At 41.1% G+C, this 115,343-nt stretch carries 102 protein-coding genes and 10 tRNA genes (1 of these 112 running past the window's edge); 62 read left to right on the top strand and 50 right to left on the bottom strand.

Going from position 1 to position 115,343, the window contains the following annotated elements:
• A protein-coding gene (locus tag PSE72_RS04780) for a hypothetical protein (protein ID WP_115167721.1) crosses the window boundary here: on the bottom strand, positions 1-105 show its start. Its footprint begins 342 nt before the window's first position; only the first 105 of its 447 coding nucleotides appear in the window; it begins with the start codon at positions 103-105; its stop codon lies beyond the left edge, outside the window.
• Between the two features lie 927 nt (positions 106-1,032).
• Between PSE72_RS04780 and gpmA the strand changes: the two genes are divergently transcribed.
• Positions 1,033-1,785 carry a 2,3-diphosphoglycerate-dependent phosphoglycerate mutase gene (gene gpmA / locus PSE72_RS04775; protein WP_004909107.1) on the top strand — a complete coding sequence of 251 codons (753 nt, stop codon included), beginning with the start codon at positions 1,033-1,035 and terminating at the stop codon, positions 1,783-1,785.
• A 165-nt stretch (positions 1,786-1,950) separates the two neighbouring features.
• Positions 1,951-2,691 (top strand): hypothetical protein, encoded by a 741-nt coding sequence (locus PSE72_RS04770; protein WP_115167722.1) that lies wholly within the window; start codon positions 1,951-1,953, stop codon positions 2,689-2,691.
• 65 nt (positions 2,692-2,756) lie between these two features.
• On the opposite strand, the gene PSE72_RS04765 is transcribed toward PSE72_RS04770, so the two are convergent.
• The 5 genes from PSE72_RS04765 to PSE72_RS04745 all read right to left on the bottom strand — a co-directional run bounded on the left by PSE72_RS04765 (position 2,757) and on the right by PSE72_RS04745 (position 8,674).
• On the bottom strand, positions 2,757-3,677 hold the full coding sequence (locus tag PSE72_RS04765; protein ID WP_213942936.1) for a hypothetical protein: 921 nt from the start codon (positions 3,675-3,677) through the stop codon (positions 2,757-2,759).
• A gap of 416 nt (positions 3,678-4,093) precedes the next feature.
• Positions 4,094-5,149, bottom strand: a complete 1,056-nt coding sequence (gene aroG / locus PSE72_RS04760; protein ID WP_213942932.1) for a 3-deoxy-7-phosphoheptulonate synthase AroG — start codon at positions 5,147-5,149, stop codon at positions 4,094-4,096.
• Between the two features lie 354 nt (positions 5,150-5,503).
• Positions 5,504-6,226 (bottom strand): nicotinamide riboside transporter PnuC, encoded by a 723-nt coding sequence (gene pnuC, locus PSE72_RS04755; protein ID WP_115167725.1) that lies wholly within the window; start codon positions 6,224-6,226, stop codon positions 5,504-5,506.
• Positions 6,227-6,290: 64 nt separating this feature from the next.
• Positions 6,291-7,331, bottom strand: a complete 1,041-nt coding sequence (gene nadA / locus PSE72_RS04750) for a quinolinate synthase NadA (protein ID WP_115167726.1) — start codon at positions 7,329-7,331, stop codon at positions 6,291-6,293.
• 497 nt (positions 7,332-7,828) lie between these two features.
• Complete coding sequence (locus tag PSE72_RS04745; RefSeq protein WP_115167727.1) at positions 7,829-8,674, bottom strand: hypothetical protein; 846 nt, start codon at positions 8,672-8,674, stop codon at positions 7,829-7,831.
• Positions 8,675-9,084: 410 nt separating this feature from the next.
• Here PSE72_RS04745 and PSE72_RS04740 point away from each other — a divergent pair, with 410 nt between their 5' ends.
• Positions 9,085-9,963 carry an aminoglycoside 6-adenylyltransferase gene (locus PSE72_RS04740; protein ID WP_115167728.1) on the top strand — a complete coding sequence of 293 codons (879 nt, stop codon included), beginning with the start codon at positions 9,085-9,087 and terminating at the stop codon, positions 9,961-9,963.
• Between the two features lie 347 nt (positions 9,964-10,310).
• On the opposite strand, the gene PSE72_RS04735 is transcribed toward PSE72_RS04740, so the two are convergent.
• The 22 genes from PSE72_RS04735 to sdhC form a co-directional block, all read right to left on the bottom strand.
• Positions 10,311-10,386 (bottom strand) — tRNA-Lys (locus PSE72_RS04735).
• A 160-nt stretch (positions 10,387-10,546) separates the two neighbouring features.
• Positions 10,547-10,622, bottom strand: a tRNA-Lys gene (locus PSE72_RS04730).
• A gap of 37 nt (positions 10,623-10,659) precedes the next feature.
• A tRNA-Lys gene (locus tag PSE72_RS04725) sits at positions 10,660-10,735 on the bottom strand.
• Between the two features lie 298 nt (positions 10,736-11,033).
• Complete coding sequence (gene cpoB / locus PSE72_RS04720; protein WP_115167729.1) at positions 11,034-11,825, bottom strand: cell division protein CpoB; 792 nt, start codon at positions 11,823-11,825, stop codon at positions 11,034-11,036.
• Between the two features lie 22 nt (positions 11,826-11,847).
• Positions 11,848-12,345 (bottom strand): peptidoglycan-associated lipoprotein Pal, encoded by a 498-nt coding sequence (gene pal / locus PSE72_RS04715; RefSeq protein ID WP_004909091.1) that lies wholly within the window; start codon positions 12,343-12,345, stop codon positions 11,848-11,850.
• 43 nt (positions 12,346-12,388) lie between these two features.
• Entirely contained in the window at positions 12,389-13,681 is a 1,293-nt protein-coding gene (tolB, locus tag PSE72_RS04710) for a Tol-Pal system beta propeller repeat protein TolB (protein WP_115167730.1), read from the bottom strand.
• A 146-nt stretch (positions 13,682-13,827) separates the two neighbouring features.
• Positions 13,828-14,946, bottom strand: a complete 1,119-nt coding sequence (gene tolA / locus PSE72_RS04705) for a cell envelope integrity protein TolA (protein ID WP_198641779.1) — start codon at positions 14,944-14,946, stop codon at positions 13,828-13,830.
• A 51-nt stretch (positions 14,947-14,997) separates the two neighbouring features.
• Positions 14,998-15,420, bottom strand: a complete 423-nt coding sequence (gene tolR, locus PSE72_RS04700; RefSeq protein WP_004256786.1) for a colicin uptake protein TolR — start codon at positions 15,418-15,420, stop codon at positions 14,998-15,000.
• Between the two features lie 17 nt (positions 15,421-15,437).
• Entirely contained in the window at positions 15,438-16,121 is a 684-nt protein-coding gene (tolQ, locus tag PSE72_RS04695) for a Tol-Pal system protein TolQ (RefSeq protein WP_004256787.1), read from the bottom strand.
• A complete protein-coding gene (ybgC, locus tag PSE72_RS04690; protein ID WP_004256789.1) occupies positions 16,118-16,513 on the bottom strand; it encodes a tol-pal system-associated acyl-CoA thioesterase in 396 nt (131 codons plus the stop codon). The genes tolQ and ybgC overlap by 4 nt, the downstream gene beginning before the upstream one ends.
• Before the next feature lie 134 nt (positions 16,514-16,647).
• Complete coding sequence (gene ybgE, locus PSE72_RS04685; RefSeq protein WP_004256791.1) at positions 16,648-16,935, bottom strand: cyd operon protein YbgE; 288 nt, start codon at positions 16,933-16,935, stop codon at positions 16,648-16,650.
• Positions 16,936-16,940: 5 nt separating this feature from the next.
• A complete protein-coding gene (gene cydX, locus PSE72_RS04680) occupies positions 16,941-17,054 on the bottom strand; it encodes a cytochrome bd-I oxidase subunit CydX (RefSeq protein WP_004909083.1) in 114 nt (37 codons plus the stop codon).
• Between the two features lie 11 nt (positions 17,055-17,065).
• A complete protein-coding gene (gene cydB, locus PSE72_RS04675) occupies positions 17,066-18,205 on the bottom strand; it encodes a cytochrome d ubiquinol oxidase subunit II (RefSeq protein ID WP_004909081.1) in 1,140 nt (379 codons plus the stop codon).
• A 14-nt stretch (positions 18,206-18,219) separates the two neighbouring features.
• Complete coding sequence (cydA, locus tag PSE72_RS04670; protein ID WP_004256799.1) at positions 18,220-19,788, bottom strand: cytochrome ubiquinol oxidase subunit I; 1,569 nt, start codon at positions 19,786-19,788, stop codon at positions 18,220-18,222.
• A gap of 841 nt (positions 19,789-20,629) precedes the next feature.
• On the bottom strand, positions 20,630-21,502 hold the full coding sequence (gene sucD / locus PSE72_RS04665) for a succinate--CoA ligase subunit alpha (protein ID WP_004256808.1): 873 nt from the start codon (positions 21,500-21,502) through the stop codon (positions 20,630-20,632).
• Positions 21,502-22,668, bottom strand: coding sequence for an ADP-forming succinate--CoA ligase subunit beta (sucC, locus tag PSE72_RS04660; RefSeq protein ID WP_004909077.1), 1,167 nt, complete (start codon positions 22,666-22,668; stop codon positions 21,502-21,504). Before sucC ends, sucD begins: the two co-directional genes overlap by 1 nt.
• Before the next feature lie 132 nt (positions 22,669-22,800).
• Positions 22,801-24,012, bottom strand: a complete 1,212-nt coding sequence (gene odhB, locus PSE72_RS04655; RefSeq protein ID WP_004909074.1) for a 2-oxoglutarate dehydrogenase complex dihydrolipoyllysine-residue succinyltransferase — start codon at positions 24,010-24,012, stop codon at positions 22,801-22,803.
• A gap of 14 nt (positions 24,013-24,026) precedes the next feature.
• Positions 24,027-26,840, bottom strand: coding sequence for a 2-oxoglutarate dehydrogenase E1 component (gene sucA, locus PSE72_RS04650; protein WP_004909072.1), 2,814 nt, complete (start codon positions 26,838-26,840; stop codon positions 24,027-24,029).
• 496 nt (positions 26,841-27,336) lie between these two features.
• A complete protein-coding gene (locus tag PSE72_RS04645) occupies positions 27,337-28,053 on the bottom strand; it encodes a succinate dehydrogenase iron-sulfur subunit (protein ID WP_198641778.1) in 717 nt (238 codons plus the stop codon).
• Between the two features lie 35 nt (positions 28,054-28,088).
• Positions 28,089-29,855 carry a succinate dehydrogenase flavoprotein subunit gene (gene sdhA, locus PSE72_RS04640; RefSeq protein ID WP_004909067.1) on the bottom strand — a complete coding sequence of 589 codons (1,767 nt, stop codon included), beginning with the start codon at positions 29,853-29,855 and terminating at the stop codon, positions 28,089-28,091.
• A complete protein-coding gene (gene sdhD, locus PSE72_RS04635; RefSeq protein ID WP_004909064.1) occupies positions 29,856-30,200 on the bottom strand; it encodes a succinate dehydrogenase membrane anchor subunit in 345 nt (114 codons plus the stop codon).
• Positions 30,194-30,583, bottom strand: a complete 390-nt coding sequence (gene sdhC, locus PSE72_RS04630) for a succinate dehydrogenase cytochrome b556 subunit (protein ID WP_004909059.1) — start codon at positions 30,581-30,583, stop codon at positions 30,194-30,196. Before sdhC ends, sdhD begins: the two co-directional genes overlap by 7 nt.
• Before the next feature lie 670 nt (positions 30,584-31,253).
• On the opposite strand from sdhC, the gene PSE72_RS04625 reads away from it, so the two are divergent.
• Positions 31,254-32,540 carry a citrate synthase gene (locus PSE72_RS04625; protein ID WP_004909058.1) on the top strand — a complete coding sequence of 429 codons (1,287 nt, stop codon included), beginning with the start codon at positions 31,254-31,256 and terminating at the stop codon, positions 32,538-32,540.
• A gap of 84 nt (positions 32,541-32,624) precedes the next feature.
• Here PSE72_RS04625 and PSE72_RS04620 read toward each other — a convergent pair whose 3' ends face one another.
• Complete coding sequence (locus PSE72_RS04620) at positions 32,625-33,386, bottom strand: AraC family transcriptional regulator (RefSeq protein WP_272575588.1); 762 nt, start codon at positions 33,384-33,386, stop codon at positions 32,625-32,627.
• Between the two features lie 132 nt (positions 33,387-33,518).
• On the opposite strand from PSE72_RS04620, the gene PSE72_RS04615 reads away from it, so the two are divergent.
• On the top strand, positions 33,519-34,646 hold the full coding sequence (locus tag PSE72_RS04615; RefSeq protein WP_272690913.1) for a multidrug effflux MFS transporter: 1,128 nt from the start codon (positions 33,519-33,521) through the stop codon (positions 34,644-34,646).
• 285 nt (positions 34,647-34,931) lie between these two features.
• On the opposite strand, the gene PSE72_RS04610 is transcribed toward PSE72_RS04615, so the two are convergent.
• Positions 34,932-35,675: a type 2 GTP cyclohydrolase I gene (locus PSE72_RS04610; protein ID WP_217007782.1), complete on the bottom strand. Its 744-nt coding sequence runs from the start codon at positions 35,673-35,675 to the stop codon at positions 34,932-34,934.
• Between the two features lie 199 nt (positions 35,676-35,874).
• Positions 35,875-36,081, bottom strand: a complete 207-nt coding sequence (locus PSE72_RS04605) for a YbfA family protein (protein WP_004909050.1) — start codon at positions 36,079-36,081, stop codon at positions 35,875-35,877.
• Between the two features lie 444 nt (positions 36,082-36,525).
• On the opposite strand from PSE72_RS04605, the gene kdpF reads away from it, so the two are divergent.
• The 7 genes from kdpF to PSE72_RS04575 all read left to right on the top strand — a co-directional run bounded on the left by kdpF (position 36,526) and on the right by PSE72_RS04575 (position 44,891).
• Positions 36,526-36,615: a K(+)-transporting ATPase subunit F gene (kdpF, locus tag PSE72_RS19935; RefSeq protein ID WP_071524535.1), complete on the top strand. Its 90-nt coding sequence runs from the start codon at positions 36,526-36,528 to the stop codon at positions 36,613-36,615.
• 1 nt (position 36,616) lies between these two features.
• On the top strand, positions 36,617-38,320 hold the full coding sequence (gene kdpA, locus PSE72_RS04600) for a potassium-transporting ATPase subunit KdpA (RefSeq protein WP_115167732.1): 1,704 nt from the start codon (positions 36,617-36,619) through the stop codon (positions 38,318-38,320).
• A gap of 12 nt (positions 38,321-38,332) precedes the next feature.
• Positions 38,333-40,396: a potassium-transporting ATPase subunit KdpB gene (kdpB, locus tag PSE72_RS04595; RefSeq protein ID WP_109912832.1), complete on the top strand. Its 2,064-nt coding sequence runs from the start codon at positions 38,333-38,335 to the stop codon at positions 40,394-40,396.
• A gap of 10 nt (positions 40,397-40,406) precedes the next feature.
• Positions 40,407-41,000, top strand: a complete 594-nt coding sequence (gene kdpC / locus PSE72_RS04590) for a potassium-transporting ATPase subunit KdpC (protein ID WP_115167733.1) — start codon at positions 40,407-40,409, stop codon at positions 40,998-41,000.
• Between the two features lie 8 nt (positions 41,001-41,008).
• Positions 41,009-43,696: a two-component system sensor histidine kinase KdpD gene (gene kdpD, locus PSE72_RS04585; protein WP_115167734.1), complete on the top strand. Its 2,688-nt coding sequence runs from the start codon at positions 41,009-41,011 to the stop codon at positions 43,694-43,696.
• Positions 43,697-43,712: 16 nt separating this feature from the next.
• Positions 43,713-44,399: a two-component system response regulator KdpE gene (kdpE, locus tag PSE72_RS04580; protein ID WP_115167735.1), complete on the top strand. Its 687-nt coding sequence runs from the start codon at positions 43,713-43,715 to the stop codon at positions 44,397-44,399.
• Positions 44,400-44,495: 96 nt separating this feature from the next.
• Positions 44,496-44,891, top strand: a complete 396-nt coding sequence (locus tag PSE72_RS04575; RefSeq protein ID WP_115167736.1) for a DUF5329 family protein — start codon at positions 44,496-44,498, stop codon at positions 44,889-44,891.
• A 381-nt stretch (positions 44,892-45,272) separates the two neighbouring features.
• On the opposite strand, the gene glnS is transcribed toward PSE72_RS04575, so the two are convergent.
• From glnS to nagE, 6 genes are all read right to left on the bottom strand, one after another.
• Positions 45,273-46,940: a glutamine--tRNA ligase gene (glnS, locus tag PSE72_RS04570; protein WP_004909016.1), complete on the bottom strand. Its 1,668-nt coding sequence runs from the start codon at positions 46,938-46,940 to the stop codon at positions 45,273-45,275.
• Between the two features lie 169 nt (positions 46,941-47,109).
• Entirely contained in the window at positions 47,110-47,925 is an 816-nt protein-coding gene (locus PSE72_RS04565) for a sulfite exporter TauE/SafE family protein (protein WP_217007783.1), read from the bottom strand.
• Between the two features lie 179 nt (positions 47,926-48,104).
• Complete coding sequence (locus PSE72_RS04560) at positions 48,105-48,362, bottom strand: colicin E3-like toxin immunity protein (RefSeq protein ID WP_115167737.1); 258 nt, start codon at positions 48,360-48,362, stop codon at positions 48,105-48,107.
• A 13-nt stretch (positions 48,363-48,375) separates the two neighbouring features.
• Positions 48,376-48,738 carry a colicin E3/pyocin S6 family cytotoxin gene (locus PSE72_RS04555; protein ID WP_254178878.1) on the bottom strand — a complete coding sequence of 121 codons (363 nt, stop codon included), beginning with the start codon at positions 48,736-48,738 and terminating at the stop codon, positions 48,376-48,378.
• Between the two features lie 330 nt (positions 48,739-49,068).
• Complete coding sequence (locus tag PSE72_RS04550; protein WP_115167738.1) at positions 49,069-49,644, bottom strand: hypothetical protein; 576 nt, start codon at positions 49,642-49,644, stop codon at positions 49,069-49,071.
• 207 nt (positions 49,645-49,851) lie between these two features.
• A complete protein-coding gene (gene nagE / locus PSE72_RS04545; protein ID WP_115167739.1) occupies positions 49,852-51,879 on the bottom strand; it encodes an N-acetylglucosamine-specific PTS transporter subunit IIBC in 2,028 nt (675 codons plus the stop codon).
• Positions 51,880-52,295: 416 nt separating this feature from the next.
• On the opposite strand from nagE, the gene nagB reads away from it, so the two are divergent.
• The 10 genes from nagB to PSE72_RS04495 all read left to right on the top strand — a co-directional run bounded on the left by nagB (position 52,296) and on the right by PSE72_RS04495 (position 58,438).
• A complete protein-coding gene (gene nagB / locus PSE72_RS04540; RefSeq protein ID WP_004909001.1) occupies positions 52,296-53,099 on the top strand; it encodes a glucosamine-6-phosphate deaminase in 804 nt (267 codons plus the stop codon).
• Positions 53,100-53,174: 75 nt separating this feature from the next.
• A complete protein-coding gene (nagA, locus tag PSE72_RS04535) occupies positions 53,175-54,338 on the top strand; it encodes an N-acetylglucosamine-6-phosphate deacetylase (RefSeq protein WP_115167740.1) in 1,164 nt (387 codons plus the stop codon).
• A gap of 11 nt (positions 54,339-54,349) precedes the next feature.
• Positions 54,350-55,573: a DNA-binding transcriptional regulator NagC gene (gene nagC / locus PSE72_RS04530; protein WP_115167741.1), complete on the top strand. Its 1,224-nt coding sequence runs from the start codon at positions 54,350-54,352 to the stop codon at positions 55,571-55,573.
• A gap of 371 nt (positions 55,574-55,944) precedes the next feature.
• Positions 55,945-56,021 (top strand) — tRNA-Met (locus PSE72_RS04525).
• Between the two features lie 7 nt (positions 56,022-56,028).
• Positions 56,029-56,113 (top strand) — tRNA-Leu (locus tag PSE72_RS04520).
• Between the two features lie 31 nt (positions 56,114-56,144).
• A tRNA-Gln gene (locus tag PSE72_RS04515) sits at positions 56,145-56,219 on the top strand.
• Between the two features lie 31 nt (positions 56,220-56,250).
• Positions 56,251-56,325 (top strand) — tRNA-Gln (locus PSE72_RS04510).
• Positions 56,326-56,375: 50 nt separating this feature from the next.
• A tRNA-Met gene (locus PSE72_RS04505) sits at positions 56,376-56,452 on the top strand.
• A gap of 10 nt (positions 56,453-56,462) precedes the next feature.
• Positions 56,463-56,537: transfer RNA gene (locus PSE72_RS04500), tRNA-Gln, on the top strand.
• 557 nt (positions 56,538-57,094) lie between these two features.
• A complete protein-coding gene (locus PSE72_RS04495) occupies positions 57,095-58,438 on the top strand; it encodes a dicarboxylate/amino acid:cation symporter (protein ID WP_217007950.1) in 1,344 nt (447 codons plus the stop codon).
• A 69-nt stretch (positions 58,439-58,507) separates the two neighbouring features.
• On the opposite strand, the gene ubiF is transcribed toward PSE72_RS04495, so the two are convergent.
• Positions 58,508-59,695 (bottom strand): 3-demethoxyubiquinol 3-hydroxylase, encoded by a 1,188-nt coding sequence (ubiF, locus tag PSE72_RS04490; protein WP_115167743.1) that lies wholly within the window; start codon positions 59,693-59,695, stop codon positions 58,508-58,510.
• 460 nt (positions 59,696-60,155) lie between these two features.
• Here ubiF and miaB point away from each other — a divergent pair, with 460 nt between their 5' ends.
• From miaB to lnt, 5 genes are all read left to right on the top strand, one after another.
• Positions 60,156-61,586 carry a tRNA (N6-isopentenyl adenosine(37)-C2)-methylthiotransferase MiaB gene (miaB, locus tag PSE72_RS04485; protein WP_004908990.1) on the top strand — a complete coding sequence of 477 codons (1,431 nt, stop codon included), beginning with the start codon at positions 60,156-60,158 and terminating at the stop codon, positions 61,584-61,586.
• Between the two features lie 39 nt (positions 61,587-61,625).
• Positions 61,626-62,678 carry a PhoH family protein gene (locus PSE72_RS04480; protein ID WP_115168314.1) on the top strand — a complete coding sequence of 351 codons (1,053 nt, stop codon included), beginning with the start codon at positions 61,626-61,628 and terminating at the stop codon, positions 62,676-62,678.
• Positions 62,679-63,146, top strand: a complete 468-nt coding sequence (gene ybeY, locus PSE72_RS04475; RefSeq protein ID WP_004908987.1) for an rRNA maturation RNase YbeY — start codon at positions 62,679-62,681, stop codon at positions 63,144-63,146.
• Positions 63,147-63,511: 365 nt separating this feature from the next.
• Positions 63,512-64,396 carry a CNNM family magnesium/cobalt transport protein CorC gene (gene corC, locus PSE72_RS04470; protein ID WP_004908986.1) on the top strand — a complete coding sequence of 295 codons (885 nt, stop codon included), beginning with the start codon at positions 63,512-63,514 and terminating at the stop codon, positions 64,394-64,396.
• A complete protein-coding gene (lnt, locus tag PSE72_RS04465; RefSeq protein WP_115167744.1) occupies positions 64,396-65,925 on the top strand; it encodes an apolipoprotein N-acyltransferase in 1,530 nt (509 codons plus the stop codon). The genes corC and lnt overlap by 1 nt, the downstream gene beginning before the upstream one ends.
• A gap of 47 nt (positions 65,926-65,972) precedes the next feature.
• Here lnt and PSE72_RS04460 read toward each other — a convergent pair whose 3' ends face one another.
• Complete coding sequence (locus PSE72_RS04460) at positions 65,973-66,896, bottom strand: sugar kinase (RefSeq protein WP_115167745.1); 924 nt, start codon at positions 66,894-66,896, stop codon at positions 65,973-65,975.
• Positions 66,896-67,915 (bottom strand): SPFH domain-containing protein, encoded by a 1,020-nt coding sequence (locus tag PSE72_RS04455; protein ID WP_115167746.1) that lies wholly within the window; start codon positions 67,913-67,915, stop codon positions 66,896-66,898. The genes PSE72_RS04460 and PSE72_RS04455 overlap by 1 nt, the downstream gene beginning before the upstream one ends.
• A gap of 151 nt (positions 67,916-68,066) precedes the next feature.
• Between PSE72_RS04455 and PSE72_RS04450 the strand changes: the two genes are divergently transcribed.
• On the top strand, positions 68,067-68,780 hold the full coding sequence (locus PSE72_RS04450; RefSeq protein ID WP_004908966.1) for an NUDIX hydrolase: 714 nt from the start codon (positions 68,067-68,069) through the stop codon (positions 68,778-68,780).
• A 48-nt stretch (positions 68,781-68,828) separates the two neighbouring features.
• Here the strand turns inward: PSE72_RS04450 and PSE72_RS04445 are convergent, their stop codons facing one another.
• The 5 genes from PSE72_RS04445 to PSE72_RS04425 form a co-directional block, all read right to left on the bottom strand.
• On the bottom strand, positions 68,829-69,356 hold the full coding sequence (locus PSE72_RS04445; protein ID WP_115167747.1) for a protein K: 528 nt from the start codon (positions 69,354-69,356) through the stop codon (positions 68,829-68,831).
• 110 nt (positions 69,357-69,466) lie between these two features.
• The gene (locus PSE72_RS04440) at positions 69,467-69,967 is read right to left on the bottom strand and encodes a protein disulfide oxidoreductase (RefSeq protein ID WP_004908960.1); all 501 of its coding nucleotides are present in this window, start codon (positions 69,965-69,967) and stop codon (positions 69,467-69,469) included.
• 386 nt (positions 69,968-70,353) lie between these two features.
• Complete coding sequence (locus PSE72_RS04435; RefSeq protein ID WP_272690912.1) at positions 70,354-71,085, bottom strand: DsbA family protein; 732 nt, start codon at positions 71,083-71,085, stop codon at positions 70,354-70,356.
• Positions 71,082-73,154, bottom strand: coding sequence for a protein-disulfide reductase DsbD family protein (locus PSE72_RS04430; protein ID WP_109913203.1), 2,073 nt, complete (start codon positions 73,152-73,154; stop codon positions 71,082-71,084). The genes PSE72_RS04435 and PSE72_RS04430 overlap by 4 nt, the downstream gene beginning before the upstream one ends.
• 48 nt (positions 73,155-73,202) lie before the next feature.
• Complete coding sequence (locus PSE72_RS04425) at positions 73,203-73,613, bottom strand: hypothetical protein (RefSeq protein WP_042851762.1); 411 nt, start codon at positions 73,611-73,613, stop codon at positions 73,203-73,205.
• 582 nt (positions 73,614-74,195) lie between these two features.
• Here PSE72_RS04425 and PSE72_RS04420 point away from each other — a divergent pair.
• The 8 genes from PSE72_RS04420 to nadD all read left to right on the top strand — a co-directional run bounded on the left by PSE72_RS04420 (position 74,196) and on the right by nadD (position 82,541).
• On the top strand, positions 74,196-75,089 hold the full coding sequence (locus PSE72_RS04420; protein ID WP_004908948.1) for an amino acid ABC transporter substrate-binding protein: 894 nt from the start codon (positions 74,196-74,198) through the stop codon (positions 75,087-75,089).
• Positions 75,090-75,204: 115 nt separating this feature from the next.
• Positions 75,205-75,945 (top strand): amino acid ABC transporter permease, encoded by a 741-nt coding sequence (locus PSE72_RS04415; protein ID WP_272690911.1) that lies wholly within the window; start codon positions 75,205-75,207, stop codon positions 75,943-75,945.
• 4 nt (positions 75,946-75,949) lie between these two features.
• On the top strand, positions 75,950-76,627 hold the full coding sequence (gene gltK, locus PSE72_RS04410) for a glutamate/aspartate ABC transporter permease GltK (RefSeq protein WP_109913215.1): 678 nt from the start codon (positions 75,950-75,952) through the stop codon (positions 76,625-76,627).
• Entirely contained in the window at positions 76,624-77,349 is a 726-nt protein-coding gene (locus tag PSE72_RS04405; RefSeq protein ID WP_004257041.1) for an amino acid ABC transporter ATP-binding protein, read from the top strand. The genes gltK and PSE72_RS04405 overlap by 4 nt, the downstream gene beginning before the upstream one ends.
• A 350-nt stretch (positions 77,350-77,699) precedes the next feature.
• On the top strand, positions 77,700-80,282 hold the full coding sequence (gene leuS, locus PSE72_RS04400) for a leucine--tRNA ligase (protein WP_115167749.1): 2,583 nt from the start codon (positions 77,700-77,702) through the stop codon (positions 80,280-80,282).
• A 30-nt stretch (positions 80,283-80,312) separates the two neighbouring features.
• Complete coding sequence (gene lptE, locus PSE72_RS04395) at positions 80,313-80,852, top strand: LPS assembly lipoprotein LptE (RefSeq protein ID WP_004908937.1); 540 nt, start codon at positions 80,313-80,315, stop codon at positions 80,850-80,852.
• Entirely contained in the window at positions 80,852-81,883 is a 1,032-nt protein-coding gene (gene holA / locus PSE72_RS04390; protein WP_115167750.1) for a DNA polymerase III subunit delta, read from the top strand. The genes lptE and holA overlap by 1 nt, the downstream gene beginning before the upstream one ends.
• Positions 81,876-82,541 carry a nicotinate-nucleotide adenylyltransferase gene (gene nadD / locus PSE72_RS04385; protein WP_115167751.1) on the top strand — a complete coding sequence of 222 codons (666 nt, stop codon included), beginning with the start codon at positions 81,876-81,878 and terminating at the stop codon, positions 82,539-82,541. The genes holA and nadD overlap by 8 nt, the downstream gene beginning before the upstream one ends.
• On the opposite strand, the gene PSE72_RS04380 is transcribed toward nadD, so the two are convergent.
• Positions 82,529-83,137: a DUF1722 domain-containing protein gene (locus PSE72_RS04380; RefSeq protein ID WP_232800984.1), complete on the bottom strand. Its 609-nt coding sequence runs from the start codon at positions 83,135-83,137 to the stop codon at positions 82,529-82,531. The two genes, nadD and PSE72_RS04380, sit on opposite strands and share 13 nt — an antisense overlap.
• A 380-nt stretch (positions 83,138-83,517) precedes the next feature.
• On the opposite strand from PSE72_RS04380, the gene rsfS reads away from it, so the two are divergent.
• The 9 genes from rsfS (at position 83,518) to lipA (ending at position 92,201) form a co-directional block, all read left to right on the top strand.
• Positions 83,518-83,844, top strand: a complete 327-nt coding sequence (rsfS, locus tag PSE72_RS04375) for a ribosome silencing factor (protein WP_080641496.1) — start codon at positions 83,518-83,520, stop codon at positions 83,842-83,844.
• Between the two features lie 2 nt (positions 83,845-83,846).
• Positions 83,847-84,317: a 23S rRNA (pseudouridine(1915)-N(3))-methyltransferase RlmH gene (gene rlmH, locus PSE72_RS04370; RefSeq protein ID WP_004908925.1), complete on the top strand. Its 471-nt coding sequence runs from the start codon at positions 83,847-83,849 to the stop codon at positions 84,315-84,317.
• A gap of 32 nt (positions 84,318-84,349) precedes the next feature.
• The gene (gene mrdA, locus PSE72_RS04365; protein WP_004908921.1) at positions 84,350-86,239 is read left to right on the top strand and encodes a peptidoglycan DD-transpeptidase MrdA; all 1,890 of its coding nucleotides are present in this window, start codon (positions 84,350-84,352) and stop codon (positions 86,237-86,239) included.
• Between the two features lie 37 nt (positions 86,240-86,276).
• Positions 86,277-87,389, top strand: coding sequence for a peptidoglycan glycosyltransferase MrdB (mrdB, locus tag PSE72_RS04360; RefSeq protein ID WP_109913209.1), 1,113 nt, complete (start codon positions 86,277-86,279; stop codon positions 87,387-87,389).
• Between the two features lie 13 nt (positions 87,390-87,402).
• Positions 87,403-88,371 (top strand): endolytic peptidoglycan transglycosylase RlpA, encoded by a 969-nt coding sequence (gene rlpA / locus PSE72_RS04355; RefSeq protein ID WP_115167754.1) that lies wholly within the window; start codon positions 87,403-87,405, stop codon positions 88,369-88,371.
• A 161-nt stretch (positions 88,372-88,532) separates the two neighbouring features.
• Positions 88,533-89,744, top strand: a complete 1,212-nt coding sequence (dacA, locus tag PSE72_RS04350) for a D-alanyl-D-alanine carboxypeptidase DacA (RefSeq protein WP_115167755.1) — start codon at positions 88,533-88,535, stop codon at positions 89,742-89,744.
• 151 nt (positions 89,745-89,895) lie between these two features.
• Positions 89,896-90,159: a DUF493 family protein YbeD gene (gene ybeD, locus PSE72_RS04345; protein ID WP_004908910.1), complete on the top strand. Its 264-nt coding sequence runs from the start codon at positions 89,896-89,898 to the stop codon at positions 90,157-90,159.
• Between the two features lie 389 nt (positions 90,160-90,548).
• Positions 90,549-91,112, top strand: a complete 564-nt coding sequence (gene lipB, locus PSE72_RS04340) for a lipoyl(octanoyl) transferase LipB (RefSeq protein ID WP_254178930.1) — start codon at positions 90,549-90,551, stop codon at positions 91,110-91,112.
• Between the two features lie 123 nt (positions 91,113-91,235).
• Positions 91,236-92,201: a lipoyl synthase gene (gene lipA / locus PSE72_RS04335; protein ID WP_115167756.1), complete on the top strand. Its 966-nt coding sequence runs from the start codon at positions 91,236-91,238 to the stop codon at positions 92,199-92,201.
• A 133-nt stretch (positions 92,202-92,334) separates the two neighbouring features.
• Here the strand turns inward: lipA and cspE are convergent, their stop codons facing one another.
• Together cspE and PSE72_RS04325 are read right to left on the bottom strand one after the other, a co-directional pair.
• Complete coding sequence (gene cspE / locus PSE72_RS04330) at positions 92,335-92,544, bottom strand: transcription antiterminator/RNA stability regulator CspE (protein ID WP_004257099.1); 210 nt, start codon at positions 92,542-92,544, stop codon at positions 92,335-92,337.
• A 216-nt stretch (positions 92,545-92,760) separates the two neighbouring features.
• Positions 92,761-93,219, bottom strand: a complete 459-nt coding sequence (locus PSE72_RS04325) for a methylated-DNA--[protein]-cysteine S-methyltransferase (RefSeq protein WP_004908893.1) — start codon at positions 93,217-93,219, stop codon at positions 92,761-92,763.
• Positions 93,220-93,510: 291 nt separating this feature from the next.
• Here PSE72_RS04325 and nrdH point away from each other — a divergent pair, with 291 nt between their 5' ends.
• The 11 genes from nrdH to emrB all read left to right on the top strand — a co-directional run bounded on the left by nrdH (position 93,511) and on the right by emrB (position 106,947).
• Positions 93,511-93,735, top strand: coding sequence for a glutaredoxin-like protein NrdH (gene nrdH / locus PSE72_RS04320; protein WP_198641832.1), 225 nt, complete (start codon positions 93,511-93,513; stop codon positions 93,733-93,735).
• An 8-nt stretch (positions 93,736-93,743) separates the two neighbouring features.
• Positions 93,744-94,157, top strand: a complete 414-nt coding sequence (gene nrdI / locus PSE72_RS04315; RefSeq protein ID WP_115167758.1) for a class Ib ribonucleoside-diphosphate reductase assembly flavoprotein NrdI — start codon at positions 93,744-93,746, stop codon at positions 94,155-94,157.
• 11 nt (positions 94,158-94,168) lie between these two features.
• A complete protein-coding gene (gene nrdE / locus PSE72_RS04310; protein WP_115167759.1) occupies positions 94,169-96,301 on the top strand; it encodes a class 1b ribonucleoside-diphosphate reductase subunit alpha in 2,133 nt (710 codons plus the stop codon).
• A 12-nt stretch (positions 96,302-96,313) separates the two neighbouring features.
• Positions 96,314-97,294 carry a class 1b ribonucleoside-diphosphate reductase subunit beta gene (gene nrdF, locus PSE72_RS04305; protein WP_267690359.1) on the top strand — a complete coding sequence of 327 codons (981 nt, stop codon included), beginning with the start codon at positions 96,314-96,316 and terminating at the stop codon, positions 97,292-97,294.
• Positions 97,295-98,022: 728 nt separating this feature from the next.
• Positions 98,023-99,222: a glycine betaine/L-proline ABC transporter ATP-binding protein ProV gene (gene proV / locus PSE72_RS04300; protein WP_004908883.1), complete on the top strand. Its 1,200-nt coding sequence runs from the start codon at positions 98,023-98,025 to the stop codon at positions 99,220-99,222.
• Positions 99,215-100,390: a glycine betaine/L-proline ABC transporter permease ProW gene (gene proW, locus PSE72_RS04295; RefSeq protein WP_232800982.1), complete on the top strand. Its 1,176-nt coding sequence runs from the start codon at positions 99,215-99,217 to the stop codon at positions 100,388-100,390. The genes proV and proW overlap by 8 nt, the downstream gene beginning before the upstream one ends.
• A gap of 102 nt (positions 100,391-100,492) precedes the next feature.
• Positions 100,493-101,488: a glycine betaine/L-proline ABC transporter substrate-binding protein ProX gene (gene proX, locus PSE72_RS04290; protein WP_109913278.1), complete on the top strand. Its 996-nt coding sequence runs from the start codon at positions 100,493-100,495 to the stop codon at positions 101,486-101,488.
• 130 nt (positions 101,489-101,618) lie between these two features.
• Positions 101,619-102,818 (top strand): MFS transporter, encoded by a 1,200-nt coding sequence (locus PSE72_RS04285; RefSeq protein WP_115167761.1) that lies wholly within the window; start codon positions 101,619-101,621, stop codon positions 102,816-102,818.
• A 662-nt stretch (positions 102,819-103,480) separates the two neighbouring features.
• A complete protein-coding gene (mprA, locus tag PSE72_RS04280; RefSeq protein WP_109913276.1) occupies positions 103,481-103,996 on the top strand; it encodes a transcriptional repressor MprA in 516 nt (171 codons plus the stop codon).
• Between the two features lie 216 nt (positions 103,997-104,212).
• The gene (gene emrA / locus PSE72_RS04275) at positions 104,213-105,394 is read left to right on the top strand and encodes a multidrug efflux MFS transporter periplasmic adaptor subunit EmrA (protein WP_115167762.1); all 1,182 of its coding nucleotides are present in this window, start codon (positions 104,213-104,215) and stop codon (positions 105,392-105,394) included.
• Between the two features lie 14 nt (positions 105,395-105,408).
• Positions 105,409-106,947: a multidrug efflux MFS transporter permease subunit EmrB gene (gene emrB, locus PSE72_RS04270; protein WP_115167763.1), complete on the top strand. Its 1,539-nt coding sequence runs from the start codon at positions 105,409-105,411 to the stop codon at positions 106,945-106,947.
• 159 nt (positions 106,948-107,106) lie between these two features.
• Here emrB and PSE72_RS04265 read toward each other — a convergent pair whose 3' ends face one another.
• The gene (locus tag PSE72_RS04265; RefSeq protein ID WP_115167764.1) at positions 107,107-108,201 is read right to left on the bottom strand and encodes a tRNA/rRNA methyltransferase; all 1,095 of its coding nucleotides are present in this window, start codon (positions 108,199-108,201) and stop codon (positions 107,107-107,109) included.
• 169 nt (positions 108,202-108,370) lie between these two features.
• Here PSE72_RS04265 and PSE72_RS04260 point away from each other — a divergent pair, with 169 nt between their 5' ends.
• The 6 genes from PSE72_RS04260 to PSE72_RS04235 all read left to right on the top strand — a co-directional run bounded on the left by PSE72_RS04260 (position 108,371) and on the right by PSE72_RS04235 (position 115,127).
• Positions 108,371-109,072, top strand: coding sequence for a tRNA-uridine aminocarboxypropyltransferase (locus PSE72_RS04260; RefSeq protein WP_115167765.1), 702 nt, complete (start codon positions 108,371-108,373; stop codon positions 109,070-109,072).
• 228 nt (positions 109,073-109,300) lie between these two features.
• Positions 109,301-111,946, top strand: coding sequence for a bifunctional acetate--CoA ligase family protein/GNAT family N-acetyltransferase (locus PSE72_RS04255; RefSeq protein ID WP_115167766.1), 2,646 nt, complete (start codon positions 109,301-109,303; stop codon positions 111,944-111,946).
• Between the two features lie 159 nt (positions 111,947-112,105).
• Complete coding sequence (gene pssA / locus PSE72_RS04250) at positions 112,106-113,461, top strand: CDP-diacylglycerol--serine O-phosphatidyltransferase (RefSeq protein ID WP_217007951.1); 1,356 nt, start codon at positions 112,106-112,108, stop codon at positions 113,459-113,461.
• A gap of 67 nt (positions 113,462-113,528) precedes the next feature.
• Complete coding sequence (locus PSE72_RS04245) at positions 113,529-113,861, top strand: YfiM family lipoprotein (protein WP_115167767.1); 333 nt, start codon at positions 113,529-113,531, stop codon at positions 113,859-113,861.
• Positions 113,862-113,979: 118 nt separating this feature from the next.
• Positions 113,980-114,303 carry an antibiotic biosynthesis monooxygenase family protein gene (locus PSE72_RS04240; RefSeq protein WP_115167768.1) on the top strand — a complete coding sequence of 108 codons (324 nt, stop codon included), beginning with the start codon at positions 113,980-113,982 and terminating at the stop codon, positions 114,301-114,303.
• 113 nt (positions 114,304-114,416) lie between these two features.
• Positions 114,417-115,127: an ArsR/SmtB family transcription factor gene (locus tag PSE72_RS04235; RefSeq protein WP_115167769.1), complete on the top strand. Its 711-nt coding sequence runs from the start codon at positions 114,417-114,419 to the stop codon at positions 115,125-115,127.
• A gap of 83 nt (positions 115,128-115,210) precedes the next feature.
• Here the strand turns inward: PSE72_RS04235 and PSE72_RS04230 are convergent.
• Positions 115,211-115,287 (bottom strand) — tRNA-Asp (locus PSE72_RS04230).
• Positions 115,288-115,343 lie beyond the last annotated feature (56 nt).

Below are 115,343 nucleotides of genomic sequence, written 5' to 3'. Positions count from 1 at the left end.
GGGAACAAACCAGCAAATTTTGCTCAATAAAGCCTTCATTTTGCTATCAAGTGACAGCAAAAATAAAATGCAGGTCTTAAAAAATGAAGCAAAATGTAAAGACATCGTGTTTCCCCTTTAGAAATTGGCATCATTCTAATCGTATAAAATAGAAAATTACTGTGATTCCACACTCATTTATTAAAATAAATATAAATTAAAACCGTCAAAACCTTATTAACGACCTTCGTTAATTAATAATAAATTGATTATTAATGACTTAGGTTAAATTATAAAACTATTTTTATTTTAAAAATATATTTTAGTAAAAAAAAGTAAAAGAATAAAAAACTGGAATTCCACAATAATATAAATTATTAATCTGGCTTCTTTATATTAATTCAAAAAAAGTATTTTTATGAATTTTTATATAGAATGCAATTCAACCGATTGGCTTAATTAAAAGGAATTTAATGAAATAAAAAATTTGAAAAACAACAAATTTAAGATAAATTAGAATAATGACGCATTGATTAACCTTAACTCACTAAATTTATATTGCTCAATAAGTGAAGATAATGCAATTCATCAAAAGTTGATAACATTTTCAATTTTATCAGCTCATTAGACCATTACAAACTCACGACTCTAAGCACGATGCTCAAACGAATCAGTGTATCTCAACCACTGAACAAAAAACTTATGGTGAAAAACAAACTCGGTTTAAACAGCAATCGTCAGTAATTTGTAAAAAAAACAACCAACCGCCGGTTCTTTGCCTTAAAGTTATTAGGCACTTTGCTTGATATCCATCATAAGAATGTAAAAACCGTCATTTTATCGCTTGCTGTATCGATTCAATTCGAGTTAAATTTAGAGTATTCATAGGATCTACGAACCTAGAAAACAAGTCATTACCCTCATGTAAAATTTGTTTTTCACATTGATAGGGAGAAAACGCAAGTTGCTACTGGCGTTCGAGTTGACTATCCCTATAATGTAGGTCAGCAACAATTCATTTCTAATTAGAATGTACTGATAGGAGTTTTAGCTATGGCTGTAACTAAACTGGTTTTAGTAAGACACGGTGAAAGTGAGTGGAACAAAGAGAACCGCTTCACAGGTTGGACTGACGTAGAACTGTCTGATAAAGGCCGCGAAGAAGCAAAAATTGCGGGCCAACTGCTAAAAGACGAAGGTTTTGTTTTTGATTTTGCTTACACTTCCGTTCTGAAACGCGCTATCCATACTTTATGGAACATCCTTGATCAAGTTGAACAATCATGGTTACCAGTCGAAAAAAGCTGGAAATTAAATGAACGTCATTACGGTGCTCTGCAAGGTTTAGACAAATCAGAAACCGCAGCAAAATACGGTGACGAACAAGTTAAATTATGGCGTCGTGGCTTTGCCATCACACCACCTGACCTGACTAAAGATGATGAACGCTTCCCTGGCCACGACCCTCGCTATGCGAAACTGTCAGAAAACGAATTACCAGTCACTGAAAGCTTAGCAACAACAATTGAACGTGTTGTCCCTTATTGGGAAGAAGTGATCAAACCACGTGTCACCAGTGGTGAGAAAGTGATCATTGCCGCTCACGGTAACTCACTGCGTGCTTTAGTTAAACACTTAGACAACTTAAGTGAAGATGAAATTCTTGAATTAAATATCCCAACTGCGGTACCAATGGTTTATGAATTCGATGAAAACATGAAACCAATCAAACGTTACTACTTAGGTAACCAAGACGAAATTGCTGCTAAACAAGCTGCAGTTGCAAACCAAGGTAAAGCGAAGTAATTACTTACTTTATCTTGAATACGAGGGCTAAGCCATTTGCTTAGCCCTTTTTTATTATCTGAGATCCACTCTCTCTATAACAAAAAACGCAAACTGTTAGTGTTAGAAAGAGGAATAAGCGACTATCATAGGGAAAACACATTGAAAGGTTGATAAAACGACAAAATGAATAAATTTAATATTTACGTTTGGGTCGGGTTAGTACTTAGCGCCAGTATTTTAGGTTCACTGCTTTATATGATCCAAGGAGGAGAGTTAGTTGTTGATGGTTCGAATGGTGCAGCAAACGCTGAGCTAATGAAAACCTTAATGATTATTGCCTGTGTTAGTTTCCCAATACAGATCATCAGTATCATGGTAATGACATACAAACCAAGGCTCTCTATTGGTCTCACTATCATTAGTAGCCTTGCATTAATGCCAATTACCATTGTATTTGCTATGGGAATGATTTTTTCCGCAATCCGCTGGCGCTATCATCAATTGACTCCTTTTGATACGACTCTCAATATCAATTTTGACCAACAAGTCGCATTCAATAAACGTAATAACCGTATTTTAGTCGGCGCACTTGGTTTAATCAGTATCACTTTCATTATATTAAGCCAAAGTTTAGGGATGTTCCTGTTTGTTTTTACCATTTTTCTTGGTTACTTCGGCAAAAAAGCGGGAGATGGCGTTTATTTAGCCGTCAAAGATGCTCATTTATATATTCGCCCCAATATTTTTGCTCATTGTTACCGTATTCCCTTAAAAGATGTCACTTACGTGAAAGGTGAAAAAGGAAAAGTGTATTTCGATGTTCAGACCGACAATGAAGTATTGCAATTAACGGCAACGCCAGCGAATGCAACACCTGAAGAGAAAGCTAAGCTAATGGAGTTATTGAGTAAAATACAAAAATAGCTAGAGGATAATATTCTCTGCCAATAAATATATTGACAGAGAATTTTATTAATTAAATTTTACTATTAGTTGTATATAGCTGGGTGAATAATCTGTGTATGGCTGAGTGAATTAATTTGATGATCATTACTCACCCCAAAACTCATATCTGCTGGAGCAAAACCTGCCATAACAGAAACAAAGTTTTGAGTTCCAGCTTCTTGTTTTCTAATCGCCTCGTTGTACGCTCTCATCGTTGATTTAGTATGAGTTATACGAGACTCGAAAAAATCTCGGTTACTTATAGTATCGTTATATTTGGCTTCTATTTCTCTTACTTCCGTTAGAGATCCCTGAAGACACTTATCAAATATTTGTTTCTGATAACTTTTTGCCTTTGAATCATACAAATCAAACAATTTCTGATTACTGTTTAGTTCGCCAATATAATCCGAATAAAAAGCTTCTTTATCCGCAAGAAATTCCTTAATATTATTAACTAAAAAATGTACCTTATTACTTTCATACCTAGAGTTTTTAGCTAGTTCTGAAAATTCATTGCCAATTGACTTCAATTCATGAAATAGTTTATCATTCATTCCATCAGTATCAATAACATCGAATACATACTTTAAATAAGGCTCTTCTTTAACTAATTTACTTCCATGTTCACTTAATTCTTTAAGTAATGACTCTCTTTCATCAAGACTCTCAGAATTAATATATTTGATAATCATTTTATTGAAATCACTCATACTACTTATCTGCTTTAGTGTTCCATTAGCATAATTATTAACTTCTAGAATGTAATCTTGAATTTGCTGTAGTTGTTTTTCGCTAATCTCCCCCCTATCTTTTATATCAGAAAAAATTTTAATGTATTTTTCTGTACTGTTACTCATTATATGATAATTTTTCTCTCCAGAATCAATATACATACCTAAATCATGTGAATTTATTCTCATATATATATTACGATTCAATTCAATTTTGATATTTTTTTCCATTTTATTTCCTTTAATTTCCACATTTATTTAATCATAACTAAATTTAACAAAATAACTTTCACTAAATTACACTTAATAAATTGATAAAATTAACCATAGATTCTAGAAAAGCACATTCGCTAGTAAAATTAAAAAATCATTCCATTAAATAAGCCTCTGAGAGCCAAATAAAACCTAACAACTAAGATAGTGAATAAAAAATATCACACTTCAATAATTAGGTTTAAAATCAATTTAACCCAACCTAATAAAATAAACAAATTTTTATTTAATATTTAAAAACACATGAATATTAAAAATAAAAATAATATATTTTACATGTATTGAAAATAGAGAACTTAATACTTATAAGTATATTAATATTAAAAAAGCCAATTCGATTATAGAATTGGCTTTTTATTTTAAAAAGAAGATATTTATTTCGTACGACGTGCAATCACTGCATCAGATAATTGACGTAAAACTTTTTCAGTATCATCCCAACCAATACATGCATCAGTGACACTTTTACCATAAACTAATGGCTCGCCCGATTCTAAGTTTTGGTTACCTTCAACAAGATTACTTTCAATCATAATCCCTGTAATTGAACGGTCACCTTGGCTGACTTGCTTGCAAACATCCGTTGCGACTTCCATTTGTTTTTCGAATTTCTTAGAGCTATTTGCATGGCTAAAGTCAATCATGATACTCGGTACAAGCCCTGCTTTTTCCAGCCCTTCACGTACTTCTTGTACATGTTTAGCACTGTAATTCGGCTCTTTACCACCACGCAAAATAATATGGCAGTCTGGGTTACCGCTCGTATTTACTATCGCAGAGTGGCCCCACTTGGTCACTGATAAGAAACAGTGGGCAGAACGCGCAGAGTTAATGGCATCAATTGCTACTTTAATCGTACCATCTGTACCGTTTTTAAAGCCAACAGGACAAGATAAACCTGACGCTAACTCACGGTGAATTTGTGATTCCGTCGTACGAGCACCGATGGCTCCCCAACTCATCAAATCTGCAACATATTGCGGGCTAATAACATCTAAGAATTCACCTGCAGTCGGTAAACCTTGATTATTAATTGTTAACAGCAATTCACGTGCAATACGCAAACCTTCGTTAATATCAAAGCTACAATCCATTTTAGGATCATTAATTAGCCCTTTCCAGCCCACTGTCGTGCGTGGTTTTTCAAAATACACACGCATTACGATTTCCAATGAACCCTTTAATTCCTCACGTAATTTACCTAAGCGCTCTGCGTACTCTAAAGCCGCTTTAGTGTCATGAATTGAGCAAGGGCCAATGACGACCACTAAACGGTCATCTTTACCGGCTAAAATATTGTGGATTGCCAGGCGTGCTTCATGAACGGTAAACGCAGCTTTATCGGTTGCTGGAAATTTTTCAAGCAGAGCAATTGGTGGTAATAATTCTTTTATTTGTTTTATTCTGACGTCATCGTTCTGATAATTCATACCCGTATATCCAATGTTTATTATTTTTTACTGTAGTTGATTTACATGCCAAATTTATCCACGCTGGTTTCGCTCAAACAAGGCGCAGAGTAGACAGCTGGATTCCTTCGCTGCCCCCGAGAGGATAAAAGATAATTAGCATCGAAATTTTAATCTAACTGTTCAACAGACATCTGTAAACAGGCAAACGCTCGATAAAACTAAGGATTTATTAGTAACCAATTATAAAATGAGGTGATATGTTGAAATTTAGCACAATAAGTAGGCAAAAAAAGCATTTTACAGAGCAAATAATAACTAAAATAGCTAAACGACGATAATGTCACTTTAGCTACTTTAGGTGATTTTTTCTATCTAAGTTCGAGAAATGGGCAAAGAGCCATTTTCTTTTGCTGATTTTATCCAAAGTCTAGAGCCATTTAGAGCGATACCTAATAAAATTATATATTCTAAAGACATCGCATAAACACCTTGAATAAAGAAAATAACAATACTAATCACATTAATAATGACCCACAGTAGCCAGTTTTCTACATACTTACGCGTCATCAAGATCATTGCGACGACAGAAAGTATGGTCATTGCAGAATCCCAGAATGGGAATGCATCCGGTTCTATCGTAGGCATCGCAAGGTTGGCACCAAACAGATTTAACAACTCGACTGCCCATCTTGCTAGTACGCCAAATACTGCATCAATATTAAATGTGAGATAAATAATAGCAACGACTGAAATAACCAGTGTTATAGCCGCTTTTGGTAAGCTCAACCAACGAATTTTTAACTCTGCTTGCTGCGAACTGGTGACCCTACTCCATGCATACCAGCCATAAATATTGGCGACAAAGAAAAATATCTGTAGCAATAGATTTGCATATAGCTGAATTTGAAAGAAAATAACTGCAAACAGAGAAACGTTAATTAGCCCAAACAGATAATTAATCGTTTTTTCTAAGCTGGCAAGCAAGATACAAAGTAAGCCGGCAATGGTCCCCACGGCTTCAATGTAAGATAAATCATAAACTGAACCCCATAGCGGGATCTGCACTAACGTATTGGCTGTACTAAAGAAATCCATCCCAAAATCCTTTATAAGTGATCGTTAATGTTGTATTGCTCAGTACTTCATTAAATTGAATTTATTATTTTAGACTCTCTGCAAAATCTAGCATCTTATTTAATGGTCGTAATGCTTTTTCTCGTAATATCTCACTGACATGAATTTGATGATCTTGCGTATTCCCTTCTAAAGCGTCAGCAATCGCTTTTAAGCCATTCATTGCCATCCAAGGGCAATGTGCACAAGTACGGCATGTAGCGCCCTCACCCGCTGTTGGAGCGATGTAAAGCGTCTTCTCGGGGCAAGCTTGCTGCATTTTGTAAAAAATACCTTTATCCGTCGCCACTATCATCGATGGGTTAGGTAAATTTTGTGCTGCTTTAATTAATTGACTTGTAGAACCAACCGCATCCGCTAGGTCGACAATCGCTTGGGGTGATTCAGGGTGCACCAATACCGCTGCTTCAGGGTATAGTGCTTTCATTTTTTCTAATGATTGCGTTTTAAATTCATCATGAACAATACAAGCCCCCTGCCAACACAGAATATCTGCCCCAGTTTGCTGTTGAACATAACGTCCGAGATGGCGGTCAGGAGCCCAAATAATTTTTTCACCTAAGCTGTCTAAGTGTTCAATCAATTCCACTGCCATACTTGAGGTCACAACCCAATCAGCCCGAGCTTTAACTGCTGCAGAGGTATTGGCATACACCACTACGGTTCTATCTGGGTGCTCATCACAAAAACGGATAAACTCCGCTTCAGGACAACCAATATCAAGGGAACATAGGGCTTCTAATGTCGGCATTAAGACTTGCTTTTCTGGGCTGAGAATTTTTGCAGTTTCGCCCATAAATTTCACCCCAGCAACAACCAAAGTTGATGCCGAATGCTTTGCACCAAAACGCGCCATTTCAAGAGAGTCTGCGACACAACCTCCCGTTTCTTCAGCCAATGCTTGAATTTCAGGGTCAGTATAGTAATGTGCAACGATCACCGCATTTTTTTCGACCAAAAGCGATTTGATCCGCTGCCGATAAAATGATTTTTCATCCGAGCTTAATCGTGTGGGTTTTGCTGGGAATGGATAAACTGACTGGTCAAAATCGATAAACACGCTCATTGGTTGCCTCTGTTTAGCAAAAAGCGATTTTAATAGTTAAACCAAGCTAAAAACCGCCTAAATTCACAATTTTGTTTTATATACTAAACACGATACGCTAATTTGCTCAATAAGTCTTCACTATTTTTACTTATCTAGCATCATTTCCTCCCCATTAGCGATTCTCCTCAAAGGATATACCCTGCATGAAAGCAAAAGTTGATTGCTCTTTGATTTATCAATAGATGGTGTTTAATTAAGAGGTTAACTTGTATATGTAATAAGGGTCGTACACGGTAATTTTATATCCCCCAATAATTCGGGTTGCGGGCAGGCGACAAGAAAAATAGACGGAGTGCATAGATAAGCTCTGTGGGTCGACGAGCGTAGTCACTTATACCTCAACGAAATGCCCTGCAACTTGAAGAGTCACGGGTATAAATGTCATGAAATAAAAAAGCTACAACCTGCCGACTTGTACTGTAGACAGGTATGATAAATCAAAGGAAAATATGCAACTAATATATTGGTATAGGTAGAAAAATGGATTCTATAATATTATTATGACTTACTATATTAGATAGAATTTTCTCTCTACTATAAAACCCTGAAATATTCTCGGTTAAATTTCCACTCTCAATATGTAATTCAGATTTTATTTTGTTTTCGTAACTAATAGCATCACCCTCTTTAGTACTATCGTGTATTAATTTATCACTCGACATATCCATTTTTTGCCTATACTCAGTAATAATTTCAAGTTCATCATTCTCAGCATTATTAATCTCTAATTCCTCATCCGATTGTTTATATTGCTGTAAACTTCCTATCGAATAAGATATATCACTTGCAGTGTATCTTAAATTAGCCAAGGAAGAGTGAAAAGTTAAAGTATATTCTTTAGCATCAGTGATCAACTGGCTAACCTTCGAGTCAAACGTGGATAACAATCTGTGTAATCTAGAACTAATGGATGGATAATTACGAATGCTTTCTGTCACATTGTCATAACACTCAGCGATATTTGGTGTAATGTTTTTTATCTCTTCTGGGTTTTCAATATAAAAGCGCAATTTATCTTGTAGTTGCTGATATTTATCTAGAGCATTCTTAACGGTATGAATATAAATTTTAACTCTATCAATATATATTTTAGATTGAATATATTCAACATATGTTAGTTTACTTTCCAACTTATAACTTTCGGCAAGGAATATACTCTCGTGTTCAGTTTCTATTTTTAATGTTTGTTCAGTTAATGTATCTAGTTCTACATGAAGTTCTTTTATATTTCCACTTATGGATTCATGATAATCTTTTAATTCCAAAAGATTATCATCTCGTTTTGATATACTTATTTTCATTTTAACTCCCTTTAAAAAAATAAATGATAATTTGATAAGAAATAAAATTCAAATTTTATTTTAATATATAATAAGGGAGACAATAATTTATAAATATAGTTACAGATAATAAAAAACAGCGTAAGTTCAGGGGACTTTCACAAAAAGTAAAATTTAAATTAAGTTTACATTAGTGATATCACCATGGTACTTTTTTCCGTCCCCATGTTTAACACAATGTGCTTTTCGCAATTAAGGCAATTTTGGTACTAACACAGCTTAAATTCTGTCACATCACCTATAAACGCTAACAATTTTCCCTCACTTCGAAAAAAACTTGGGCATTTAAGTAGTTTTTTGCGTCTGAAGCTTCGCTTTTCTGCCTCTTTATCGGTATCTTAGCCATCCTTACTTAATTCATTAGGTCAGTTATGGAATCACCTGCATTATTAATCAATAAAATTATTTCAGTTTCATTGCTCGATCCAAGAATTGAAGCTGTGGTATTAACCGGCTCTCGCGGGCGAGATCAACATGTTGATAGTTATTCCGATATTGATATCGAGCTGATCGGCCACGGTACATCTGAAATATTCAATCAGAAGTCTTGGATAAATCAGTTTGGTGGACCTATGGTTGCCCTTCATTTGCTAAATCTTGAAGAGGATGCCCCTGATTGGCCAACTTGCTTGGTGATCTTTGAAGAAGGCCGCAAAGTGGATTTCACTTTTGCTGAGCCTGAGCGATTATCTAAGATGAAGCAGCAAGGTTTAGATACGACATTTTCCCGTGGTTTTACTGTATTACTCGATAAAACAGGGATCACTGAAGGCTTACCTGAAAGTGCTAACCAACAAGTATTTGCTCCTCCTCAATTAACAATATCGCAATTCGCTGACGTTGTATCTGATTTTTGGCATGAAGCACATCAAGCTACCATTGCTTTAACACGAGATGAGTTGTGGGTCGCATGGTCAAGAAGTGCGGATATGAAACAGTATTTTTTAACGCTGCTAGAACGCCTTGTTTCTTTACAAGGTGGACATGTTTGGTATAAAGGACGCAACTACCATGAGTGGATGCCTAAACCTTATATCGAGGCATTGGAGGTTATTTTTAATTGTGGAACGGCTCAAAGCGCCGCATTGTCTCTTCAGTGTTTAATGCGCTGCTTTAAAGATGTAACTATTGAGCTCGCTAGCCTTCAAAGATTTGATAATATGCAGATTATGGCTGAGAAAATGCAAGAACTACTTATTGGTATTTTGCAGGATAACGCCTTACTTCCAGAAACTGGTGAAATAAGATAAATAAAGTACAGCAAAGGAATGCAGTGCTTTCATTGTCGAGATATAACTTGACGACTGAGTGTTTACTGAATTGGGAACTGAATGCTAAGGCTGGACTTGAGATGGTGGGTCGTGCAGGATTTAAATCCTTCGGATTTACCCTACGGGCTGAACCTGCAACCAGCTTATCGAGGTATGGCTTAACGATTGAGTATTTACTGAATTGGGAACTGAATGCTAAGGCTGGACTTGAGATGGTGGGCCGTGCAGGATTTAAATCCTTCGGATTTACCCTACGGGCTGAACCTGCAACCAGCTTATCGAGGTATGACTTAGCGACTGAATGTTTACTTGGATTGATATTGAGATGGTGGGTCGTGCAGGATTCGAACCTGCGACCAATTGATTAAAAGTCAACTGCTCTACCAACTGAGCTAACGACCCATCTTTGGGATTACTTAATTACTTGTTTGTGCAGGATTTTAAGTTCTTCGAACTTCCCCTTACGGGCCGAACCTGCAACCATCTTGTAAAACTTAAATATTCTACCGACTGAGCTAACGACCTATCTGGATTACTTCTTTTTGCTACTATAGGTTTTAGATGGTGGGTCGTGCAGGATTCGAACCTGCGACCAATTGATTAAAAGTCAACTGCTCTACCAACTGAGCTAACGACCCATCTGGATTACTTCTTTTTGCTACTATAGGTTTTAGATGGTGGGTCGTGCAGGATTCGAACCTGCGACCAATTGATTAAAAGTCAACTGCTCTACCGACTGAGCTAACGACCCATCTAAAAATCTTTTCTAACTAATCACAGTTCATTACCCTTCGGGTTGAACCTGCAACCAGCTTGTAAAACTCAAATATTCTACCGACTGAGCTAACGACCCATCTAAAACAATATTTCTAACTAAATTTCTTTTTGTCTTTCGAGATTCTTGGCTAACCGTATTCTCGTATCAACGGCGGCTTATATTACTGATTTCTGACGAGGGTGCAATGATTTTTTTGCAAAAAAAGATTAAATGCACACTTATCATACTGATAACCCCGAAATATTCGGTAATATGGCTTCGGGGTTATAAATTAAAGTGTACTCAGCTTTTTTTCGGCTAATTTTGAACCAGCACTGTTTGGATATTGTTTCAACACCTGTTGGTAAACAGCTTTTGCTTTATCTTTCTGTCCCTTATCTTGCATGATCAGCCCAACTTTATATAAGGCTTCGCTGCTTTTTTGGGATTTAGGATATTGCTTAACTACAGTTGCGAAATAAAAAGCAGCATCGTCTTTGCTACCTTTATTGTAGTTTAACTGCCCCAACCAATAATTGGCGTTAGATTGATACCCAGACTTAGGATAGGCTTTAACAAAGCCTTGTAATGCCCCTATTGCCTGATCAATTTGAGCTTTGGATTTGCTTTCCATCGCTAATTTGACTGCAGCATTGTAATCATCTTTCTCATTCCCACCTGTATTAGCAGCTGCCGTAGGTGCCGTTGAGGAAGGTGATGCGTTTGATGCACTAGTGTCAGGTGTTGTTGCATCACCTGAAGTTGCTGAGTTTCCACCGCCTGCATTGTCTAATTGCATGTATAAATCTTTCTGGCGCTCAATGACTTGATTCAATTTGTATTCACTTTCTTGAATCTGACCACGTAACATGTCGATGTCGCGTTGGTTGTCAGCGAGTTGTTGTTGGATTTGATACATGATTTGACCTTGAGAGCTAACTGCTGTCTCAAGTTGGGTAAGGCGATCTGTTGTTGAACCAGATCCGACATTGTTGATTGGCGCTTGGGCAATAGCGGCCCAAGGGGCCGCTACGCCAACCAATAACGACAGACCGACTAGTAAGTGTCTGAAGTTACTGTTCATAATAGATAATTTCGCTTATCTATTAGTATGCAATGACTGCACGACGGTTTTTCGCGTAGTCTGCTTCAGTGTGACCTAACACAGCTGGTTTTTCTTTACCGTAAGAAACCAGTGAAACTTGGTCACCAGAAACACCTTTGCTTTGCAGGTACATTTTAACTGCATTAGCACGACGCTCGCCCAGCGCGATGTTGTATTCTGGAGTACCACGCTCATCCGCATGACCTTCAACAACAACACGTACAGATGGGTTGCTACGCAGGAATGCTGCGTGTGCATCTAACATTTCAGCGTATTCTGGAGATACGTTGTATTTGTCAAAGCCAAAGTAAACAGTGTTGTTTTGTTGCAGCTGTTCCATTTGCTGACGTGCCAGCTCTTCCGCAGACAGACCAGTGTTAGTTTGGTTAGTAGAAGTATCTACGCCATCTTGGTCATTGTTTTTGTTAGAGCTACAAGCTGCGACTGCCATGATTGGTAACGCGATCATCAGCCCTTTAAGCACTTTATTCAGTTGCATCGTTTTGATCCTTAATATTTTTGCCACACATTATTATTATGCATCACAGATACGGCGACCAGGCAGGGAATTTAACCTGTCCATCGGTAGCCGGAAGACGCGCTTTGAAACGCCCGTCGGTCGAAACTAGCTGCAATATAGTCCCCAAGCCTTGAGAGGAGCTATAAATTACCATAGTGCCGTTAGGTGCGATACTCGGCGTTTCATCTAGGAACGTTTTCGTTAAAAATTCAACGTTGTTCGTTGCCAGATCTTGTTTGGCGACATGTTGCTGACCGCCGCCGGAGCTGACCATCACTAAGAAAGTACCATCCGGGCTAACATCAGCATCCTGATTTTGTGATCCTTCCCAGGAAACACGTTCAGGGCTGCCACCATTAATATTCATTTTATAAATCTGCGGACGTCCCGCCTGATCTGAAGTATAGACTAAAGTTTGGCTATCTGGCATCCAGCTTGGTTCCGTATTGTTACTACGGCCATCTGTCACCTGACGAATTTGCCCACTCGCTAAGTCCATAACATATAAATTCAGGCTGCCTGTCTTAGACAGTGCAAATGCCAATTTTGTGCCATCTGGAGAGAATGCAGGTGCCCCATTATGACGTGGGAATGATGCTACCTGACGAACTGCTCCTGTTGATAACGTTTGAATGACAAGTGCTGAACTACCGCTTTCAAATGTAACATAAGCCAATTTCTCACCATCTGGTGACCATGCTGGCGACATCAAAGGTTCTGGTGAACGGTGAACCGTAAACTGGTTAAAACCGTCATAATCAGAAACTCGTAATTCATATGGATACTGACCGCCTTTGTTAACAACAATATAAGCAATGCGCGTACGGAATGCGCCACGAATACCTGTTAATTTTTCAAAGACTTCGTCACTTGCAGTATGCGCTGCATAACGTAACCATTCTTTGGTTACTTTATATTGGTTCTGAGATAAAACAGCACCTGGGTTAGCCGCAACATCAACTAACTGATAGCTAACGACAAAGCTACCATCTGCTGCTGGCTGTACCTGCCCCACAACAACAGCATTAATACCTAATGCTGTCCACGCTTCAGGAATCACTTCAGAAGCGGTACCAGGTTGTTGAGGCATGCGGCTTGGCTCGATAGGGTTAAATTTCCCGCTATTGCGTAAATCAGCGCCTACTATTTGGCCGACTTCTTGTGGTGGTGCACCCGCACCTGACCATTTAAACGGCACTACGCCAATAGGTTGAGCTGAATTAACACCTTCAGTGATCTCAATACGTATTTCAGCCTGAGCCACTGTCGCCCATAGCATTAGGAACCCTAAAACTACTTTAAAAGCCTGCTTCATTCTTATCTCCCTTACTGCGGATTATTTACTACCGCAATAATTCGCTGAATTTTAACAAAGGTATAATAACAAAACTAGATACCACACAAACTATTTATGCTATTGCCTTAATAATATCAATACAGACTGCTCTGAGTTATTGAAAATCAAGGCTTAAACACAACTGTGCTACCCGCTTTATTAAACGTATCATAGACTTCTCTGCTCGGTGGCTTAGGCATCGTTGCAAGTTTTGCTGCTCGGATTGCTGCATCACAGAGTGCCGCGTCATTAGCTGGGCTATTTTTTGGTGTAATACTCACCAATAACCCATCAGGCGCAAGCTTCAATTGAAGTTCACAAGTACGTCCACGGAAAGTATCTGAATCATAAAACTTACTTTGGATAGCCGCTTTGACTTTACCGGCATAGCTGTCCACATCCGCATTGGAAGCGCCCGATTTTTTACCGCCACCTTTTCCAGCTGCGGCTTCACCACCTTGTTTGCTTGGGCCCGAGGCAGTTAAATCACCAAGCAAATCATCTACGGAAGCCGCGTTTTTAGCCGCTTCAGCTTTGGCTTTCGCCGCTTTTGCTTTAGCTTCTTTATCGGCTTTTTCTTTAGCTTCTTTATCCGCTTTAGCTTTCGCTTCTTTTTCAGCTTTTACTTTAGCTTCTTTATCGGCTTTTTCCTTGGCTTCTTTTTCCGCTTTTTCTTTAGCTTCTTTTTCAGCTTTGGCTTTAGCGGCTTCGGCTTCTTTCTGCGCTTGCGCCTCGGCCTTCGCCTTCTCAGCCGCTTGCTCTTTAATTAGCTTTTCTTTTTCAGCTTTCGCTTTTGCAGCAGCTTCTTCCGCTATTTTTTGCTCTTCCTTCGCTTTTTTAGCAGCGTCTAATGCTTTTTTCTGTTGTTCCTCAGCTTGCTTTTGTTGCTCAGCTGTATCACGTTCAGTTTTAATACGCTCTTCTTCAAGCTGCTGAAGACGCTTTTGTTCCTTTTCTTGCTGTTCTCTAAGCTCAGCCTCTTGCTTTTGTTCTTGCTCTTTGCGCTCTTTTGCCGCTTGTCTGACGTTATTTTGCTGTCTTTGCATTTCTTCATACTGCTCAACAACCACGCCAGGGTCAACCATCACCGCATCGATGACAGTTCCCTCTTCCCCGCCACCACCAAGTTTGACGACGGAAACTAAAGAGCCTATAACAATCAAACCAATCAATAGGACGTGCAATACGATTGACATCACTAACGATCGGTTTAAGTTATCTTTTTTCTCTTTTGTCTTTCCCACTCTGGTATCCAAAAAAAGAATTGTGACTTATTCAAACGACAATAACCCAGCCTAAATAGGCTGAGTCATCAAGCCAACCGATTTTATCCCTGCGCTGTGTAATATATTCAGCGCCTTAATCACTTCTTCGTAAGGGACTTCTTTTGCACCACCAATCAAGAAAATTGCTTTTGGATTTTTCTCTAATTGAGATTTCGCCTCTGCAGCAATTTGCTCTGGTGGCAGCAATTCTAAAACCTCACCATCAAGGCGCATGTTATATTGGCCAACCCCCGACACTTCTAAAATAATCGGTGGGTTATCACTTGATGATACGGTTTGTGTATCTGTTGCATCCGGCAATTCAACTTCCACACTTTGAGAAATAATCGGTGCTGTTGCCATAAATATGAGCAACAGTACCAACAATACGTCCAGTAATGGAACAATGTTGATTTCGGATTTCAGCTCACGTCTGCGACTTGTGCGCGCCATTCGCTTATCTCCCCGTCTTATTTCTTATCAGCAGAGAAGGCTTGACGATGCAAGATGGCTAAAAACTCTTCCATAAAGTTATCGTAGTTTTGCTCTAATTTGCTGACACGTAAGTTCAAACGGTTAAATGCCATAACTGCTGGGATCGCTGCAAACAAACCAATTGCGGTTGCAATCAGCGCTTCAGCAATACCCGGTGCAACCATTTGTAATGTTGCTTGTTTTACCGCTCCCAATGCAATAAACGCATGCATAATCCCCCAAACAGTACCAAATAAACCAATATATGGGCTAATTGAACCAACAGTACCTAAAAATGGGATATGTGCTTCAACTGATTCGAGTTCACGATTCATTGAAATACGCATTGCACGGGAAGCTCCCGTCACTACTGCATCTGGCGCATGAATATTCGCTTGGTGTAAACGAACGAACTCTTTAAAACCAGAATGGAAAATTTGTTCGGCACCACTCAATTCATCACGGCGAGCTTGGCTTTCTTTATATAAGCGCGATAGCTCAATACCTGACCAGAACTTATCTTCAAATGCTTCAGCCTCACGAGTTGCCGCATTTAAAATTTTCGTTCTTTGAATAATGATCGCCCATGATGCGATAGAAAAACCGATCAAAACGAACATAATGAGCTGAACCAAAAGGCTCGCTTTAAGGAATAAATCCAGGATATTCATGTCAGTCACTGTTTAAACTCCGCGACAATAGACTTAGGAAGCGCAATTGGCTTCATTTTTGATGTGTCCACACAAGCAATAAGGGCATTTGCCCCACAAAGCAGGTTACCTTGCGAATCAACTAACCTTTGCTGAAAAGTTAATGAAGCACGTTTCATTTCAATAATTTGTGTTTCAACTTCCAGCAGGTCATCCAGCTTCGCCCCTTTGACAAAATCAATTGTCATGCTTCGCACAACGAAACCAAGGTTCTCAGCAAGCATACTTTGTTGATTGATACCTTTATTTCGCAGCATTTCAGTTCTTGCTCGCTCAAAAAAGGCTAAATAGCGTGCATGATAAACAACACCGCCCGCATCTGTATCTTCATAATACACGCGAACAGGCCAGCGAAATAACATAACAATCACTCCGTCTTAGGTTAAATTAATTAACGGTGCCACTATACGCAAGACAGTGCCAGTTTGGAATCACTTTGAAAGTAAAGATATCAAAAATAATTATGGGTCCATTGACCCATAATTAGCAATTAGAATTATCTAAAGACCTGAAAAAGTCCCCAAATAAGAATGATGGCAGCAGGCAATGGATGAAAAATTGCACGAAAGATAACTTTTTTAGGTTTAAAACCCACACCAAAAATCATCGCGGTACACGTTGCCCATATTAACAGCAGCCCTTGCCATATTTGAAATGAACTGGTTTTTGCAGCAAATAGGGTTGGATCCCACATGACTGCACCTGCAGTAACTAAAGCTAAAATAAGGATAAGGGCCCTTATCGGCCCCTTATCCAATAGCTGATAGGTTTTATCCACCAGCATTTTTATTACTCACCATCTTTAGCGGCTTTAGAGTCTTCAGAGTGCTCTAACGCTAATGCTGCAATCACTGCAAAACTACAAGCTAACAGCGTGCCGAGGATCCAGGCGAAATACCACATAGTTATGCTCCTTAATACAGTGAATGCTTGTTGCCTTCGATGAAGTTTTTGTCCAAACGACCGAACATTTTGTAGTAACACCATGCGGTGTATGCCAGTACGATTGGTACAAAGATAATAGCAACAACAGTCATTACTTGCAGTGTGAACAAGCTAGATGTTGCATCCCACATGGTCAAACTTGCGTTTGGCATGATGCTTGAAGGCATGATGAATGGGAACATTGCTACACCACAGGTTAAAATGATACAAGCGATGGTTAATGAAGAACTCACAAACGCCAAACCATTTTTGTCTGCTTTACTAAACAGCATTGTCACTAACGGCAGTGCTACACCCAGAGCAGGCAACGCCCACAGGATTGGGTAAGTATTGAAGTTAGTTAACCAAGCACCAGATTCAACGGCAACAGTTTTGTTTAGTGGGTTAGATACGCTTAATGTATCGATAGTTGAAGTAACAACATAACCATCAATACCCATCACTAACCAAACACCTGCGCCTGCGAAAGCCACTAAGGTGACTAATGCACAGATATAAGTTGCTTTACGAACACGTAAGTACAGTTCACCAGTGGTACGCATTTGCAAATAAGTTGCACCTTGCGTCACAATCATCATTAAGCCGACAACACCCGCTAACAGACCATATGGGTTTAGCAGACCAAACAGGTTACCTGTATAAGTTAGGTACTGCTGGTTATCGATTTGCAGTGGAACACCTAATAACAGGTTACCAAACGCAACACCGATAACTAATGGTGGAACGAAACCACCAATAAACAGACCCCAGTCCCACATGTTACGCCATTTTGGGTTCTCCAGTTTTGAACGGTAGTCGAAACCAACCGGACGGAAGAACAATGCAGCTAATACCAAAATCATAGCAACATAGAAACCAGAGAATGCCGCAGCATAAACTTGTGGCCATGCAGCGAACATTGCACCACCCGCAGTGATTAACCAAACTTGGTTACCATCCCAGTGCGGTGCAACAGCATTAATCATGATACGGCGTTCAGTATCTGTTTTACCTAAAATAGGTAATAAGAAGCCAACGCCCATGTCAAAGCCATCTGTGACAGCAAACCCAATCAGTAATACACCGATAAGGATCCACCACACAAATCGAAGAACTTCATAATCAAACATAAGTGGACTCCTATTTACTGAACGTCGTGTGCAGAAGTGTTTTTCTGTTCAAAGTGATAACGACCGGTTTTCAGGCTACTTGGCCCTTTACGAGCGAATTTGAACATTAAGAACATTTCAGCAATTAAGAACAGTGTGTACAGACCACAGATCAATACCATAGAGAAGATCAGGTCATGAGTCGTCAAGTTAGAGTGTGCAACCGAAACAGGTAACACTTCACCAATTGCCCATGGCTGACGACCATACTCTGCAACGAACCAACCTGACTCAATTGCAATCCATGGTAGTGGAATACCGAGCAGTGCAATACGCAGCAACAGTTTATTTTGACCAATACGGTTACGAACTACTGACAGGAATGCCCAGCCAATAATTAACAGTAACAGGAAGCCAACACCAACCATGATACGGAATGCCCAGAACAGAGGCCCAACGTTAGGAATACTATCTTTCACTGCTTTTTGGATTTGAGCTTCAGTTGCATCAACAACATTTGGTGCATATTGTTTTAACAGCAGACCATACCCAAGATCTTTTTTGCTTGCTTCAAATGCTGCACGCAATTCAGGATCTTTGTTACCTGCAAGAAGTTCTTGTAACTGACCATATGCAATCATACCGTTACGAATGCGAACTTCATGTTGTTTCATTAGGTCTTTCAGACCTAAAACAGGAGTGTCAACCGAGCGGGTTGCAATGATACCCATCGCCCAAGGAATCGAGATCGCAAATTTATTTTCTTGTTTCTCGGTATCTGGCCAAGCGATTAAGTTAAACGCGGCAGGAGGAGCATGAGTTTCCCACTCAGCTTCAACCGCTGCAAGTTTAGTTTTTTGCACGTCACCCATTTCGTAACCTGATTCATCACCAAGAACGATAACAGATAGAACCGCTGCAATACCAAAACTTGCTGCAATTGCAAAAGAACGCTTAGCAAAAGCAACATCACGACCTTTAAGCAGGTAGTAAGAGCTAATACCTAAGATAAACATTGCACCGGTACAATAACCCGCAGCAACTGTGTGGACGAACTTAACTTGTGCAACTGGGTTCAAGACTAGCTCAGAGAAGCTAACCATTTCCATACGCATAGTTTCAAAGTTGAAATCAGCAGCGATTGGGTTTTGCATCCAACCATTCGCAACCAAAATCCACAGAGCAGAGAAGTTAGAACCTAAAGCAACTAACCATGTTACAGCAAGGTGTTGTTTTTTGCTTAAACGATCCCAACCAAAGAAGAATAAACCGACAAAGGTAGATTCTAAGAAGAACGCCATCAGACCTTCGATTGCAAGAGGCGCACCGAAGATATCTCCAACGTAGTGAGCGTAGTAAGACCAGTTAGTACCGAATTGGAACTCCATGGTCAAACCCGTTGCAACACCTAGGGCAAAGTTAATACCGAATAACTTACCCCAGAACTTAGTCATATCTTTATAAATTTGCTTGCCTGACAGTACATATACCGTTTCCATGATCGCAAGCAAAAACGCCATACCTAGCGTTAATGGTACGAACAGAAAGTGATACATCGCAGTTAAGGCAAACTGTAATCGTGACAGTTCGACAATATCAAACATCTTGACTCCTTGCTCCTAGCAGGAAGACACCGACTTGCGGCAACCCAGCTTCCAGTTTTTAATACTTAGAAAGCCTCTTAACTACCAGCAAAAAATGCCTCAAAACAACAAATAATTAACAAAATTAAAAGAACGAACATTACTATAATAATAGTACGCCTATCTTCACACACAATAAACTTCTTTTACGTGACTCAGATTTGAATTCTGAATTTACATCAATAATTATACCCTTTAATAGAAAATCGAGTATTTGATCGAGCACCAATTTAAGCAATTTAAGCAAATAAAGCCAGAGGCAATGAATTGATTTACGTCAATTTTTTTCCTATTGTTAATTGCTATACCTGCCAGTCAATTAATGGTTATTTACTTGTTAAAATGCTGTTATTGATAATGACATAAATGTTCTTAATTTTTCCAAAGATTAACAAAAAATATAATCTATGAATTAAAGCCTCGAAAAAAGAATATTTAATTTGTAATAGTATCTTATTTTAAACTTATTATGAATTTTATTAATATAGCCTTTTTTATCAAAAAACGGTTATATTGGCTTAATTGAATTATCGTCAATATTATAAAATTGACATGTCGCAATTTTGCTATTTTTTGCACAAAATGCGACTAACTCCCCCCTTCCTCGCCTAATTGGCATTTTATTACCCATTTTCCTTCATATAACCCTTTAGTCCGCATTTTTAAGTATAGACATACTTTTCATAAAACCGCATAACCATACAAAAATTGTTTGAAACATTTTTGCAAGGTATAAAAAAACCCGCGCTCACATGAGCACGGGCTTTCGTCTCTTACTCTTGCTAGTTACCTAGCGAATTACTTATTTGTTCAACAGTGATTTTACTGCATCACCGATGTCTGCAAGGCTACGAACGGTTTTCACACCAGCCGCTTCTAATGCAGCAAATTTCTCATCAGCTGTGCCTTTACCGCCTGCGATGATTGCACCTGCGTGGCCCATACGTTTGCCTTTTGGTGCAGTTACACCTGCGATGTAACCGACAACAGGTTTAGTGACGTGCTCTTTAATATAAGCCGCTGCTTCTTCTTCTGCGTTACCACCGATTTCACCGATCATGACGATAGCTTCAGTTTGTGGATCCGCTTGGAATAATTTCAGGATATCAATAAAGTTTGAACCGGGGATTGGGTCACCACCGATACCAACACACGTTGATTGACCTAAGCCTGCATCTGTTGTTTGTTTAACAGCTTCATAAGTCAACGTACCTGAACGCGAAACGATACCGACTTTACCTGGCATATGGATATGACCAGGTTGGATACCAATCTTACATTCACCCGGAGTGATAACACCTGGGCAGTTAGGACCAATCATACGAACGCCTGCTTCGTCTAATTTCACTTTAACTGTCAGCATATCCAACGTTGGGATACCTTCAGTGATGGTGATAATCAGTTTAATGCCTGCATCGATAGCTTCTAAGATAGAATCTTTACAAAATGGTGCTGGAACATAAATAACAGAGGCTGTTGCACCCGTAGCTTCTACAGCTTCACGAACGGTGTTAAATACAGGTAAACCTAAGTGTACAGTGCCACCTTTACCTGGAGTCACACCACCCACCATTTGCGTGCCATAAGCAATCGCTTGTTCTGAGTGGAATGTACCTTGGCCACCTGTGAAACCTTGGCAAATTACTTTGGTGTTTTTATCGATTAAAATAGACATTATTTAGCCTCCGCTGCTGCTACTGCTTTCTTAGCTGCATCTGTCAGGCTGTTCGCAGCGATAATATTCAAGCCGCTGTCTGCCAGTTTTTTAGCACCTAACTCTGCATTGTTACCTTCTAAACGCACAACTACTGGTACATTTACGCCAACTTCTTCAACTGCACCAATGATGCCGTCTGCAATCAGGTCGCAGCGAACGATACCACCAAAGATGTTAACAAAAACTGCTTTCACGTTTTCATCAGAAAGAATGATTTTAAATGCTTCAGTTACACGCTCTTTTGTCGCGCCGCCGCCAACATCTAAGAAGTTAGCTGGTGCACCACCGTGCAGCTTAACGATGTCCATGGTACCCATTGCAAGGCCCGCACCGTTAACCATACAGCCGATATTGCCATCTAACGCAACGTAGTTCAGTTCCCACTGAGCGGCTTGTGCTTCACGTGCATCTTCTTGTGATTCATCACGCAGTTCACGAATTTCTGGTTGGCGATATAACGCGTTGCTATCGATACCTAATTTACCATCTAAACAAACTAAATCACCCGCAGTACTAATAACCAGTGGATTGATTTCAGCTAATGCTAAATCGCGTTCTAGGAATAATGTTGCCAGACCCATGAAAATTTTCGCGAATTGGCTAACTTGTTTGCCGGTTAAGCCTAATTTGAATGCTAATTCACGGCCTTGGAAAGGCATTGGGCCAGTCAGTGGGTCGATAATCGCTTTGTGAATTAACTCTGGAGTCTCTTCTGCTACTTTCTCGATTTCCACGCCACCTTCGGTAGATGCCATGAATACAACGCGACGAGTGCTACGGTCTACAACCGCACCTAAATAGAGTTCTTTAGCAATATCAGTTGCCGTTTCAACCAGAATTTGGTTAACAGGCTGGCCATTTGCATCAGTTTGATAGGTAACTAAGTTTTTACCTAACCAATGTTCTGCAAATGCTTTCACTTCATTGATATCACTAGTGACTTTTACGCCGCCAGCTTTACCACGTCCACCTGCGTGAACTTGGCATTTAATTACCCATGGGCCGTCACCAATTTTTTTAGCAGCATCGACGGTTTCAGCGACTGATGAACAGGCATAACCTGTCGGTGCAGGCATCCCATAACGTGCAAACAACTGTTTTGCCTGGTACTCGTGTAAATTCATGATGTTCTATCCATAATTGAGTCTGAAGAGGCGTTTATTCGCCTCCTGCAATTGTTACTGATTTAGCAACCCGCGAACGGGCTGCATCGGTTACTTCAGACCGGACAAGTTGTACCCTGCCCTGTTATGTTGCTATACGTCCAGCAGTAAACGAGTTGGATCTTCCAGCATATCTTTGATAGCGACTAAGAAGCCAACTGACTCACTACCATCGATTAAACGGTGGTCGTAAGACAGTGCTAAATACATCATAGGAAGAATCTCTACCTTACCATTTACAGCCATAGGGCGGTCTTTAATCGCATGCATGCCTAAAATCGCGCTCTGTGGTGGGTTAATGATAGGTGTAGACATCAGAGAACCGAATACGCCACCATTAGTGATAGTGAAGTTACCGCCACTTAAGTCTTCAACAGTTAATTTACCATCACGACCTTTGACAGCCAGTTCTTTAATTTTCTTCTCGATATCAGCCATGCTCATTGCATCGACATCACGTAGAACAGGCGTTACAAGACCACGTGGTGTTGAAACTGCAATACTAATATCGAAATAGTTATGGTAAACCACATCATCGCCATCGATAGAAGCATTCACTTCTGGGTAGCGTTTCAGTGCTTCAACAGCAGCTTTCACATAGAAAGACATAAAGCCTAAACGAACACCATGACGTTTTTCGAATACTTCGCCATATTGTTTACGTAAGTCTTTGATTGGTTGCATATTGACTTCGTTAAACGTCGTCAACATTGCAGTGGTGTTTTTCGCTTCTAACAGACGCTCTGCGATACGTTTACGTAAACGCGTCATTGGAACACGTTTTTCGCTACGATGCGCTAAAGGCGCTTGTGGCGCTTCTGGTGCTTTCGCCGCAGGTGCCGCAGATTTATTTGCCGCTAAATGTTTTTCAACATCTTCACGCGTTAAACGTCCACCAACGCCAGTCCCTTTGATATCCGCAGGGTTTAAATCGTGCTCTGCAATTAAACGGCGAATAGCTGGGGTCAGCGCATCGTTGCTTTCTGTTTCTAGACTTGCAGTTTGACGTTGTGCAGGTGTTGATTCTTGTGCTTCTTTCACTTCAGCAGGGATACCAGTGCTGTCGCCTAAACGAATGCGCCCCAGTAATTGCTTAGATAATACCGTTGCACCTTCATCTTCAACGATAGCTTCTAATACACCCGCTTCGCTTGCAGGAACTTCTAATACGACTTTATCTGTTTCGATCTCAACCAGTACTTCATCACGCTGAACACTGTCACCTGGTTTTTTATGCCATGTGGCAACCGTAGCATCTGCAACGGACTCAGGAAGATCGGGAACAAGAATTTCTACGCTACTCATTTTCTATCCTTTAATTATTCAATGTTCAAAGCGTCATTAACCAGGGCTTTTTGTTGTTCCTGGTGTACGGACGTATAGCCAACTGCTGGAGATGAAGAAGCAGCTCGACCTGCATAACGTAAAGTTGCCCCTGCTGGGATAGCTTCACGGAAGTTATGTTGACTGCAATACCAAGCACCTTGGTTTAATGGCTCTTCTTGACACCATACAAAGTCTTTTACATCAGTAAATTGCGCCAACGCTTTTTGAATGTCTTCGTGTGGGAACGGATATAGCTGTTCGATACGCACGATAGCCACGTCAGTTTGTTCATTTTTACGACGTTGTTCTAACAGATCGTAATAGACTTTCCCTGAACACATAACGACGCGTTTCACATTTTTCGGATTGATTTCATCGATTTCACCGATAACTGGCTCAAATGTACCATTTGCCAATTCTTCCATGCTAGAGACCGCTAATGGGTGACGTAGCAGAGATTTTGGTGACATCACAATCAGAGGACGACGCATGCCACGTAAGGCTTGGCGACGTAACATGTGGTAAACCTGAGCAGGTGTTGACGGAACACACACTTGCATGTTTTGGTCAGCACACAGTTGCAAGTAACGCTCTAAACGTGCAGATGAGTGCTCTGGACCCTGACCTTCATAACCATGAGGCAGTAACATGACCAGACCACACATACGACCCCATTTTTGCTCACCTGAGCTAATGAATTGGTCGATAACCACTTGAGCACAGTTAGCGAAGTCACCAAATTGTGCTTCCCAGATAGTCAATGCACGAGGTTCTGTGGTTGCATAACCATATTCGAATGCTAATACGGCATTTTCAGTCAGAACAGAGTCCCAAACATTAAACACGCCTTGGCCGTTATGAATATTTTGCAGTGGAACATAAACTGAACCATTCGTTTGGTTGTGGACCACTGCATGACGGTGGAAGAATGTACCACGGCCCGCATCTTCACCCGATAAACGAACAGGAATACCTTCATCAACCAATGTTGCGTACGCTAAAGTTTCAGCTGCACCCCAGTCGAGAAGCTTTTCACCTTTCGCCATTTCGGCACGGTCTGCATAAATTTTCTCAACACGAGATTGCGCAACCACGCCCTCTGGAATGGTACTAACTTTAGTTGCCAGTTCAGTTAAGCGTTTAATATCAACGGTTGATTTATATGATGCATCCCATTCATGGTTTAAATATGGAGCCCATGTGTATGAATTCAGGCCCATTTCACGGTACTCTTCAACCACACAGTTACCTGCATCTAGCGCATCGCGATACAGATTGACCATTTCAGTGACATCATTAGCACTTAACACATTTTCTGCAATTAAACGGTCTGCATAAATTTTACGTGGTGTTGGGTGCTGCTTGATTTTTTGATACATCACTGGCTGAGTTGCACTTGGCTCATCCGCTTCGTTATGGCCATGGCGGCGATAACATACTAAATCAATCATAACATCGCGTTTGAACGTGTTACGGAAATCCAGTGCCAAACGAGTTACAAATGCCACTGCTTCAGGGTCATCTGCATTCACGTGGAAAATTGGTGCCTGCACCATCTTCACGATATCTGTACAGTATTCTGTAGAACGGGTGTCTTTCGGGTTAGAAGTGGTAAAACCAATTTGATTGTTAATTACGATACGCACCGTACCGCCGACTTCATAACCACGTGCTTGTGACATATTCAACGTTTCTTGCACAACACCTTGGCCAGTTACTGCGGAGTCACCGTGAATAGTAATAGGCAGAACCATGTTGCTACGGCCTTCATCTAAACGGTCACGACGAGCACGTACTGAACCAATAACCACAGGGCTAACAATCTCAAGGTGAGATGGGTTAAATGCTAATGCTAAGTGAACACGAGAACCTGCGGTTTCAAAGTCAGAAGAAAAACCTTGGTGATATTTAACGTCACCCGCACTAGAGTGATCTTTATGTTTACCCGCGAATTCATCAAATAATTCGCCCGGTTTTTTACCTAAGATATTAACTAAAACGTTTAAACGACCACGGTGAGCCATACCTAAAACAACTTCACGGGTATCTTGCTTGCCTGCGTGGTGGATTAAATCTTTCAGCATTGGGATCAGTGAATCACCACCTTCCAATGAGAAACGCTTGGCGCCTGGGAATTTAGCCCCAATGTAACGCTCAAGCCCTTCAGCCGCGGTTAATTCAGCTAAGAAGCGTTTTTTCTCTTCTACTGAGAAGATCTTAGAAACGTCAACAGACTCAAGACGTTGTTGGATCCAACGTTTTTCTTCTGTATTCGTGATATGCATATATTCAGCACCGATAGAACCGCAATAAATACGTTTCAGGTGCTCATATAGCTCACTAAGCTTCATGGTTTCTTTGCCAATAGCAAATGAACCCACGTTGAATGTTTCGTTGAAGTCTTCTTTCGTCAGGTTGTGGAATGCTGGGTCTAAATCTGGAACAGATTCACGTTTCCAAAGACCTAACGGGTCAAGATTCGCATTTTGGTGCCCGCGGAAGCGGAACGCATTGATTAATTGCAAAACTTTAACTTGTTTTGCGTCGATAGCTGGATCGCTAACAGAGGTGTGATAACGTGTAGAGTCTTTTGCTAAGCGACGGAAGTAATCGCGCGCTTGGGAGTGGAATTGTTCGCCGCTAGTGCCTAATGCTGCACCAGGGAGTTGCTCAAAAATTGCTTTCCACTCGGCATCGACAGAGTTAGGGTCAGTCAGATAATCTTCATAGAGCTGTTCTATATAAGTCTGGTTCGCGCCTGCCAGAAAGCTTGAATCCAGCCAGTCCTTCATTACGCCGTTCTGCATTGTGATCCCTTAAGCTTTTAAAGCTTTAGTTTTCGCCGTGGTTAACTAATCGCCGCATTTAAGCGACCTCGATAAAGGTTCTCTTGGACGTGCTTTATGCATGTTCTCTCTTTGGGAGGCCCTTTATCAGTAAGGGTTTCCCTTTTAAGGAACCTTTAAAAACTGGCTGCGGTTTTTAAAGGCCCCTATGCTTGGGCTGTCGTCTTCATCTTTTGCAGTTGGCTATTTTTTCTACTTTTTACTGTTACTTTCTTTGCTTTCACTTTTTTACGCTTTTGTAATGACAACGTTTTAATAAATACTACTTTTTATGGGTGACAATGTTACTTTCTGATGCTCATTGTTGGTATTTCGTTTTCGCGCTTTTGTGAGCTTCCGCGCATTAAAATCATGTCATTGTTTTTACTTTACGCGTTTCTTTTAACTTATGTTTTTATTTTGTGCTATTTCCATTTTAACCCACAGCACCTGAGCACTGCGGGTTAAATATTCATCATTAAGCGCTATGTTTTAGTAACATAGATTTAATATGACCAATAGCTTTCGTTGGATTTAGTCCTTTAGGGCATACATTGACACAATTCATGATGCTATGACAGCGGAAGACACTAAAAGCGTCGTTCAGATCATCTAATCGTGAATCGGTTTCAGTATCACGGCTATCAATTAAGAAGCGATACGCTGCCAACAAGCCTGCAGGCCCGATAAACTTGTCCGGATTCCACCAGAAAGATGGGCAAGAAGTCGAACAACAAGCACACAAAATACACTCATATAAACCATCGAGTTTTTCACGTTGTGCAGGAGTTTGTAAATTCTCACGCGCCGGTGGATTCTTGTTATCATTAATGAGATATGGACGAATTTTTTCGTATTGGGTATAGAATTGAGTCATGTCGATAATCAGGTCACGCACAACAGGCAGACCCGGCAATGGACGAATGACAATTTTCTTCCCACCACGGATTAAAGCAGATAATGGCGTAATACATGCCAACCCGTTTTTACCGTTCATGTTCAGACCATCAGAACCACACACCCCTTCACGACAAGAACGGCGGAAGGATAATGTTGGATCTTGCTCTTTGATTTGGATTAACGCATCCAGCAACATCATGTCACGCCCTTCAGGAACTTCTAGCGTGTAATCTTGCATATGTGGTGCGTTGTCCACATCAGGATTGTAGCGATAAATCGAAAATTGTAATTTCATAGTTTATTTCTCCGCAACTGGATTAACACCACGCATTAGTAGGTACGAATTTTCGGTGGGAAGGCTTCACGCAGTTTTGGCTGCATGTTGACTTCACGACGCGTCATCGTTTCAGATTGCGGTAAATATAATGAGTGACATAACCAATTCGCATCGTCTCGCTCTGGGTAGTCAAAGCGGCTATGCGCACCACGACTTTCTGTACGGAAGTTTGCAGCTTGAGCAGTTGCATAAGCCGTTTCCATCAGGTTATCCAGTTCTAAACATTCGATACGCTGAGTATTAAATTCAGTCGAGGTATCATCAAGACGCGCATTTTGTAGACGTTCACGAATCACTTTCAGCTCTTCTAAGCCTTTCGCCATCGCATCACCTTCACGGAATACCGAGAAGTTATGCTGCATACAGGTTTGCAGTGCTTTACGGATTTCAGTTGGGTCTTCGCCAGTACGAGCACCTTCCCAACGGTTAAAGCGAGTCATCGCTGCATCGATATCAGATTCAGACGCATCACGCATTGAACCTTGTTCCATGATGGACTCTTTCAAATGCAGACCCGCTGAACGACCAAATACGACTAAGTCGAGAAGTGAGTTACCGCCTAAACGGTTAGCGCCATGTACAGATACACAGGCAATTTCACCGACAGCAAACAGACCCGGAATAACTTCATCTTCGCCGTTTTCATTATAACGAATAGCTTGACCAGTGACTTTAGTCGGAATACCGCCCATCATGTAGTGACAAGTAGGAATAACTGGAATTGGCTCTTTGATTGGGTCAACGTGAGCAAAGGTGCGAGATAACTCAAGAATACCCGGTAAACGTGATTCCAGAACTTCTTTTCCTAAGTGATCCAGTTTCAGTTTGGCATGTGGGCCCCATGGACCATCACAACCACGACCTTCACGGATTTCAATCATGATAGAACGTGCGACAACATCACGACCCGCAAGGTCTTTTGCGTTCGGCGCATAGCGCTCCATGAAGCGTTCACCGTCTTTGTTCAACAGATAACCACCTTCACCACGGCAGCCTTCAGTCACGAGAACACCCGCACCTGCGATACCTGTTGGGTGGAATTGCCACATTTCCATATCTTGTAGTGGAACACCTGCGCGAGCAGCCATCCCTACGCCATCACCCGTATTGATGTGTGCGTTAGTAGTTGATTGGTAAATACGACCAGCACCACCGGTTGCTAAAATAGTGGCTTTCGCTTTGAAATAAACCAGCTCACCTGTTTCCATACAAATTGCAGTACAACCTACGATATCACCATCTTGGTTTTTAACTAAATCAAGGGCATACCATTCAGAAAAAATGGTGGTGTGGTTTTTTAAGTTCTGCTGATACAAAGTATGTAACAGTGCGTGGCCAGTACGGTCAGCCGCAGCTGCAGTACGTGCAGCTTGCTCACCACCGAAGTTTTTAGACTGACCACCAAATGGACGTTGATAAATACTTCCGTCATCAAGACGAGAGAATGGCAACCCCATATGCTCTAATTCGAGGATAGCTTCTGGCCCTGTTTTACACATATATTCAATAGCATCTTGGTCACCGATGTAGTCGGAACCTTTCACGGTATCGTACATATGCCATTCCCAGTTATCAGGGTGAGTATTACCTAAAGCAACAGTAATACCGCCTTGTGCTGATACAGTATGAGAACGGGTTGGGAAGACTTTTGACAGAAGCGCGCAAGATAGGCCCATCTGTGAAATTTGTAATGCGGCACGCATACCTGCGCCACCCGCACCGATAACGATAGCGTCAAACTCTCTGATTGGCAGATTCATTTATGCACCCCACACAACAATTGTTCCGTAAATTAAATAAGCCAACAGACCTACAACGATAGCCAGCTGCAATACTAAACGAATTGCTAAAGGTTTAACGTAGTCAGTCAGCACTTGCCACATGCCAATCCACGCATGGACAAGAATCGAGAACAAGGTGAGGATTGTGAATACTTTCGTCACAGAAGAGGCGAAAAAGCCACGCCAGACTTCATAGGTAATGTCGTTAATAGCAACAAAACCAACAATGTAGAGTACGTAGAGTGCGATGACAATCGCAGAACCACGGATTAATAGCCAGTCCTGAATACCAGTACGGCCTAAAGCTGAAGCATTACTTACCATACTAAAATCCCCGCCAGAATTGCTAAAATCACGGTAATGACAAATGTAATTTTTGCAGATGAGTTACCAGCAGCAAGCGTTTCATCAACACAACCGAAATCCATTAGCATATGACGAATACCACCACAGATGTGGTAAGCCAAAGCAGTCAAGATGCCCCAAAGAATGAACTTAGCAAAAAAGCCAGTCATTATTTCAGACGCGTATTGAAAACCTTCTGGAGAGGAGAGAGATGTCCCTAACAACCAAAGCAGAATACCAACTGCGATGAGAGTAATGACGCCAGAGACACGGTGCAAGATCGAAGATATTGCAGTGATCGGGAAGTGAATCGTCTGCAAATCAAGGTTGACAGGTCTTTGTTTTTTCACAATTTTGCCCACACAGCTCTTTATTATTTTCCATCCTCCGGACCTGGGGTGGAAATCAGACAGCGACAGGGGTACAAAATGCAACTTAACACAAACTCTAATCCATCATGTTTAAATAAAGTTGCATACTGATCACGCTGGGAACTCCTACTACAGGGTAATCCGGAGACCTGCCGCTAGTATAAAGTCTTCACAATGCCATTACAATTCCCACACAAAATGTTTGGAGACATTTAGCCCGAACAGTGAGAAGGATCACGATTTAAACATTTTGTATAAATGTGCTTATCTTATTTGACAATGATTCAACATTTATCTTACATATAGGTCTGGCAGAATTATCTTAACGGTGCTGTTTACCCTTCATCGGAAAAGAAAAAACGTGAATGTTGCAATGTTAAATACTCTTCAATTTGAACTATGATGGGTATTAATAACAAAAGTTATGAAAGTTGTTCCTCTTACCACAAATAATGATATTGTAGGGAAAACAACAAAAAGAACATAACATCTACACACTCATAAACAACCTAATTACATTGTCGTCGGTCTCAGATTTCAGGTTTTATGTGATAGCGAGCTGATTTCCAAAGCATACCGGTAGAACAATGCACGAAGACACAGTATAACGCTGAGCTTCTGGGTTGTTGGGTGTCGATTATCAAGCGCTAAGGAGACCGTAATGGCTGATAACAAAGCTAAGCTAACGACTGGTAGTAAGGGTGATATTGACCTAGATATTTTAAGCCCAACGATTGGTCAAGACGTTATCGATGTCCGAACTTTAGGTTCTAAAGGGTTCTTTACCTACGACCCTGGTTTTACTTCTACTGCATCCTGTGAATCAAAAATCACCTATATCGATGGTGATCAAGGCATTCTGTTGCACCGTGGTTTCCCTATCGATCAACTCGCCACTGAAGCCTCTTATCTCGAAGTTTGTTATATCCTGCTATACGGTGAAGCACCGACTCAAGAACAATATGACGTATTTAAAAATACGGTGACTCGCCATACAATGATCCATGAGCAAATTACACGCATGCTTAATGGTTTCCGCCGTGACTCACACCCGATGGCCGTTTTATGTGGTGTTACGGGGGCATTAGCCGCGTTCTATCACGATGCGTTGGATGTTAACAACCCACGTCACCGTGAAATTACGGCTTATCGCCTGCTGTCAAAAATGCCAACAGTTGCAGCGATGTGTTACAAATATTCAATTGGCCAACCTTTTGTTTATCCACGTAATGACCTGTCATACGCGGGTAATTTCTTGCATATGATGTTCTCTACACCCTGTGAAGAATACACGGTTAATCCTGTTTTAGAGCGCGCAATGGATCGTATTTTAATTCTGCACGCTGACCACGAGCAAAATGCCTCAACATCTACAGTTCGTACTGCGGGTTCATCTGGTGCAAACCCATTTGCTTGTATCGCAGCGGGTATTGCATCACTGTGGGGGCCTGCTCATGGTGGTGCTAACGAAGCTTGCTTGCGTATGTTGGAAGAAATCCAAACCGTTGAGCACATCCCTGCATTTATCGAGCGCGCTAAAGACAAAAATGACTCTTTCCGCTTAATGGGCTTCGGCCACCGTGTTTATAAAAACCATGACCCACGTGCAACAGTAATGCGTGAAACTTGCCATGAAGTTCTAAACGAACTTGGCCTGAATGACAGTTTGCTGGAAGTCGCAATGGAGCTGGAACGTATCGCATTAAACGACCCGTACTTCATTGAGAAAAAACTGTACCCGAACGTTGACTTCTATTCTGGTATCATATTGAAAGCAATGGGTATTCCATCTTCAATGTTTACTGTTATTTTTGCCATTGCACGTACTATTGGCTGGATTGCACATTGGAATGAAATGCACGATGACGGCTTGAAAATTGCTCGCCCTCGTCAGTTGTACACGGGTTATGATAAACGTGAATTCAACTCAGAATTAGCAAAAAAATAATATTTAATTAAATCTACCCCTACACATGCTAAGGCCTCGAATTTTCGGGGCTTTTTTCATTTTTGTTTACCGAAGTTGTTTAACTTACTGTTGTTGATATTCCCTTGGTGTCATCCCACTCATTTTACGGAAAAAACTAATAAATGCGCTATCGCTTGTTAGACCAAGTTCTTGAGTAATATAGTGATAGGGTTTTTCTTGTGCGAGTAATTCAATCGCTTTAATGTAACGCCATTGTTGACGCCATGCTTGATAATTCATTCCTGTTTCTTTAAAAAAAATCCGGGTAATCGTCTTCTCACTCGCCCCAACAGTTTGTGCTAATTGGTTTAAATTTGGAGGTAATTGTTCGATATCAACCCCTTTAAAACGCCTATCTTGCGGTAATGGTAGCAGTGTTGGCTCTAAAGTTGCACTTTGTAACTCATCGATAAATACGGGCAATAAATTAGCTAAATTCCCTTGTTGCCAATCACTATCAAATGGCGCAATCGCAATACGCTCAAGTACTTCTCTCAATAAGGATGAAATACTTAATATCATCACTTCATTCCCTATTCTGTCAGCGTATTCTTGCGCTAAATAAACCGAACGGTAACCCACTGATGCCCGCATTTGAGCCCGATGAAGAACAAATGGTGGGATCCAAGCCACTCTTCCCGGAGGAAGTAAAGACAAACGATTTTCCAGTGAAATTCGTATACATCCTTGTTGTGTAAAAAGAAGTTGTCCCATTTCATGTTTATGAAAGCCAGAGTCATGCTGCCCCATTTTTGCTGCAATTCCCAATACTGGTGCGGGGTACCAGTGAGTTTGAAATTCATCTGTTTGATTTAGCCAAGCCATAATGTCTCTTTTTTGATATTTATAGTCTTTATTATTGTAATAAGACAATAAAAATAACACTAAACTGCCTGCCATTGAATCGTTGTATCTAATTAGACCCTTTATTTTTAGTAGATTGGCAGGAAAAAAAGTATGAAACACCCTCTTTCATTATGGCTTGCTGTTGCCTTGATGATGTTTCCACAAATTGTGGAAACTATATACAGCCCCGCACTCACTGATATCGCTAGTGCTTTCTCAGTAAATGCGGAACAAGCTTCACAAACGCTGTCGCTTTATTTCTTTGCTTTTGCATTAGGCGTGGTGTTTTGGGGGCGCATGTGTGACACCTTAGGGCGCCGCCCGACGATTCTGGCGGGTTTATTGATATATGGTATTGCATCTATTGGCGCGTTATTTGTCACACATTTTTATTTATTATTACTAATGAGAATGTTGTCAGCCTTTGGCGCTGCCGTAGGTTCAATTGGTACACAAACCGCCATGCGCGATAGCTACCAAGGCCATGAATTAGCGAAAGTTTTTTCTATTATGGGCGTTGCTTTGGCTGTCAGCCCCGCTTTAGGGATGTTATCTGGTGCTGGACTCGTTAATTTTGGTGGTTATCAAACCGTTTTTATCGGCTTAGCGATTTTAGCTGTGGTGCTTTTTCTCTGGTCAATCTGTCGTTTACCCGAGACCAAGCCTAAAACCGTGACTCATATCTCATTTATTAAGACATTTTTACGCATGATCGCAGATAAAGAAATTGTTAGGAATGTGATCTTGATAGCATTTTTCAACATTAATTTATTTAGCTATTACCAGCTGGCACCATTCAGTTTTGAACGATTAATGCTCACTCAACAACAGTTTGGATTAACTGGGATTTTATTAGCACTTGGAGTCGGTTTAGGTTCGATATCAAATCGCTATTTATTGGCTAAAAAACACACATCCGAACAACTTGTTAAGCTTGCCAGCCTCATTTCATTGGTGAGTGGTTGTTTAGTTTTTGTGCTAATGGATTCAATTTGGTTTATTTTACCCGTTATTGGCATTGTTATTGGTTATGGAATTGCGATCCCGAACATACTTGCCCATGCATTAAACCGTTATGGTGAGCAAAAAGGCACCGCCGGCGCCATTTTAGGGTTATTTTACTACATCGGGCTCGCCATTGGTTTGATGGTTGCAGGTTGGAGCCAGCACTTAGGTTTAGTGTTAACTATTTCAAGTGCAGTATTAGTTTTCGCATCGTTAAAATACCGAACCAAATAGCTATTTTTATCTTTATTATCAATAGATTATCAATATTCTAAGTATTTCGAATCACCGCTAGGCGGCAAAAGAGTGAAGCCCTAGGAGCATATATAAGTATATGACTAGGGTTCGTGAATGCAGCCAACAACGCTTTGATGTAAAAGGCGGCAAAAATTTAATTCTCTAAATAGTTCGAGTTGTGGCTAGGCGGCGAATAAGGGTATCTTGGGGAGCATACAAAAGTATGTGACCCAAGTAGCCGAGTGAAGCCAACACAGCCACAGTTCGAAATATGACGAGAATTTAGGCAGGGTTATCGATATCGATAAACTCCGCATCTAACCCATGTTCATCTACAAGCCACTGAGTCAGCGCTTTAATCCCATAACGTTCCGTTGCGTGATGCCCTGCACTGTAGAAATGGATCCCCATTTCCCTTGCTATATGAATGGTTTGTTCAGAAACTTCCCCTGTTACAAAGGCATCTACACCAAATTCAGCCGCTTGTAGGATGAAGCCTTGCCCTCCCCCTGTACACCATGCGATTTGACGAATTTCTTCTTTTGCATTATCACCACAATGTAAGACTTTACGACCAAGGCGAGTTTCTAAACGAGACGTTAACTCTGAAGGAGTAATCGGTTGATCAAAAAAACCAAATGGCATTAATGGGTCGATTTGGCCATTTACCTGCACCCCCATAATATAGGCAAGCTGGGTATTATTACCTAATTGATGATGTGCATCTAATGGGAGGTGATAACCATACAGGTTGATATCATTCGCTAATAATGTTTTTAAGCGATTTCTCTTCATTCCTTTGATAATGGCGGGCTCATTTTTCCAAAAATAACCATGATGAACAATGATGGCATCGGCTTTCTTTTCAACGGCAACATCCAATAATGCTTGGCAAGCTGTCACACCTGTGATGATTTTATGTACATGTGGCCGCCCTTCAACTTGCAATCCATTCGGTGCAAAATCTTGGAACTCACTAACTTTCAATTCGTCATTAATGATTTCTTCTAATCTTAAGTTATGCATTATATTGTCCTTTTTACTGCACAGCTAAACGGTTTATCCATCAGTTTGAACGTAATTCACTGATAATCAATAAGCATAAACGGAAACATGATTTTTTTCTGTGTTATTTGAAGTATATAGAATAAAAATAGGCGGGATTAAAAACAAAACCCCCACAATTCAATATTGCAGGGGTTATTACTCACCATTAAGCACTAAATTAACGATGGCCTTCTAGGGTTGTTTCTGAACGTTCTAGCCAAACAGGTTTATCACTGGTTTTTGCCCAAACCTTATGTAAATGACTATAAAACTTTGCTCTTTTTGGATAAAAAACCATAACCGGAAACGCAATAATGCCAGCCGTTACAGCAGCAGTGCGGCGTGCAAGTACCTGATTACGGGAATATTCGCGATATGTGGACATCGGTATCCTCCTTCAGTTGCCACTTTATTTGTCGATTCCAGCTTTGCTCTATCATTCCCCATTAACATACATATCCCATTAACACAGTAGTAAAGAGCGACTAAAACCGGACAGATAATATGAAATATATTGACTGTAGATAGGATATCGCAAATTGTGTAATAAAACTACTCATCTGACCACTCAATCTGTAAATTTTTCTAAAAAATCTGCTCATTTCGTATTTTTATTACATTTTTTAACCAATTAATGTTTTAATTATACACTTTAATCACAATAATTTAACAAATAAGGCCATACGCCGCTTTCTCTATTAAGCACTCTCTTTTTGCTAAATAAACAGCCATTTTTATACTTTTTTTACACCCTACCCGTGCTTTTTATCAGCTTCTTTACAACGAACTCTTTAGCCTTATCACATGGAAATAATAAGGAGAAAATACTGTGTCATTACTTTCCATTATTGGGGCAGTTCTCGTTGTTTTACTGCTGACGTATCTGATTTATGCCCTGCTTAACGCGGAGGATTTCTGATATGACTACCACCACATTGCTATTTTTAGGTAGTTTTTTACTGATCTTATTCATCTTAGCAAAGCCTTTAGGCAATGGTATTTCTCGGTTAATCGACAATGATATACCTCGTCGGTTAGCAAGCAGTGAGTCCCTACTTTGGCGTTTAACCGGAGTCAAACAGCCAGGAAGAGACATGGCTGAGATGAATTGGCAACAATATGCCTTAGCGATTGTATTATTTAATCTTTTAGGTTTTATTTTATTATTCGTTATTTTAATCTGCCAAGGCCGTTTGCCCCTTAACCCTCAACACTTTGAAGGGATGAGCTGGGATTTAGCCTTTAATACCGCCGTTAGTTTCATTACTAATACTAACTGGCAAGCTTATAGCGGCGAAAATACATTAAGTTATTTGAGCCAAATGGCAGGATTGACGGTACAAAACTTCCTTTCCGCGGCGACAGGTATTGCCGTTGCTTTCGCAATTATTCGCGCTTTTTCACACCATGGTAGTAAAACTGTCGGTAATGCGTGGTTAGATATTTACCGAATTACGGTGTATTTACTCTTTCCTTTAGCGATTATTTTTGCATTATTTTTTGTCAGCCAAGGTGTTATCCAAAATTTTTCCAGTTATTTACTTATTCACCCTTTAGATAACAGTGAACAGCTACTGCCGATGGGGCCAGTAGCTTCCCAAGAAGCGATAAAATTGCTCGGCACCAATGGTGGCGGCTTCTTTGGTGCTAACTCATCACATCCTTTTGAAAACCCAACCGCACTGAGTAATTTTGTACAAATGTTTGCTATTTTCCTGATCCCTACTGCACTTTGCTTTTCTTTTGGTCGTGCAGTTGGTAACAACAAGCAAGGCCGTACTTTACTCTGGGTTATGGGGATCGTTTTTGTGGTTGCTGCCATTGTCGTAGTTAAAGCAGAGTATGTGGGGAACCCATTTTTAACAGACTTACACGCAACAAGTACCGCCAATATGGAAGGAAAAGAGAGCCGATTTGGGATTGTTGGTTCCGCTTTGTTTGCAGTCGTCACCACTGCCGCATCTTGCGGAGCAGTTAACGCCATGCATGACTCCTTTACCGCAATGGGCGGAATGGTACCGATGTGGTTAATGCAAATTGGTGAAGTGGTCTTTGGTGGCGTTGGTTCCGGCTTATACGGTATGTTGCTGTTTGTGCTACTCGCTGTCTTCCTTGCTGGACTTATGATTGGTCGTACGCCTGAATACCTCGGTAAAAAAATCGAAGTTCGAGAAATGAAAATGGTGGCACTGGCGATTTTAGTCACCCCAACCTTAGTGCTACTTGGTACCACTCTTTCATTAATAACCGAAGCGGGCCGTGCAGGAATTTTAAACCCTGGAGCGCATGGGTTTAGTGAAGTGTTATACGCCTTTTCTTCTGCGGCTAATAATAACGGTAGCGCTTTTGCTGGGCTCAGCGCTAACACTCCGTTTTACAATGTGCTACTTGCCATTACGATGTTTATAGGCCGCTTTGGTGTCATTCTTCCTGTCTTGGCTATCGCAGGTTCCATGGCCAATAAGAAACCCCAAGCCAAAAGCCATGCCACATTGCCGACAACTGGCCCATTATTTATTGGCTTACTGGTTTTCACCATACTTCTCATTGGCGCACTGACCTTTGTACCCGCTCTTGCATTAGGCCCTATCGCTGAGCAATTACACATTGGTTTTGCCGGATAATGAGGAAAAAAAATGAAAAACAAACAAACTAAATTATTCAATAATCAATTAATTAAACAATCCATTATTGAATCTATCAAAAAATGTACACCACAAGCACAATGGCGTAACCCAGTCATGTTTGTAGTTTTTATTGGCAGTATTATCACCACGTTACTCTGGTTAGCGATGGTAACGGGTTACACACAAGGCAGTGCTTGGTTCAGCGGAATGATCACCCTTTGGCTGTGGTTCACGGTTATTTTTGCCAACTTTGCAGAAGCGCTTGCTGAAGGGCGAAGTAAAGCACAAGCTCAAAGCTTAAAAGGCGTAAAGCAACAAAGTAGCGCAACGCGGCTAGCGTCTGCCTCATTGGAGGCGAACCAAGATATCGTGAGTTCAGATCAGTTACGTAAAGGCGATATTGTGTTGATCCGTGCCGGAGAAACCATTCCTTGCGATGGCGAAGTCATCGAAGGTGGTGCTTCCGTGGATGAAAGTGCCATCACGGGGGAATCCGCTCCCGTGATCCGCGAATCTGGTGGTGATTTCTCTTCAGTGACAGGCGGAACTCGCGTACTTTCCGATTGGCTGATAGTCGAGTGTACCGTCAATCCCGGTGAAACCTTCTTAGATAGAATGATTTCCATGGTTGAAGGCGCACAACGCCGTAAAACCCCCAATGAAATCGCGCTCACTATTTTATTAACTGCACTGACTATTATCTTTGTGTTAGTTTGTGCCACCTTGTACCCATTCACCGTTTTTGCCGCAGAGCATGCAGGCGCAGGCAGTGCCGTTTCTATTTTAGTGTTAATAGCGTTATTAGTGTGCTTAATTCCAACAACCATCGGTGGCTTACTTTCATCTATTGGTGTGGCAGGGATGAGCCGCATGCTAGGAGCAAATGTAATTGCCACCAGCGGCCGTGCTGTAGAGGCAGCAGGTGATGTCGACGTTCTATTACTTGATAAAACGGGGACCATTACACTGGGAAACCGCCAAGCCTCTGAATTTTTACCGCTAACAGGTATTACAGAGCAGCAACTGGCGGATGCCGCACAACTATCGTCTTTAGCGGATGAAACCCCAGAAGGACGCAGTATTGTGGTCTTGGCAAAACAAAAATTTAATTTACGTGAAAGAGATATTCATGCCCTGAATGCAACTTTTGTTCCTTTCTCCGCAATGACACGTATGAGTGGTGTCAATATTGGCGAGCGAATGATCCGCAAGGGCTCTGCGGATGCCATCCGCCGTTATATCGAAGCCAATCACAGTAAATTTCCTGTCGAAGCGGATCAACTGGTCGAAAAAGTGGCCCATTTAGGCGGAACGCCACTAGTGGTGGTTGATAATAAAACGGTTTTAGGTGTCGTAGCATTAAAAGATATCGTCAAAGGGGGCATGAAAGAACGCTTCGCCCAAATGCGTAGTATGGGCATCAAAACGGTGATGATCACCGGAGATAACCATTTAACAGCAGCCGCAATTGCAGCCGAAGCAGGCGTCGATGATTTTCTTGCAGAAGCGACACCAGAAGCCAAACTGGCGTTGATCCGCCAATATCAATCTGAGGGTCGCTTAGTTGCTATGACCGGTGACGGCACCAACGATGCGCCAGCACTCGCGCAAGCGGATGTCGCAGTCGCAATGAACTCAGGTACCCAAGCCGCAAAAGAAGCCGGTAACATGGTGGATTTAGACTCCAACCCAACCAAACTGATTGAAGTGGTGCATATTGGTAAACAAATGCTAATGACCCGTGGCTCATTAACCACCTTCAGTATTGCTAATGATATTGCTAAATATTTTGCCATTATCCCTGCCGCTTTTGCAGTGACTTGGCCACAGCTAAATGCGTTAAATATTATGCAATTACACTCACCTGCATCCGCTATCCTCTCTGCGGTTATCTTTAACGCATTGATTATTATCTTCTTGATTCCCCTCGCCATTAAAGGGGTCAACTATCGCCCAATGAGCTCTCAATCATTATTGCAACGTAATTTAGGCATTTATGGCTTAGGCGGGTTAATTGTGCCATTTGTTGGGATCAAACTGATTGATCTGCTTATTAGTCTCTTTGGAATATAAGGAATTGATTATGAATATGATCCGTTCGTCGATGGTTATATTATTTATACTCACCATTTTTACAGGTATTGCTTACCCATTAATGGTGACTGGCCTCGCTAATATTTTTTTTCCATGGCAGGCTCACGGTTCTTTACTCACACAAGATGAGCGCATTGTTGGTTCTGCCTTAATCGGGCAAAATGTGGGTAATATTCGCTATTTTCACGGTCGCCCCTCAGCAACTGTCGATATCCCCTACAATACCTTAGCTTCTGGTGGAAGTAATTTGGCTGTCAGTAACCCATTATTACAACAAACGATGGCAGAGCGTAGCGAACAACTGCGCGCAGAGAACCCCGATGCAGGTAATGCCATCCCAGTAGATTTACTCACGTCTTCCGCCAGTGGCTTAGACCCCAATATTTCTATTGATGCAGCGTTATACCAAGCTCCACGTATTGCAAAAAGCAGGCAAATTCCATTAGATACAGTAAAATCATTGATAGAAACGCATACTGAACAGGCATTGTTGCCCTTTTTAGGTGAACCCGTCATTAATGTGCTAAAACTGAACTTAGCACTTGATGAATATCAACAACAAATAAACAGTCAAACTCACTAGGGGCTGTGATGGACAATCAAGAACCTATTCGCCCTAACCCTGATGAACTCTTGGTCAAAGCCAATGAAATTGGGCGTGGCAAATTAAAGATTTTTTTCGGTGCCTGTGCTGGTGTTGGAAAAACGTATGCCATGCTGCAAGAAGCACAGAGACTCAGAGCTCAAGGGCTAGATGTGCTGATTGGCGTAGTAGAAACCCATGAAAGAGAAGAAACGGCCGCGCTACTTGACGGCCTTTCTCTGTTGCCACCTAGGCGCATAACTCATCACGGTCGCCGCCTAAATGGTTTCGATATTGACGCAGCAATTGCTAGACATCCAGCCATAATTTTAATGGATGAATTAGCATTTAGTAACCCCCATGGCAGCCGCCACCCTAAACGTTGGCAAGATGTCGAAGAACTCCTTGATGCCGGAATTGACGTACTGACAACCATCAACGTTCAACACATTGAAAGCCTGAATGACATCGTGGGAAGTATTACAGGTATTCGCGTACGAGAAACAGTTCCAGATCATATTTTTGATGCAGCTGATGAGGTGGTATTAGTAGATCTTCCTCCTGACGACCTACGACAACGCCTTAAAGAAGGCAAAGTGTATATACCGGGGCAAGCCGAACGCGCTATTGAGCATTTTTTCCGCAAAGGAAATTTAATTGCACTGCGTGAGCTGGCTCTTCGGCGTACTGCTGACCGGGTTGATGACCAGATGCGTGAATTTCGTGATGGTAAAGGCCAAGCCCCCGTATGGCACACTCGCGATGGGCTCTTGCTATGCATTGGCCATAATACCGGAAATGAAAAATTAGTCCGTACCGCCGCACGACTTGCTGCAAAATTCGGTAGTGTCTGGCATGCTGTTTATGTTGAAACTCCCTCACTTCATCAGCTACCTGAAACCCAGCGTAGAGCTATCTTAAAAGCGTTGCGTCTTGCTCAAGACTTAGGTGCAGAAACAGCAACTTTATCCGACCCTTCGGAAGAAAAAGCGATATTACGTTATGCCCGAGAACATAATTTAGGGAAGATATTGATTGGTCGGCGTAATAAAGTAAACAAATGGTTTAAGCTCAATTTACGTCCCGGTTTTGCCGATCGTCTTGGTAAGCTCGGCCCTGATCTGGATTTAGTGATCGTCGCACTTGAAGAGAAAAGTGAGTGGGACAAAGAACCAGAAAGAAAGCCGTTCTCTGAAAAATGGCGATCGGATATGAATGGCTATTTAATGGCTATTGTGATGTGTGCTGCTATCACCTTATTTTCGCGCACCTTTTTATTGGCCCTCGATAAAGCCAACCTCGTGACACTCTATCTATTAGGTGTCGTGTTAATCGCATTATTTTATGGCCGACGCCCCTCTGTCTTCGCCGCTCTGGTCAACGTGATCAGTTTTGACCTGTTCTTTGTTCAACCCCATTTCTCCCTTGCTATCATGGATATGCAATATTTAGTCACGTTTACAGTGATGCTAATTGTGGGGGTTGTTGTGGGGAATTTAACTGCAGGTATGCGCTACCAAGCTCGTATCGCTCGGTATCGAGAGCAGCGAACACGTCACCTATATGAAATGACAAAAGAATTAGGACAAGCTATCACGACTGATGATATTGGGAGAACTGGGTACCATTTCCTTAATAATGCATTTCAAGCCAAAAGCTGCTTACTGCTCCCCGATGAAAACGACCAGTTATCACTATTAAAATGTGAAGGCCACAGTGAAATGCTGATTGATAAAGCCATTGCTAAATGGTGTTTTGATAAGCGGCAACCCGCCGGTGCTGGTACGGATACACTACCAAGCGTTCCCTATCAATTGCAACCTATCACCACTGCCGATCAAACCCTTGCCGTTCTTGCCATTGAACCAAGAAACATGCGCCAGTTATTGATCCCAGAACAGCAACGCATGCTGCAAACCTTTACAGGACTGATTGCGAGTGCTTTTGCACGTCTGCAGCTGACAAAACAAGCTGAATCAGCCAAATTAGATATTGAACGAGAACAACTAAGAAACTCCTTACTTGCCGCACTGTCTCATGACCTAAAAACACCGCTCACCGTTTTATTCGGCCAAACCGAAATCTTAATGTTGAATTTGTCTGCGGAAAAATCACCACTAACAGAACAAGTGAACCAAATGCGCCAGCAAGTACTTAGCACTTCGCGCTTGGTGAATAATTTACTGGATATGGCTCGCTTACAATCTGGCAGTATTCAGCCCAATTTAGCGTGGGAATCACTGCAAGAAATTACCAGTAGTGCTGTTAGAACCTTAGATTACACCTTACACAGCCATCCTTTAGAAATTGATATTCCAGCAGACTTACTACTTTATTGTGATGCTAACTTGATTGAACGGGTGCTAATCAACCTATTAGAAAATGCCGTAAAATACAGTCATGACGATACCCCGATTGGTATTCGAGCTACAGTTGAAGGGCAAAAAATTCATATTGAAATATGGGATGCCAGCAATGCGATTCCAAACGGACAAGAAAAAACCATTTTTGATAAATTTTCTCGGGCGCAAAAAGAGTCCGCAATTCCAGGAGTTGGCTTAGGGCTCGCCATTTGTCGTGCTATTATTCAGTTACATGGAGGCGAAATTTGGGCGCAAAATAATAATAAAGGTGGAGCGAGTTTCCATTTTATCTTACCTTTAAAGCAACTACCTGATATCGAAGTAGAAACATAAAAGGATTAACAATATTGTGAGTACTAGCCATCAAATTCTGGTTATTGAAGATGAAAAAGAAATACGCCGCTTTGTTCGTTTAGCGCTGGAAGGTGAAGGCTGGAAGGTATTTGAGGCGGAAAATTACCAACGTGGCCTCATTGAATCCGGTACGCGACAACCTGATTTGTTAATTTTAGACCTTGGCTTACCCGATGGTGATGGGCTTGATTTAATTCATGATCTACGTCAGTGGAGCAGTATTCCGATTATTGTTTTATCCGCTCGTGAAGAAGAATCACAAAAAGTGGCAGCATTGGATGCAGGTGCTGATGATTACCTCACAAAACCCTTCGGAATTAGTGAGTTACTGGCTCGAGTTAGAGTGGCTTTACGGCGCTTCGGCAAAGCCACTCAAGAAAACTCAAAATGCCAGTTTGGGGATATTACCATCGACTTTATTAATCGTGTCGTGACCAAACAAAATGAAGAACTTCATCTAACCCCGATTGAATTTCGTTTACTCAGTGAACTCGTGGCTAACAGCGGTAAAGTATTAACTCAGAGGCACTTATTACTGCAAGTCTGGGGGCCTAATTATGTGGAACATAATCATTACTTACGCATCTACATGGGCCATCTACGGCAAAAATTAGAAAATGACCCTGCACGCCCTATTCACTTATTAACCGAAACAGGAATTGGTTATCGGTTTATGCCTTAACAGATGACCATTTATTGAATTCTAGGAATCTTACCGATAGTTTAAATTAAAAGACTGCTTATAATTTACTCACCTTTTTTCTATGGAGAGAAATTCGTGCAATCACTCACAGCCCAACTATCAAACCGTTTTTCATCTGCTTTAGTCCTTTTTTTAAGTATTTTTGTGACTACTCAAGCCCTTGCGTTAAGCCCTGAAGAAAAAATGCGTACTGAATCATTATTAGCAGAGCTTGGTAAACAACAAAACCTTACTTTTACACGTAATGGCACTGAATATTCTGCCGCTGACGCAGAATCTCATTTGCGATTAAAACTGCGTAAAACAGAAAAACGCCTCAAAACTGTAGAACAATTTATTGATAACGTAGCTTCAAAATCGTCCATTACTGGCGAAGAGTATCAAGTTAAAGATGCGCAAGGTAATGTGACTTCCGCGAATGAATATCTGCATGAATTATTAAAAGAAAAAGTGGATAGCAAATCCAAATAGGTTCTTCAGATTTTGTAGGCTTTGTAGATTACTATAAAAAACGCTGACATTTATTTGTCAGCGTCAGACTGCTGACAAACATACTATGTTTGGCGGCAAGTCTAATAGGTTTTGAAAATAAACGAGGAAAATCAATTTATTGATTTTTGGCTGATAACACAAAGCGGGAAAAACCACGCTTTTATCCCGCTTTGTCAACAACCTCACGCTGACATTTATTTGTCAGCGTTTTTTGTGCTAATACTCGATCTGGCCCCTAAATAATTTGTACCACAGGTAGGCGGCAAATTAAGTTATCCCGTGAGCATACATAAGTATGTGAATCGGGTAACTTAATGAAGCCAACACCCCTGTGGTGCAAAGTATGACGGGGACATCAAATTAAGAATTTTCGAGTTTCGCCCAAGTATCACGCAACCCCACAGTCCGGTTAAAGACTAAATGTTCTGCACTACTTAACTTGTTATCCGCACAGAAATAGCCTTCGCGTTCAAACTGATACGCTTTTTCTGCCACGGCATTTTTCAGGCTCGGCTCAACAAAACCTTGACGAATAACCAGTGAATCTGGATTGATAACCGATAAGAAATCGTCTTCTGCACCTGGGTTTGGCACAGTGAATAAACGGTCATACAGACGAATTTCTGCAGGTAATGCGTGAGCGACACTTACCCAATGAATAACGCCTTTCACTTTACGGCCATCTGCTGGGTCTTTATTTAATGTGCCTGCATCATAAGTACAGTAGATGGTTGTGATGTTACCATCTGCGTCTTTTTCAACACGCTCTGCTTTAATAATGTATGCATTACGCAAACGAACTTCTTTGCCTAATACTAAACGCTTATATTGGCGGTTCGCTTCCTCACGGAAATCTGCACGGTCGATATAAATTTCATTGCTAAATGGCACTTGGCGCGTTCCCATCTCCGGTTTATTTGGATGGTTTGGCGCTGTTAAAATCTCTTCACCCGCTGGCATGTTTTCAATCACCACACGAACTGGGTCAATAACCGCCATAGCACGTGGTGCTGACTCATTCAGATCATCACGAATACAGGACTCTAAAGAGGCCATTTCAACGTTGTTGTCTTGTTTTGTCACACCAATACGTTGGCAAAATTCACGGATAGAGGCTGCAGTATAACCACGACGGCGTAAGCCTGATATGGTTAACATACGAGGGTCATCCCAACCATGCACGTGTTTTTCAGTGACTAATTGGTTTAATTTACGCTTAGACATCACCGTGTATTCCAAATTCAGACGAGAAAACTCGTACTGACGTGGATGGCAATCAATGGTGATATTGTCTAATACCCAATCATATAAACGACGGTTGTCTTGGAATTCTAAGGTACATAAAGAGTGCGTAATACCTTCTAATGCATCAGAAATACAATGCGTGAAGTCATACATTGGGTAAATGCACCATTTATTGCCAGATTGGTGATGTTCCGCAAATTTAATGCGATATAAAACCGGGTCGCGCATCACCATAAATGGGGATGCCATATCGATTTTCGCACGTAAACACGCTTTTCCTTCTTCGAAGCCACCCGCACGCATTTTTTCGAATAATGCTAAGTTATCTTCAATAAGGCGCTCACGGTATGGGCTATTTTTACCCGGCTCTTTCAATGTTCCACGATATTCGCGAATTTGATCTGGGCTGAGCTCGTCAACGTAAGCTAAGCCTTTTTTGATCAGCTCAATTGCATATTGATACAAGGTATCAAAGTAGTCAGAGGAATAGCGAACATTACCGCTCCACTCAAAACCAAGCCATTTAACGTCTTCTTGAATCGAGTTAACGTATTCGACATCTTCTTTTACAGGGTTGGTATCATCAAAACGTAAATTACATTGGCCTTGATAATCCTTGGCAATGCCAAAATTCAAGCAGATTGATTTCGCATGACCAATATGTAAATAGCCATTCGGTTCAGGTGGAAAACGCGTATGCACTGACGTGTGTTTTCCGGTCGCCAGATCTTCATCTATGATCTGACGGATAAAATTTGTTGGGCGAGCATCTGCCTCATTCATTGTCATCATTCCTCAATGCCAAAAGCGCGCTAAAAGCGTGTAGTAACTAAATATATTCTACCATAATCAATCAGGAAACAACCGTTTGATTGCGCCAAGTGCGGCAAAAGCGATGATCAGAAGGAATTTAGGACAAAAACCTCATTTTTGCCTACCGAAATACGCGATTTTAAACCAGTAACATAACAGCTAAAACCACGAGTAACAGTAGTGGATAACTTTGGGCATGACGTTTATCGCTAAGGTAAGGCATTAATAAAGAAGCAAAACGTATCCCTAGCCACGATGTCACAATTAAAATTAATGCCCCTTTGATATAGATCATCCCCAGAAAGCCCGATCCGAGGTCAATGTGTTTATCAATAGCGAAATAAAAATAGGTTAATGTACCCGTGATCGCCATTGGTAATGTCAATGGATTCGCAAAGGCAGCGGCTTGGATCATACTGGCACCACGGCGCCGCATTAATGGAACAGTCATCACACTGCCACCAACACCTAAAAATGCCGCTACCGCGCCAATCACCACACCAATCGGAGTATCTGCAAAAATACCACCACGAGAGAGTTGTATCCCCGTAGATTCTGTCTTCATAAAACCGGGACGAATAAAACAATCTAAAATAGTGATGATGAGATAGCCAATAAATATCCAACGAATTAATTCATTATCTACCGATAACGATACAATCGCCCCAAATATCCCCCCCACTGAAATAGGGATAATAAATGGCTTTATAATTGGCCAGCTGAGATTTCCTTTTAAATAATGAGCGCGACTTGATAATGTTGATGAAAAAATCATCACGCAAGTGGATGTTGCCACTGCAATTTGCATTGCCACGGTTCCTGCATCGCTTTGTGGCCCCCATACTAAGGTAATTAGCGCATATAACAGTGGAACGGTGATAAAGCCGCCACCAAAACCAAATAGTGCGGTGGTGATCCCCGAAATAAAGCCAAATAAGCACAGAAGCAGTTCCACAGAAAATTCCTCATCAGTCATTGAGAAAATATCTTATCGATGAAAAAAGCCCCTTGCTTATGCAGATTTGACAACCTTGTTTGAGATTTCGCCAATGTTATTAATAAATGCAAATTGATGAATACAAATAAAGGGAGCTCAACTCCCTTTATTTAACATCATTCAAACATGAATAATAATTACCATTCGTCCCGATAATCAAATGAAACTTGATACACAAATTTATCTAAATCAATTTGATGAATGACATGACTTTGAATTTCAATTACCCATTCTTTTTGCAAATCAAATACTCCGTTGTTAATAATATTTTCATCTTTAGGATCAATTGTTTTATCTATCAGAAAATCATCATCTCCAAAATCTTCTGAATATTCTTCACCCATAAATTCACCAGTTTGCTTATCAAACCATTGAGTATGTAGTTTTAATCCCATTGTTTATTCCTCTTCATAGATATTTTTTTATATTACGTTTAGGATCTGCTGGTTTCAATTGTTTACCACTTTTTGGATCGAATACACCTATATGCTGCCCATCACTACCTCTATATCCCTCCAATTCTCCATGTTGAGAATCCCACTCATAGATTTTACGCCCTTTGTCACCAACCCACCGATTACGCCGTCCCCCACCACCTTGTTTTGGCGTTTTTCCTTGCACTGGCTTTAATTCACCTAAGCCTTTTATTTCATCAACTTTAGGTGCAGGATGATAAGAATGACCTTTTTCTTTAACACCTTTTCTTTCATCATCTTTTCCCTTTATTTTTCTTACCGCCTTTGCTTGCCGCAATATAAATTGGCTTGACACCGATGTTCTCAGAAAAAACAATAATAAAAGGAGATTGCGGGTTAGAACTTGAATTTATAACGGAAGTTGGAAAAGAAGGTGAACTAATCGGGATGCCTGAAGGCCGTTGAATATCATATATTTCACCAGGTAACGATTTCAATCTCTTCGGGTTAGGTAAGGGAGTACCTGTGAAAACCTCAGGTTTTCCTATCTGTATATATCTATCTTTTTGTTCATTTGGCAGTGAATAACTAAAAAGCCCTTTTTGTTCAGTGGGGATTGCTGGTATAACTCGAGTCTCGACTGGTGAATTTGTTGGAGTTAATTCAATAATTTTTTGTCCATTACTTATATGCTCTGTAGGAACGGCATAAGTTTCAACAATGCCCTTGTTAAATAATCAAAATCATGTTTTGAAAAGCCATGTAATGTATCTATTCCGGGTGCACCCGCTGGTGGCGAATATGTTAGTAATCCAATACCTAATCCCACCGACCGCCCAATAACAGTACCTAGAGGGTCACTGTTAGAAAGAGGGGTGATACCGAGTTTGAAAGTACTGACTGGTGCAGCATGGCTGATTATTAGAGGGGACGGTTTTAAGGTTGATAAAGAAGCATTTAATGCTGAAGTAAGTACAGGAGAAATTGTTACTGCTTGATTATCAAAAATTTTATATCTTAGGCTGTCTGTTACTGACTCATATATTTTTATTTTACTTTTAAAATCCTCCCTGAGCATAGATAGTGTTTGTGCAAATGTTTTTATATATATTTTTTGTGCTTCTAAAAAATCACCTCGCCTAAATGCATCCATCATCTGTTTAGCACGCTTATCATATGTCAGAAAAGGGCAATCTTGTTCCCCACACCTAGGGCAAAGGTTACACTTCAATATGTTCATGATGTCATCATTTTGCTGCATGGATGTTCCTTATCAAAAGAGTGTGTTATCCCAAACACTGCCCACAAAGCTAACAATTAATTATGTTTTCTTTATGCACTGGACTCAATTGATACTGATTATCATTATTTGTTATGCCCTATATGATTATCTTTTTCTTATTTAAGCTGCATAAAAAAAGAGGGTGGCCTAAGCCACCCTCTTACTCACTTATAATATTAAACTGAATTATTTCAGAACATTATAAATAACGGTTTCACCTGCTTTCACGTCGCCTTCAACTAAAATCTCGACGCCTGCAAAATCATCAATATTGCTGATGATAACAGGGCTAATCATCGATTTAGCATTGGCTTCAAGGAACGGTAAATCAAGGTTCAGAATTGGTGTGCCAGCGGTTACTTCAGCACCTTCTTCTACTAAACGTGCGCAACCTTCACCTTTCAGTGCAACCGTATCGATCCCCATATGAACAATGAGTTCAACACCGTTTTCTGTTTCAAGGCAGAATGCGTGGTTAGTTTCGAAAATTTTCACCACCGTACCTGACGCCGGCGCTAACACTTGGCTGCTTGTTGGTTTGATGGCAATACCATCGCCCACAATGCGGCTAGAAAACGCTTCATCTGGCACATCGTCAAGGGAGAACACTTGACCACTGACTGGCGCAACCAGAGATAAAATCACATTACCTTTTGTTTTCGCAGGCTCTGCGGCTTTTTTCTCTTCTGCTGCTGCAACTGGTGCAGAACCGGCAATAGGGCCTTTTGCAATTACTTCAGTCATTGCTTTTGCGACCAATTCAGCACGTGTACCGACAATCACTTGCACATTTTGTTTGCTTAAGCGGATAACACCTGAAGCGCCTAAACGTTTAGTCATCGCATCGTTAACAACTGCTGAATCTTTAACGCCTAAACGTAAACGTGTAATACAGGCATCAATACTGACGATGTTGTCACTACCACCAACCGCTGCAACATATTGGCGAGCTTCTTTTTGAATATCGCTGTCACTGTTATCGGCAGGGCTAATGCTTTCGTCATAACCATCAATCGTTTCATCACCTGCGCTCTCTTCACGGCCTGGTGTTAACAGGTTGAATTTACGGATCATGAAACGGAAAATGACATAGTAAATGCAGAAGAAGACTAAGCCTTGAACAATCAACATATACCACTGAACGGCTAATGGGTTACGTGATTGCAATAACATATCGACTAAACCTGCGCTGAAACCGAACCCTGAAATCCATTCCATTGTTGCTGCGATATAAACCGAAATACCCGTTAACAATGCGTGGACTACGTACAGAATTGGCGCCACGAACATGAATGAGAATTCAAGTGGTTCAGTGATACCGGTGAAGAATGCCGCAAACGCACCAGCAATCATAATACCAGCCACTTTGGCTTTGTTTTCCGGGCGAGCACAGTGGTAAATCGCTAATGCCGCACCAGGTAAACCAAACATCATGATTGGGAAGAAGCCTGCTTGATAGCGACCAGTGATACCTACCGTTGCCAAGCCGGCATCAATTGACTTAGCGCCGCCTAAGAAGTTCGGAATATCATTGATCCCAGCAACGTCAAACCAGAACACAGAGTTAAGTGCGTGGTGTAGACCAACAGGAATTAATAAACGGTTGAAGAAGGCATAAATACCCGCTCCCACAGAACCTAAATCTTTAATGCTTTCACCGAAAGAAACCAAACCATTATATACCACCGGCCAAACATACATCAGAATGAAGGCTAAGATGATCATTAAGAATGATGTCAAAATCGGCACGAGGCGACGACCGCTAAAGAAAGACAACGCTTTTGGTAGCTCTACGCCACTGTAGCGGTTGTACAATTCAGCAGACAATACCCCAACTAAGATACCCACGAATTGGTTATTTATTTTACCGAATGCCGCAGGAACGCTTTCCAACGGAACATTCATGATCATGGAATAAGATGCCGGCGAACACAGTGTTGTCACGACTAAAAAGCCAACAAAACCGGTCAGCGCAGCCGCACCGTCCTTATCTTTTGACATTCCATAAGCAACACCAATAGCAAACAGTACGGACATATTATCAATAATAGCCGCACCCGATTTAATCAGTAACGCCGCGATTGCACTATTGGCTCCCCAGCCATCTGGGTCAATCCAATAGCCAATCCCCATCAGGATTGCTGCGGCTGGTAGTACAGCAACTGGCACCATAAGTGCCCTACCAATCCGCTGTAAGTAGCTAAGAATATTCACAAACTCCCCCTTTATCGCCCTATTTTTGCCCCATTTACGGGATCTTATTGTTCACACACCTAAATCATAATTTAGGTTATTGAGAGTATCAATTTCATAGTCTAAATTAATTGTTTCGCGATGCAAAATAAATAGGTTCGATTTGTGATAAATGTCAACGAAAGAGTTACTGATATGACTAAATTACTAGCTATTATCGAAAACTTATTTTATGATTAAAAATAACTTATTTGTACTATTAACCTGTATATTCTCAGCACACTTGAATGCATGTCCTGAAACAAAAATAGCATGTCAACCAAGTGATAATGCACAATAAATTTGAAGTATAACGAGTATTCCTATATCTAATGAATAACATCAGGGATACATATATACATGAAAGATTTCACAGACTTATTAGAGGTAATTGAGACATGAGGCTAATTCCACTTAATAATGCGCATGATGTTGGCATTTGGTCCGCACAGTATATCGCTGACAAAATCAACGCATTCAACCCTACTGCTGATCGCCCTTTCGTTCTTGGGTTACCAACAGGCGGTACCCCTCTTGCCACTTATAAAGCACTGATTGCTTTATATAACGCAGGAAAAGTTAGTTTTAAGCATGTGGTAACATTTAATATGGATGAATATATTGGTATTCCAGCTAATCATCCTCAAAGCTATCACACATTTATGCATGAAAATTTCTTTAACCACATCGACATTCAAGCGCAAAATATTAATTTACTGAATGGTAATGCCCCAGATGTTGATGCGGAATGCCAACGTTATGAAGATAAAATTAAATCTTACGGCAAAATTAATTTATTTATGGGCGGCGTAGGTAACGACGGTCACATTGCTTTTAATGAACCCGGTTCTTCATTGAACTCACGCACCCGCATTAAAACATTGACACCAGAAACGCGCCAAGCTAACTCACGTTTCTTTGATAATGATATCAATCAAGTACCAAAATTTGCTTTAACTGTCGGTGTCGCCACATTAATGGATGCTGAAGAGTTAATGGTACTTGCAACGGGTGCGAATAAAGCGAACGCAGTTCATGCCGCAGTTGAAGGTTCAATTAACCATATGTGGACAGTGAGCTGCGTGCAAATGCACCCAAAAGCACTGGTCGTCTGTGATGAACCCGCAACACTCGAATTAAAAGTTAAAACGCTTAAATATTTCAAACAGCTAGAATCTGAAATTATTGAAAAGTTTAACTAAGATTATATTTATCAATCACCCGATCAGCGAAGGCTGATCGGTGACCCACTTTCCAGAGGTCAGGAGTTTTAAGCCATGTATGCATTAACAAATTGCATTATTTATACAGGTCATGAAAGACTGGATAACCATGCGGTCGTCATTGATGGTGAAATCATCAAAGATGTTTGTCCTGTCTCTGAATTACCTTCCCATATTCCACAACATGACCTACAAGGTGCGACGTTATCTGCAGGGTTTATTGACCTGCAAGTCAACGGCTGTGGTGGTGTCCAATTCAATGATAATAAAGAAAATGTCACATTAAAGAATTTGGATATCATGCAAAAAGCCAATGAGCGTACAGGATGTACCAGTTACCTGCCAACGCTGATTACTTGCTCTGACGAATTGATGAAGCATGGTATTGAGGTCATGACGGAGTACTTAAAAGACCACAAGAACCAAGCTCTCGGGCTCCATTTAGAAGGCCCATATATTAATGTTATTAAAAAAGGCACACATAACCCTGAATTTATCCGCCAACCATCCGCGCAGATGATTGATTATTTAGCTGCTCATGCAGACTCCATCACTAAAATCACTTTAGCGCCTGAAATGGTTGAACTTGATTACATTCATCAATTGAAAGATTCCGGCATTGTTATTTCTGCTGGGCATTCAAATGCAACGTATGAAGAGGCTAAACAGGGCTTTAAAGCCGGAATTTGCTTTTCAACGCATCTTTTCAACGCCATGCCATATATTTCAGGCCGTGGCCCCGGTTTAGTTGGTGCTATTTATGACACTCCTGAAGTGTATGCGGGAATTATCGCTGATGGCTTACATGTTCAGTGGGCAAATATCCGTAATAGTAAGCACTTAAAAGGTGATAAATTAATTTTAGTGACTGATGCCACAGCGCCGGCAGGAATAGATCCTCAAACTGGTGAAATGGATCATTTTATCTTCGCGGGTAAAACCATATACTACCGCGATGGATTATGTGTAGATGAAAATGGCACACTCAGCGGCTCATCACTCACCATGATAGAAGCCGTGAGAAACAGTGTAGAGTACGTGGGTATTCCATTAGATGAAACACTGAGAATGGCAACGCTCTACCCCGCAAGAGCCATAGGAGTTGATGAAACTTTAGGGTCTATTGCTCCGGGTAAAATTGCGAATTTAACCGCGTTTAACCACGACTTCGACGTCCTTGCAACCTATGTTAACGGAGCAGAAGTCTACAAAAAATGAGTAACTAGCTAATGAATCAAAGCCACTCGCTGAAGCAAATTGGTAATATTGATCTCGTCAAACAACTAAATAGCGCTGTCGTCTATAGTTTAATTGACCAACATGGCCCGATATCAAGAATTCAAATCGCGGAGCAAAGCCAACTTGCCCCAGCCAGTGTGACTAAAATCACTCGCCAGTTACTCGAACGTGGTTTAATTAAAGAAGTTGACCAACAGGCCTCTACTGGAGGCCGTCGTGCCATATCTATTGTTTCTGAACACAAAAATTTTCACACGATTGGCGTCCGCTTAGGGCGCTATGATGCCACCATCGCCTTATACGACTTAGGTGGCAAAATGATTGTCGATGCCCATTACCCTATCACAGAGCCTTCTCAGCAAGCCGTAGAACAAAAGTTGATTGCCGCTCTTGAAGATTTTATTGAGCACAATCACAAGCGCTTAAAAGAGCTGATCGCGATTTCTATTATTCTCCCTGGACTAGTTAACCCAAATAGTGGGATTGTTTACTACATGCCACATATCAAGGTCGACAATTGGCATCTCATCGACAATTTACAAGCACACTTTAAAATTACCTGTTATGCAGGGCATGATATTCGCAGCCTAGCCCTCGCTGAGAGCTATTTTGGTGCTACTCGTGATTGCGAAGACTCTCTACTAGTTCGCATCCACAGAGGCGCAGGGGCGGGTTTAGTCATCAATAAAGAGATATTACTCAACCATCGAGGTAACCTCGGGGAAATTGGGCATATTCAAGTTGACCCTCTTGGCGAACTTTGCCATTGCGGTAATTTTGGTTGTTTAGAAACCATTGCCTCAAACCAAGCGATTGAAGCCCGCGTAAAACAGCGTTTAGAACAAGGCTATTCGAGCTCCCTTACATTGGAAACTTGTACGATTTCCCATATTTGCCAAGCCGCTAATAAGGGAGATCCACTTGCTACGGAAGTTATCCAGCACGTTGGCCGGCAAATCGGTAAAGCGATAGCTATCTCTATAAACTTATTTAACCCTGAAAAAGTCGTTATTGCAGGCGATATCACGGAAGCAGAACAAATTCTGTTACCCGCAATTCAAAGCTGCATTGATACACAAGCCTTAAAAGGATTTAGAGAGAATCTTCCCATTGTCACATCGCAGCTAGTTCATAACTCGGCAATAGGCGCTTTCGCACTCACTAAACGTGCGATGCTCAATGGTGAATTATTACAAAAACTGTTTGAAAGCTAACTTTTGACGTGAGTTTCTTTAAAGCAGGTTGAAATACCTGCTTTTTTATTGTCTATAAACTGAACACTGCATTCCATACATCACTTTTAGCATACTCCCCATTCCTCCGTTTTGTTCCCCCACACAAATTTTTTAGCTCTTTCGCTGTTTTATTTCACACCATAACCAAATTACATTTATCTAGCGTCTAAGACAAAAAGTGATTTTTTTCAAATACGGGCTTGTTTTTTGCTGGCTTTATCGACAAAATGATTATTCAACAAACAAACAGTCACGTTTTCTGAAAAATAGTGCAAAAAGCTGTTGACTGTCGGGTCTGTAATTAGCATAATGCGCCCCGCAACGCCGACGAAGGTTATGCAAAAAAAGATGGCTATGTAGCTCAGCTGGTTAGAGCACAACACTCATAATGTTGGGGTCACAGGTTCGAATCCCGTCATAGCCACCATTATTTTGCGGGAGTGGCGAAATTGGTAGACGCACCAGATTTAGGTTCTGGCGCCGCAAGGTGTGCAAGTTCAAGTCTTGTCTCCCGCACCATTTTCCTTCTCGGTAGCATTGAATTTAAGATTGGGGTATCGCCAAGCGGTAAGGCACCAGGTTTTGATCCTGGCATTCCCAGGTTCGAATCCTGGTACCCCAGCCATCTTAAAACAATCAATAGTAGAATTCCCGGATGGGGTATCGCCAAGCGGTAAGGCACCAGGTTTTGATCCTGGCATTCCCAGGTTCGAATCCTGGTACCCCAGCCATCTACTATCCTACCTAGAGTTGCACAATTCATTTCAAAGAAATTATATATGGCTATGTAGCTCAGTTGGTTAGAGCACAACACTCATAATGTTGGGGTCACAGGTTCGAATCCCGTCGTAGCTACCATTTCTTTTGTTGGGGTATCGCCAAGCGGTAAGGCACCAGGTTTTGATCCTGGCATCCCCAGGTTCGAATCCTGGTACCCCAGCCATTCTCTTTTCCATATCACTTAAATTAACGCCTATTCTCTCTTTCTCTGCCTAAACTATCTTAATTTTGCTTATCGATTTTATTGATAAATTAAATGAAAAATAAAAAAATAGCAGATAACTCTATTTTTTAATAAGTTGAGGCTTCATCTCTACTGTTTTCTATATTTCTACCCCTATTTTTAGCTTAAATGATGACTTTTTAGTGATTTACTTATTTATTTAATCCCAATATTACCGATTAACCAATAGCTTAATCGTTTAAAGTGATATTAAAGCAACATTTAGCTCATAAAATTTACGTTTGCATAACTTTTCTATCAAATATGTGACTTCAATCATTTCTCTATAACTGCTGAAAGTGGTAATCTGCGCTCGAATTGTAGTTAGGTATGATTATTACCAGTTAAATTATTATCAACCTCTGGTACTAATAAATTCAGCCCCTTCTTCCATTCCAACTAAATTAGTTCTCAGAAACTCTAATAAAAGTTTTAAACCTAATAATTATAAATTGCCAAACGCAACATTTTTACAGAGAAAATTTATGCGAAACATGATAAAGCAACCAATATATAAGATCTTATATGTTCAGGTAATCGTAGCCATCGTTCTGGGTATCGCACTTGGCCACTTTTTTCCAGACATTGGAGAATCATTAAAACCGCTTGGTGATGCATTCATCAAAATCGTTAAAATGATTATCGCGCCAGTTATCTTCTTAACTGTTGTTACTGGTATATCTGGCATGTCAAACATGAAGGCCGTTGGTAGCGTCGCAGGTAAAGCGATGCTCTACTTCATCACTTTCTCGACCATCGCCCTCATCATCGGTCTTATCGTCGCGAATATCATTCGCCCAGGTTCAGGCCTTAACATTGATCCGGCAACCCTTGATAGCACTAAAGTTGCCACCTACGTTGAAAAAGCACACGAATCTTCGATAGTTGGCTTCTTGATGAATATCATCCCTGATACCGTCATTAGTCCATTAGTAAACGGCAACATCCTGCAAGTTCTATTTATTGCTGTCATTTTCGGATTAGCATTGGCGGCAACAGGTAAACACGGCGAGCCCATTGTAAAACTACTACAAAACTTTTCTGAACCTGTGTTCAAAATGGTAGCAATGCTCATGAAACTCGCTCCTATCGGGGCATTTGGCGCAATGGCATTTACCATTGGTAAATATGGAATTTCATCTATTGGCAACTTAATGATGCTGATTATGACGTTCTATATTACCTCACTGTTGTTCGTCTTACTTATTCTGGGTGCAGTTGCTAAATACAACGGTTTCTCCATCATTGCGCTAATTAAATATATCAAAGACGAGCTATGGTTAGTTTTAGGTACCTCTTCTTCCGAAGCGGCACTGCCAAGCTTAATGCGTAAAATGGAGCATGCAGGGTGTGAAAAATCGGTTGTCGGCTTAGTGATCCCTACGGGCTATTCTTTCAATCTTGACGGTACTAACATCTATATGACGATGGCCGCATTATTTATTGCCCAAGCCACTAATATTGAGCTCACTATTTGGCAACAAATTTCGTTGCTGTTAGTTGCGATGATCAGCTCGAAAGGTGCAGCGGGTGTGACCGGTGCAGGGTTTATTACCTTAGCAGCCACACTCATGGTGGTACCAAGCGTTCCTGTCGCAGGTATGGCGCTTATTTTAGGTATCGACCGCTTTATGTCTGAGTGCCGCGCTTTAACTAACTTAGTGGGTAACGCATGTGCGTGTATCGTTGTTGCGCGTTGGGAAAAAGAACTCGACACAGAAAAACTGGCGCATGCATTTTCAGCAAAAAATGAAACATTAGATTCAGTGATTACTGAGGATGACAACAGCAATACGGATACAAATCACATTCAGCCGATTGATTTAGCCAATAATAAATAGCACTAACTTCTTCACTTAATAATAAATAGGCCGCTAATTAGCGGCCTATTTATATATCTAAGATAAGTTCTATAACCCTAACGCATACTTCAACGCCAGTTTTTTCGCTTCTCCGGCGCGTTGTGCCGCCATCAACCCGAGATTCCTAACTATTTTCAATCCCGGTAAATTTTCACTAAATGCCATATAAAATACGTCCATTCCAGCTTGCATAATTAAATTATCAGGCAAACGACGGCGTTGATAACGCTTCAATACATCAAGAGAATACCAGGGCTGTATGTATTCGCGCGCGTAAATCACTTCTTTCAACAATGCATCAACATCTCGGTAGCCTAAATTCACTCCCTGCCCCGCTAATGGATTAATGGTATGAGCGGCATCACCAATCAATGCTAATCCATCTATTACATAGCGACGAGCATGATGACGAGTCAGTGGAAATGCCCCTGACGCAATTGCGTTAACAGGCCCTAAACGTTCAGGGAAAGCTTCAGAAATCGCTCCCGTCAACTGTTCCATTGACATGCCTTGTAAACGCCTAATCTTTGCAGGGCTGTCATACCAGACTAATGAAGCCCAATTATCATACAGCGGTAAAAATGCCCTAGGCCCTGATGGAAAAAACTGCTGCCATGTTTTATCTTGCTGAGACTGCTGTGTTTGAATGCTAATCAACATACATGATTGGCGATACTGCCAGCCACGGCTACCAATCCCTGCCATTTTGCGGACCTGCGAATTCGCGCCATCAGCTCCAATAACAAGCTTAGCTTGCAGAGCTCGGCCATCATCTAATGCTAATATCCACTCTTCTTGTGACTTAGGTTGGTATAAATTGATAAGTCTCGCAGGGCAGACAAGGTCTAGATTGCTGTATTTTTCACATTCTTGCCATAATGCAAGCTGTAACACACGGTTTTCTACCATAAACCCAAGTTCAGGCAACCCAAGACTCTGAGCATCAAAAACCACATTGCTCTCTGGCTCTTCCCATGTTTCTAACTGGCGATATGGAGCACTTCGCATTGACTTAACATGTTGCCAAGCCCCTAATTGCTCCAACAATTCAACAGAAGCACGGCTAATCGCAGAAATACGAACATCTGGAGCACTTTGTGGGTCAAAGGCCGCAGGTTGTGCTTTTTCAAGCAAAGCGACTCGCATGCCTTCTTGAGCAAAGCCCAATGCTGCTGCCGCGCCAGTCATACCTGCGCCAACGACGACAACATCATAAGATTCGATTAATTTATTCATACGTTCGCTACTATTTATTGTTTAATAAAGATTGTTGTTTGATAACAGTGACCACGTTGATAAAGGTATTGTACCGAAAAATGATGATTCTCACAGGAAATAAGGTATTGAAGGCTCAGAGGTCACTCGTTCCCCTCATCTTTATAACCATACAAACAGTGTATTTTGCTGAAAACACTTTAATTTGCACAAAAAACAACCACAATTTTGCAACATCCTCTGGTCACTGATGCCGCAAATGAATACAATACGTGCTAATTTTAAAACAATAGGCAAATTGCCTGCCCTTAGATTTCGTGTAGTGATATTATTTTAAATATCTTTGCATTTATCCCATCATACAATGATGTCCTTAATCAAAATGCATGCGAGTTCCCAAATATAAAGGGTAGGACTTTGGATTTACAACGCGTTTCGGAGTCCATTACACTAGCCGCTTCGAAAACACCGGATATACGACATGTCGACGAATAAAAAGCTATACATTAAAACTTGGGGTTGCCAGATGAATGAGTATGACTCATCCAAAATGGTTTCTTTATTAGAAAATACCCATGGTTATCAACTCACTGAAATTGCAGAAGAAGCAGATTTATTACTGCTTAATACCTGTTCAATTCGTGAAAAAGCACAAGAAAAAGTCTTCCATCAACTTGGTCGTTGGAAGTTTTTTAAAGACAAAAACCCTGACATTATTATTGGTGTAGGCGGCTGTGTCGCTTCACAAGAAGGGGATTTTATTCGCCAACGTGCACCAAGCGTTGACATCGTTTTCGGCCCGCAAACTTTGCACCGTTTGCCTGAGATGATTAACCAAGTTCAAGGTACGCGCAGCCCAGTTATTGATATCAGCTTCCCTGAAATTGAAAAATTTGACCGTTTACCCGAACCTCGTGCTGAAGGGCCAACGGCTTTCGTTTCGATTATGGAAGGCTGTAATAAGTATTGCACCTTCTGCGTAGTGCCTTATACCCGTGGTGAAGAAGTTAGCCGCCCTTGTGATGATATTCTATTTGAAATCGCACAGTTAGCTGCACAAGGTGTGCGTGAAGTTAACTTACTGGGTCAAAACGTGAATGCTTACCGCGGTGAGACCTTTGATGGTGAAATTTGCTCATTTGCAGAATTACTGCGTTTAGTTGCAGCTATTGATGGTATCGACCGTGTTCGCTTTACCACTAGCCACCCAATTGAATTTACTGACGATATCATCGAAGTTTACCGGGATACTCCAGAATTAGTCAGCTTCTTGCATCTACCCGTGCAAAGTGGCTCAGACCGCGTTCTAACGATGATGAAACGTGCTCATACGGCACTTGAATACAAAGCCATTATTCGCAAACTACGCGAAGCACGCCCTGGTATTCTTATCAGTTCAGACTTTATCGTGGGCTTCCCCGGTGAAACAACCGAAGACTTCGAAAAAACAATGAAACTGATTGCTGACGTGAATTTTGACATGAGCTACAGCTTTGTTTATTCCGCACGTCCTGGCACACCTGCTGCTGATTTACCTGACGACGTAACGGAAGATGAGAAAAAACAGCGTCTATACTTACTGCAACAGCGTATTAATCAGCAGGCATTAAGCTTCAGCCGCCAAATGGTGGGAACCATTCAACGTATCTTAGTTGAAGGAACATCGCGTAAAAATGTTATGGAGCTGTCTGGACGTACTGAAAATAACCGTGTTGTGAACTTTGAAGGTACACCGGATATGATTGGTAAATTTGTGGATGTCGAAATTGTGGATGTTTATACCAACTCATTACGCGGTAAAGTCATTCGTACAGAAGATCAAATGGGTCTTCGCGTTCATGAATCGCCAGAGTCTGTTATTGCACGCACCCGTAAAGAAGATGAGCTAGGTGTTGGTAGTTTTCAGCCCTAAGCCACAACCATAGGATATTCAGTGACCGAGACAAAAAATTTGCAAATCGCAACACAAGAAATCTTTCTAGAACCCGCAGATAACCAACGTTTAATGAGCCTCTGCGGGCCATTTGACGATAATATCAAGCAGCTAGAACGCCGCCTTGCTATCGAAATTAATCGCCGTGATAACCGTTTTAAGTTATCGGGTAAGCCGCTGAACGTTCAAGCGGCCAGCAAAATTTTGCGTCAACTGTATGTTGATACCTCGCCTGTGCGCGGTGTTATCCCTGATATCGACCCTGAAAATATTCACTTAGCCATTCTGGATAGCCGTGTTTTAGAGCAATCCGCCGATAGCGTTCCTGACTACGGTAAAGCGGTGAATATTAAGACTAAACGTGGTGTGATCAAACCACGCACCCCAAATCAAGCGCAATATATCGCCAATATTTTAGACCATGATATTACGTTTGGCATTGGCCCTGCGGGAACTGGGAAAACCTATTTAGCGGTAGCCGCGGCAGTTGATGCCTTAGAACGCCAAGAAGTTCGCCGTATTCTGCTTACGCGCCCTGCTGTTGAAGCAGGTGAGAAACTTGGTTTTTTACCGGGCGATCTCAGCCAAAAAGTCGACCCTTATCTGCGCCCGCTTTATGATGCGCTATTCGAAATGTTAGGTTTTGAAAAAGTTGAAAAACTGATTGAGCGTAATGTTATTGAAGTCGCGCCGCTGGCCTATATGCGTGGTCGTACGTTGAATGATGCTTTTATTATTTTAGATGAAAGTCAAAACACCACCATCGAACAAATGAAAATGTTTTTGACGCGTATTGGCTTTAATTCTAAAGCGGTTGTGACAGGAGATATTACTCAAGTTGACTTGCCTCGCGGTAGTAAATCAGGCCTACGTCATGCCATTGAAGTGCTTTCCGAAGTCGATGATTTAAGCTTCAATTTCTTCCACAGTGAAGATGTGGTTCGTCATCCTGTTGTTGCCAAAGTCGTCATGGCTTATGAAGCATGGGAAGAACAAGACAATAAACGTCGCCAACAGTTACGTGAAGAAAAAGAACAGCAAAAGCAATTTGAAAAGCAGGAAAATCTATAAATGAGTGACATTATTCTCGATTTACAAATTGCGTGCGAAAACCCTGAAGGCTTGCCTCCTGAAGCCGAATTTCAGCGTTGGTTAACAGCTGTTTTGCCTAAATTTCAAGCACAAAGTGAAGTCACTATTCGGGTGGTTGATGAGCCAGAAAGCCATCACTTAAACTTAACCTATCGTGGCAAAGACAAACCAACCAACGTGTTGTCATTCCCCTTTGAGGCTCCGCCAGAAATTGAACTACCTTTATTAGGTGATTTAATCATTTGCCGCCAAGTTGTTGAGCAAGAGGCTATCGAGCAACAAAAAACGGCAGAAGAACACTGGGCTCATATGGTCGTTCATGGTTGCCTTCATCTTTTAGGCTATGATCATATTGAAGATGATGAAGCAGAAGAAATGGAAAGTTTAGAAACCGAAATTCTGGCTGAATTAGGCTACGAAGACCCATATCTTGCAGAAAAAGAGTGACCTAACTATAATTTTTTGAGATATCTTTCTCAAAGAAAGCATTATTTTACAAAAAACTGACGGTTATTTTGCAGATAAACTGTCAATTTTGTGCTAAAAAAGAATGTAGCAAACTGTTTTTATTAACTAACCTAAGCTCCAAATACTTTGACTTGGGCTACTTTTGGTACCAAGTGCAGCCAACAACGCTGCGGTTCGAGATACGACGAGTGAATACTCTAAATAATTCGAATTGCAGCTAGGCGGCAAGCTAGGATATCTCGATGAGCATACATAAGTATGTGATTCGATTAGCCGAGTCCAGCCAACAACGCTGCAGTTCGAAGTATGACGAGTATTTTTTGAGGAAAAAAAAATTAACCGCCATGAGCGACGATAACTCTTCGAGTAGCGATAACCCTGGTCCTAAGAAAGGGTTCTTTGCACTGTTAAATCACCTATTTCATGGTGAACCTAAAAATCGTGATGATTTGGTCGAATTAATCCGCGACTCTGAACAGAACGATTTGATCGATCCTGACACCCGCGAAATGCTTGAAGGGGTAATGGATATCGCGGATCAACGCGTGCGCGACATTATGATCCCGCGTTCCCAAATTGTTACCTTAAAACGTAATCAAACGCTTGATGAGTGCCTTGATGTCATTATTGACTCTGCTCACTCACGCTTCCCTGTTATTAGTGAAGACAAAGACCATATCGAAGGGTTATTGATGGCAAAAGATTTACTGCCATTTATGCGTACCGACGCAGAGCCTTTTAGTATCGATAAGGTATTACGCCAAGCGGTTGTTGTACCTGAAAGTAAGCGAGTAGACAGACTACTCAAAGAATTCCGCTCTCAACGCTATCATATGGCTATCGTTATTGATGAGTTTGGTGGTGTTTCTGGTCTAGTAACCATTGAAGATATTTTAGAGCTCATCGTAGGCGAAATCGAAGACGAGTATGACGACCAAGACGATGTTGATGTTCGCCAGCTTAGCCGCCATTCTTATTCTGTCCGCGCCCTGACGCAGATTGAAGATTTCAATGAAGCCTTTGGGACTCATTTTAGTGACGAAGAAGTTGATACGGTCGGTGGCCTCGTTATGCAAGCCTTTGGTCATCTACCTTCTCGTGGTGAAACCATAACCATAGACAACTATCAATTTAAAGTTGCGATGGCAGATAGTCGCCGGATCCTTCTGCTTCACGTAAAAATCCCAGACGACGCGCCAGTTCCAACTTTGGAAGAAGAAAAGACTTAATGAACTCAACGTCTATTTATCAAAGTCAGCGGTTGCGGTTACTGCTGGCTTTAATTTTCGGAGCCAGTGGAACGCTGGCTTTTTCGCCTTTTGACATCTGGCCTGCCGCACTACTTTCTATCCTTTTCCTCCAATTACTGACCTTGCAGCGCACGGTCAAGCAATCTTTTGCTATCGGCTTTGCTTGGGGATTTGGCTTATTCGGTAGTGGCGTTAACTGGGTTTACGTCAGCATTGCAGATTTTGGCGGCATGCCAGGCCCTGTTAACGTATTTATTGTTATTCTTTTAGCGGCATACCTTTCTCTTTATACTGGGCTTTTTGGCGCATTGATGGCTAAATTTGCCCAACATGCCAATATTTGGCGTTTAGTCTTTTTTGCCCCAGCACTGTGGCAGGTTACTGAGTTTTTACGTGGTTGGGTTCTCACTGGTTTTCCATGGCTGCAATTTGGTTATAGCCAAATTGATGGGCCGATGAAAGCTCTCGCTCCTATATTTGGGGTGGAAATGATTACGTTGCTATTATTTAGCATCAGTGGTCTGCTAGTACTCGCTATCCTGCGCCGCAGCTTTATCGCGCTCGCTGTTGCGGCTGCCTTAATTTTTGCCCCATTAATTGCCAAAAATGTACAATGGTTTACCTCCCTTGAAGACAAGAAAATGGAAGTGGCACTGGTTCAAGGCAACATTCCCCAATCAATGAAGTGGGAAGCCAGCTTTTTACAACAAACCAAAGACACCTATATGGAGCTCTCTCGCCCTTATATCGGTAAAGCGTCTTTGATTGTTTGGCCTGAATCGGCAGTACCTTCCGTTGAGCTCGACAACCAAACGTGGCTTAAATCTCTCGACCAATTACTGGCAGAGTCGAACACTCAGTTAATTACGGGTATTGTGGATGCACGCCCTATGGATGGTGAATATACTTTTTATAATACAATCATTGTATTAGGCGATAAAAAACCGTATTTATATCCATCTAAAAACCGCTATAACAAACACCATTTAGTGCCATTTGGTGAATATGTACCTTTAGAAGATTTACTGCGCCCTATCGCACCGTTCTTTAATTTGCCGATGTCGGGTTTTAGCCGTGGCGATTATGAACAAGCGCAATTAGCAGTTGGTAATATTCATCTAACGGCTGCGATTTGCTATGAAATTATTTTAGGTACACAGGTCAGAGATAACTTTAAGCCTGATAGCGACTACTTACTTACTGTTTCAAATGATGCGTGGTTTGGAAAATCCATAGGCCCTTGGCAACACTTCCAAATGGCACGGATGCGTTCCTTGGAGTTAGGTCGCCCACTGTTGCGCTCAACCAATAATGGTATCACCGCAGTGATCAGTGCAGATGGCTCTATTCAGGATATGCTGCCACAATTTAAAACGGCAACACTGGCTACTGAGGTCACACCAACAACAGGACTGACACCTTATGCACGTTGGAGTAATTATCCGATGTGGGGAGTGGTCGTGATATTTGGTATTCTCGGTTTTGCTATGAATAGACGTCAAAAGTAACGATGTTAACCCCACCTCGATGTCTATAAATGAGGTGGGGAAACTAGCTAAGCAACTAATAACCCTCGTACATCTGCAATTTTCACTGTCACAATACAACCTGCATTGAATTGTAAAAAATCATCTTCAATACCATCGGAAAAAATAACGCCGTTATCGGGCATTAATGACTCCACCGCTAACGGGTTACTCGGCTCTATCGTGCCAAATACCCATCTGGTTCCTGTCGTTTTACTTAAAAACGGCTCCCTAACACTAAACTGTAACTTACATTCCTCCCAGCCAAATCCTTGTGCTAACGGATGATTATTCCCTCCCATAATTGCTTGTGCCCCCGCTAAAATAGATTGAAACCACCCCGTTGACCCAAGTCCGGTCGATATAATAATTCCAGAGGATGATTGAAACTCTTGTTCTCCATTCCAGTTCAATAAATAACGTGCCGATGTATGGCTTTTCGGGCCAATAAATAAATCGTTCACCGCCAGTAGTGATTGCCCGTCATTGGTTGTTGCCTGTGCAAAGGTCACTGATTTTTGTTCAACCTGACCTTTTAATGTTTTCGTTACCACCTCCTGTAATTGACTAATTTCAAATGGCAGTAGTTTTCCATCCCACCTTGCAGGATCGGGGTTAATCGCAATAACGGGCTGCCCTTTTAAATACTTTAACGTATTAGCCACTAAGCCATCCTGCCCAATCACAACGATAATGTCCTGCTTAGAAAATTGGTAGCTTGGTAATAATTTTCTTTCCAATAATTGAAATCGGCCTAAAGACTTCAAAATTGATTCAGCTTGAACTAATTGCCGCTGATATAAATCATGTTCATTCAAGTAATCATCGACTTCCACATGATTATGTTCCAAATAAAATTTTGCCTGAGGCCATGTATTGAAGCGTTCAATGAGCTCCTGTAAGCGAGTTTTACGTATCACGAGAATGAATCGGGCATCATCAATCCTATTCATTATTTCGCCTCTTTTTTCATTAGCTGTCCAAATAAATCAGGGGAAATATTTAACTCGCCAATTTTTCCTGCATTTTGTGCTAATGATTCAAATGCCATTGCCATCAATTGCTCTGGTCCCATTTTCGCCAACGCAAGCGCTTTTAAGTTCTCCACTGGTAATTGGCTATAAGCTTTCATTTTAGATTCAATCGCATAGGCATCTGCATCAGATTGGATCCGTTGGTTTTCCACGCTAAGTGCCACCAACTCATTACGTTTTGCTTCCGCACTCACCTGTGCTGTTAATTCTTCTTGCTTAATCTCTGCACGTTCACGTAACAACTTACGTTCATTATCAAGGCGAGCTTCTTCAATTTGCTGCTCTTTGGCCTGCACAGATAAGTCAGTTTCTAGCTCAGCTTCTTTAATCGTCCTTTCTTGTTCGACAGAAAATTTTCGTCTGGCATAGATAGCGTCATCCGCTTCTTTCAAAATGGATTCTCTCGCTTGTGCTTCTAATGCTTTGAGGGTTTCAGGTGAAGGTGCAATTGCTGCAATGGAAACATCTAAAATAGCGATGCCTAATGACTCTATTGCAGCTTGTTCTGCAAGTTGCTTGCTAACTAATGTCACCAATGATTGGCTAATCAATAATGCATCTCGTAATGAAGTAGTTTGTATCTTAGCTTGGATAATAGTTTGAGCCGCACGCACTACCCTGTCGCTCAGTTTAAGTGGATCTTCAGATGCATAGCTTTTTCCATCTTTAGTTAAGTTAAAATTTAAAACATCCGCCGTTTTTTCGGCAGCGACTACCTGAAAAGAAATTTGTCCCTGAATACGTAAACTTTGGAAATCAGAAGATTGTAAATTAAAAATAAAGGGGGCTTCTTGTGCATTCAATGGAAGCGCCGCAATAGAGGTTTTATCCGAGTTATACCAAAAACTGAGCCCCTTACCTTGTTTACGCACTTTTCCATTCACTGATTGAATAACAAAAGTTGATGAGTCTGCTTTGAAATATTTAAAGTTAAACATAGTGTACTCTCCATTAATGTCCTTAAGACTTTAATTTATTATTGTCTTATAGACAAAAACAAGTCAAGAACTAAATGTCCTAATGACAATAACTATATTTATCTGTATGATTTCCCCCTAAACTTCACCTTTGAATTTGAGTGGTAACAATATGAATGAAAAAGAATTTCTTGCTAGCTATGACAGAAAGGATTATTTATCACCTTTACTCACTGTCGATGCCGTTTTGTTTGCTTACCATGAAAACACGTTGAAGGTATTACTGGTTGAACGAGCTAGTTTCCCCGAAAAGGGGAAATGGGGTTTGCCGGGAGGATTTATTGATGAGCAACATGATCAAACCTTAGAAGAAGCTATTTTACGTAAACTAAAAGAAAAAACAGGCGTGATCCCCCCTTATATTGAGCAGCTTTGTACAGTTGGAAACCACCAGCGTGATCCACGCGGTTGGTCTGTCACTGTTTGTTATACGGCTCTAATTGCTTACCAAGCCTGTGAAGCCCATATTGATACAGTAGATTCTGTCAGGTGGGTCTCTATTGATGAAATAGATCAGCTTTCTCTTGCGTTCGACCATTTTAAACTCTATCAACAAGCGAGAGAACGTCTAAAGCAAAAATCACTTTATTCGATAGTTCCAGGCTTTGCATTACCTGAAGTTTTTACCTTAGCTGAACTTCAACATGTCCATGAAGTTCTGATTGGTAAGCCCCTGCAAAATAAATCATTTAGGCGCCGACTTGAACAAGCGGATTTGTTGATTGATACTGGAGAGAAACGCCATGAGCGCGGTCGCCCTGCTAATTTATATCGCTTAAAACCACAATCAGCGGATTACCGGTTTATTCGTAATTTGGAATTTTAATTGTTGAAATGCCTGATAAATCAATATTATCAGGCGTTGCAATGAATGTTATTGGCAAATCGCAGGGGTCACAATATAAGTAAAAATGAGTTTGTTGGACTTATGGTAATTATGCGTAATGCCTTCAGGGAACATTCCATGCAAAATATCCATACCTGCATTTTTACCACAGTAGTTGCGGTTCAAAATTTCACGCATATTTTGCTGCCAGCTATCGCCTTCCAATACGTTATCAGGGATCCCTTTGATGGTGTATTGGTAAAATAACATGCCATTTTTCGCGGTGACTTCAGTCAATAGAGTCACATCATCAATCAGCATAGGTAATGATTCAGCCATGTCAGACAGAAAAATGCCCCGTAACATCATTGGGTCATCATCGCCTTTTGCATTAAAGGCATTAATTTTATCTTCTGTTGAATTAGCTTTTATTTCATCATAACGCTGTTCTATTTGTGAATTTTCGATCGTTCCTGACGGTTGTTCCGGTACTGTTTTCTCTTCCACCTCAGGGGAACATCCCGCGATTAGTATCACACCTAAAAATAATCCAACCACTTTTTTAAACATAGCCATCCCATTCACCTATTTTATTATTTATATAGCCGAATGAGTTTACCATAATGATAAATTAAACTTATAGGCAGAAAAATCCCCTTTTTTAGCCCAAAGGGGATGATAGAAAACTAAAAAGATGCCAACCACATACGCATTTTTAAGCCATAAGAACTCGTCCAACCCGATGTAAAACTGACTAGCTCACCGTTATCAATCACCATAAAAGTGGGCGTCGCACTGACCCCAACCGCATTGGAAAGTTGCCCGCTTATATCGTTGATCACAGGAAAGGTTAGCTCCTTGTTTTCCATCCCCTTGATTAAGCGAGATGTTTCACCTGAACGTATCGCTACCGAAATAATTGGCATACCTGATTGGCTTAATTCTGATACCGTTGGCGAAGTCAAATTACAGACCCCACACCACGTCGCCCAGAAATAAACCAATATCGGTTTTTCTTTACTTAACTCTGCCAATGAAACCGTCTCACCGTTGGCCAGAGTGTGTTGTTCCAATAATACAGGCGCAAGGGTTTGTGGCTTGCGCCATAAATCCATCACTGTAAAGGCAATAAATAAAATAATTGCCAAAACAATAATTTCTTTAGACCATTTTTTTATTTTATTCATATAGTTGCTTACCTATTTGGTATCAAATAGTACAAATCAATGATGTAAGAAACCAAAACATCCACTTAAAATGAATGCTTTAGCATTTAATTAAATATTTGTTTTCCTATCCTCTAATTCTAGAGTTTTGGATTGTTTAATCTTTATCCTCTAATTTTAGAGTTTGGATTGTTTAATCTTTATCCTCTAATTCTAGAGTTTGGATTATTTAATCTTTATCCTCTAATTTTAGAGTTTGGATTATTTAATCTTTATCCTCTAAATAATTCGCGTTGTGGCTAGGCGGCAAACGAGACTATTGTGGGGAGCATACACAAGTATGTGACTCACGTAGTCGAGAGCAGCCAACAACGCCACAGCGCGAAATATGACGAGGATAACGAGGATTATTTGAGCTTAGCCAACTGCTCCTTCACTACCGCCTCAAACTGCTGTGCATCAATAGCACCTGGGATCAACTCATCACCTACCAATGTTGCTGGCGTACCATTCACACCCAATTTCTCTGCCAATATCATATTGGTGCGAATGTCATCACGGCTCTTATCACTGGCTTTCAGTTTATCGTTTCCTGTCGCTTTAAGCGCATCTTTGATATTGGCATCTGATAGCATGCCTTGTTTTTGCATAAATTTGTGGTGTAGAGCTTCAAATGCTTTCGGGTCTTCTTGCCACAGCGTCATGGTTAACTGAGCTGAATCCATTGAAGTCTGGCCTTTAAATGGTAAGTATTTAATTACCACAGCCACATCATCAGGGTATTTTTTCACAAGATCCATCAGTTGTGGGTCGAAACGCTTACAGAATGGGCAGTTAAAATCAGTAAAATTAACCAAAACTAACTTGGCATCTTTTTTACCGATACGCGGGCTGGTTGGGTCATTAAACAAAGCATCGTGCTCCGCTTTTAACGTTTCTTTCATTTGGGCTTGTTGTCTTTCCCCTTGTTTAGCTTGCAGGGCAACAATCGCTTCTTCCAAAATTTCTGGGTTTTCAATCAAAGTATCACGCACTAATTTACGCACTTGCGCTTCTTGGTCTGCACTTAAAGGTGCCGCTTGTGCTACTGACCCCATCATTAGCGACGAAAATAAAACGGCTAAGATTGTTTTTTTCATTTTGTGGCTCCTTTGGCCTGATTCATAACGGATATTAGCGATTCACGGTCAAGTATTGTTGACAGTACTTCGCCTTCGGCCAAGTTAGGGCCATAAATTTGATTAAATGGAACAGCGACCTGCCCACGTTTTTGTAGAAATGCTGTAATTTCAGGTGAAGGTTTGGTCCAATCACCCCGTAAAGCAACAACATCAGGTTCACTAAGTAGCTGTTGGATATCATCTCTCAGTAGTACATTGTATTTATTTGCCTTACAAGTCACACACCATTCAGCAGTAACATCAATAAAGACGCGCTTGTTATCCGCCAGCGCAGCCGTAATCGCTTGCTCAGTCAAAGGTTGCCAATTTACGGTATCTTTAACGAGAGAACGGCTGCCGGAATGCTGTTCTTGCGTCATCCAAACAAACCCACCAGCAAAAACGGCAAATAATATGAATGGCAAGATAGCTGCCCTTACACCTCGTTTTATCGCGATAAAAACAACTAATAATACTAAGAAAATGACAGCAATCGCCGTCGAAGTAGGCACACCAAAATGTGGTATTAATAAGCTAATTAACCATAAGCTAGATACCAGCATCATTAACCCTAGTATGGCGCGTAATTTCAGCATCCACATACCTGGTTTTGGTAGTAAGCGAGAGATAGCCGGAAAAGCAGCGATCAGTAACCACGGTAAACTCATACCGATACCTAATGCGGTGAAGATCAACCACAACTCTTCCATCGGCGCTGCCAGTGCAAATGCTACGGCTGTGCCCAAAAATGGTGCAGAGCAAGGTGTTGCCAATAATGTCGCGAATACCCCTTGCCAAAAATGACCGCTGCTACCATGCCCCCCAGCTGTTGCCAAGCGTGTATTGGCCTTGCTACCTAAGTTGATTTCAAATAAGCCAAATAAATTTGCAGTAAATAGCGCTGTTACCAATACCATAAAACCGATAAACCATGGGTTTTGGAACTGAATACCCCAACCAACAGCTTGTTGACCGACTCGTAATAACGTCATCAATAGCGCCAGTAACCAAAAGGAAACTAAAATACCAAGAGATGACAATAAAAACTGACGGCGAATGGTATTTTGCTCACCATGAGGCACCATCAATACAGAGCCAAGTTTCATCGCTAACACAGGCAGAACGCATGGCATCAGATTAAGGATCAAGCCCCCCAAAAGTGCAAATAGCATCACCTGCCATAACGAAGCACCACTCACTTTTGATGCTATCGTGCCAGTAAATGTACTCACTTGATGACTAATTTGCTGCGAAATTTCGCCATCTGCAACCACAAAAGAAACTGTTTTACCGGTTAAATCGGGAGACTCGCCTCCCCAATCATCACCAACATCTATTGTTGCTGTTAAATGATTGCCTGTTGTCTCTATTACAGGCACGCCTAATGCTGCACCTTCAACCACATCAGTAAAAATGTTAGGTTGTTCCCACGAATTTCCTGAACTTTTTTGTAATTCAATGATTAGCTTATCATTGGTAAAGCCAACTTTGGTTTGCTCTACTAAGCCACTAGATGGTGGAACCGCCCCTTTGGCTTGGTTAAATGCCCAAGTAAAGTCAGCAGGAGCTGGCTCTGTTAAATCGAGTTCAAACGGGTAATCGGTTAAAATACACACATTACTGCAGGTTGATAACGTGAGTGTTCCAGCAAGTTTATCGAGCTTTTCATTACTTGTGACTGTAATGGGGAAAACAATATCTCCCATATAGCCTTGAGTTGAAACACCCGCGACATCAAAGCGACCAGGTGTTGGCCATTGCCAATCTGTTGATTCAACAGGTGACGACCATACAATTTCAGGTGCGACTCCGCCTTCGCCAGGCGAACGCCAATAGGTTTTCCACCCGTCATCAAGTTTTACATCGAGCAAAATGTCGATTTTGCCATTTTCCTGTGCCGAACTTAATAACCTGACCTGCGCATGCCGTGGAGTGTTGTCATTCATCCACCCCGTATTCGCAGGTTGCAACCACCCCGTATCTGCAGCGTATAAACTGCTCGAAAATAGTGCAAAAAATATAAAAAATGAATTAATTAAAAAACGCATTGTTTCCTCCAGAATAAATTACACAAACGAGTCCCTATCCGTTGTGTGCTAATTCCGAAGATTACAAAATTGTAAGTGTCGTCTGACTCTTGGAGGGGCATGCTTCTCTTCATTATTTGCTCTAGATATAAATAGATTAGTACAAAATAAAGTTAGCGCAGCCAAAGAAAGAAACATGAAGAAGAATGGTTCAAGAACAGCAGGTAGCAAAGTCATTAATGACTTAGCACTCAGTTCACAGCTGGAAAGATGTGTACCGCTGCTATCACTTTGTTTTACCTGTGATTGATCGATATAAGAAACGTGAGTACCCGTGTTAATTTGTGCTTGCGCTAATACATCTGGCACAAAAAAATTGGCGAGCAAACGCTCTCCGACGGCACGTTGATTCATACAAACCAATACCATCAGACAGGCGAATATCACTAATCCTTTACCTAATTTTAAATGCCTGTTCATGCGCATCTTGGTATAACTTCCTGAAATAACACTAATTATGCGACTTTGACAACCATAACGATAAAAACCTATCTTTGACTAATACCGTTACCCCATCTATAAGTTAAATAGAGGTTACATCTTACACAGCAAAACATTCCGTACAAGTGCCATCAGCTAACTTTACAAATATCACCCTCTTTTTCAGTAAACAAAAATGCAGTTCTACCAAAACTAGGCACGCAAATTGCTTTATCTAATATATGGCATGAAACGAAGATAACTTGCACCTTAACAGTGCATGATTATCAGTTTAAGACAATTTTAGATGGTAAATCACCATGTTAGTGCGGTAATTCAAAAATTACCCAAATAATATGCGAGACAGCTCCCGAAATTGAAACAATTCGTTTTCATTAATTAACAAATTTAATTACTTTTTAACAACAATAAAACATATAGCGGATAATCGCGGAATTGTCTAAATCTGCGAAATATTTGCAAACACAACACTACGAAACCACAGTAATTCAGGCGTTATCTCGCGATAGCACCTTAAAAATTACAACGGGTTTACACCGATGTTCTAAAGGAGTTGTAACTATGCGTATAAGTAAACTTGTATTATCGATGATGATTTTAGGTGCAACCTGCGCAGTCCAAGCAGAGGAGTTAAACGGCACCCTGAAAAAAATCAAAGACAACGGTGTAATAGTTGTTGGTCATCGTGAATCTTCCGTACCTTTCTCTTACTATGATAATAGCCAGAAAGTGGTTGGTTACTCACAGGATTATTCAAATGCCATTGTTGATGCAGTGAAGAAAAAATTAAACATGCCTGATCTGCAAGTCAAACTCATTCCAATCACATCACAAAACCGTATTCCACTCCTGCAAAATGGCACATTTGATTTTGAATGTGGTTCAACAACCAATAATGTAGAAAGACAAAAACAAGCCGCTTTCTCTAACACAATCTTTGTGGTTGGGACGCGCTTACTCACTAAAGGTGACTCTGGTGTGAAAGACTTTGCTGACTTAGCCGGTAAAAATGTCGTCGTGACCTCAGGTACAACTTCTGAAATTCTGTTGAATCAGTTAAATGATGAAAAAAATATGAAAATGCGCATTATCAGCGCGAAAGACCATGGTGATTCGTTCCGTACCTTAGAATCAGGTCGTGCTGTTGCCTTTATGATGGACGATGCGTTGTTAGCAGGTGAGCGTGCAAAAGCGAAGAAACCGGATATCTGGGAAATCGTTGGTAAGCCGCAAACCGAAGAAGCTTATGGCTGTATGTTGCGTAAAGATGACCCTCAATTTAAAGCGCTTATCGATGAAACCATTGCAAATGCACAAACATCAGGTGTCGCTGAAAAATCCTTTGATCGTTGGTTCAACCAACCTATTCCTCCGAAAAATCTGAACCTGAAATTTACGTTATCCGATGAAATGAAAGCCTTATTTAAAGAACCAAATGATAAAGCATTAAACTAATAAAAAGACAAACAGGGTATTACTGAAGTAAGAATTGCAAGGCGGTCGTTCCCCGCCTTGCATCCTCTTTTACGACAGTATTCGGGAATTTCATTGCCCACAGGAAGTCAATATTATGTCTATTAATTGGAATTGGGGGATTTTCCTTCAGGAAGCCCCGTTTGGGAATACCACCTACTTAGGGTGGTTAATATCTGGCCTCGAAGTCACCGTAACACTTTCTATTTGCGCCTGGATCATCGCATTTCTAGTTGGTTCATTTTTCGGTATTTTACGTACCGTACCTAACCGCTTTTTAGCTTTTTTAGGTACCGCTTACGTAGAGTTATTCCGTAACGTACCGCTTATCGTACAATTTTTTACTTGGTATTTAGTTATTCCAGAACTTCTCCCTCGTTCAATCGGGGATTGGTTTAAAATGGAATTAGATCCTAACTACCAATTCTTTATTTCCTCAATGCTTTGCCTTGGGTTATTCACCGCAGCACGAATGACTGAGCAAGTACGTGCAGCCATTCAGTCACTGCATAGAGGGCAAAAAAGTGCCGCACTCGCAATGGGGCTCACTTTGCCACAAACCTATCGCTACGTTCTATTACCCAATGCCTATCGGGTCATTTTGCCACCAATGACCTCAGAAATGTTGAACTTGGTTAAAAACTCAGCCATTGCGTCAACCATTGGCTTAGTCGATATGGCGGCACAAGCAGGAAAGCTATTGGACTATTCTGCTCACGCATGGGAATCCTTTACCGCAATTACATTAGCTTATGTCGGTATTAACGTCATTATCATGATTTTGATGACGTTATTAGAGCGCAAAGTTCGCTTACCAGGCACCATTGGAGGGCGATAAAATGATGTATGAATTTGATTGGAGCTCAATTGCTCCGAGTATGCCCTTTTTAATCGATGGCTTCATTGTCACTGCGAAAATTACACTGACCGCGATAGTGGTGGGAATTTTGTGGGGAACGGTTTTGGCCGTGATGCGGTTATCCACATTCAAGCCAATCAGCTGGTTTGCAGCCCTGTATGTGAATACATTCCGTTCTATTCCGTTGGTTATGGTTTTGCTGTGGTTCTACTTAATCGTTCCTAGCTTATTACAAAATGTTCTAGGCTTATCACCAAAAAATGATATTCGTTTAATTTCTGCAATGATAGCCTTCTCTCTTTTTGAAGCAGCTTATTATTCTGAAATTATTCGTGCGGGTATTCAAAGTATTTCACGAGGACAAGCTTCTGCGGCGTTAGCTTTGGGAATGACAAATATGCAAACCATGCGGCTCGTGGTATTACCGCAAGCCTTTAAAGCCATGGTGCCGCTGTTGTTAACTCAAGGAATTGTTCTGTTTCAGGACTCATCCCTCGTGTATGTACTCAGTTTGACAGACTTTTTCCGTACTGCCACCAATATTGGTGAGCGTGATGGGACACAAGTAGAGATGGTACTGTTTGCGGGTCTGGTGTACTTTATTATCAGTTTTGGCGCTTCTATGTTAGTGAATTATCTTAAGAAAAGGACTGTTTCATGATAACCCTGAAAAATGTATCCAAATGGTATGGCCAGTTTCAGGTGCTTACAGACTGCACAACTGAAGTTAAAAAAGGTGAAGTTGTGGTTGTGTGCGGGCCATCTGGTTCTGGTAAATCCACATTAATAAAAACAGTAAATGGTTTAGAACCAATTCAACAGGGTGAGATTTTTGTGAATGATATTCAAGTTAATAACAAAAAAACTGACCTTGCAAAACTTCGCTCTAAAGTTGGGATGGTATTCCAACACTTCGAGCTATTTCCTCATTTGTCGATTATTGAAAATCTGACATTGGCGCAAGTTAAAGTATTAAACCGCGATAAAAAAGAAGCTGAAGCAAAAGGTTTGAAATTATTGGAACGCGTGGGTTTATCCAGTCATGCCAATAAATTCCCAGCTCAGCTTTCAGGGGGACAACAACAACGTGTCGCTATTGCTCGAGCGCTGTGTATGGATCCTATCGCCATGTTGTTCGATGAACCAACATCGGCCCTTGACCCTGAAATGATCAATGAAGTACTCGATGTTATGGTTGAGCTCGCCAATGAAGGAATGACCATGATGGTGGTGACCCATGAAATGGGCTTCGCCAAAAAAGTGGCTAATCGCGTTATTTTTATGGATGAAGGCAAGATTGTCGAAGACAGTAAAAAAGAAGACTTTTTCGCTAACCCACAATCTGATCGTGCAAAAGATTTCCTCGCAAAAATTCTCCATTAATCTTTCTCAGGGAGCCATTAGGCTCCCTAGCCTTAACACACATTCATGCGGGGCAATATTGTTGCACTATGAGTATTGCCTAAGCGAATAAATCAACAACAACTTGCTGAATTTGAAATAGTTCACGAAACCACTACCATTTCACTGTTTTTTTAGTTAAGTTGTTTGATTATCAGCGTAAAATATCCTGATCCGTTCCCCGAAAAACAATATCCAGCTTCCCCCTATTAGGTTCAGCTAATCAACTATTGTTGTTTTCGGTGTAGATCCGCTATGCTATGCGGATCTCAATTAAGAAAGACATTCACGCTACAGATGTAGCCTTTATTCACCATAGGATTATCGGTGCCATGCAAGAACAATATCGTCCAGAAGATATAGAGCCTAAAGTACAGCGTCACTGGGATGAAAAAGCAACTTTCAAAGTGACAGAAGACAACAGCAAAGAAAAATACTATTGCCTGTCCATGCTACCTTACCCTTCTGGTCGACTACACATGGGCCACGTACGTAACTACACCATGGGTGACGTTATCTCTCGTTACCAACGTTTGTTGGGGAAAAACGTTCTCCAACCAATTGGTTGGGATGCGTTTGGTCTGCCTGCTGAAGGTGCTGCGGTTAAAAATAATACTGCTCCTGCACCATGGACTTACGCCAATATCGATTACATGAAAAACCAGCTAAAAATGCTCGGTTTCGGTTACGATTGGGATCGCGAAGTCACCACTTGTACTCCTGAATATTACCGTTGGGAACAATGGTTCTTTACTAAACTGTATGAAAAAGGTTTAGTGTACAAAAAAACCTCTGCGGTTAACTGGTGCCCTCACGACTTAACTGTTTTGGCGAATGAACAAGTGGTTGATGGCTGCTGCTGGCGTTGTGACACCCCTGTTGAGCGCAAAGAAATCCCACAGTGGTTTATTAAAATTACCGACTACGCAGAAGAACTGCTCAACGACCTTGACAAATTAGATGACTGGCCAGAGCAAGTCAAAACCATGCAGCGCAACTGGATCGGCCGTTCCGAAGGGACTGAGATCACGTTCAATGTTGCAGACCGTGATGAAACCTTAACAGTCTATACCACTCGCCCTGATACCTTTATGGGGGCAACTTATGTGGCTGTTGCAGCGGGTCACCCTCTGGCTAAAGAAGCCGCGACAAATAACCCTGAATTAGCCCAATTTATTGATGAGTGCCGTAACACCAAAACTGCGGAAGCGGATATGGCGACCATGGATAAAAAAGGCATGGCAACCGGCTTATTCGTTATTCATCCATTAACCCAAGAAAAACTGCCAATTTGGGTCGCTAACTTTGTTTTAATGGAATACGGTACTGGCGCAGTTATGGCCGTTCCTGCTCACGACCAACGTGACTGGGAATTCGCCCACAAATACAACTTACCCATCAAAGCGGTTATTGCCGATGCTGATGGCAACGAACCTGATTTATCCCAAGAAGCGATGACTGAGAAAAATGCACTGATTAACTCAGGTGAATTCAGTGGATTAGACCACCAAGCGGGTTTCAATGCTATTTCAGATAAACTCGTTGCTCTGGGTGCTGGTCAACGCAAGGTAAACTACCGCTTACGTGACTGGGGTGTTTCACGTCAACGCTACTGGGGTGCTCCAATCCCAATGGCAACATTGGAAGATGGCACTGTGGTTCCGGTTCCTGAAGATCAGTTACCTGTCATTTTGCCAGAAGATGTCGTAATGAACGGTATTACAAGCCCGATTAAAGCAGATCCTGAATGGGCAAAAATGACCATTAATGGTCAACCTGCATTACGTGAAACCGATACCTTCGATACCTTCATGGAATCTTCTTGGTACTATGCTCGTTATACCTGCCCGCAATATGACGACGGCATGTTAGACCCTGAGGCAGCAAACTACTGGTTACCGGTTGACCAATATATTGGTGGTATCGAACACGCCATCATGCACTTAATGTATTTCCGCTTCTTCCATAAGTTGATGCGTGATGCAGGGTTAGTCAACTCCGATGAACCAGCAAAACGCTTACTGTGCCAAGGCATGGTGCTGGCTGATGCATTCTACTACACAGGTAGCGATGGCCAACGTGTTTGGGTTTCCCCAGCCGATGCCATTGTTGAACGTGACGACAAAAACCGTATAACTAAAGCGGTAGACAATGAAGGTCATGAGCTGGTGTATACCGGCATGAGCAAAATGTCTAAGTCGAAAAACAACGGTATTGACCCTCAATTAATGGTCGAAAAATACGGTGCGGATACTGTTCGTCTGTTTATGATGTTTGCTGCTCCACCAGAGTTAACCCTTGAGTGGCAAGAATCCAGCGTTGAAGGGGCTAACCGCTTCGTGCGTCGCGTTTGGCGTTTAGTGCATGAGCATTCACAAAAAGGTGCAACTTCACCTTTAGATATCAGCACATTAACACCAGAACAAAAAGACTTACGTCGTGACCTGCACAAAACAATCGCGAAAGTCTCCGATGATTTCAGTCGTCGTTATGCATTTAACACTGCGATTGCCGCTATCATGGAATTCTTGAACAAATTAGTTCGTGCACCACAGGAAACTGAGCAAGACCGTGCATTAGTACAAGAGTCTCTCGAAGCAATCACACTGATGCTATCTCCAATCATTCCACATGCTTGCTTTGAAATGTGGAAAGCGCTCGGTCACCAAACAGACATCGATTTCGCACAATGGCCAGTTGCTGATGAAACAGCCATGATTGACGATACCAAACTGGTTGTCGTTCAAGTTAATGGCAAGGTTCGTGGTCGCATTACCGTTCCGGCTGATGCAAACCAAGAATTTGTCCTAGATATGGCAAAAAATGAATCGAGCGTAGCGAAATACCTTGAAGGTGTTAGCATCCGCAAAGTAATCTATGTCCCAGGCAAATTGCTTAACCTTGTTGTAGGTTAATATTAGGTTATTGGCTGATAAGGAGGCCAGGTGCGTTATCTGATAACTTTATTTTTGAGCTTAGCGGTACTAGTCACCGCAGGTTGCGGTTTTCGTCTTCAAGGAACAACTCAAATTCCTGAGGAACTGAGAACATTGCAGCTAAGTTCAAGTGACCCATATGGCTACCTTACAAGGGCGCTTAGGGAGCAACTGCGGCTCAATAACGTGACCATTCTCGAAACGGGAAGAGCCGGTGTCCCCATTTTGAAAGTTTTGAGCTCTAATGAAAACACTGAAACTGTGTCCGTTTATCAAGATGGTAAAGCGGCAGAGAAACAATTAACACTGGTAATGAATGTGCAAGTGTTGATGCCTGATGGAGCTATCTATCCTTTACAAAGCCGTGTTGAACGCACTTTCTTCGACAACCCTTTAGAAGCGCTTGCGAAAGATGCTGAAAAAGAAATTGTAAGACAAGAAATGCAAGAACAAGCTGCACGTAATATTGTACGTAAATTATTGCTTGTTCATTCAGCAGAACTTGAGAAGGCAAAAAACCAAGCGGCTGATGCGAATACTCAACCATAATGACGCGTATCTACCCTGAACAGCTGGCCTCTTCGTTACAAGAGTCTCTAAGAGGCCGCTATTTAATATGGGGCAATGAGCCCCTTCTTCTTCAAGAAAGCCAAGATGCCATCCGCAAAGCGGCACAAGAACAAGGCTTTGAGGAACATTTTTCGTTTTCTCTTGAGCAAAATACTGACTGGGATGAAATTTTTAGTCTCTGTCAAGCTTTAAGCCTGTTTGCTAGCCGCCAAACACTCACTCTGCTGTTGCCTGAAAATGGCCCTAACGCTGCCATGGCAGAAAAGTTGAATCAACTGGCGCAGCTACTCCATTCAGACCTACTTCTTGTGTTACGCGGCCATAAACTCACGAAAGCACAAGAAAACAGTGCTTGGTTTAAAGCGATTAGCCAAGACGCCATTTATATCAGTTGCTTGACCCCTGAATATCAACGGTTACCACAATGGGTTTCTAAACGCGCCTACAGTATGCGGCTTTCTTTAGAAACCGAAGCTAACCAACTACTTTGCTATTGTTATGAAGGGAATTTACTTGGCTTAGCGCAAGCACTTGAACGGCTATCCCTTCTTTATCCTGATGGTAAACTCACCTACCCTCGTGTCGAAAGTGCCGTGAATGATTCTGCGCATTTTACGCCCTATCATTGGGTTGATGCCCTATTGGCTGGTAAATCGCGCCGTTCTTGGCATATTTTAGAGCAACTGCAACAAGAGGATGTTGAGCCCGTTATATTATTGCGCTCAATCCAACGCGATCTGATGCTGCTAATTACATTGAAACGCCAATCTGTAACAACCCCATTAAAAACATTGTTTGATCAGCACAAAGTTTGGCAAAACCGCCGAGGTGTGCTCACTGAAGCCTTACAACGCTTAACACTGCATCAATTGCAATCCGCATTAATGTTATTAACGCAAGCAGAAATCAATATAAAACAAGATTTTAGCCATTCTCCATGGCCTGACCTGCAATCACTGTCTATGCTATTATGCGGCAAAGCATTTGCAGAGAATTTTATTCATGAGTAATTCATTTTCAAAACAGCATAACTTACTAGCGTTATTCGGTGGAACATTCGACCCCATTCACTTTGGCCATTTACGCCCTGTGCAAGCCCTTGCTCAGCAAGTTGGGCTCGAAAAAGTGATCTTGCTACCAAACCACGTTCCCCCCCATCGCCCACAACCAGAAGCAACTCCATCACAACGTTTAGAAATGGTGAGGTTAGCAATACAGGATAACCCTTTATTTGCTATCGATACGCGTGAATTAGCGAAAAATAGCCCTTCTTATACGATAGAAACTCTCGCTGAACTACGTCAAGAAATTGGGCCAGAAAAGCCCCTTGCGTTTATTATTGGTCAAGATTCTTTATTGTCGATTAATAAATGGTACGGTTGGGATCGAATTTTAGATAACTGTCATCTATTAGTCTGTTCGCGTCCGGGGTATGCCACTCAATTTTCCGACCCTATAATGCAAAACTGGCTGTTAGAACATCAAACAACAGACCCGATTGCTTTAAATCAAACGGCCAATGGGTATATTTTTATTGGGGATACCCCATTGGTAAATATCTCTGCAACAGAGATCCGCGAAAAATTAAGCTCGGGCGACTCTTGTCACGAATTAATTCCAGATGCGGTTTTGCAATATATTCATCAACAGCACCTTTACCAACAATAAGGGATCTCTCTTATTGAACAACTATTAGGATATGGCTCAAAAATAACTTGCTCCATTAAGTAGCTGTCTGGGTATTGAACAAGCAATTGCTTCATCATCTCTAATGGCCTGTTTAGTGGTAAATTACCCGCTAAATAGTCATTAATCAGCCATAATAAGCGTTTTTTCTCATCTTTCGTGGCTTTATGTTTGAAATAGCCTTGCATATGGCTCAACGCATTAACTTCAATGTTTTTTGCTGGCACTGCCGCCAATATTTCCATTAAACAGGCTTTATATTGATTAAAAAAACACACAAGATCGGTACTACTTTTAATACTCGCCACTAAACGCCCTGTATACTGATAGCCAATAGGCGAATACGCCATGATGAGATATTTATGGCAACTATGAAATTGAATCATGTTGTGGTGTGTTAGCTTGCTATATAAACCATCTAATCTTTGTTTCGTATACAATTTCGTCAGAAAGCAATCCCAGAACGCTATATCTTGTAGCTTATCATCCGTTAATATCGGAATATTAGCTGGAAATAGCCCTTGAAATTTAGCAAGTTGCTGTCTAGAACAAATAATACCATTAACCTTATTTTGCATACCCTCATGGGCTAGATTCGTTACAAAATCAACTATAGAATTCACCTGTGGATGAATATTAGCGGATAGATGATTAATTCCTTCAAATATAAAAACTTTTGGTTTAATTATTTGCACAATACACGTCTCATTCTAAAATATTTGTCAGGAGTACAGTTTTTAGCGTTATTTTGTAAAGTTAGCACAAACTTCTTGCTCAAATGTACGGATATCCCTATAAATTTCACTCCACGATGAATAAAAAATAATTTAGCCGATTTTTCTTAAAATCTAGGGTAAAATAGCAGGGCTGTTAATATGTTTACTTTGTTATCAGCGATTATTTTATCTACAAACTACAAACAGTGTTTAACGTGATATTCTGTTTATTTGAATAAAAGGTGAACCTTTTGCAAGGAACTGAACTCCAACAATTTATTATCGATCAGCTTGATGATGCTAAAGCAGAAGATATCATTACTATCGATGTTCAAGGGAAATCAAGTATTACCGATCAGATGATCATCTGTACAGGGACATCAAGTCGCCATTTGATGTCAGTCGCTGACAGGTTAATCGAAGCTTGCCGTAAAAATGGTTTAATGCCATTAGGTGTTGAAGGGCAAGGTATTTCTGATTGGATAGTCGTCGACCTTGGCGATGCCATTGTTCATATTATGCAAGATGAGAGTCGTCGTATGTATGAATTAGAAAAGCTCTGGAGCTGAGTTTGAAATTACAGCTCATCGCCGTTGGAACAAAAATGCCGGACTGGGTCCAGACCGGCTTTATGGATTACCTCCACCGTTTTCCCAAAGATATGCCATTTGAATTAACGGAAATCCCTGCAGGAAAACGTGGGAAAAATGCAGATATAAAACGCATTCTAGAAAAAGAAGGCGAATTAATGCTCGCAGCTGTAGGTAAAGGAAATCGCATCGTCACCTTGGATATTCCCGGTGATCGTTGGGACACCCCAAAACTTGCCGTACAACTCGATAAATGGAAACAAGATGGCCGTAATGTCAGCTTATTAATCGGTGGTCCCGAAGGCCTTGCACCTGCTTGTAAAGCGGCGGCAGAGCAAAGTTGGTCACTATCACCACTTACGCTACCTCATCCACTGGTTCGTGTCCTTGTTGCCGAAAGTCTTTATCGCGCATGGAGTATTACGACTAACCACCCTTATCACAGGGAATAGTCAGGTTTAAATATGTTCAAAATGGCAATGGGATGAAAACACAACGCACCCCTTTTCGCGACCATACCGCAGAATCAGTTTTATTTATCCGCCGAGCGCTTATCGCCTTCGGTGTGATTGTCATTTTAACGTCTATTCTTGTGACCAATTTGTATCACTTACAAATTGTCCGCCACGAAGATTACCAAACACGGTCAAATGATAACCGAATCAAATTGGTGCCTATTGCACCAAGCCGTGGGATTATTTATGACCGCAGAGGGACTCAACTCGCCCTTAATAGCACGTTTTACCAGCTAGAAATCGTGCCGGAAAAAGTCAGTAATCTGCAAGAAACCTTAGATAACCTTCGTAATGTAGTAGATTTAACTGACGAAGACATTACTAATTTTGAAAAAGAGCGTAAGCGCTCACGTCGGTTTACCTCTATTGCATTGAAAACCCAGCTCAACGAAGTTCAAGTTGCTCGTTTTGCCGTTAATCAGTACCGTTTTCCCGGTTTAGAAGTCAAAAGTTACCAACGACGCTCTTACCCATATGGTTCAGCATTAACCCATGTGATTGGTTATGTGGCAAAAATCAATGACAAAGATGTTGAACGTCTTGATAAAGAAGGTTTATTACCTAATTATGCTGCTAGTCATGATATCGGTAAATTAGGTATTGAGCGTTATTATGAAGATGTCTTACACGGTAAAACCGGCTATGAAGAAGTGGAAGTGAATAGCCGCGGTCGCGTTATTCGACAATTGCATGAGCAACCACCGCAAGCAGGTCGAGATATCTACCTCACTATTGACCTTGAATTACAAATTTATATCGAAAAACTGTTAACCACCAGCCGTGCAGCCGTAGTGGTCACTGACCCACGTAATGGCGAAATTTTGGCTCTGGTATCTAATCCAAGTTATGACTCTAACTTGTTTGTAAACGGCATCTCAAATAAAGATTACCAAGCGTTATTAAATAATCCTGACAGACCGCTGATTAACCGAACAACTCAAGGGTTATATCCCCCTGCATCGACAGTAAAACCCTTTATTTCTGTTGCGGCATTAAGTGAAAAGGTCATCACACCGAATACGACCATTTTTGACCCTGGTTGGTGGCAATTGCCGGGCTCCGAAAAACGTTACCGTGACTGGAAGCGCTGGGGGCACGGCAAGCTGAATGTTTCAAAGTCAATCATTGAATCAGCGGATACTTTCTTCTATCAAGTGGCTTATGATATGGGGATTGATCGTATTTCTGAGTGGATGGGGCGTTTTGGTTTTGGTGATTATACCGGAATTGACCTTGCAGAAGAACGTTCTGGTATCATGCCGACCCGTGAATGGAAACAAAAACGCTATAAAAAGCCTTGGTATCAAGGCGATACCATTCCAGTTGGGATTGGGCAAGGCTATTGGACAGCAACACCAATTCAAATGTCAAAAGCATTAATGACATTAATCAATGATGGCCAAGTTAAAACCCCACATTTGCTTTACGGCACAAAATTGGGTAATGCCATGGTGCCTTATGAAGACAAAGAAACCAAACAAATTGGCGATATCAATTCCGGTTTTTGGGAGCTAGCGAAGCATGGAATGTACGGTGTCGCTAATGCACCGAATGGTACTGGACGCCGTAGTTTCATTGGTACCCCTTATAAAGCGGCAGCAAAATCAGGTACTGCGCAGGTCTTCAGCTATGAAACCTATAATGCCAGTAAACTTGCTGAGCACCTACGCGACCACAAATTGATGATTGCTTATGCTCCGTATGATAAACCCACGATTGCCGTTGCAATTATTCTGGAAAACGGGGGCGCGGGCCCAGCAGTCGGTGACATTGTGCGGCAAATATTTGACCACGTTCTTCTTGGTGATAACCGTACTGAAGTCGCGGTGTCAGCAACTAATGCAGGAGAAGACCGCTGATGCATAATCCTAATAATAACAATGAGCTATAAAGAATATGACAGACGATAAGAAAAAAATTTCGTTATCCACACGTCTGCATATAGATGTGCCTATGCTGCTAATTATTATCGCGTTGCTTGCATACAGCGCATTTATTATGTGGAGTGCTAGCGGCCAAGATCCTGAAATGATGGAGCGTAAATTAGGGCAGATAGCGACAGGCTTCGTCGTTATGATAGTAATGGCGCAGATCCCCCCTAGAATGTATGAAAATTGGGCGCCTCACCTGTTTATCTTCTGCGTTATTTTACTGATTTTTGTTGATGTTTTTGGGCAGATAAGTAAAGGGGCACAGCGCTGGTTAGACTTGGGTTTTATTCGGTTCCAACCCTCTGAAATTGCAAAAATTGCCGTCCCTTTAATGGTCGCTCGTTTCATGAACCGAGACCTATGCCCTCCTTCATTCAAAAATACATTAATTGCACTCGTATTGATTTTTGTACCAACATTATTAGTGGCTGCACAGCCTGACCTTGGTACCTCGATTTTAGTTGCAGCTTCAGGCCTATTCGTTTTGTTCCTTGCCGGAATGAGTTGGCGGCTTATTGCTGTTGCCGCCATTGCGCTCGCCGCCTTTATTCCACTACTGTGGTTCTTTTTAATGCATGGTTATCAAAGAGCCCGTGTCATGATGTTATTAGACCCAGAAACTGATCCACTAGGCGCTGGTTACCATATTATCCAATCAAAAATTGCGATTGGTTCTGGTGGATTAATGGGTAAAGGTTGGCTACATGGCACACAATCACAACTTGAATTTTTACCGGAAAGACATACCGACTTTATTTTTGCCGTGTTAGCAGAAGAACTTGGCTTAGTCGGTGTGCTTATTTTACTTGGTTTATACCTTTTATTGATTATTCGTGGGCTTTATATTGCTGCTAGCGCACAAAATACTTTTGGTCGGGTTATGGTTGGTGGTTTGATCTTAATCCTTTTTGTCTATGTATTTGTGAATATCGGTATGGTCAGTGGTATATTACCAGTGGTTGGTGTTCCCCTCCCTTTAGTGAGCTACGGGGGCTCCGCTTTGATTGTTTTAATGGCTGGATTCGGTATTATCATGTCGATACATACACACCGAAAATTCCTTTCCAAAAGTTTATAAAATGAGGCTTAGTATGCGTTTACAATGGATAATGCTTGGCGTCACCGCCGCGCTACTTAGTGGCTGTGTGACAGACGAAGTTAAACAACCAGCCCAAGTGCCAACCAATGTACCCACTCAAGATGTATTAGGTGCAGAGCCTCATTATGAGCCGTATCATCCAACTGCCAATAATGATTACTCACGTAATGGTCAACAGTACCAAATCGTACGCGACCCGTCACAATTTAGCCAAGTGGGTTATGCGTCTATTTATGGTGCGGAGTCTGCAGGAAATATGACTGCGATTGGTGAACGTGTTAATCCAGTGGAATTAACTGCAGCTCACCCAACGTTACCGATCCCTAGCTATGTCCGAATCACCAACATGATGAATGGCCGGATGATGGTCGTGCGTGTTAATGATCGTGGGCCTTATACGCCAGGAAAAAGTATTGCGGTGTCACGTGCAACCGCTGACCGCCTGAATTTAATGCCAACGACAAAAATTAAAATTGATGCCATTCAAGTCGCTCAAGACGGCACCTTGTCAGGAACTGGAACCGTTGGCTCTAATTTTGTGAAACAAAGCTATGCATTGCCGGGGCGCCCGCAATTAGGTTCTGGCCCAATGGGTACCCCTGTGATGGAGAACTTGCCAACGCCAGAAAATACATTGCCCGTTCAGCAACCAAAAGAGCCGATGCAGCCTACGATGCCTGACATGAGCTTACAAACACCAACGCCACCACCAACAACAACGGAAGAAGTGGTTCCTGAGCGTGGTTTTCTCGTTCAAGCAGGCGCCATTAGTAGCCAAACCAATGCGCAAAATATGCTGAATGAATTGAAAACACAGTTTAATGTTCCTGGGCGGTTACAACCTTATAATGGTATTTACCGCGTCCAATTAGGGCCATTTGCAACGAAACAACAAGCCGTTGAGGTACAAGGCCGATTACAGGCTGAAAAAAACCAGTCTTCGATGGTCGTTGCGCCTTAATAGGCGAATGCTTTAGGTTGCTCCCTCTGTTTGGGCAACCTGAAGTTGAGCAATGTTAAAAAATTATTGGTACAGCGCAAAAGTGGCATTTTTCTTATTCTATTCTTTTGCTAAACTGCGCCTCCTTGTGTTAACCGAATTTCGGATGTAATGGTAAAACCATGAATAATGTCGCCCCATCACGCATCGTGCGTCATACAGTACTCGGTTCCGCGCTACTGCTTATGACCGCAAATATTGCGAATGCTAATGAAACTTTCCCGAATACATCAATTCCTGCAGCACCTACTATTGATGCAGAAGCTTATATCTTAATTGATTATAATTCAGGGAAAGTTCTCGCTGAAAGTAATGCCGACCAACGCCGCGATCCTGCGAGTTTGACAAAAATGATGACCAGTTATGTTATTGGTCAAGCAATTAAGTCAGGTAAAATTGGTGAAAATGATATCGTTACGGTCGGAAATGATGCGTGGGCTACCGGTAACCCGGTGTTTAAAGGCTCATCATTGATGTTCTTAAAACCTGGCGACCGCGTTAGCGTATCTCAGCTAACTCGTGGTATTAACTTGCAATCAGGTAACGATGCTTGTGTTGCTATGGCCGACTATATTGCGGGTGACCAAGCCAACTTTGTTCAGTTAATGAATGGCTACGTAAACAAATTAGGGTTGAAAAATACCTATTTTCAAACCGTTCATGGTTTAGATGCCGAAGGCCAATATAGCTCAGCCCGTGATATGGCACTTATTGGGCAAGCACTAGTACGTGATGTGCCTGAAGAGTACGCAATCTATAAAGAAAAAGAATTTACCTTTAACAACATTCGCCAAACAAACCGTAATGGCCTTTTATGGGATAAGAGCCTTGCTGTTGATGGCATCAAAACAGGCCATACTAATGCCGCTGGCTATAACCTTGTCGCCTCCGCAACCGAAGGTGATATGCGCCTGATCTCCGTTGTTATGGGAGGTAAAAGCAGCAAAGGCCGTGATGCCGAAAGTAAAAAGTTACTTACTTACGGTTTCCGCTTTTATGAAACCGTTAAACCATTACAAGCCAATGTGGATTTTGCCAGTGTACCAGTCTGGTTTGGTGATGAGAATGAAGTAAAATTAGGTGTCACTGAAGATTTATACCTCACCATCCCACGTGGTCGCTTAAAAGATCTAAAAGCCAGTTATGAATTAACAACCACTGAGCTTGAAGCACCATTAACCAAAGGCCAGCAAGTCGGTACCATTAGTTTCCAACTCGACGGAAAAATCATTGAACAACATCCTTTAGCCGTATTAAAAGATGTGGAAGAAGGTGGCTTTTTCAGTCGGTTAATTGACTATATTAAGTTACTCTTCCATCGCTGGTTTGGTTAGGGCTTGAAACTAAAATAAGTCATCCCCATATAGTAACTATCGAAATAAAGTAAGTATCGAAATGTTTGTTGGATGAATACATCTCATTGGCTGGTTTAATACCAGCCAATCTTTTTCAGCCAGCAGCCCAATTTAAAAATTAGGAGTGCCCATGAAAACGAAATTAGGTGAACTGCTTGAGTTCCCATGCCCATTAACTTACAAAGTCATGGGTTTGGCACAGCCTGAATTGGTTGATCAAGTAATTGAAGTGATACAACGTCATGCTCCGGGGGATTACTCTCCAGACGTAAAACCGAGTAGCAAGGGTAATTATCACTCCGTTTCTATTACTATCAATGCCACCCATATTGAACAAGTGGAAACTTTGTATAGTGAGCTAGGTGCGTTGGAATTAGTTAAAGTTGTACTTTAATTTCTGTAAAAATAAACTACATCCCAAAGGTTAACCATAACCGATTAAGGTGTAGTTTTTTATTTATTCTGCACTACAGAGCCTTATAATTATTTTTTCTTGCTGATAGTACAAATAAAATAAGTTTTTCATCAAAATACCTAATGAGAAATAACTTTTCATATCAATCCCAAACCTAAAAATACAAACTTATCCAAATTCTTACCTTTTTCATACTCCACTCAAAAGAGTCGCGCTAACATATCTATAACATGACAAAACTAGCACTCCCCCCCTACCAGCGTTATACTAAGTACTCAATTTTTCAGGTGGATGTTAAAACATTGTCAGAACGAACGATAATTATCCGTCAATTAGGCCTTGCGCCGTACCAGCAAGTATCCGATGCGATGCATCAATTTACTGAAGAGCGCACTGAAAATACGTGTGATGAAGTATGGCTAGTTGAACACCCACGCGTATTTACTCAAGGTCAAGCAGGGAAAGCAGAGCATGTACTAGCCCCCGGGGATATCCCTGTTATACAAAGTGATAGAGGTGGTCAAGTCACCTATCATGGGCCAGGACAGCAAGTGATGTACGTGATGCTCAACTTAAAGCGCAATAAAATTGGTGTTAGAGAACTCGTCACCGCACTGGAAAACACCGTCGTGAATACCCTTGCCCACTTTAATATTGCAGCGTATCCTCGCCCTGATGCCCCTGGTGTCTATGTGAATGGCGACAAAATTTGTTCTCTTGGATTACGCATAAGGCAAGGTTGTTCTTTTCATGGTCTCGCTTTGAATATTGATATGGATCTTGAACCCTTTAACCGTATCAACCCTTGTGGTTACAGCGAATTAAAGATGACTCAGGTTAGCGACCTCGCTCCCAAAGTTTCATTATTTGATGTTCAGCCTGTGCTAATTGGCCAATTCTGTGACACACTGGGATTTCATATTGTTCAATAATAATGCTATAATTTTTTAACATTTTTAAAAAATATTTTAATGAATGGATAACAGCCTCCATTCGGTTTTATTTAGAATTATCACTTATCCATCAGCATAAAAGATAACTGGAACCGTCATATTATGAGTAAACCAATTCAGATAGAACGTGGAATTAAATATCGTGACGCCGACAAAATGGCGCTGATCCCTGTCAAAAACGTTGTGACTGAACGAGAAGAAATTCTACGTAAACCTGACTGGATGAAAATTAGGCTTCCTGCTGACTCCACTCGTATTCAAGGCATTAAAGCAGCCATGCGCAAAAATGGGCTGCATTCTGTTTGTGAAGAAGCTTCATGCCCTAATCTCTCTGAGTGCTTTAACCATGGTACTGCGACCTTTATGATTTTAGGCGCTATCTGTACCCGCCGCTGCCCATTCTGTGATGTTGCCCATGGCCGTCCAAATGCACCGGATGCCAATGAGCCTGAAAAATTAGCACAAACCATTAAAGATATGGCACTACGCTATGTTGTCATTACGTCAGTTGACCGTGATGATCTACGTGATGGCGGAGCACAGCACTTTGCTGATTGCATTAGCGCTATTCGTGAAAAAAGCCCATCGATTAAAATTGAAACGCTAGTTCCTGATTTCCGTGGCCGTATGGATCGCGCATTAGAAATTTTAACCGCGACACCACCTGATGTGTTTAACCATAACCTTGAAAATGTACCACGTGTTTACCGTCAAGTTCGCCCTGGTGCTAATTATGAATGGTCTTTAAAATTACTCGAAAAATTTAAAGAAGCCCATCCCGATATCCCAACTAAATCAGGGTTAATGGTTGGTCTTGGTGAAACCAATAAAGAAATTATTGAGGTTATGCGCGACTTACGTCGCCATGGCGTAACGATGCTTACGCTAGGTCAATACCTACAACCAAGCCGCCACCACTTACCAGTTAAACGCTATGTGAGTCCCGCTGAGTTCGATGAGATGAAAGAAGAAGCCATGGCAATGGGCTTCACTCACGCAGCTTGCGGCCCATTCGTTCGCTCTTCTTACCATGCTGATTTACAAGCTAAAGGTGAGGAAGTTAAATAGCCTCCACTATTTTACGTATAAACAAAAAATGCCTGATTTTCATCAGGCATTTTTTATTGCAATAGATAAAAAAACTCGCCCTAGATAACTAGCGCGAGTTTTCAGCTGTTCGTTTTAATCTTAATTATAAAAATTACAGAGGAATAACGTTAGCAGCAGATGGGCCTTTAGCACCTTCAGTAATTTCAAATTCCACTTTTTGGCCTTCAGCTAAGGTTTTGAAACCATCGCCCATAATCGCAGAAAAGTGAACAAATACATCTTTGCTACCATCTTCTGGAGTGATAAAACCAAAACCTTTAGATTCGTTGAACCACTTAACGTTACCTTTAACTTTAGACATCAAATATTACCTTTAAAATAAAATAGACACACCATCTGTATCAAGCTCAGTACATCAGATTTCTCAGTTACTTGTCTACAACCTAGATCACGAAAATGGACTAAAAAGATAAAAAAATATTATTTATCGATAGAATAGGTTCTGATTTCGACAATAATTCTTACCAATAGCAATTATCACAACCAATAGTATTATCTATTGCTAATTATTTAGCTTTTACTTCTCATGTAAAAGTAACCAATCTTTGATATCTAAGCCCCCAGTATACCCCACTAATTTCCCATCATGCCCAAGTACACGATGACAAGGAACAATTAATGAGATTGGATTACGTGAGTTTGCCATGCCGACTGCACGACAATAATTAGCTGAGCCTAACTTTAAAGCCAAATCTTTATAGCTCCAGCGTTCTCCATAAGGTATCCCACAAAGATGTTTCCAGACTTTTTTCTGAAATTCTGTACCTTGTGGATTTAATGCCACCGTAAAAACGGTTCTTTTGTGATTAAAATATTCCTTTAGTTCTTTCACACAAAGCTTCGAATGCTCATTCTTCGTTTCTTTTTCTGTTTTTTCATCAACAAAATAAAGGCTCGTTATTCCGTTGTCATCAGCCGTAATATGGACCCACGGTTTAGGAAATTTATCCGGTGTCGCTAAATATTGATGGTACATAGTATCTCCTCAAAAGGACTCAATTACCTGATTGTATATACAGTTATAGAGTAAATTATTTCCATTTTGCAATGATCTTTTTTCTTAGAGTGTCTATCTGAATCATCTAATACGATATTTTTTTATTTTCAATGTTAATAACCACCTAGCCAACAATTAGAATAATTATCATTCAACATTTCATATTCACTACATATTGTATGGTTGATAAATTTAAAATCCATATATAGTATTTATGTATCACATACCTTATTTTTAATGCGGATAAACATTCAAAAGGTAAATAACATGATTGAGATTACCATTTATAGTAAACCTAACTGCGTTCAATGTAATGCTACTTATCAAGCCTTAGATCGCAAATCTATTTCCTACCAAATTATTGACCTTACTGAAGATAGCCAAGCCCTTGAACTCGTAAAAAAATTGGGTTATCAACAAGTCCCTGTTGTTATTGCAGGTGAAAAACATTGGGCTGGTTTTCGACCTGACATGATTAGCCTATTAGCCGCTTAGGTGATGTCATGGAAACGGAATCACTCATCTATTTTTCAAGTCGCTCAGAAAATTGCCATCGCTTTATTGAAAAGCTTGGTATCCCTGCAACACGGTTACCTATTGGCAACCACGAAAGTAGCCTTATTGCGACAAGACCTTATGTTTTATTACTACCAACCTATGGTGGTGGCGGTACAAAAGGTGCTGTTCCAAAAGAAGTGATTCAATTTCTTAATATTGAAGGCAATCGCGCATTCATCCGTGGTGTTATTGCTGCGGGTAATACCAATTTTGGTGATGCCTATGCGATAGCTGGAAATATCATCGCGCAAAAATGCCATATTCCCTACCTATATCGATTTGAACTTCTTGGTACTGATAAAGATGTTCAATCCGTTCAACGAGGCCTAAAAACGTTTTGGCAACGTACAAACAACTAGAGTTATTCCAAATGGATAAAATGCAAAATATATCAGATGTGGATTATCATGCGCTCAATGCGATGTTGAATTTATATGATAACGAAGGCCGTATTCAATTTGATAAAGACAAAGAAGCGGCTCATCACTATTTTCGACAGCATGTGAACCAAAACACCGTATTTTTCCATGATTTAAAAGAAAAATTAGATTTTTTAGTACAAGAAAATTATTACGAAAATAGTGTATTAGAACAATATAACTTTGAATTTATCAAAACACTGTTTAAACAGGCATACGCTCACAAATTTCGTTTTCAAACTTTTCTCGGTGCCTTTAAATATTATACTAGCTATACGCTGAAAACCTTTGATGGCAAACGCTACCTCGAACGCTATGAAGATCGCGTCTGTATGGTTGCTTTAACCCTTGCTCAAGGGAATGAATCCCTTGCTAAGTTGTATGTCGATGAAATTATTACAGGTCGTTTTCAACCTGCAACTCCCACCTTCCTTAACTGCGGTAAAAAACAACGTGGTGAGTTAATCTCTTGTTTTCTTTTAAGAATTGAAGACAACATGGAGTCCATCGGCCGCTCAGTCAATTCTGCTTTGCAGTTATCCAAACGCGGTGGCGGAGTCGCCTTTCTAATGACCAATTTACGAGAGCAAGGTGCCCCAATAAAACTAATTGAAAATCAATCTTCTGGCGTTGTTCCTGTTATGAAAATGTTAGAAGATGCTTTTTCTTATGCCAACCAATTAGGCGCAAGGCAAGGTGCCGGTGCCGTTTATTTGCATGCTCACCACCCTGATATTATGCGTTTTCTTGATACCAAACGTGAAAATGCAGATGAAAAAATACGGATTAAAACACTGTCTTTAGGGGTAGTTATTCCTGATATTACTTTTCAATTAGCGAAAGACAACCAGGACATGTATTTATTTTCACCATATGATGTTGAACGCACCTATGGTGTCCCTATGTCTGAAATCAGTGTGACAGACAAATACCATGAAATGGTCAATAACAAAGCGATAAAAAAATACAAAATCAATGCTCGGGAATTTTTCCAAACTTTAGCTGAAATCCAGTTTGAATCTGGATATCCGTATATTTTATTTGAAGATACCGCGAATCGAGCCAACCCTATCGCAGGACGCATTAATATGAGTAATCTGTGTTCAGAAATACTGCAAGTTAATCGCCCTAGTGTTTATGAAGACGATTTAAGCTATCAACAAATCGGTAAAGATATTAGCTGTAATTTAGGCTCTATGAATATCGCTAAAACAATGGATTCACCGAATTTCGCTCAATCAATAGCGGCTGCCGTTAGAGCACTGAGTGCGGTTTCAGATATGAGTAACATTCGTTCTGTCCCTTCCATTGCGGAAGGTAACCGACAATCACATGCGATTGGGTTAGGGCAAATGAATTTACACGGCTACTTGGCAAGGGAGCATATCTATTATGGCTCAGAAGAAGCTCTCGATTTCACCAATATCTATTTTTATGCGGTCACCTATTACGCGTTAAAAACTTCCAACCAATTAGCCATTGAAAGGAAAACTGCATTTATTGGTTTTGAACATTCAACTTATGCCTCAGGTGATTATTTTGATAAATATATCAACAACATTTGGCTACCAAAAACACAAACCGTTCAGGAATTATTCCGACGTTCGGGTATCGAAATTCCAACTCGTGAAGACTGGCAAGCCTTAAAACAGTCTGTTATTACCTATGGAATTTATAACCAAAACTTGCAAGCGATACCTCCGACAGGGTCTATCTCTTATATCAATAATTCAACATCAAGCATTCACCCCATTGTTTCACGAATTGAAATTCGTAAAGAAGGTAAAATTGGTCGCGTCTACTACCCCGCCCCTTTCATGACGAATGAGAACTTAGAATATTACCAAGATGCTTACCAAATCGGTCCTGAAAAAATCATTGATACTTATGCCATGGCAACTCAACACGTTGACCAAGGTTTATCTTTGACTCTATTTTTTAAAGATGATGCCACCACGCGAGATATTAACCGAGCGCAAATATATGCTTGGCGAAAAGGAATCAAGACATTGTATTACATCCGATTACGCCAAACTGCCCTCGAAGGAACTGAAGTCGAAGGCTGCGTATCTTGCACTTTGTAATAGGAAAATATTATGACCACCAGCACATCTAGCACATCTAGCACACCAGTAAAAGCCATTAACTGGAACCGTATTCAGGATGATAAAGACTTAGAAGTATGGAACCGATTAACAAGTAATTTTTGGCTTCCCGAAAAAGTGCCATTATCTAATGATATTCCTTCTTGGAATACTTTAACTGCTGCAGAAAAACAGCTAACAATACGTGTATTTACTGGCCTTACCCTGCTAGATACGATTCAAAATACAGTGGGTGCGCCTTGCTTAATGCCAGATGCACAAACACCTCACGAAGAAGCCGTTTTATCGAACATTAGCTTTATGGAAGCAGTACATGCGCGCTCTTATAGCTCAATATTTTCAACTCTCTGTTCAACGATTGATGTTGATGATGCATACCGCTGGAGTGAAGAAAATATTGCATTACAGAATAAAGCTAAGATAATCCTATCTTACTATTGTGATTCACACCCTTTAAAGAAAAAGATCGCAAGTGTCTTTTTAGAATCATTTTTGTTTTATTCGGGTTTCTATTTACCAATGTATTGGTCAAGTAGAGGAAAGTTAACAAACACCGCAGATCTTATACGTTTAATTATTCGAGATGAAGCCATACACGGCTATTATATTGGCTATAAATTTCAAAAGTCATTATCCCAATATGATGAGAATACTCAGAAAGAAATTAAGGATTTTGCTTTTTCATTATTATTCGATTTATATGAAAATGAAGTGAAATATACACAAGAACTTTATGACACAGTAGGTTGGTCGGAAGATGTCAAAAAATTCCTTCATTACAATGCCAATAAAGCATTAATGAATTTAGGTTATGAAGCCTTATTTCCTGATACCGTCACCGATGTAAGTGCAGCGATATTATCGGCTTTATCTCCTGATGCAAATGAAAATCATGATTTCTTTTCGGGCTCCGGTTCATCTTATATTATTGGTAAAGCAGTCAGTACCGAAGATGATGACTGGAACTTTTAATTTAACTGTTAATTTAATTTATCAATAAGAATCACTTACAACCAAATCCATACCATGATGAATTATAATGATTTTATTTGTCATGGTATTTTTTTAGCTCAAAAAACAGCCAAATTAATTCGTTTTTTATATGTATATCTGTTTAATTACTCATTTTTAATGAGTCAATCTGGCAATTATTTTTAATTCAATCAATTACCATCTCATTTTACATAAATTTATTTAATGAATTTGATATTAATTTCTATTTTTTCATCTATCAACTAAGCATTTATTCCACATAAAAATCGAATAAAATCGGCAACTCGCATATTGATTAGATTAGTGTGAATTATTTTCAATTAAATTCAATCTCACCAGTAAGTTAACTTTAATATAGAAACTATAAAAGCTATCATCATATAACTTAATATCGTTTTTATTTACATTAATAGCATCACATTTCATCTCTATTTTTTTGATTAATTATACTTAACCTAGGGTTGTCAGCTGATTTTATTATGCTAGGGTTTATTGCTTGCAAATTTTACTAATAACTCAAACGGAGAAATTTGAATTTAATCCATAATTAACTAACCCATTAAACCGAATATAGGAATCTCTGCCCTAATAATTTTCAAAGGATAATCATAGATAGGAAACATAATGTTAACTATCACTATAGAATTCATCACTTTCAATATAGGTAATTTGTCTTCCTTGTTGATTGAAAATTGGGTAAATAATATATGGCAATAAAATTACAAGTTAAAAATTTATATAAAATATTTGGGGACAATCCTGATCAAGCATTTAAGCTATTAGAGTCAGGTATGAATAAAGATGATATCTTTGAAAAAACAGGCCTTACCGTAGGTGTTCAAGATGTTAATCTGACGATTGAAGAAGGCGAAATCTTTGTTGTCATGGGACTTTCTGGCTCAGGAAAATCGACCTTGGTGCGCCTCCTCAATCGCCTGATAGAACCCACTAGTGGACAAGTCATGATAGATGGGGAAGATATTTCCAATATCTCTGACAAAGCACTGCGCGAAGTTAGGCGAACAAAAATTAGTATGGTGTTTCAGTCCTTTGCGCTGATGCCACATATGAACGTCATCGATAACACCGCTTTTGGTATGGAACTTTCTGGCATTCCAAAAGAAGAACGCCATAAGAAAGCCATGAGTGCGCTTGAGCAAGTTAATCTTGAAAAATGGGCTAATTCATACCCAGATGAGCTCTCTGGTGGGATGCGTCAACGTATCGGCTTAGCCAGAGCACTAGCCAATGACCCTGATATTCTGTTAATGGACGAAGCGTTCTCAGCCCTTGACCCACTAATTCGTACTGAAATGCAAGATGAACTGCTCTCCTTACAAGGGGATAAACAACGCACGATTGTCTTTATTTCTCATGACCTTGATGAAGCGATGAGAATTGGCGACCGCATTGCCATTATGCAAGGAGGCGTTGTTGTTCAAGTCGGCACACCTGATGAAATTCTCAATAATCCAGCAAATGACTATGTTAAGACCTTCTTCCGTGGTGTAGATATCAGCCAAGTATTCAGTGCGAAGGACATTGCACGCAGACGTCCTAATGCACTATTGCATATCGCACCGGGTTTTGGCCCTCGTTCAGCGCTAAAAGTCCTCAACGATGAAGACCGCTATCACGGTTATTTAATTTCTCGAGGGCATACCTTTGCCGGTGTGGTTTCTGTTGAATCCTTAGAAAAAGCACTCCATGAAAAAGCAGGTATTGAAGCTGCAATATTAACTGATATCGAGCCAATTCAAGGTGATACATCCTTAAATGAAGTTATTTCTACCGTGGCACAAGCCCCTTGCGCTGTTCCGGTTATTAACGAAAAAAACCGTTATTTGGGCGTAATTTCAAAAGGAATGCTGTTACAGGCGCTGGATAAGGAGACACCAAATGAGTAAGCAGAATCAAGAAGCAACGAATAGCCAACAAGACCCGTGGGCGGATACTGAAGCCACGAATACGCCAACACAAGGTACTGAGAATATACCGGCGGATGACCCATGGGCAGCAACAAGCTCTAGCGAAACAAATACCGCTGGGGATGATCCTTGGGGAAATGCATCAGACACAACCACACCTGCTGACACCAGTTCAAGTGATTGGCTTGATGCCACCCCAACAGATAGCATCATCCCCGATCAGTTTAATATTATGGATCCCTTCCAGCACACTCTGATCCCTCTTGATTCATGGGTTGCACATGCTATCGATTGGGTAGTTCTCAACTTTCGTCCTGTATTCCAAGGAATTCGTGCCCCCATTGATTTTATTCTGAGTGGGTTTGAACAATTTCTCACCTCGCTACCATCCCCTGTTGCCATTATCATTTTCGCATTACTCGCCTGGCAATTGGCAGGACGCGCGATGGGGGTGGCCACATTTGTTTCAATGATAGCCATCGGAGCAATTGGCGCTTGGTCTGAAGCCATGGTGACACTGTCTCTGGTCCTCACCTCTTTACTGTTTTGTATTGTCATAGGACTGCCACTGGGTATTTGGCTGGCACGTAGTGATAGAGCCGCTAAAGTTATTCGCCCATTACTTGATGCGATGCAAACCACGCCAGCATTCGTCTATTTAGTCCCGATTGTCATGTTATTTGGTATCGGTAATGTACCTGGTGTTGTCGTCACTATTATATTTGCTTTACCGCCCATCATTCGTTTAACCATTTTAGGGATCAAACAAGTCCCAGCTGATTTAATTGAAGCCGCTGAATCATTCGGTGCAAGTCCTCGCCAAATGCTATTTAAAGTGCAATTGCCATTGGCGATGCCAACCATTATGGCCGGGGTCAACCAAACCTTGATGTTAGCGCTGTCAATGGTCGTTATCGCCTCAATGATTGCTGTTGGAGGCTTAGGCCAAATGGTCTTACGGGGTATTGGTCGACTTGATATGGGTCTCGCATCTGTCGGGGGGGTCGGTATTGTTATTCTAGCTATCATCTTAGACCGTTTTACCCAATCTTTAGGGCAAGATACTCGTGGCAAAACATCATGCCGTTGGTACCAAAAAGGGCCTATTGGGCTGGTTATGCGCCCATTTTGTAAAAAAAACCATTAATCAAGACATCCTCCATTCACCTGAGTGCCATTCATATGGCACCTAACTTGGCACTTAGCATGAAAGCCAAGCTCGCTGCGAAAAAACAGAGGAAACAATATAATGAAACATAAAATCATTCTTGCATCTGCACTAACAGCCATGTTTGCCGTTCCATTTGCCGGTGCTAACGACCTGCCGGGTAAAGGAATCAAAATTAACCCAGTGCAAAGTACGATCAGTGAAGAAACATTCCAAACACTGATTGTGGCGAAAGCCCTTGAAGAACTTGGCTATGATGTTCAACCTATCAAAGAAGTCGACTATAACGTAGCTTACGCATCCATTGCGAACGGCGATGCGACTTACCTAGCCACCAGCTGGGTTCCTTTACATAACGCACAATATGACGCTGCTGGCGGCGATAATGTGTTCTATCGTCAAGGCAATTATGTTGTTAATGCAGCTCAAGGCTATCTCATCGACAAAAAAACAGCTGAAAAATACAACATTACCAATGTTGAACAACTCAAAGATCCTAAAATTGCTAAGCTCTTTGATTCAAATGGTAATGGTAAAGCGGATTTAACGGGATGTAACCCAGGTTGGGGCTGTGAAGCGGCCATCAATAACCATTTAAAAGCCTATGATCTAGAAAAAACGGTCGACCATAACCAAGGTAACTATGCGGCGATGATGGCTGACACCATTACCCGATATAAAGAAGGTAAGCCTATTTTATATTATACGTGGACGCCTTATTGGATAAGTGATGTCCTCAAGCCGGGTCGTGATGTAGTTTGGTTAGAAGTGCCATTCTCTTCAATGCCAAATGGTGAAAAAACAGACACCACATTACCTAACGGAAAAAATTATGGTTTCCCACCAAATACCATGCATATCGTCGCCAATAAAAAATGGGCTGCGGATAACCCAGCAGCAGCAAAATTATTTGAAGTGATGAAGCTACCTATTGCCGATATCAATGCACAGAACTTAAGAATGCATAACGGTGAAGCCTCACAATCGGATATTCAACGCCACACAAATGCGTGGATCAAAGCCCATCAATCCACTTTTGATGGTTGGGTAAAGGAAGCGCAAGCAGCCGCTAAGTAAAAATAAACAAACCGATTAATAACCTCAGCCACCCTAGCCGGTGGCTTTTTTGCATCAATGACAAAAAGAAATAAACCAAGGTAATAAATTTTGTTTATAGTAGTCACCTAGCTAATAATAGGTGATCCTCATGAAACAGACCCAAACTGCAGAGTTGACAACGGGCCTCACTATTTTAATGGCCATTGCCACAGGCCTTGTCGTTGCCAGTAATTACTATGCTCAACCGCTTTTAGAGACCATTGCGGGGCAGTTTAATTTAACAACCAATATGGCTGGGTTTATTGTCACCGCCGCCCAACTCGGTTATGCCGCAGGTTTACTATTTTTAGTCCCTTTGGGCGACTTATTTGAGCGTAAACGCTTAATTTTAACCATGACCTTTCTTTCTGCATTAGGGTTATTAATTACAGCGCTTTCAAATAATATTTGGCAAATCCTTTTAGGTACCGCCCTTACAGGGCTATTTTCTGTTGTTGCACAAGTTCTGATCCCTCTCGCGGCATCTATTGCTAAGCCACATAAACGAGGCAAAGCGGTAGGAATGATTATGAGTGGTTTATTGCTAGGTATTTTACTTGCGAGAACTGTATCGGGTGCTGTTGCTATGGTCGGTGGCTGGCGTGCTATCTATTGGGTGGCCTTTACGCTATTGATGCTATTAATGATTGTTCTAGCCATTAAACTTCCACGTTATCATCAAAAAACTAACTTAAACTACTTTCAGCTGATTTGCTCTATTGGCCGGCTATTTTTCGGCACTCCAGTGCTCGCGGTACGCGCTTCTCTCGGTGCACTATCATTTGCTAATTTTGGTTTACTTTGGACCGCAATGGCTTTCTTGTTAGCCAGCCCGCCATTCAATTATTCCGAAGGGACTATTGGTTTATTTGGCTTAGTCGGTGCTGCAGGTGCACTTATGGCTTCCCAAGCAGGGCATCTTGTCGATAAAGGAAAAGGAAAGCGCATTACGACTATTGGATTGGTATTATTGCTATTGTCCTGGATACCTATCGGCTTAGCTAAATATTCCCTCGTCGCATTTATCATTGGTGTATTAGTGTTAGACCTTGCAGTGCAAGCCGTCCATGTCACTAGTCAGAGTACGTTATATCGTATATTACCAGAAGCTCGTAACCGCCTAACCGCTGGCTATATGACTAGTTATTTTATTGGAGGCGCTCTAGGGTCTCTCCTTTCAGGTTATGCCTATGAACATGCGGGTTGGGAGGGTGTTGCGGTTGCAGGTGCAATCTTGACCACCATAAGTTTAATTATTTGGGTTATCGGGATTCGATTTGATCCCGTCATCACCACAACTGATGAGTAAATATGACTTATACCGATATCAATACATTTTTAGATAAAATTGACGAGCCCACACATCAATATATAAAAAGTTATAATGCATTAAAAATATACGGTTCAATTTTATCCATCCAATACGTTGAATATTGAATAAATAAGCAGCCCATCACAGAACTGATAGTTATCAACTGTAATAGTAAACAAAGTAAATATTAGTGAATGACACAGTTAAACAAATACAATGACTCGATAAAAAGGTAGTATTCCTGTTAATAAATTAAATTACTGTTTCATCAAATAATGTTTTAATTATACAAAAATAAGTAATTACACCTACACATTGAAAATATCTATCTAACTTGTAATTATTGGGTAACAAAAAAAATGGTATTGAGTTAATGTCATGTGATTATATATTGTTTTGTATGATTGGAATTAGCCTTTAATTTAGCATTAGGTTGGTTGTTTTATAGTCAAAATTAACGCACTCTGAGTGAAATAGTCGATAGGCTATACTAAAACTGGCGAATTACATTCATAAAATTTATGAATCATGTATCATTATCAAAATAAAATCGGCGATATTAATTAAGTATAATTGCTAATTCTATCTTTTAATATACCATTTAGATGGTTGATGACAGTTGTAATCTTACCAACTGAAACTAATAAGGTATCCCAATAATGGAAAGTTCATTTACACCGACTGAAGAGCTACTCAATGCTCGTGTAGAACAACAAGATTCACATGAAAGTCCTATTCCGTATCAAGAAATTCTGCTAACACGCTTATGCATGCATGTTCATGGGAAATTACTTGAAACTCGGAATAATATGTTAAGGTCTCAAGGTATTAATGAAACACTGTTTATGGCGCTCATGATCCTTGATACAAAAGACTCCCGCAGTATTCAGCCATCTGAACTCAGTGCTGCTCTTGGTTCCTCAAGAACCAATGCGACACGAATTGCAGATGAACTGGAAAAAAATGGTTGGATTGAACGCAAAGAAAGTCACAACGATAGACGTTGCCTTCATCTACACCTCACAGAAAAAGGGACTGAATTTTTAAATGGTCTATTGCCACCTCAACACAGCGCATTAATTGATATTTGGTCTGTTTTAGATACTGATGAAAAACAACAGCTTGACACGCTGATGCGTAAATTACTGACAAAACTAGATACTATAAAAGATTGACCACAGAAATTGCAAGGTTAATGTATTTGAGCCATTCTTTAGCTCAAAGCTGAAAAAATACTTTTCAGCCAATAATATTTCATTATCCTTTCAGCCTTATGCTTTACGATATCCCATCAAACAGCAAAATCATTTGTAGTCTCAGTTTCCAGTGGTTAATACCTAACTACTGGAAACAACCGTGATCCTTATCCATAGAAGTGGAGAAATACGAGTATGAGTTCCCCTGAGGAAATGCAACAAACGCAAACTCCCCAACGAAATAAAAAAAGACAACGCAAAAGTGCGCTTATCTTTTTGACTCTATTATTTATTATTATAGGCGTTGGCTGGGTGGTCTACTGGTATCTCGTTCTTCGCCACTATGAATCAACTGACAACGCTTATGTCGCGGGTAACCAAGTACAAATACAATCCCAAGTTTCTGGGAGCGTTATGACAGTCAATGTGGATAATACCGATTTCGTGACAAGTGGAACTGTTTTGGTTGAACTAGACCCACGTGATGCAGAATTAACACTCGATAAAGCAAAAACAGAATTAGCGAACAGTGTACGCCAGACTCGTCAGCACATGGTTAATAGCCGCCAGCTACAAGCCAATATCGACGTAAAACGGTCTGAATTAAACCGCTTACAGAATGATTTAAAACGTCGCGAAGTTTTAGGCAGTAGCCATGTCATCGGTAAAGAAGAACTACAACACGCAAGAGAAGCCGTTGTCAGTGCAAAAGCAGCATTAGACATGGCAATAGAGCAATATAATGCTAATCAAGCCATTGTTTTGAATACCGCAATTGAAAAACAACCCGCAGTAGAACAGGCCGCGACACAAGTTAGAAACGCTTGGCTCACCCTACAACGGACGAAGATCGTCAGCCCTGTTGATGGCTATGTTTCACGTCGCAGTGTGCAAGTGGGTTCACAAATCACCCCTTCAACACCATTAATGGCCATTGTCCCTTCCAATGGTATGTGGATTGATGCGAACTTTAAAGAAACACAACTTGCGGACATGCGTATCGGCCAACCTGCGAAAGTCACGACTGATTTTTACGGTAAAGATATCGTGTTTAACGGTACTGTAGTTGGGCTTGATATGGGAACAGGTAGCGCATTCTCTTTATTACCTGCACAAAATGCCAGTGGTAACTGGATCAAGGTAGTCCAACGCCTCCCCGTGCGTATTGCCTTAGATGAAACTCAGCTTGAAGAGCATCCACTACGTATCGGTTTATCCACCGAAGTTACGGTTGATACATTAGATAAAAACGGCAAAGTGCTTTCTAAAGGGATGCGCGCTACCCCTGCTTACCATACTGCTGCATTAGCTGTGGATATGTCTCCTGCAGACAAAATAGTTACTGAGATAATTAATAATAACCTAGGAAATCAATAGGTGGAGGTGCAATCGTGACGACAGCACCTTTAACGGGATCAAAACTCGCATGGATGACGATTGCCCTTTCGTTGGCAACATTTATGCAAGTTCTTGATTCCACAATTGCTAACGTAGCTATTCCGACCATTGCTGGAAATTTAGGGGCTTCCAACTCACAAGGAACATGGGTAATAACCTCTTTTGGTGTTGCCAATGCAATCTCCATCCCTGTTACTGGTTGGTTAGCGCGTAGAATCGGTGAAGTCAGGCTATTTTTATGGTCCACTGGCTTGTTCGCTTTAACTTCATGGCTGTGCGGTATTTCTGGCAGCCTAGAGATGTTGATCTTATTTCGTGTTTTACAAGGTTTAGTCGCAGGGCCTCTCATTCCTTTGTCTCAAAGCCTGCTGCTTAATAATTATCCTCCAGCCAAGCGCAACATGGCCCTCGCCCTTTGGTCAATGACTATCGTTATTGCTCCTATTTGCGGACCAATTCTTGGTGGTTATATTAGTGATAACTACCATTGGGGCTGGATATTCTTTATCAATGTGCCATTTAGTATTGCAATCATTTTTGCCATCATGCGTACCTTAAAAGGCCGTGAAACTAAAATATCTATTCAGCGTATTGATACTATTGGTTTGGTACTATTAGTTGTCGGTATTGGTGCTTTACAAATCATGCTTGACCAAGGCAAAGAGCTGGATTGGTTTAACTCGACTGAAATTATCGTCCTAACCGTTATTGCCGTTGTCGCTATCGCCTTTTTAATTGTCTGGGAACTCACCGATGACCATCCTGTCATCGACTTATCCCTATTTAAAGAACGCAATTTTACGATCGGCTGTTTATCCCTAAGTTTGGCTTACATGCTCTATTTCGGGACGATTGTACTACTGCCGCAATTGCTACAAGAGGTTTATGGCTATACTGCGACCTGGGCTGGGCTAGCCTCTGCTCCTGTAGGGTTATTACCGCTACTGATTACGCCAATTATAGGGCGTTTTGGTAACCGAATTGATATGCGTTATTTAGTTACATTCAGCTTTATTATCTATGCGGTTTGTTACTATTGGCGTGCTTATACATTCGAACCTGAAATGAGTTTCGCTGAAGCCGCTTGGCCACAATTTGTACAAGGCTTAGCTATCGCTTGTTTCTTTATGCCTTTGACAACCATTACATTATCTGGTCTACCACCAGAGAAAATGGCCTCTGCATCCAGTTTATCGAACTTCACTCGTACCTTAGCTGGAGCCATCGGGACATCAATTACCACAACTATGTGGACCCAAAGAGAGTCAATGCATCATGAAAACCTCGCTGAATTTGTTAACCCATACAACCCAAATGTCCAACAGATGTACAGCGAGCTGGCAAAAATTGGTATGAATGAGCAGCAAAGTGCGGCATACCTCGCTAAAACGATTACTGACCAAGGACTGATTATGTCAGCAAATGAGATATTTTGGCTCTCAGCTGGAATTTTCATCCTACTAATGGTCATTGTATGGTTCGCTAAGCCACCATTTGGGGCAGGTTCGAAAGACGGCGGCGGTGCTCATTAATCAGCCCAGCCCCATATAATTTTATGGGGTTCTCTGAAGCTATTGGAAAAATACTCGTGCTGATTCAGTAAGTTGTCTTTGTGACAGAAATAAAAAAGCCATACAGAGTGGGATATGCATCCTTTATGTATGGCCTTATTTTTTTATAAAACGTGAGGGTTATTTAACTTGGTTTTGTTGCCACCACTGAGCCAACATAATTCCCGTTGCAACAGAGACATTCAAGCTTTCCACTTTACCTGTTCCACCGATATACAGACTCATATCGCCTTGATCCCACGTGCTATCACTTAAACCATCACTCTCTTGGCCTAAAACTAATACCATTTTGGCGGGTAACTTCGCTTTTGCGAGATCTTGACTGCCTTTATGGCTGGAAGTCGTCACAATGGTATAACCCGCTTTGCGGAATTTATCTAAAGTATCGGTTAATCCATCGGCATCAATCGCTTTAATGTGCTCAGCACCACCTTCTGCAGTACGAATTGCTGCACCAGACTCTAGCATACCTGCATCCTGCAAAATCACCCCCTTGATACCGAAATGCGCACAGCTACGCATAATACCGCCCAGATTATGAGGATTTCCCACATCTTCCAGTGCTAATACGCAGTCATTACCTGTCGCTTGCTGCAAGTATGCATCTGCACTCATTCCACCACGTTTTTTGATGATAAAACAGACGCCACCATGATGTTCGGTTCCTGATGCTTTCGATAACTCTTCGTCATCTACCACGTGGTAAGCCTTGCGATTTGCCGCCATCCATTTTAACGCATCTCGAAAACGCGGCGTAACGGATTGTAAGAACCATGCACGAACAATCGCATCAGGGCGGTTTTTAAACATGGCTTGGCAGGCATTCTCACCATAGATACGAGTTTCTTCCTGGCGCTGCTTACGCAGTTGTTCAGGATCTATTTGACTCTTACCAACAATTCCGCCGTGGTCATTCGCTAATTCTTCGCTATCTGGCTTTGAAACAGTGCGCCATGGTGAACGTTCACGAGGTGCCTCATTTCGGTTATCGGAGCGACGCCCTTCACGACTTCCTTCAGGGCGATTTGAGCGGCCACCACGATCTTGACGGGCACCCTCTCGTCTATCGCCACCACGCTTGTCATTACCACGCCTATCGTCACGGCCACCGCCTCGGCGTTTATCATTACCTTTATTGTTGTCCTGCTCTTCACTGCGGACATACATCACTTTTACTTTGCCGTTTTTACCACTAAAATCATTCGAGTCGTTCATCACTATCCCCTACTAAGCTATGGCGCGAAGATTACATGATGTTGCATGGCTACGCTACCGATTCACGCTATTATCTCATCTAAAAGTTATTGAATATACTTCTATCGCATAGAAATCGTTTTGCGTACAATATGCGCTTTAATTTTAGGTCTAAAAAATATCACTCAACATGACTTCGAATGCCGTTTATCACCTGCGTCAACAGCGCCTCGCATTATCGACTAAACCGTTTAAAGCGCGAGGATGCCGAGTAAAACGTTGCCAATATTGCTTGTTACCTATCCCACAATGCCTGTGCCAAGACACCGTATCGTCACAAGCAAAAAGTCAATTCTGCTTGATTATGTTTGATGGTGAAGTATTTAAGCCAAGTAATACGGGAAAATTGATTGCGGATATTTTACCCGACACTTTGGCCTTTCAGTGGTCAAGGACAGAGCCTGATACCCAGCTACTGGCGGCATTACAAGACACCTCAAGGCAACCTTATCTTATTTTTCCAGAAAGCTACGCTCAAAATGAACGCGTTGTGGTCAATGAGCCTACTTTGTCGGATAAACCCGCTTTATTTATTTTACTCGATGGAACCTGGCCAGAAGCTCGTAAGATGTTTCGTAAAAGTCCTTATCTTAATGATATTCCAATACTTTCAATTAATACCAAAGCAAGAACAGACTATTTGTTACGCACCCCATCAAAAGAAGAACAGCATTGCACTGCTGAAGTTGCAGCTACCGTTTTAGAATTAGCAGGAGATTTAGACGCTTCACAACAACTCTTTAGCCATTTCAATTTGTTCCGTCAAAAATACCTTGAAGGAAAGCCGCATCACCCTATCGCACAGATGCTACTCACTGAATCTCACCTCTAACTATTTATTGGTACTATTTTTCTCTTTCTTTTCGAGCCTAGTACCATTAAATGATAACTTTTAGATCATCGTACTGATAAAACGTGAACGTGCTTGTATAAATTAATTAAACTCACCAGATAAACTAGCGCAATCGCAAAGATAAGGCATAGTATTCATAAGTATCACTCAGCCACTTTTTACCTATTGAACGCTTATCTCGTTCAGCAAAGCAAAGGGTTATCAACTATGGGTTTAGTCAGTCAGTTAGAATCTTTATTCAGGCCAAAGTCTATCGTTGTCGTTGGAGCATCTGAAAATCCTGGCCGAGCAGGTTCGGTGATGATGAAAAACCTACTTACCAGCGGCTTTAAAGGCCCTATTTTACCTGTTAACCCAAACCGAAACTCTGTCCTTGGCGTACTTGCTTATCCTTCCATAGATAAATTGCCACTCAAACCCGACCTTGCCGTTATCTGCACGCATTACTCACGTAATATCGCCTGTTTACAGCAATTAGGGGAAGCCGGCTGTAAAGTGGTTATTATTTTATCATCCCCTTCCATTCAGTTTAATGAATTAAAAAAAGTCGCCCAGCAATATCAAATTCGCCTATTAGGCCCGAATAGCCTCGGTTTTCTCGCCCCATGGCAAGGATTGAATGCCAGTTTCTCCCCGATTCCAATCTTAAAAGGGAAACTCGCGTTTATCTCGCAATCTGCTGCTGTATCAAATACCGTTCTGGATTGGGCAAGGCACCGAGACATCGGTTTTTCTTATTTTATTGCCCTTGGTGATAGCATCGATATTGATATTGACGATTTACTCGATTATTTAGCCCGTGATAGCAAAACCAGTGCCATTTTGCTGTATCTCGAAAGCATTAGTGATGCGCGACGTTTCTTATCTTCATCTCGCAGTGCTTCACGTAATAAACCTATATTGGTGATAAAAAGCGGTCGAACCCGCAAAGCACAAGAACTTCTAGGCGATAAACCGAGTCTAGATGCCGCTTATGACGCAGCAATCCAGCGGGCTGGGCTACTTCGCGTGCAAGATACTCACGAAATGTTTTCTGCGGTTGAAACATTAAGCTATATGACACCATTACGAGGTGAACGCCTCTCTATTATGAGCAACGGTTCTGCACCCGCAGCGATGGCATTAGACGAACTTCTCTTGCGTAGTGGCAAACTTGCAACGTTAAGTGTTGAAACAGAAAATGAATTAAGCTCACTGTTACCTCTTGATTTATCGACGCAAAACCCGATTGACTTGGGGGATGATTCCACTGTTGAACGCTATATCAATGTACTGAACAAAATGCTCGACAGCCACGACCATGACGCTTTATTGCTTATCCACACTCCCAGTGCGATAACGGAAAGTAAAACCATGGCAGAAAAAATTATTAAAACGATTAAGCAGCACCCACGAGGGAAATGGCTAACCATCTTAACCAACTGGTGTGGAGAATATTCATCTCAAGAATCTCGCCGGCTATTTAGTGAAGCTGGGATCCCAACCTACCGTACGCCAGAAGGGGCAATCACAGCATACATGCATATGGTGGAATATCGCCGTAACCAAAAACAACTCAAAGAAACCCCGGCCCTACCTATTGGTATTACAGCAAATACTCAACAAGCTCATGAATATATTCAACAAGCACTGGAAAGTAATAAGCTACACTTGGATACACACGAAGTTCAGCCTATTTTAAAAGCATATGGGTTAAATAGCTTACCCACATGGATAGCGCACTCTAGTAATGAAGCAATTGAAATTGCAGAAAAAATTGGCTATCCCGTCGCCTTGAAATTGCGTTCTCCTGATATTGTTCATAAGTCAGAAGTACAAGGGGTCATGCTCTACTTGCGTAATGCTAAAGAGGTAGAAGATGCCGCCAAAGCAATTATGGAGCGTGTTTCAACAAATTTCCCTAACGCACGAATTGAGGGCCTATTGGTACAAAGTATGGCCAATCGAGCTGGCGCTCAAGAACTTAGAATCGCTGTTGAGCTAGACCCTGTTTTTGGCCCTCTCATCATGTTAGGAGAAGGCGGTATTGAGTGGCAACAAGAAAGTCAAGCTGCTGTCGCTCTTCCCCCGCTAAATATGGCTTTAGCTCGCTACCAAGTTATTAATGCCATCAAAAGTTACAAAATCAAATCTCGAAGTGCTTTAGAACCCTTAAATATCATAGGATTGTCAGCTTTATTAGTGCGTGTTTCAAATTTAATTATTGACTGCCCGAATATTACAAGGCTAGACATTCACCCATTGCTTGCCTCAGGGGATGAATTTACGTTACTTGATGTCTCCATGACTCTAAGCCCAACAGATGATGCAACAACATCAAGGTTGGCAATTCGCCCTTACCCTAGTGAGCTCGAAGAAACGATTCATTTAAAAGAAGACCTTACTTGCTTACTACGTCCGATCCTCCCTGAAGATGAGCCTTTGCTAAAATCCTTTATAGAACAAGTTACTAAAGAGGATCTTTATTATCGCTACTTTAGCGAAATTAGCGAGTTTACCCATGATGATCTCGCCAATATGACACAGATTGATTATGACCGAGAAATGGCTTTTGTTGCGGTAAAAAAACCCAATACGACCCCTGAAATTATTGGTGTCACAAGGGCGATGGCAGATCCTGATAACCAAGAAGCTGAGTTTGCAGTACTGGTTCGTTCCGACATGAAGGGGCAAACGCTCGGTTATCAACTTATGCAAAAGTTACTTAACTATACTCGGAGCCATGGCATTAAAAAACTGACGGCAATAACTATGCCTGAAAACCGTAATATGATTAGCCTAGCGAAAAAACTCGGCTTTGAAATTGATGTTCAGTTTGAAGATGGAGTGGTTAATCTGACACTGCACTTATAGAAATATCCAAGAATACGGCTCAACTTGTATAGTAATTAAACAAGTCGTCAATTTATACTAAATGGTTTGGCTAAATATGCTATCATCCATAGATCATTCGCTTAAAAATGTGCGCAAAGCGAGTTGCTATTAGACTAATAAGAGAAAATTCACACTGTGATGTTGTCAAAATTAAAACAAGCAAAACATCAACAATATTTGGTCAGTTTGCCAAAACTATCTCAAGAAATTGCTGATGTAAAAACGCTATATAAGACAGAAGATTTTCGTGATGAACTGCTTAAACAAATCTCTCAGGCTCAAAATACTATCTACATAACGGCTTTGTATTTAGAGAAAGACGATGCAGGTAAAGACGTACTTCATGCTCTATATGCTGCAAAACAAGCTAATACATCATTGGATATCAAAATTCTCGTAGACTGGCACCGTGCTCAACGAGGCCGGATAGGGGCTGCTGCAAATGCCACAAACGCCGATTGGTATTACGATGTTGCAAAACATTACCCTGAAATTGAAATTCCTATCTACGGTATTCCTGTAAATACACGGGAAGCACTAGGTGTTCTGCACCTAAAAGGCTTTTTATTTGATGATACTCTGCTCTATAGCGGTGCAAGTATTAATGACGTCTATTTACAGCGTCATAATAAATACCGTTATGACCGTTATCACCTTATCAAAAACAGCCAACTTACCGCATCAATGAAAAAATTTATTGATGACGCATTACTACAGTCTGATGCCATTCATCTATTAAATACACCGAATCGGCCAAAAACAGCTGAGTTTAAGCACCTAATTAAGCAATTTCGATTGGGCTTACGGGGAGCGTCCTATCAATTTTCAGGGAACGCATCAAATGATGAGTTGTCTGTCACTCCCTTTGTTGGCCTCGGCAAGAAAAACGATTTAAACAGTGTTATCACTCATTTAATGGGTGCAACAAATAATAAACTAACAATCTGCACGCCTTATTTTAATTTACCTGCGGTGTTAGTCAGAGTTATTAGTCGGTTACTCCGTGATGGCAAACAAGTAGAAATTATCATTGGCGACAAAACTGCCAATGACTTCTACATTCCACCAGAAGAACCCTTTAAAATAATTGGTGCGTTACCATACCTTTATGAGATCAATCTGCGCCGTTTTGTTAGTCGCTTGCAACGCTTTATTGATAGCCAGCAGTTAACAGTTAGGCTCTGGAAAGACGCAGACAATACCTATCATCTAAAGGGGATGTGGGTTGATAATCACTGGCAATTGATCACGGGTAACAACTTAAACCCACGCGCTTGGGGGTTAGATCTTGAAAACGCAGTACTAATTCACGACCCAAAACAGCAATTGCAAGAGCAACGCAATCACGAGCTAGAGTGTATTCGAACTCATACTAAGGTTGTTAGCCATTTTCGTGAATTAGACAGCATTCAAACCTATCCTGTTAAAGTGAAAAAATTAATCCGACGTCTACGTCGAATACGAGTGGATCGGTTAATTAGTCGGATTTTATAATACATCTCAATTTAGCGTCACTTAAGTGGCGCTTTTTACATTCATCATCTGGATAATGATACCTAATATGTTTAAGCCGTTAATTTTTAGCTTACTTATATTTTCCATCACAGGATGCAGTGGTTTTCATTGGTCCAATGACAATTGGCAAGGCAAAGATAAAGCACAACATTTTGCATTTTCAGCCGCTATGGCTGCAGCGGGTAACGCTTATGCAGATAGACAAAATATGGAGCACAGAGAAGCGGCGCAGTTCGGGGTCTTGTTTTCAGTTTCATTAGGTGCCGCAAAAGAATTATATGATAGCCGGCCTGCTGGTACGGGGTGGAGTTGGCATGATTTTGCCTATGATGTTGCAGGGTCAATAGCGGGTTATAGTTTATATCAGTCCTTAAAGTAATCCTCTCCTTACTTCCCATTCTTTTAAATTCCCCTGCTATTTTCAATATTTCGCTCACCATCGAAGTATCTCTTAATTAACCCTTTATAGTTGAGCTCTCAATATTAAGGAGAGACTCATGATCGCAGTGATTTTCGAAGCCATCCCAGTACCAGAACAAAAAAATCGTTATTTTGAACTAGCCGGTCAACTAAAATCTGAACTTATGCGCATAGAAGGATTTATTTCGGTTGAACGTTTTCAAAGTATAACCACTGAAGGAAAAATACTCTCTCTTTCGTGGTGGGAAACAGAAGAAGCCGTAAAAAATTGGAAAAAACATTTCATGCATATTGAAGCGCAAGTTGAAGGACAACAAACCATTTTTTCTCATTATCGAATTCGAGTTGCCCATACCCTAAAGGATTACTCATTCCATAAAGAGGATAATTTTAATGTATGATATTCATGTGATTCTTGAAAACCAAGTAGGTGACCATAATAACAGGCTAATATTAATAACAGACAATAATATATTAACTGCTGAAGTTACAAAGAAGTGGGAAAACCTACCATATGATACCAAGCAAAAATAGTATTCTCATTGAAGAGAAAGAACCGTTAGAGAAATCTATCGCAAAAGTTGCATTTGCGATTGCTGACCCTTCAAGAGTCAGCATTTTGTGTGCATTAATGGATGGTAGGGCATGGACAGCAACAGAATTAAGTGCAGTTGCAGATATAGCACCATCAACAACGAGCGCACACCTCACTAAGCTATTAAATAGCCACTTAATTAGCTGTCTATCTCAAGGAAGGCACCGGTATTACCGACTTGCAGGCTCAGATATTGCCGAATTATTAGAAACATTAATGGGGGTATCCATGAAATTAGAGTATACCCCAACAATAGCAACACCTATTCATCTGCGAAAAGCACGTACTTGCTATGATCACTTAGCAGGGGAAGCTGCTGTTCAGATCTACGAATTTATGGATAAAAATGGTTGGTTTACCGCTAAAGAAAACAAGTTATCAGATATTGGTATGGCGCAATTTAAAAAATTTGGAATAGATATTATTCCTCATACAAAACGAAAAATAGCATGCGCTTGCTTGGATTGGAGTGAAAGACGTATGCACCTAGGAGGACTTGCAGGAGCCTTGCTACTACAATTCTTTGAAAAAAATAGATGGATAGATAAAGCAAAAGGCTATAGAGAAATTACTTTTACTTCCAATGGTAAAAAAGCTTTAAAACGTATTTTTGATATTAATATAGTTTAATCTAAAATAGGCATTATCGATAAAATTCAGTATGTTATCAACACAAAAAAGCCTCGCGATTTTTATCGCGAGGCTTCGATAAGTGGCGGAACGGACGGGACTCGAACCCGCGACCCCCTGCGTGACAGGCAGGTATTCTAACCAACTGAACTACCGCTCCACTTATTCTTTTGCCTTTCGGCTGTTTACCGCTAATTGAGCAATAAACCTTTAATT

The sequence above is a fragment of the Providencia sp. PROV116 genome (assembly GCF_028482485.1).
Taxonomy (GTDB): domain Bacteria; phylum Pseudomonadota; class Gammaproteobacteria; order Enterobacterales; family Enterobacteriaceae; genus Providencia; species Providencia rettgeri.
The sequence above is the reverse complement of the archived record's forward strand: the minus strand, read 5'-3'. Positions and strand labels throughout refer to the sequence as shown.

Bases quoted from the DNA above. Each gene is read 5' to 3' on its own strand.
- gpmA (WP_004909107.1), top strand. From the start codon at position 1,033: ATGGCTGTAACTAAACTGGTTTTAGTAAGACACGGTGAAAGTGAGTGG.
- PSE72_RS04770 (WP_115167722.1), top strand. From the start codon at position 1,951: ATGAATAAATTTAATATTTACGTTTGGGTCGGGTTAGTACTTAGCGCC.
- PSE72_RS04765 (WP_213942936.1), bottom strand. From the start codon at position 3,677: ATGGAAAAAAATATCAAAATTGAATTGAATCGTAATATATATATGAGA.
- aroG (WP_213942932.1), bottom strand. From the start codon at position 5,149: ATGAATTATCAGAACGATGACGTCAGAATAAAACAAATAAAAGAATTA.
- pnuC (WP_115167725.1), bottom strand. From the start codon at position 6,226: ATGGATTTCTTTAGTACAGCCAATACGTTAGTGCAGATCCCGCTATGG.
- nadA (WP_115167726.1), bottom strand. From the start codon at position 7,331: ATGAGCGTGTTTATCGATTTTGACCAGTCAGTTTATCCATTCCCAGCA.
- PSE72_RS04745 (WP_115167727.1), bottom strand. From the start codon at position 8,674: ATGAAAATAAGTATATCAAAACGAGATGATAATCTTTTGGAATTAAAA.
- PSE72_RS04740 (WP_115167728.1), top strand. From the start codon at position 9,085: ATGGAATCACCTGCATTATTAATCAATAAAATTATTTCAGTTTCATTG.
- cpoB (WP_115167729.1), bottom strand. From the start codon at position 11,825: ATGAACAGTAACTTCAGACACTTACTAGTCGGTCTGTCGTTATTGGTT.
- pal (WP_004909091.1), bottom strand. From the start codon at position 12,345: ATGCAACTGAATAAAGTGCTTAAAGGGCTGATGATCGCGTTACCAATC.
- tolB (WP_115167730.1), bottom strand. From the start codon at position 13,681: ATGAAGCAGGCTTTTAAAGTAGTTTTAGGGTTCCTAATGCTATGGGCG.
- tolR (WP_004256786.1), bottom strand. From the start codon at position 15,420: ATGGCGCGCACAAGTCGCAGACGTGAGCTGAAATCCGAAATCAACATT.
- ybgC (WP_004256789.1), bottom strand. From the start codon at position 16,513: ATGTTATTTCGCTGGCCTGTTCGCGTGTATTATGAAGATACAGATGCG.
- ybgE (WP_004256791.1), bottom strand. From the start codon at position 16,935: ATGCTGGTGGATAAAACCTATCAGCTATTGGATAAGGGGCCGATAAGG.
- cydX (WP_004909083.1), bottom strand. From the start codon at position 17,054: ATGTGGTATTTCGCCTGGATCCTCGGCACGCTGTTAGCTTGTAGTTTT.
- cydB (WP_004909081.1), bottom strand. From the start codon at position 18,205: ATGTTTGATTATGAAGTTCTTCGATTTGTGTGGTGGATCCTTATCGGT.
- cydA (WP_004256799.1), bottom strand. From the start codon at position 19,788: ATGTTTGATATTGTCGAACTGTCACGATTACAGTTTGCCTTAACTGCG.
- sucD (WP_004256808.1), bottom strand. From the start codon at position 21,502: ATGTCTATTTTAATCGATAAAAACACCAAAGTAATTTGCCAAGGTTTC.
- sucC (WP_004909077.1), bottom strand. From the start codon at position 22,668: ATGAATTTACACGAGTACCAGGCAAAACAGTTGTTTGCACGTTATGGG.
- odhB (WP_004909074.1), bottom strand. From the start codon at position 24,012: ATGAGTAGCGTAGAAATTCTTGTTCCCGATCTTCCTGAGTCCGTTGCA.
- sucA (WP_004909072.1), bottom strand. From the start codon at position 26,840: ATGCAGAACGGCGTAATGAAGGACTGGCTGGATTCAAGCTTTCTGGCA.
- PSE72_RS04645 (WP_198641778.1), bottom strand. From the start codon at position 28,053: ATGAAATTACAATTTTCGATTTATCGCTACAATCCTGATGTGGACAAC.
- sdhA (WP_004909067.1), bottom strand. From the start codon at position 29,855: ATGAATCTGCCAATCAGAGAGTTTGACGCTATCGTTATCGGTGCGGGT.
- sdhD (WP_004909064.1), bottom strand. From the start codon at position 30,200: ATGGTAAGTAATGCTTCAGCTTTAGGCCGTACTGGTATTCAGGACTGG.
- PSE72_RS04625 (WP_004909058.1), top strand. From the start codon at position 31,254: ATGGCTGATAACAAAGCTAAGCTAACGACTGGTAGTAAGGGTGATATT.
- PSE72_RS04620 (WP_272575588.1), bottom strand. From the start codon at position 33,386: ATGGCTTGGCTAAATCAAACAGATGAATTTCAAACTCACTGGTACCCC.
- PSE72_RS04615 (WP_272690913.1), top strand. From the start codon at position 33,519: ATGAAACACCCTCTTTCATTATGGCTTGCTGTTGCCTTGATGATGTTT.
- PSE72_RS04610 (WP_217007782.1), bottom strand. From the start codon at position 35,675: ATGCATAACTTAAGATTAGAAGAAATCATTAATGACGAATTGAAAGTT.
- PSE72_RS04605 (WP_004909050.1), bottom strand. From the start codon at position 36,081: ATGTCCACATATCGCGAATATTCCCGTAATCAGGTACTTGCACGCCGC.
- kdpA (WP_115167732.1), top strand. From the start codon at position 36,617: ATGACTACCACCACATTGCTATTTTTAGGTAGTTTTTTACTGATCTTA.
- kdpB (WP_109912832.1), top strand. From the start codon at position 38,333: ATGAAAAACAAACAAACTAAATTATTCAATAATCAATTAATTAAACAA.
- kdpC (WP_115167733.1), top strand. From the start codon at position 40,407: ATGAATATGATCCGTTCGTCGATGGTTATATTATTTATACTCACCATT.
- kdpD (WP_115167734.1), top strand. From the start codon at position 41,009: ATGGACAATCAAGAACCTATTCGCCCTAACCCTGATGAACTCTTGGTC.
- glnS (WP_004909016.1), bottom strand. From the start codon at position 46,940: ATGAATGAGGCAGATGCTCGCCCAACAAATTTTATCCGTCAGATCATA.
- PSE72_RS04560 (WP_115167737.1), bottom strand. From the start codon at position 48,362: ATGGGATTAAAACTACATACTCAATGGTTTGATAAGCAAACTGGTGAA.
- PSE72_RS04550 (WP_115167738.1), bottom strand. From the start codon at position 49,644: ATGCAGCAAAATGATGACATCATGAACATATTGAAGTGTAACCTTTGC.
- nagB (WP_004909001.1), top strand. From the start codon at position 52,296: ATGAGGCTAATTCCACTTAATAATGCGCATGATGTTGGCATTTGGTCC.
- nagA (WP_115167740.1), top strand. From the start codon at position 53,175: ATGTATGCATTAACAAATTGCATTATTTATACAGGTCATGAAAGACTG.
- nagC (WP_115167741.1), top strand. From the start codon at position 54,350: ATGAATCAAAGCCACTCGCTGAAGCAAATTGGTAATATTGATCTCGTC.
- ubiF (WP_115167743.1), bottom strand. From the start codon at position 59,695: ATGAATAAATTAATCGAATCTTATGATGTTGTCGTCGTTGGCGCAGGT.
- miaB (WP_004908990.1), top strand. From the start codon at position 60,156: ATGTCGACGAATAAAAAGCTATACATTAAAACTTGGGGTTGCCAGATG.
- ybeY (WP_004908987.1), top strand. From the start codon at position 62,679: ATGAGTGACATTATTCTCGATTTACAAATTGCGTGCGAAAACCCTGAA.
- corC (WP_004908986.1), top strand. From the start codon at position 63,512: ATGAGCGACGATAACTCTTCGAGTAGCGATAACCCTGGTCCTAAGAAA.
- lnt (WP_115167744.1), top strand. From the start codon at position 64,396: ATGAACTCAACGTCTATTTATCAAAGTCAGCGGTTGCGGTTACTGCTG.
- PSE72_RS04460 (WP_115167745.1), bottom strand. From the start codon at position 66,896: ATGAATAGGATTGATGATGCCCGATTCATTCTCGTGATACGTAAAACT.
- PSE72_RS04455 (WP_115167746.1), bottom strand. From the start codon at position 67,915: ATGTTTAACTTTAAATATTTCAAAGCAGACTCATCAACTTTTGTTATT.
- PSE72_RS04450 (WP_004908966.1), top strand. From the start codon at position 68,067: ATGAATGAAAAAGAATTTCTTGCTAGCTATGACAGAAAGGATTATTTA.
- PSE72_RS04445 (WP_115167747.1), bottom strand. From the start codon at position 69,356: ATGGCTATGTTTAAAAAAGTGGTTGGATTATTTTTAGGTGTGATACTA.
- PSE72_RS04440 (WP_004908960.1), bottom strand. From the start codon at position 69,967: ATGAATAAAATAAAAAAATGGTCTAAAGAAATTATTGTTTTGGCAATT.
- PSE72_RS04435 (WP_272690912.1), bottom strand. From the start codon at position 71,085: ATGAAAAAAACAATCTTAGCCGTTTTATTTTCGTCGCTAATGATGGGG.
- PSE72_RS04430 (WP_109913203.1), bottom strand. From the start codon at position 73,154: ATGCGTTTTTTAATTAATTCATTTTTTATATTTTTTGCACTATTTTCG.
- PSE72_RS04425 (WP_042851762.1), bottom strand. From the start codon at position 73,613: ATGAACAGGCATTTAAAATTAGGTAAAGGATTAGTGATATTCGCCTGT.
- PSE72_RS04420 (WP_004908948.1), top strand. From the start codon at position 74,196: ATGCGTATAAGTAAACTTGTATTATCGATGATGATTTTAGGTGCAACC.
- PSE72_RS04415 (WP_272690911.1), top strand. From the start codon at position 75,205: ATGTCTATTAATTGGAATTGGGGGATTTTCCTTCAGGAAGCCCCGTTT.
- gltK (WP_109913215.1), top strand. From the start codon at position 75,950: ATGTATGAATTTGATTGGAGCTCAATTGCTCCGAGTATGCCCTTTTTA.
- PSE72_RS04405 (WP_004257041.1), top strand. From the start codon at position 76,624: ATGATAACCCTGAAAAATGTATCCAAATGGTATGGCCAGTTTCAGGTG.
- leuS (WP_115167749.1), top strand. From the start codon at position 77,700: ATGCAAGAACAATATCGTCCAGAAGATATAGAGCCTAAAGTACAGCGT.
- holA (WP_115167750.1), top strand. From the start codon at position 80,852: ATGACGCGTATCTACCCTGAACAGCTGGCCTCTTCGTTACAAGAGTCT.
- nadD (WP_115167751.1), top strand. From the start codon at position 81,876: ATGAGTAATTCATTTTCAAAACAGCATAACTTACTAGCGTTATTCGGT.
- PSE72_RS04380 (WP_232800984.1), bottom strand. From the start codon at position 83,137: ATGCAAAATAAGGTTAATGGTATTATTTGTTCTAGACAGCAACTTGCT.
- mrdA (WP_004908921.1), top strand. From the start codon at position 84,350: ATGAAAACACAACGCACCCCTTTTCGCGACCATACCGCAGAATCAGTT.
- mrdB (WP_109913209.1), top strand. From the start codon at position 86,277: ATGACAGACGATAAGAAAAAAATTTCGTTATCCACACGTCTGCATATA.
- rlpA (WP_115167754.1), top strand. From the start codon at position 87,403: ATGCGTTTACAATGGATAATGCTTGGCGTCACCGCCGCGCTACTTAGT.
- dacA (WP_115167755.1), top strand. From the start codon at position 88,533: ATGAATAATGTCGCCCCATCACGCATCGTGCGTCATACAGTACTCGGT.
- ybeD (WP_004908910.1), top strand. From the start codon at position 89,896: ATGAAAACGAAATTAGGTGAACTGCTTGAGTTCCCATGCCCATTAACT.
- lipB (WP_254178930.1), top strand. From the start codon at position 90,549: ATGCATCAATTTACTGAAGAGCGCACTGAAAATACGTGTGATGAAGTA.
- lipA (WP_115167756.1), top strand. From the start codon at position 91,236: ATGAGTAAACCAATTCAGATAGAACGTGGAATTAAATATCGTGACGCC.
- cspE (WP_004257099.1), bottom strand. From the start codon at position 92,544: ATGTCTAAAGTTAAAGGTAACGTTAAGTGGTTCAACGAATCTAAAGGT.
- PSE72_RS04325 (WP_004908893.1), bottom strand. From the start codon at position 93,219: ATGTACCATCAATATTTAGCGACACCGGATAAATTTCCTAAACCGTGG.
- nrdI (WP_115167758.1), top strand. From the start codon at position 93,744: ATGGAAACGGAATCACTCATCTATTTTTCAAGTCGCTCAGAAAATTGC.
- nrdE (WP_115167759.1), top strand. From the start codon at position 94,169: ATGGATAAAATGCAAAATATATCAGATGTGGATTATCATGCGCTCAAT.
- nrdF (WP_267690359.1), top strand. From the start codon at position 96,314: ATGACCACCAGCACATCTAGCACATCTAGCACACCAGTAAAAGCCATT.
- proV (WP_004908883.1), top strand. From the start codon at position 98,023: ATGGCAATAAAATTACAAGTTAAAAATTTATATAAAATATTTGGGGAC.
- proW (WP_232800982.1), top strand. From the start codon at position 99,215: ATGAGTAAGCAGAATCAAGAAGCAACGAATAGCCAACAAGACCCGTGG.
- proX (WP_109913278.1), top strand. From the start codon at position 100,493: ATGAAACATAAAATCATTCTTGCATCTGCACTAACAGCCATGTTTGCC.
- PSE72_RS04285 (WP_115167761.1), top strand. From the start codon at position 101,619: ATGAAACAGACCCAAACTGCAGAGTTGACAACGGGCCTCACTATTTTA.
- mprA (WP_109913276.1), top strand. From the start codon at position 103,481: ATGGAAAGTTCATTTACACCGACTGAAGAGCTACTCAATGCTCGTGTA.
- emrA (WP_115167762.1), top strand. From the start codon at position 104,213: ATGAGTTCCCCTGAGGAAATGCAACAAACGCAAACTCCCCAACGAAAT.
- PSE72_RS04265 (WP_115167764.1), bottom strand. From the start codon at position 108,201: ATGAACGACTCGAATGATTTTAGTGGTAAAAACGGCAAAGTAAAAGTG.
- PSE72_RS04260 (WP_115167765.1), top strand. From the start codon at position 108,371: ATGACTTCGAATGCCGTTTATCACCTGCGTCAACAGCGCCTCGCATTA.
- PSE72_RS04255 (WP_115167766.1), top strand. From the start codon at position 109,301: ATGGGTTTAGTCAGTCAGTTAGAATCTTTATTCAGGCCAAAGTCTATC.
- pssA (WP_217007951.1), top strand. From the start codon at position 112,106: ATGTTGTCAAAATTAAAACAAGCAAAACATCAACAATATTTGGTCAGT.
- PSE72_RS04245 (WP_115167767.1), top strand. From the start codon at position 113,529: ATGTTTAAGCCGTTAATTTTTAGCTTACTTATATTTTCCATCACAGGA.
- PSE72_RS04240 (WP_115167768.1), top strand. From the start codon at position 113,980: ATGATCGCAGTGATTTTCGAAGCCATCCCAGTACCAGAACAAAAAAAT.
- PSE72_RS04235 (WP_115167769.1), top strand. From the start codon at position 114,417: ATGATACCAAGCAAAAATAGTATTCTCATTGAAGAGAAAGAACCGTTA.